This window comes from Enterobacter cloacae complex sp. P2B (assembly GCF_014895985.1).
Lineage (GTDB): Bacteria > Pseudomonadota > Gammaproteobacteria > Enterobacterales > Enterobacteriaceae > Enterobacter > Enterobacter bugandensis.
In genome coordinates, this window is record NZ_JADBQQ010000011.1 from 173015 (window position 1) to 288357 (window position 115343).

Sequence of the window (115343 nt, forward strand, 5' to 3'; positions counted from 1 at the left end):
ACAAGCTGAATGCGCTGCTGGTAAATATCTCCTCAGAGATCGATCCGCAAAAACGCCTGCAACTGACCGGCGATGCCCAGCGCTACCTGCTGGATAACGCCTACGTCATTCCGATTTTCGAGGAGCCGCAGGTCTTTGCCGGTGCGCCGTGGCTAAAAGGCGTCAATTTTGAAGCGGTCGGCCGCCCGTCGTTCTACGGCGCGTGGATTGAGAAACACTGAGGAGATGACGATGCGCCACGCACTTCTTCAACGTCTTGGTCACGGGCTGCTGGTGCTGTGGGCCGCCTTTACCCTCTCGTTCGTGTTGCTCCAGTTACTGCCTGGCGACGCGGTGCTGATTAAATTTCAGAACCCGGACCTGGGCCTAAGCCCGGCGCAAATCGAGGAGATGCGCGTGGCCTACGGCGCGGACAGCCCGCTGTGGCAGCAATACGGCCACACGCTGCTGGCGATGCTGCGCGGAGATTTCGGCTACTCGTTACAGGCCGGGGTGCCGGTCAGCGAGCTGATTGCCAGCAATCTGCCGGATACCCTGAGCCTCGCCCTGCCCGCGTTTGTACTCGCGGTCCTGCTGGCGTTTGCGCTGGCCTTTGCATCGCGTCTGCCGGGTCTGCGCTGGCTGAGTAATACCCTCCAGTCTCTGCCGGTCCTGTTTATCTCCTTACCCACGTTCTGGCTGGGGATTGCCCTTATCCAGCTCTTTTCTTTCCAGCTGCGGCTGATCCCGGTGATTAACCCGACGCCGCTGCAGGGGCTGATCCTGCCGATCGTCACCGTCGCGATCCCGATCTCCGCCCCGCTGGCGCAAATTCTGATGCGCAGCCTGGACCAGGTGGCGATGCAGCCGTTTGTCGCCGTCGCCCGCGCCAAAGGGCTGAGTGAAACCGCCGTCCTGTGGCGCCACGTCACCGGCAACGCGCTGCTGCCGGTACTCAATATTGCCGGGCTACTGCTGGGCGAACTGATTGCCGGAGCGCTGATCACCGAAACCGTATTTGGCCGCAGCGGGCTCGGGCAGCTGACCCAGCAGGCGGTGAACAACCAGGACATCGCCGTGCTTCAGGCGGTGGTCATGATTTCCGCTCTCGGCTTTGTCCTGATCAATCTGCTGGTGGACCTGCTGATGCCGCTGCTGGATCCCCGTCTGCAAACCGTTACCGGAGGTGCATCATGAGCCTGGTCGATTACGCTGCCGCCGCGCGAAAACGCGTTCCCGGCTGGCAGGGCGTCGCGTGGCAGCCGGGACTGTGGCTGGCGTGGGCGGTGATTATTCTCGCGATTTTTGCTGCCGTAGCCCCCGGCCTGTTAACCCACTACAGCCCGATTGAGGGCATCGCCGGAGCGCAACGTCTGGCACCGCAGGCGGGCCACTGGCTCGGCACCGATCAGCTTGGCCGCGATGTTTACACCCGCATTGTGTATGGTGCGTCCCACTCCCTGAGCGCAGCGCTCGCTGCCGTCACGATGGGACTGGTGGTAGGCACCGGTCTGGGGGTTGTCGCCGGGGCGTTCGCGGGACGCGTCGAGTCTTTCCTGATGCGTTTTGTCGACGTGCTGCTGTCCATTCCGTCTCTGCTGCTCTCGCTGACGGTCATTATTCTGCTCGGGTTTGGCACCGTTAACGCCGCCATTGCCGTCGGCGTGGCCTCCATCGCCAGCTTCGCCCGCCTCGCGCGCGGTGAAGTGGTGCGCATCCGCCATACGGATTATGTCGAGGCGGCGTTTGGCAGCGGCGGGACGTTCCTGGCGGTCCTGTGGCGACATATCCTGCCCAACGCCTTAACCGCCGTCCTCGCCTTTGCCACGCTGCAGTTTGGTCAGGCCATTCTGGCGCTTTCCACGCTGAGCTTTCTCGGCTACGGCACCCCGCCGCCCGTTCCGGAATGGGGCTTATTGATTGCCGAAGGTCGTAACTATCTCTCTACCGCCTGGTGGTTAACTACCTTCCCCGGCGTGGTCGTCATCGCCGTCGTGCTTGCCACCAACCGTATCAGCCAGCAGTTCAGCGGAGGCCTGAAATGACCGTACTCTCGGTAGAAAACCTGACCATCAGCTACCGTACCGCGCGCCAGTGGCGCGAGGTGGTGCATAACGTCAGCTTCACCCTCCGACGGGGGGAAATGCTGGCCTTTGTCGGTGAATCCGGCTCCGGCAAAACAACCACGGCACAGGCGATCATCGGTCTGCTGGCGGATAACGCCCGACGCGATACCGGGAAAATCGTGCTCAACGGCGAGGAGATTAGCCGGTGGTCAGCGAAGCGTCTCGATACCCTGCGCGGCGCGCGAATCAGCCTGGTTCCGCAGGATCCGGGTAATTCACTCAACCCGGTGAAGACGATCGGCGTACAGGTCGGAGAAATTATTCAGCAGCACCAAAAGGTAACGGCACTCCAGCGCGACGAGCAGGTGCTCGCCCTGCTGACAAAGGTCGGCCTGAGCCATCCCGAACAGCGCATGAAGCAGTATCCGCATCAGCTCTCCGGCGGGATGAAACAGCGCGTGCTGATTGCCATCGCCATTGCCCTACGCCCGGATGTGATCGTCGCCGATGAGCCCACCAGCGCGCTGGACGTGACGGTGCAAAAACGCATTCTCGATCTGCTGGATATCCTGCGCCGGGAATCGGGTACTGCGGTTCTGTTTGTCACCCACGATCTGGCGCTGGCTGCCCAGCGCGCGGACAGGCTGCTGGTGTTTCGCAACGGCGAGGTTCAGGAGCACGGCGACACCGCCGACATTGTCCGCACGCCGCAGCACGCCTATACCCGTCAGCTACTGAGCGATCTCCAGGGCCAGCGCCTGACCATCGCCCCGGTAGCTGGCCTTCCGCTGGCGTCACCGGCCATTCGCGCCCGCGCCATCAGCAAACGGTTCTCGCTGGGCAAAGGTCATCACCTTCAGGCGCTGGATCGGGTGACGTTTGACGTCAGGCGCGGCAGCACGCATGCGCTGGTCGGAGAATCCGGCTCAGGAAAAACCACCCTCGCCCGTATTTTGCTGGGTTTTGAACAGGCGGACAGCGGACAGGTCATTATTGATGATATTGATGCCACCGACCTCAGCCGCGAGGCCCGACGCCAGCTGCGCCAGAAGATCCAGTTTGTCTACCAGAACCCGTTTGCCTCTCTCGACCCGCGTCAGACGCTGTTCGAGATCGTCGAAGAGCCCCTGAAGAATTTTTCTCGCCTGAGCAAAGCGGAGCGAAAGGTCCGGGTGGAGACCGTGGCGCAGCGGGTTGCCCTGCCCGTCGAACTCCTGAGCCGCACCGCCCGGGAACTTTCAGGCGGGCAGCGCCAGCGCGTAGCCATCGCCCGGGCGCTGATTCTGGAGCCGACTATTCTGGTGCTGGACGAAGCCACCTCCGCGCTGGACGTCACCGTACAGGCGCAGATTCTGGCACTGCTTCAGCAGTTACAGCAGCAGCTGGGATTAACCTACCTGTTCATCACGCACGATCTCTCTACCGTTCGCCGGATCGCCCACAGCGTCACGGTGCTGCGCAGCGGTCAGGTGGTCGAATACGGTGACGTCGAGACCTTATTCACGTCGCCACAGAACGACTATACCCGCGAGCTGATTGCCGCCATTCCCCATTTTTCACCCGCTACGGAGGAGTTCGCATGACGCGAAAACGCCTGGGATTTTTCACCCGCCTGCTTGACGACGCCACGCCAAAAGAGCGCTATCGTCTGGCAACCGAACAGATCCGCCACGCCGAACGCCATGGTTTTGACAGCGCCTGGATTGCCCAGCACCACTTCCATGAAAATGAAGGCGGCCTGCCGTCGCCGCTGCTGTTTCTGGCCCACGTTGCGGCGCATACCGAGACCATTCGGCTGGGGACGGCCATCATTACCCTGCCGATGGAAAACCCGCTGCGCGTGGCGGAAGATGCGGCAGTGCTGGATTTACTCGCCGATGGACGTCTCGAAGTCGGTTTTGGTTCGGGCGGCACGCCGACCTCTTTCCTGCCGTTCGGACTAACGTTTGAACAGCGCGGCGCGGCCTTTGCTGACCATTTGCATGTGATCCAGAGCGCCTGGCGCGGGGATTCGCTCACCCATCCGGATAACCACCTTTATCCGCCAGCGCCACAGCTGGCTGAACGGATCTGGATTGCCACCTTTTCCGTCGACGGTGCCGTTCGCGCCGCGCGGGCCGGCCACGGTTTGATGCTCTCCCGCACGCAGCCGCGCCCGGCAGACCAGTTGGATTTAACGCTCGACGCGATCCAGAATCCGATTGTGGATGCCTACCTTGAGGCACTGCCCGCCGGTATCGCACCGCGCATTCTGGCCTCCCGTACGGCATTCGTCGCCGACAGCGATGACTACGCGCTGAAGGTCGCCACGCCGGGTCTCACCAGGCAGGCCCAGCAGCATCGCGCTGCCGGACACGCGGTCAAAGGTGACACTGTCACAGATTTTCGTCGCCAGTTCGACGCCCATATCGGTTCGCCAGAAACGGTGCTGCATTCGCTGCAGGCTGATTCCGTTCTCCGGCGCGCCACGGACATCTCATTCCAGGTCCATTCGGTTGAGCCCACCCATCGCGACACGCTGCGCTCCATCGAACTGATCGCCGAACATATTGCCCCCTATTTACGTTGAGGAGAGACCTATGGCATTAAGTCACGACATTCTCGCCGAGCTGGCGGAAATTAAACCCGGTTCCCCTCTGGCAGAGGCGCGCGCCACGCGGGACGCCGCCACGCGCCACGCACAGGGCAGCTACGAAATCTTATTTACCCAGCAGGATAGCGATTTTGCGCTGGACGAGCGGTTCGCCGTCGCGGCAAAAGTCGCCCGGTGGCACAACGCGGAAGCGCTGGCGGCACACTATGCGGGGTTTGGCCTGGCGGACCCGACCTCAGGCCGTCTGACTCCGGCGCTGAATTTTGCGCGCCTGCTGACGTTCTCTCCCGTCGAAGCCACGCCGTCCGCGTTGACGGCGCTGACCCGGGCGGGCTGGAGCAAGGAAGGCATTGTTACCCTGGCGCAGCTTGTTGCGTTTATCAGCTTTCAGAGCCGACTCGTCGCCGGGCTGCGGCTGCTAAATGACAAGCCGGTGGTGGCAAGCGATGTGCCGGTGGCGGCAGGCATCTGGCATACAACCGCAACCACGGTCTCCGGGAAGACGGCTCCCGTCGCGTTCACCCAGCAGGAGCTGGGCTGGGAGCCGTGGATCGACGCCAAACCGCTGGCGGACTTCCATGATGACGAGGTTGCCGTTCTGGCGAAATTTGGCCATACCGATTCCGACTACTTCCGCCTGCTGGGGCGCAACCTGCCGGTGCTTGAACAGCGCACGTTGACCGATAAAGGGATTTTTTATACGCCGGGGGGGTTGCCGCGCGCCGAGCGCGAGCTGGCCGCAACGGTAGCCAGTAAAATCAACGGCTGCATCTACTGCGCCTCTGTCCATGCGCGTAAAGCCAGCCAGCTGTCAAAGGATGACGCGGCGGTAGAGGCTCTGCTGGCCGTGCGTCCGGGACGATCCCTGAGCGAGGGGCAATCTGCGCGCTGGCAGGCGGAAATTAATTTTGCGGCAGCGCTGTCGGTTACCCCGCCTGCCGCCACGCCGCTGCACCTCGCCGCTCTGGAAAAAGAGGGGCTGGACACCTTAGCCCAGCTGGACCTGGTGCAGTCCGCCGCGTTCTTCGCCTGGGCCAACCGCCTGATGCTGACCCTGGGTGAGCCCTGGCTTGCCTGAATGCAATCAGGCTAGCGCGCGAGCGTTAGCCTGAGCCTGTCTGGCCCGCAGGTAACCGTAGATCAACAGCGCGCTCATGGCCGAGAACGAGAGGAACGCCGCAGGCAGCGTGACGTAGCGCCAGCTAAAGCCGAGGGTAATCATCATCCCACCAAAGTACGCCCCGATCGCGCTGCCGAGATTAAACGCCATCTGCCCTCCGGCAGCCCCCAGCATCTCACCGCCCTTCGCATTTTGCAGAAGCAAAATTTGCAGCGGTGCAGAGAGCGCAAACAGCCCGGCACAGCAGATAAAGCCCATCACCAGCGAGGCCGTTTTCAGTTCGCCCAGGGCGAAAAGCAGCAGCAGCGAGGCGACAATCACCATATCGGTGATGGCCGCAATGCGCAGCGGGCTAAAGCGCCCCGAGAGCTTGCCACTCAGCAGATTGCCCAACACCATGCCAAGGCCCATCAGCATCATAATGGCCGTCATCATCCCTTCGGAAAAGCCAGAAACGTTGACCATAAACGGCTTAACGAAGCTGAACCACGCGAACACGCCGGCGTTACCGAACATGGTGGCGGCAAAAATCAGCCAGGGCTCAGGCTTCTTCAGGAACTGAAACTGCTCGGACAATTTGATTTCTGATTTGTCATGGATATCCGGCACCCAAAGCAGAACCGAGAGGATAACCAGCGCGTCGAAGGCAGCAATCAGGAAAAAGGTATAGCGCCAGTTAAATGCGTGCCCCAGCCAGGTCCCCAGCGGAACGCCCACCAGGTTGGCTACGGTCATTCCGGCGATCATCCCGGCCACCGCGACCGTCACTTTCCCCGGAGGTGCAATTTTGGAGAGGATTATCGCCCCGACGCCAAAAATGGCCCCGTGCGGAAAACCGGAGATCAAACGCCCCAGCGCCAGCCAGAAATACGACGTAGAAAACGTAAACAGGGCATTTCCGACTGCGCACATGGCAACCAGAAACAGCAGCGTCGTTTTTAACGAGAACTTGCCGGAGAACAGCGCCACAATCGGCGCGCCAATCACCACGCCGAAGGCATAAAACGAGATCATATTCCCGGCGGAGGGAATCGAAATACCGGTGTCATGCGCCAGCTCGGTTAACACCCCCATAATGCCAAATTCAGCCATACCCAGGCCAAATGTGCCAAGCGCCAACGAAAATATTGTCTTTTTCATGCCTCAACCACCGGTTAATCAATCGCGAGGGCATTATTAAATAATCTTGTATGGTGAGCCAGTTCAAATCAGCTGGCTGACACGTTAATCCATTAATTCAGGTGGATTACACTTCATAGTGCGGCCTCGCTTTTTCCACGCCGGACAACCTGAGGATGACAATCATGGGAAGCAAAAAGAAAACCCCTGTCGCTGTTGATGTCGTATCGAATGCCCCCCTTAAGACCAAAGAGTATGAAAAAGAGCTCCGCCGCCTGCACGTCGAACTGGTTAAGCTCCAGCAGTGGGTCGTCGCCAAAGGATTGAAGGTGTGCATTGTTTTTGAGGGACGCGACGGCGCCGGCAAAGGCGGCACCATTAAAGCGATCACCGAGCGCGTCAGCCCACGCGTGTTTCGCGTTGTTGCGCTTCCTGCCCCAACGGATAAAGAGAAAAGCCAGCTCTACTTCCAGCGCTATGTGCCTCACCTGCCCTCGGCGGGCGAAATCGTGATCTTCGATCGCAGCTGGTATAACCGCGCGGGCGTGGAGCGGGTGATGGGGTTCTGCACGGAGGAACAGGCGGAGAAATTTTTAGACGGCGCGCCGGTTATGGAAAAAGCGATGGTCGATGCCGGAATTATCCTGCTGAAGTACTGGCTGGAGGTGACCCCGAAAGAGCAGGAGCGGCGCCTGCGCGACCGCATTAACGATGGGCGTAAGATCTGGAAGCTGTCGCCGATGGATATTAAATCCTTTAACCTCTGGGACGAATACACCCGCGCGCGCGACGCCATGTTTGAAGCCACCGATACAGCCTGGGCACCGTGGTTTGTCGCCCGTTCTGAAGATAAAAAACGCGTCCGTCTGAATATTATTTCGCATCTGCTTTCGCAGATCCCGTATAAAGAAATTCACGTCGACAAGGTGGATTTACCGAAGCGCAAAATCGGCAAACTTAAACCCACGAAATACCCGTTCCGGTATGTTGAGGACCGGTTCTGATATTACTGGAAGGCGGCTCGCAGAATATAGATTACCAGGGGATACAGTATTGTTTTTTGTTGGCGGCGGTTGATAATGACCGCACCAACAAAGGAGATAACGATGAAACATACCACAGAAGCAGAGCTGGGCCAGAACATCACATCGCGTAAGCCCTTGTGTCATGCAGAACAAAACTCAACCAGGCGGCGGCAGCCATCAGAAGAGGATCGTGCATTTATACGGGCAATGAATGATTTTGTGGAGAAACACGGAACCATCACTGATGATGAGTTTTTCAGGGTGCTTTAATGCTGAGACAATTTAATGTTTACCGTAATACATCTGCGGCTACACGGGACAAACTTCCCTATTATATGCTCATTCAGGATGATTGTTATGATGATCTTGCCACACGCGTAATTGCGCCACTCGCGAGAAATAATAAGTTGCCGTTATGGCAGAGCCATCTGGCTCCGGGCGTAAATATCGACTTTGAAACGTTTCTGATTTATTCACCGATGATAACCAACCTTAACAACAACAAAATCAATCCTAAAGACTATGTTTGTAATTTACGTAACGCACGTCATGACGTTATAGCGGCAATTGATCGTTTATTGACTAACACATGAAGGCCCGCGCAAGCGCAGCGCCGCCGGGCAGAGCCGACGGCGCAGGTCTTACTTCATCCCTTCCGTACTTTCCTGTTTCGCCTCCAGCCGTTCCACATCACGATACCAGCGCGGGTGATGTTTCTGCGCCCAGCGGCGACTCACCTTCCCTTCAATCATCCCTTTGATCGACCCTTTAACCCAGAACGCCATATACATATGGATCAGGATGGCATGAATCAGGATGATGGCCGACGTCGCGTGAATTAGCAGCGCGTAACGCACTACCTGGATCGGGAAGTACTGTGCAAAATAAGGACGCCAGATCATCACCCCGGTCACCAGCAGCACAAAAATCATGCTCATGATGGTCCAGAACATCATCTTCTGTCCGGCATTGTATTTCCCCACCTTCGCGACTTTATGCTCGTTACCCTTCAGGACTTCGACAATCCCTTTCACCCACGGGATGTCCTGCTTGTCCGGAATATTGTGATGGACAAAGCGCACGAACATAAACATCAGCACCACGAAAATCAGCACGCCGAAGAACGGGTGCAGAATGCGCCCCATCTGCGGCGTACCGAAGGTTTCGGTCAGCCACTGCAGCGTCGGGAAGAAGAACGAAATACCGGATACCGCCACCAGGAAGAAGCAAATGACCACCGTCCAGTGACAGGCGCGATCGACAAATTTGGTGCGCACTATCATTTTCGACTTACTCATGATGCTCCTCCTCGTCGTCATCCACCTCTTTATTCGGGCCGATACCGATGTAGTGATAGATCAGCCCCGCAAAGGTGGCGATAAAGCCCGCCGCAGAGAGCGGTTTAAGCGCCCCTTTCCACAGGTTGATGGAGGTATCGATCGCCGGATCTTTCGGCAGGTTGTGATACAGCTCCGGCTGGTCGTTGTGATGCAGCACGTACATCACGTGCGTGCCGCCCACGCCCTGCGGGTTGTAAATGCCTGCCTTGTCGTAGCCGCGCGCTTTCAGCTTGTCCACGCGCTCTTGCGCCACGTCGAGCATCTCTTTTTTGGTGCCGAAGTGGATCGCACCGGTCGGACAGGTCTTCACGCAGGCAGGCTCCTGCCCGACGCTGACGCGGTCCACGCACAGGGTGCATTTGTATACCCGGTTATCCTCTTTATTGAGGCGCGGGATATTAAACGGACAGCCCGCGATGCAGTAGCCGCAGCCAATGCAATTATCCTGCTGGAAGTCGACGATGCCGTTGGCGTACTGAATAATGGCGCCAGCAGACGGGCACGCCTTCAGGCAGCCGGGATCTTCACAGTGCATACAGCCGTCCTTGCGGATCAGCCACTCCAGCCTGCCGTTCTGGTCGGTTTCGCTAAAGCGCATCACCGTCCAGGATTTGGCGCTCAGATCCGCCGGGTTATCGTAAACCCCGACGCAGTGCCCCACCTCGTCGCGGATATCGTTCCACTCCGAACAGGCCACCTGGCAGGCCTTACAGCCCACGCAGGAGGAGACGTCGATAAGCTTGGCGACCTCTGCCTTATAGTCCCGCGCGCGGGGCGCGGGGGTGATCGGGTTGGTCGCGGAGCGTTTAATAATGTCTTGTGTTTCCATCGCCATTTAATCGCTCCTTACGCTTTCTCGATGTTGACCAGAAACGCTTTGTACTCCGGCGTTTGCGAGTTGGAATCGCCGACGTTTGGCGTCAGGGTGTTGGCGATATAGCCTTTCTGCGCCACCCCTTCAAAGCCCCAGTGCAGCGGAATACCGACGGTTTCCACCTGCTGGCCGTGCACGTTCAGACTTTGCAAACGACGGGTCACCACCGCCACGGCGCGAATAAAGCCGCGCTTGCTGCTCACCTTGACGCGATCGCCGTTGGCAATGCCTTTCGCCTTCGCCAGCGTTTCGCTTATCTCCACAAACTGTTCCGGCTGCGCGATGGCGTTAAGCCGCGCGTGCTTGGTCCAGGTGTGGAAATGCTCGGTCAGGCGGTAGGTCGTCCCCACGTACGGGAATTTGTCCTTTTTGCCTAAGCGCAGCACGTCCTCTTCGTAAATGCGCACCACCGGGCTTGAGACCACGTTCGGGTGCAGCGGGTTGGTCCCCAGCGGCGTTTCCATCGGCTCGTAGTGTTCCGGGAATGGCCCTTCTGCCAGCTTGTTGAGGGCGAACAGGCGCCCCAGCCCTTCCGGCTGCATGATGAATGGCCCGGTGTTGCTGCCCGGCGCGGCGGTGTTGTAGTCTGGAATGTCGTTCCCCGTCCACTTCGCCCCGTTCCACTGGATCAGCATGCGCTTCGGATCCCACGGCTTGCCGTTCACGTCGGCGGACGCGCGGTTGTACAGCACGCGACGGTTCAGCGGCCACGCCCATGCCCAGCCCAGGGTGTTGCCCAGGCCTGACGGGTCAGCGTTATCGCGGTTGGCCATCTGGTTACCCTGCTCCGTCCAGCTGCCGGTGTAGATCCAGCAGGACGATGCCGTTGTCCCGTCATCGCGCAGCAGCGCAAAGCTGTTCAGCAGCTGGCCTTTTTTCGCGACCAGGTTGCCGCTCGCGTCATACAGATCCGCCAGCGCCACGCCGTTGTTCTCTTTCGCGACTTCCTCAGACTCAGGACGATCCGGCTGCTTGTAGTGCCAGCTCATCTTCAGCAGCGGCTCCGCGCCTTTGCCGCCTTCGGTGCGGTACATTTCGCGCAGACGATGATAAATGCCGGCCAGAATTTCGCCGTCGTTACGCGCTTCGCCCGGTGCATCCTGCCCTTTCCAGTGCCATTGCAGCCAGCGGCCGGAGTTGGCAATAGAGCCGTCCTCTTCCGCAAAGCAGGTGGACGGCAGGCGGAACACTTCGGTCTGAATCGACGCCGGATCGACATCGTTGGATTCCCCGTGGTTCTGCCAGAAGGTGGAGGTCTCGGTCACCAGCGGATCGATAACCACCATGTACTTCAGCTTGCTCAGGCTGCGCACGACTTTGTTTTTATCCGGGAATGACGCCACCGGGTTAAAGCCCTGGCAGATATAACCGGTGACGTCGCCCTTATCCATCATGTTGAAATACTTGATGACGTCGTAAGCCTGATCCCACTTGGGCAGCCACTCAAAGCCCCAGTCATTCTCCTTCTGCGCCGCGTCGCCGTAGAAGGATTTCATCAGGCTGACGTAGAACTTCGGATAGTTGCTCCAGTAGTTCACCTGGTCCGGCAGCGTTGCTTTTGGCGTATTAGCTTCAAGATACGCTTGCAGACTGGCCTGCTTTTCCGACGGCAGCGTCAGGTAGCCCGGCAGGCTGGTGGAGAGCAGGCCGAGATCGGTTAAGCCCTGAATGTTAGAGTGTCCGCGAAGGGCGTTCACGCCGCCACCGGCCATCCCCATGTTGCCGAGCAGCAGCTGGATCATCGCCATGGTACGGATGTTCTGCGCGCCCACGGTGTGCTGCGTCCAGCCCAGCGCATACAGGAACGTGGTGGTTCTGTCAGCGGCGCTGGTGGAGGCCAGCACCTCGCACACCTTCAGGAAGTCCGCTTTCGGCGTGCCGCAGATGTTCTCCACCACGTCCGGCGTATAGCGGGAAACGTGCTGCTTCAGAAGGTTCCACACGCAGCGCGGATGCGTCAGCGTTTCATCCCGCATCGCATAGCCGTTTTCATCGAACTGATAGTTCCAGGACGTTTTGTCGTACTGGCGTTTTTCAGCGTCATAGCCGCTGAACAGCCCGTCATCGAAGGCAAAATCATCCCGCACCAGCAGGTTCGCGTTGGTGTAATGCTTAACGTAGTCCGCGTTAATTTTGTTGTTTTCGATCAGGTACAGCAGCACGCCGGAGAGGAACGTAATGTCCGTACCGGAGCGGATCGGCGCATAGATATCCGCCACCGATGCCGTACGCGTAAAGCGCGGATCGACGACGATAAGCGTCGCATCGTTGTTGTTTTTCGCTTCCATCGCCCAGCGGAATCCCACCGGATGGGCTTCAGCGGCGTTACCGCCCATCACCACCACGACGTTGGCGTTTTTAATATCAACCCAGTGGTTGGTCATCGCACCGCGACCAAATGTTGGAGCAAGACTTGCTACCGTTGGTCCGTGTCAGACGCGCGCCTGGTTGTCTACCGCCAGCATGCCGAGAGAGCGCACAAACTTTTGCGTCAGCATGCCGGTTTCATTGCTTGCCGCAGATGCGCACAGCATCCCGGTAGAGAGCCAGCGGTTGACCGTCACGCCCTGCTCGTTCTTTTCAATAAAGTTGGCGTCACGGTCGGCTTTCATCAGTTTTGCAATACGGGAAAACGCCTCATCCCAGGAGATGCGCTGCCATTTGTCGGAGCCCGGCGCGCGGTATTCCGGGTAGCGGAGGCGGTTTTCGCTGTGGACATAGTCCAGCAGTCCCGCCCCTTTCGGGCACAGCGCCCCACGGCTCACCGGATGATCCGGATCCCCTTCAATATGGTAAATCGCTTCTCTGGCGTTCTTCGCGCCATCGCCCAGGCTATACATCAATAGCCCACAACCCACGGAGCAGTATGTGCAGGTGTTACGGATCTCTTTCGCACGCAGCAGCTTATAGTTGCGTGCCTGAGCCAGCGCCATTTTGGGAGCAAATCCCAGCATTGCGGCTGTGGTTCCGGCCATACCGCCCGCGCAGATTTTGAAAAATTGTCTGCGGCTGACGTCCATTGTTGTCCTCGTTATCTGATAAGACTTCGCGCCGCAAACTAACATTAAAGCCCCTGTTTTTTTTGCGTCAAATCAAGGTCGCCTGACGTCGCCCCCTTAATAGTCACCGCTGCCGCGTTTGAATACCCCTTAAGGGTTAAACACGTAAGAGAATAATTCGCGACAGGGTCAGAATTAATGCTATACATTTTCCCTGTGATTTTATTAGCGATGAAAACGTAATGGACAGAAAGAGAGCAACGCTCACGGGGCTGGCGGCAATACTGCTATGGAGCACAATGGTGGGCCTGATTCGCAGCGTAAGCGAGGGGCTGGGGCCCGTCGGCGGCGCGGCGATGATTTACACCCTCAGTGGGTTATTGTGCCTGGTAACGGTAGGATTTCCTGATATTAAACGTTTTTCACCCGGGTATCTTATTGCAGGCAGCGTACTGTTTGTCAGTTATGAAATTTGTCTGGCGCTGTCGTTAGGCTATGCCGCCACGCGAGCGCAGGCCATAGAAGTCGGTATGGTTAATTATCTCTGGCCGAGCCTGACGATCGTCTTTGCTATTTTATTCAACGGACAGAAATCAACGCTGTGGGTCGTCCCCGGTTTAGCTATCGCTCTGCTCGGCGTGTGTTGGGTATTAGGAGGTGAGCAAGGATTACACATTGATGAAATAATCCGCAATGTCGTCTCTAATCCCCTTAGCTATACGCTTGCTTTTGCCGGAGCATTTATCTGGGCCGCCTACTGCACCGTAACCGCCAAATTTGCCAAAGGGCAAAACGGTATTACCCTCTTTGTTTTGCTCACTGCGCTGAGCCTGTGGGTGAAATATACCATTAGCGATCAGCCAGAAATGGTGTTCAGCTTTCCGGTTATCGTGAAGCTCGTTATGTGCGGCATTGCGCTTGGGTTTGGCTATGCAGCATGGAATATTGGCATTCTGCACGGTAACGTCACGGTGCTGGCTGCCGTATCCTATTTTACTCCCGTGCTCTCCGCCGCGCTTGCAGCCGTGCTGCTAAGCTCCCCCCTCTCTTTTTCGTTCTGGCAGGGCGCGCTGATGGTCTGCGCCGGGTCATTGCTCTGCTGGTACGCTACACGAAAATAGGGTTCAGATTTATGCCGGGTTCGATTAAATCCGGCAGAAAAATTAACATAAATTTAATATGTGATCACATCGTAATATATTAATCAGAACATTAGTGCATTTGTTGATGTTCTGTTTATATTAGCTTCCTTCGTCAATTCCCCCGGCATCAAATTGACATAACCTGACACCGCTGCGTAACTACTTCCCTGCGAATATTACCGCTCTTAATAACACGGAATGCAATAATATTCGCCATCATGGTTGCCAAAAAAATAAACTCATACTGATTAAATAATCGCCACAACATTTTATTCAGGCGTCATTAACCCGATCTCGATCACACTAAATGAAATTATTACTCATATTTTGAAACTTATTATTGAAAGACAACTACAAGATTTTTAAAAATAGCACGCCGTTGACGAACAGCCTCGTTTAGAAATCGTTCGCGATGGTTCAGGAAATACTGAAAAAAATTATAAGGAATATTTAAGATGAAACTTAAATTAGTTGCAGTGGCAGTCACTTCCATGTTGGCAGCAGGCGTTGTAAACGCAGCTGAGATTTATAACAAAGACGGTAACAAGCTGGATCTGTACGGTAAAGTGACAGGTCTGCACTATTTCTCTGATGACGCAGGCGCAGACGGTGATAAAACCTACATGCGTATCGGCTTCAAGGGTGAAACCCAGGTTAACGACCAGCTGTCCGGTTACGGCCAGTGGGAATACCAGATTCAGGGTAACAAGGACGAAGGCGACAACCAGTCCTGGACCCGTGTGGCCTTCGCAGGTCTGAAGTTCGCTGAAGCCGGTTCATTCGATTACGGTCGTAACTACGGCGTGATTTACGACGTGACCTCCTGGACCGACGTTCTGCCAGAATTCGGCGGTGACACCTACGGTGCCGACAACTTCCTGCAGTCTCGTGCAAACGGCGTGGCAACTTACCGTAACCAGGACTTCTTCGGTCTGGTTGACGGCCTGAACTTTGCCCTGCAGTACCAGGGTAAAAATGGCAGCGTAAGCGGTGAAAACACTAACGGCCGCAGCCTGCTGAACCAGAACGGCGACGGCTACGGCGCGTCTCTGACTTACGATCTGGGTGAAGGCTTCAGCGTCGGTGGTGCAATGTCTTCCTCTCGCCGTACCGCTGACCAGAATGCGGCTGGCGTATACGGTGAAGGCGACCGCGCTGAAGTGTACAGCGGCGGCGTGAAGTACGACGCGAACAACGTTTACCTTGCCGCGCAGTACTCTCAGACCTATAACGCAACCCGTTTCGGCACCTCTAACGGTAACCGCAGCGACATCTACGGCTTTGCAAACAAGGCGCAAAACTTCGAAGTTGTGGCTCAGTATCAATTCGACTTTGGCCTGCGTCCATCCATCGCTTACCTGCAGTCTAAAGGTAAAGACATCGAGAACTTCGGCGACCAGGATCTGGTTAAATACATTGATGTCGGCACCACCTACTATTTTAACAAAAACATGTCCACCTACGTGGATTACAAAATCAACCTGCTGGATGACAACCAGTTCACTCGCCAGGCAGGTATCGGTACCGACAACATCGTTGCGCTGGGTCTGACCTACCAGTTCTAAGATTTGTCAGTACAAAAGCCAGCGTAACACGCTGGCTTTTTTTATCTTCCGCTTTTACCCGACAGACAACTCCCCGCCTGCCGCCCGACGCAGCCAGGTTTGCAGCAGCTTGCCGTCTTCGGTCATCTCTGAATCTGAGCGCACGCAGAGGTAATAATCGCGCCCGTCATCAATCGGTAAGTCAAATATCTTGACCAGCTCGCCGCTCTCAAGATATGGCGCAATCAGCGGCTCACGCATGAGCGCACATCCCAGCCCGGCCTGAACGCCCGCCAGCGTCAACAGCCCGTCTTCAAACAGCGGGCCGCTGCGCCGGAGTGGACGTTTTACCCCCTGCAACAAAAACCATTGCGTCCAGCTAGTACGTTCTTCATCGTGCAGCAGCGGCATTTGCAGCAGCTGTTCAGGCGTATCGATATGTCCATGAACGCGCAAAAACGCGCGGCTGCACACCGGCACCATCTGGCCGGAAATCAGCTTTTCACTCTGATACCCCGCCCACTGCCCGTTACCAAAACGAATCGACATATCCGACGCGTCGCTCAGATAGTTACGGTGGTTGGCATACACCACGTTGATCTCGGTTTGGGGATTGGCGCGCATGAACGCAGGCAAGCGCGGGATAAACCACCCCATACCAAAAAGCGGAATCAGGCTGATGGTGACCTGACGCGTTTGCGCCTGCTCCGCCAGGTGCTCCGTCGCCTGGCGCAACACGTTAAAGGCCGCACGGATCGAGCGGTAATATTCCCGCCCGTGCTGGCTCAGCACCAGCCTGCGTCCCTGACGTTCCGTGAGCGGCATTTGCAGGTATCCTTCGAGCACCTTGAGCTGATGGCTGACGGCCGACGGAGAGATATCCAGCTCCTGCGCGGCCAGCGTGACGCTCCCCAGCCTGGCGATGGCCTCGAATGCACGTACGGCCCGAAGCGGCGGATCGTTTGCCAGGCGGCTCTCTGCAAACACCGTCAGGCTCGTCAATTGTTCTGTTTTATTCATATGTTGATTTCTTTAGGCTTTTCACCCAAAAGCAGGCATTAACTATTTTCATATAAATCATAAACATAAAACAATATTTATTTATCATAAGAAATAATAGATGCGTATTTTACAATTTAATTCATTTATTGGATGGTAGCCGCAGAACGAGCACTTTGCGGGTACAGACGTTGGATACACTCATACAACAACTGATCAACGGTGTGATGCTAGGAAGCATCTACGCGCTGATCGCGCTGGGCTATACCATGGTGTATGGCATTTTGCGCATTATTAACTTTGCCCACGGCGATATTCTGATGGTCGGCGCGCTCACCACGCTCTCCGCCATTAACGCCCTGAATAGCACCTTCCCGCATATGCCGCTGCTGTTGCAGCTCGGCGTTGCCCTGATGATTGCCATGGCCGTTTGCGCCCTGCTGGCCATGGCCGTGGAGCGCTTTGCCTACCGTCGACTGCGCAACGCTCCGCGCCTGGCGCCAATGATCTCGGGTATCGGCGTCTCCGTCCTGCTGCAAACCGTGGCGATGATTATCTGGACGCGCAACCCGCTGATGTTTCCGCAGATCCTGCCCATGGATCCGATTACCGTGACGTCAGGAAGTGAAATGCACCCGCCCGCCATCGTGACCGTTACCGGTATTGTCACCGTGGCGCTGGCGCTGGCGGTGATGACCGGGCTGTGGCTGCTGGTGGAATACACCCGCCTGGGGCGCGGCATGCGCGCCGTGGCGGAAAACCCGCGCGTGGCCACGCTGATGGGGGTTAACCCAAACGCCATTATCACCCTGACGTTTGCGATTGGCGGGGCGTTTGCCGCGCTGGCAGGCGTAATGATGGCCAGCAACTACGGTAACGCCAGCTTCTCGATGGGCTTTTTACCCGGGATCAAGGCCTTTACCGCCGCCGTGCTGGGGGGCATTGGCAACATTCGGGGTGCCATGATTGGCGGCATCCTGCTCGGCATTATCGAAGCGCTGGGCGCAGGCTACCTGGGTGAACTGACCCACGGTGTATTTGGCAGCAACTATCAGGATGTCTTTGCCTTTATGGTGCTGATCCTGGTGCTGGTCTTCCGTCCGGCTGGCCTGCTGGGCGAGCGCGTAGCGCACAGGGCGTAAGGAATACCATGACAACACTTCAAATTCAGGCCCCGGCGACGACGCGCAAATTCTGGTCAGGCATGAGCCTGTTCTGCCTCGCGCTGCTGATTGCACCCGTGGTGGCCACGCAGCTCGGCGGCAACTACTGGGTGCGCGTTATCGACTTCGCCCTGCTCTACATCATGCTGGCGCTCGGGCTCAATATTGTGGTCGGCTATACCGGCCTGCTGGACATGGGCTTTATCGCCTTTTACGCCGTCGGCGCCTACCTCGCGGCACTGATGGCCTCCCCACACCTGCTGGAGGTGTTTCCGATCCTCGGCGTCTGGTTCCCGGACGGGCTGCACACCTCGTATCTGCTCATTATTCCGCTGGCGGCCCTCGTGGCGGCAGTCTGCGGGATTTTACTCGGTGCGCCAACGCTGAAGCTGCGCGGGGACTACCTGGCGATAGTGACCCTCGGCTTTGGCGAAATTATCCGCATCCTGATGCGCAACCTCGACCGTCCGGTAAACATCACCAACGGCGCAAAGGGCATTACCGGGGTAGATACGCTGAACCTGTTCGGCCTGAAGTTTAGCGGCGTCTATCACTGGTTTGGTTTCAAAGTGCCCGCCCTGTGGCTGTGGTACTACCTGCTGATGCTGATGATTGTAGCGATTATTTTTGTCTGCCTGCGCCTGCAGCATTCCCGTATTGGCCGCGCCTGGCACGCCATCCGCGAGGATGAAGATGTGGCCCGCGCGATGGGCATCAACGTGCGTAACTATAAGCTGCTCGCCTTTGCGATGGGCGCCTCCTTTGGCGGCATAGCAGGTGCGCTTTTCGGCGCGTTTCAGGGCTTTGTCTCTCCGGAATCCTTCACCTTACAGGAATCGATTGCCGTACTGGCGATGGTGGTGCTGGGCGGTATGGGGCACATACCGGGCGTGATCCTGGGCGCGGTACTGCTTACCGCCCTGCCGGAACTGCTGCGCAGCCAGGCAGCGCCGGTTCAGCAGGCGCTGTTCGGTACGGTACTGATTGACCCGGAAGTGCTGCGCCAGCTGTTTTACGGTCTGGCACTGGTGCTGGTCATGCTGGTGCGCCCGTCAGGCCTCTGGCCGGTACGCCACAAGGGGGTGAAGGCATGAGCCTGTTAACCGTACGCAACATGTCAAAACGCTTCGGCGGGCTGACTGCCGTAGATGACGTTTCGATTACCGTGAACAGAGGGGAAATCTACGGGCTGATTGGCCCCAACGGCGCGGGAAAAACCACCTGCTTTAACCTGATCACCGGGCTTTATCCGGCGGACAGCGGTGAGTTTTCGATTGCCGATAAGCCCTACTTCCCAAAGCACATAGAGAAAGTCACCGCCGCCGGGATTGCCCGCACCTTCCAGAACGTGCGCCTCTTCAACGAGATGTCGGTGCTGGAAAACGTGATGGTGGGCCGCCACGTGCGCACCCGTAACGGCCTGTGGGCCGCGCTGAGCCGCCATAAACGCGCCCGCGACGAAGAGAAGCAGACCCGCGAGCTGGCCTGGCACTGGCTGGACTATACCGGCATTGCGCAGTTCGCCCACTATCGCGCCTGCGATCTGGCCTATGGTCATCAGCGTCGCCTTGAAATCGCCCGCGCGCTGGCGACGGATCCGCTGCTGCTGGCGCTGGACGAGCCCGCCGCCGGAATGAACGCGGCGGAAAAAGTGGCGCTCGGCGAGCTGCTCATCCGCATCCGCGATGACGGCAAAACCCTGCTGATGATTGAACATGACGTCAAGCTGGTGATGGGCATCTGCGATCGCCTGACGGTGCTTGATTACGGTAAAACGCTCGCCAGCGGTACGCCGGAAAGCGTGCGGCGCGATCCGGCAGTGATCGCCGCCTGGCTTGGAGGTAACGCCCATGACTGAATTACTGAAGGTAGAACGCCTGGACGTGCATTACGGCGGCATTCAGGCCGTACGCGATGTCTCCTTTACCTTGCACGAGGGCGAACAGGCTACGCTGATCGGCGCTAACGGCGCGGGGAAAAGCTCCACCGTGCGCGCCATTACCGGGCTGGAAAGCTTTAGCGGCAGTATTGAATTCAGCGGTAAGCCGGTCCGTAAACAGAGCCCGGAGACCCTGCTTCGCGACGGACTGGTCATGGTCCCGGAGGGCCGCGGGATCTTCTCCCGCATGACGGTACTGGAAAACCTGCAGATGGGCGCCTGGCTAAGACGTGACACTGTCACCATTAAGCGCGAGATGAACGAGATTTTCGAACGCTTCCCGCGTCTGGGCGAGCGCCAGCATCAGCTTGCCGGGCTGTTGTCCGGCGGCGAGCAACAGCTGCTGGCCCTTAACCGCGCCCTCCTCAGCCGCCCGCGCCTGCTGATCCTCGACGAGCCGTCGATGGGCCTTGCCCCGAAGATGGTCGAGAACATATTTGCCGTTATTGCCGGGCTGCGCGAGCGCGGCGTCGCCCTGCTGCTGATCGAACAAAACGCCCGGCTCGCGCTGGAAGTGACCGACAGCGCGTGGGTGATGGACAGCGGCAGCATTGTTCATCATGGCGAATCGACAGCGCTGCTTAACGACGAACAGATTGCACACATTTATTTGGGCGAAATACCCGTTTAACCACACCAGCCAACATCAGGGAAATACAATGAAAACAGTAAAAATCAGCGCGCTCAGCGCCGCTATTCTGCTCGGCGGTCTTGCCTCAACGTCCTCGTGGGCCGCCGACGGTGAAACCGTGGTTATCGGTCTGGCAGGCCCGCTCACCGGCCCGTCCGCCCGTATCGGGAAAGATCTGGAGAACGGCGCGCAGCTGGCCATTGACGACATTAACAAGCAGCATCCGACCATCGGCGGCAAAGCGGTCACCTTCAAACTGCAGTCCGAAGACGATCAGTCTGACCCGCGCACTGCCGTAGCCGTCGCGCAGCGTCTGGTGGACAGCGATGTGGCGGGCGTGGTCGGCCACTGGAACACCGGCACCAGCATTCCAGCGGCCCGCGTTTATCACGATGCAGGCATCGCCCAGGTGGCACCGGTCGCGACCGGTCACGCCTATACGCAACAAGGTTTTGATACCAGCTTCCGCGTGATGGGACACGACGATGACGGCGGCCAGCTCGCCGGTCAGTACGCGGTTAACACCCTGAAAGCCAAACGCATTGCGGTGATCGACGACCGTACCGCCTTTGGTCAGGGGCTTGCAGACCAGTTTATTAAATCGCTGGAAGCCCAGGGCGTGAAAATTGTCGACCGTCAGTACGTGGATGACAAAACGGTCGATTTCAGCGCCGTGCTGACCGCCATCCGCAGTAAAAACGCCGATCTGATCTTCTTCGGCGGCGTCGACAGCCAGGCCGCACCGCTGGCTCGCCGCATTAAACAGCTGGGCATGAATGCCACGCTGATGGGCGCAGGCGGATTCGTCAGCCAGACGTTCCTGAAGCTGGCGCAGAAAGAAGGCGAAGGCGTTGTGGCGCTGGAGCCGGGCCTGCCCGTTGACCAGATGCCGGGTGGAAAGGCATTCGAACAGGCCTACCAGGCCCGCTACCACACCCATATCGAACTGCACGCCCCGTTCGCCTATGACGCCACCCGCGTGCTGGTTGCGGCGATGGAACAAGCAGACTCCGTTGAGCCATCAGACTATCTGCCCGCCCTGCGCGCCATCAGCTATTCCGGCGTTACCGGACAGATCGCGTTTGATAAAGAGGGCAACCTGAAATCGCCGTCGTTCACGGTCTATAAGGTTGTCGACGGCAAATGGCAGCCGCAGACCGTGCTGGGCGGCGCAAAAGCGAAGTAACGCAGTGAGGCAATGTGATGAGTGATAATAATGAGCTGGGCATTCTCGCCCGCCGCAAAATTGAAGCTGAAATTATTAAGCCAATTTATGAAATCCTGGTGCGCGAGATAGGGAAAGCCCGCGCCCAGGCGGTGATTGGCGAGGCCATTGAGCAGGCCGCGATTGACGCTGGTAAAGGGTTTGCCAGCAAAGAACCCAACGGCGCGAACATCAAGAGCTTTATCGCCCTGCAGTATCTGTGGGAGAAAGATAACGCCCTGGACGTGAAGGTGATCGACGCTGACGACCAGCAGTACAACTACAACGTGACCCGCTGTCGCTACGCGGAGATGTACCACGAGATGGGGCTGGGCGAGATTGGTCACCTGCTCTCCTGCGCGCGCGATGAAAAATTCATCGTTGGCTATGCGCCGGACGTAGAGCTAACCCGCACCACGACCATTATGCAGGGCGGTGCGTGCTGTGATTTCCGCTACCGCAGCGGTAAGGACAAGTCATGATCCGCGTCAACGCCGAACGGCTGTGGTCAACGCTTGAGATGATGGCGCAGATCGGCGGCACGCCCGCCGGTGGCGTCACCCGTCTGGCACTGAGCGAGGAAGATCGTATTGCGCGTAACCTGCTGCGCGACTGGGCGCTGGACGCCGGTTTTACCTGCGACGTCGACAGCATGGGCAATATGTTCATCCGCCGCGCGGGGAAAAACCCGCAGCTTGCGCCGGTCCTGACCGGTTCGCACGTGGATACCCAGCCGCTGGGAGGGAACTACGACGGGGTTTACGGCGTGCTGGCCGGGCTGGAGCTGCTGCGCACCCTCAATGACCATCACCTTGAGACGGAGCGTGACATCGTGCTGGTCAACTGGACCAACGAAGAAGGCGCGCGCTTTGCGCCAGCCATGCTCGCTTCAGGGGTCTGGACGGGGCAATTTAGCGAAGCGTACGCCCATGCCCGCGCGGATAGCGACGGTATCAGCGTGGGTGAAGCGCTGGAAAGCATCGGCTACCGGGGTGAAGCCCCTGCCCGTGCGTTTCCGGTTCACGCCTGCTACGAGCTGCACATCGAACAGGGCCCGATTCTGGAAGACGAAGCCCTGGATATCGGGTTAGTCCGCGCGGCAATGGGCCAGCGCTGGTTTACCCTGACGCTGGACGGGTTTGCCGCCCACGCGGGCACCACGCCGATGCACAGCCGACGCGATGCGCTGACCGCGTTCTCGGAGCTGGCGCTGAAGGTGGAGGAGATTGGCTATCGGCACGCGCCGGACGGACGTGCGACCATCGGTATGGCGCAGGTTACGCCAAACTCGCGCAACGTCGTGCCGTCTCGGGTGGTCTGCAGCGTGGAGTTTCGCCATCCGGCGCTGACGGCATTGGAAGCCATGGAGGCGGCGCTGCATAAGGTGGCTGAAAGCCTGAGCCTGCGCGGCGTGGCGGCTGTCGTTGAGCGCATTTTTGACTACGCGCCCATCGCGTTTGATGCCGAATGTCTGGCCCGCACGGAGAAGGCCGTGGCGGAACTGGGCTACTCGGCGAAACCGATGGTCTCCGGCGCGGGACACGACACCTGCTATGTGAGTAAAATTGCCCCTGCCAGCATGATTTTTATCCCCTGCGTGAAGGGCATCAGCCATAACGAAGCGGAAAGGATCCTGCCAGAGTGGTCGGAGAAAGGGGCGAACGTGCTGTTGCACAGCGTCCTGTCCGCGGCCCAGGAAAAATAAACCGGGTGGCGCGGCTCGGACAACCGCGCCCGTAGGCCCGGTAAGCGCAGCGCCACCGGGCGTGTTTTACGGCTTCGGCACCTTCGCCAGGCTGAACCAGATCCCCACAGCCAGCAAAAGCAGCATTCCGCCCGCACTCCCCAGCGCCACGCTGTGGGAGGTAATAAACGCACTTTTCGCCGCCTCAATCACCGGCTCCGCGAGGGACGGCGTCAGCTCCTGCGCCACCTTCATCGCTTCACCAATGGATGACGAGGCTTTATCGACGAGCGAGGAATTCAGCCCCTGCGGCAGGTCAATGGACGCCGAGAAGCTGCGGGTCAACAGCAGACCAAAAATAGCGATCCCCAGCCCGGCGCCCAGTTCATAGGACATGGTTTCAATCGCCCCTGCGGCAGCGGCTTTCTCCTTCGGCGCGGCAGCCATAATGGCGGAGGTCGAGGCCAGCAGCGCGCTGGCGGCACTGAAGCCGAGCAGCACCATCAGCCCCCACGCCTGCCACTGCTGCGTACTGAAGTCGAGCATCGACAGGCCGATGAAGCTGACGGCGCTGAGCCCCATGCCGCCAGCCGCGACGATGCGTAGCCCTAATCGCCCAACCAGCACGCCCGCGATCGGCCCGCTGAACCCGCTGGCGACCATCAGAGGCAGCATAAACATACCCGCTTCAAACGGCGTAAAGCCGTGGACAAACTGTAGCTCCTGCGCCATCAGCAGCTCAAACCCGACCAGGGCAATCATGGCGGTCATCGCCATTACCACGCCGCTCAGAATGATGCGATGGCAGAACAGGCGCATATCGATCATCGGCACGCGGGCGCGCAGCTGAATACGCACGAAGATAAACAGCAGCACCGAGCCGGTCACCAGCGCGGAGGCAACCAGCCACGGCGACAGGACGCCTTTGAGCGCGGTTTTGGCACTGTAGACCAGCAGCAAAATCGCCACAATCAGCATGATGGCATGACTGATATTCAGCGGCTGCTCCGGTCGGCCCTGCTGACGGGGCACAAAACGCGCGGCCAGCGACACCACTACCAGCACAATCGGCACGTTGATTAAAAACACCGATCCCCAGTAAAAATGCTCGAGCAGCATACCGCCAATCAGCGGACCAAACGCCGCCCCGCCGGAACCCACTGCCGCCCAGACGCCGAGCGCGATGTTGCGATCTTTCGCGTCGGTAAACAGCGTGCGGATCCCCGCAAGCGTAGCCGGAATGATCATTGCCGCACCGATCGCCAGCGAGGCGCGCGCCGCTATCAGCCACCCTGCCGACGGTGCAAACGCGGCCGCCAGGGACGACAGGCCAAACAGCGTGCTGCCGATCATCAGCAAGCGTTTAAAGCCAATGCGGTCACCCAGGGCACCCATCGGCAGCACCATCCCCGCCATCACCAGCGAGTAAATATCAATGATCCACAACAATTCGTTTCCGCTGGCACCCAGCGTCATGCTCAATGTCGGCGCCGCCACGTGCAGCACCGTCGCGTCAATCGCCACCGGGATGTACACCAGCACGATAATTACTAACGCTAACCACTGACGAAACATAAATTTCCTTTTCATTTTAAACATGGACACATGTCCAGAATCCGATCCTACGTAAAGTTGAACAACTGTCCAGCTTTTTGTTACACTCGTTTCGGTCTTATTGAGAGTTGAGAAAAAATGCGCTATTTGAGCAAGGAAGAGCGGCGGGAAGCGATCTTACAGGCTGCGATGCGCGTGGCGCTGGCCGAGGGGCTGGCAGCCATGACGGTACGGCGCATTGCCGCAGAAGCGGGCGTCGCGACCGGGCAGGTCCACCACCACTTTGCCTCCGGCGGTGAGTTAAAATCGCTGGCGTTTGTGCGCGTGATCCGCGAGCTGCTGGATGCCGACGTGGTGGGTGAAAACGCCGGCTGGCGGGAACGGTTGCACAGCATGCTCGGCAGTGACGACGGTGGGCTTGAACCTTACATTCGCCTTTGGCGGGAAGCCCAAATTCTTGCCAGCCGTGATCCCGAGATCAAAGCGGCTTATGTCCTCACCATGGAGATGTGGCATCAGGAAACCGTGGCGATTATCCGCGCCGGGGCTGATGCCCACGCGTTCACGCTTACCGATCGGGCGGAAAATATCGCCTGGCGTTTAATAGGGCTGGTTTGTGGCCTGGATGGGATCACCGTATTAAATATGCCTGAAATGGACGATGCGGCATTTAATAAACATCTCGACAAACTTATCACGCTGGAATTGTTTTAATACTCCTTCCGGAGTATAAATTACGCAAAATGTTACAATTAGTAACACATTAAGCGAGCCCTTATTTTCATTCTAATCTCGGGGGTTCGCTTTTTTATCTATCCTTTCAGATGTATCCCAAAGCATCCCAAAAAACCAATAACACTTCTTTAATCATCTTTTTGTTTTTACTTCATTTTTCTCTCAAACATGGTAAGCAAGAGGGCGATATGTCGCAACAAAGTGATAAAAGTAATCCCCATCTGTTGAGTAACTGGAAACCTGAAAACGCGCAATTTTGGGAGAATAAAGGAAAACATATTGCACGAAGAAACCTATGGATTTCTGTAGCTTGCCTGCTATTAGCGTTTTGCGTGTGGATGTTATTTAGCGCCGTTGCGGTCAATCTGAATAAAGTCGGATTTAATTTCACCACCGATCAGCTTTTTATGCTAACGGCATTACCTTCACTCTCTGGCGCGATATTGCGCGTCCCCTACTCGTTTATGGTGCCAATATTTGGCGGACGCTACTGGACGGTATTGAGCACCGTTATCCTGATTATCCCCTGCGTCTGGCTGGGGATAGCCATTCAGAACACCGCGACACCTTACTGGGTCTTTATCGTGATTGCCCTGCTCTGCGGTTTTGCCGGGGCCAACTTTGCCTCCAGCATGGGTAACATCAGCTTCTTCTTCCCAAAGGCCAGACAGGGCAGCGCGCTGGGCATCAACGGCGGGCTGGGAAATCTGGGCGTCAGCGTGATGCAGCTGTTTGCTCCGCTGGTGATTTTCCTGCCAATGTTTACCTTCCTCGGCGTGCACGGCGTACCGCAGGAAGACGGCTCAACGATGTGGCTGGCCAATGCGGCCTGGGTCTGGGCGCCGCTGCTGCTGCTGGCAACCCTTGCGGCGTTTTTTGGCATGAACGATATCGCCAGCTCTAAAGCCTCTATCGCCAGCCAGCTGCCGGTACTGAAGCGCTTTCACCTCTGGCTGCTGAGCCTGCTCTATCTGGCGACCTTCGGCTCGTTTATCGGCTTCTCGGCGGGCTTTGCCATGCTGTCGAAAACCCAGTTTCCGGACGTGAACATCCTGCACCTCGCTTTCTTTGGCCCCCTGATCGGCGCGCTGGCGCGTTCGGCGGGCGGGATGGTCTCTGACAGGCTGGGCGGCGTGCGCGTCACGCTGATTAACTTCGTCTTTATGGCTATCTTCAGCGCCCTGATCTTCCTGACGCTCCCCGGCTCTGGCTCCGGCAGCTTTATCGCCTTCTACCTGGTCTTTATGGGCCTGTTCCTCACCGCCGGGCTGGGCAGCGGTTCGACCTTCCAGATGATCGCGATTATCTTTCGCCAAATCACCCTCGACCGCGTCAAGAAGCAGGGCGGCACGGACGAGCAGGCGCAGCATGAAGCGGTGACGGAGACCGCCGCCGCGCTGGGCTTTATCTCCGCCATCGGTGCCGTTGGCGGGTTCTTTATCCCTAAGGCGTTCGGCACATCGCTGGCAATGACCGGTTCGCCGGTTGGGGCCATGAAAGTCTTCCTCGTGTTTTACATCGTCTGCGTGTTGGTCACCTGGCTGGTGTATGGCCGTAAATCCTCAAAAAAATAAAAACTACATCTTCGCCGGAGCGTGATGCATCGCACTCCGGCCATGCTATCGAAGCAGGAGAAATGTCATGAGCAAACTGCTGGACCGTTTCCGTTACTTCAAAACAAAAGGCGACAGTTTCGCCGATGGGCACGGGCAGGTGTATCACACCAACCGCGACTGGGAGGACAGCTACCGCCAGCGCTGGCAGTTCGACAAGATTGTGCGATCCACCCACGGGGTAAACTGTACCGGCTCCTGTAGCTGGAAGATTTATGTCAAAAACGGCCTGGTGACCTGGGAAACCCAGCAGACCGACTACCCCCGCACCCGCCCTGACCTGCCCAATCACGAGCCGCGCGGCTGCCCGCGAGGCGCAAGCTACTCCTGGTACCTCTACAGCGCCAACCGCCTTAAGTACCCGCTGGTGCGCCGCAGGCTGATTGAACTTTGGCGCGAGGCGCTGGCGCAGCATACCGATCCGGTTCTGGCCTGGGATGCCATCCAGAACGATCCGCAAAAGGCGCAAAGCTACAGGAAGGCGCGGGGTAAAGGCGGGTTTATCCGCTCAAACTGGAAAGAGCTGAACCAGCTGATCGCCGCCGCTAACGTCTGGACCATCAAAAACTACGGCCCGGACCGCGTGGCCGGTTTTTCGCCTATTCCGGCGATGTCGATGGTCTCCTACGCCGCCGGAACGCGCTATCTTTCCCTGCTGGGCGGCACCTGCCTGAGCTTCTACGACTGGTACTGCGACCTGCCGCCGGCGTCGCCGATGACCTGGGGCGAGCAGACCGACGTGCCGGAGTCCGCCGACTGGTACAACTCCAGCTATATCATTGCCTGGGGCTCGAACGTGCCGCAGACACGTACTCCGGACGCCCACTTCTTTACCGAGGTGCGCTACAAAGGCACTAAGACCGTTGCGATTACGCCGGACTTCTCGGAGGTCGCCAAGCTCAGCGACCAGTGGCTGGCCCCCAAACAGGGCACCGACAGCGCCCTCGCCATGGCGATGGGCCACGTCATCCTCAAAGAGTTCCACCTCGATAACCCGAGCGATTACTTCCTTAACTACTGCCGCCGCTACACCGACATGCCGATGCTCGTGCTGCTGGACGAGCAGGTTGACGGTCGCGTGGTGCCTGGGCGTATGCTGCGCGCCTCGGACCTTGTCGACGGGCTGGGGGAAGCCAATAACGCGGAGTGGAAGACCGTCGCCTTCGATATTGCCGGTAACCTGGTGGTGCCAAACGGCTCGATCGGCTTCCGCTGGGGGGAAAAAGGCAAATGGAACCTGGAGCCTCAGGCTGCGGGCCATGAAACAGAACTCACACTCTCCCTGCTGATTACCCACGACAGCGTGGCGGACGTCGCGTTCCCCTACTTTGGCGGCAACGAAAACCCGCATTTTCGCAGCGTGAAGCAAGAGCCGGTGCTGACGCGCCGCGTGCCGAGCAAAACCCTGACGCTCGCCGACGGCAGCCAGAAACGCGTGGTCAGCGTTTACGATCTGGTGCTGGCGAACTACGGTCTCGATCGCGGCCTGGAAGACAGTAACGCCGCAGACAGCTATGACCAGATCAAAGCCTACACGCCCGCCTGGGGCGAGCAGATCACTGGCGTACCCGCGTACCTGATCGAAAAAATTGCCCGCGAGTTCGCCGACACGGCGCACAAAACGCACGGTCGCTCGATGATCATTCTGGGTGCAGGGGTGAACCACTGGTACCACATGGACATGAACTACCGCGGGATGATCAATATGCTGGTCTTCTGCGGCTGCGTCGGGCAGAGCGGCGGCGGCTGGTCCCACTATGTCGGTCAGGAGAAGCTGCGCCCGCAAACCGGCTGGCTGCCGCTGGCCTTCGCGCTGGACTGGAACCGCCCGCCGCGCCAGATGAACAGCACCTCGTTCTTCTACAACCACGCCAGCCAGTGGCGCTACGAGAAGCTCACCGCGCAGGAGCTGCTCTCCCCGCTGGCGGACGCGTCGAAGTTCACCGGACATCTGATCGACTTTAACGTTCGCGCCGAGCGCATGGGCTGGCTGCCGTCGGCCCCGCAACTCAACCTCAACCCGCTGCATGTCAAGGCGCGTGCGGACGCGGCGGGCATGACGCCGCAGGAGTACACCGTTCAGGCGTTGAAATCGGGCGATATCCGCTTCGCCTGCGAACAGCCGGACAACGGCAAGAACCACCCGCGCAACCTGTTCGTCTGGCGCTCTAACCTGCTCGGCTCGTCCGGGAAAGGCCACGAGTACATGCTGAAATACCTGCTCGGCACCGAGAGCGGCATTCAGGGTGAAGATTTAGGCTCAACGGATGACGTGAAGCCTGAAGAGGTGGAGTGGCAAACCGCCGCCATCGAGGGCAAACTCGACCTGCTGGTGACGCTCGATTTCCGCATGTCCAGCACCTGCCTGTTCTCCGATATCGTCCTGCCGACCGCCACCTGGTATGAAAAGGACGACATGAATACCTCGGACATGCACCCGTTTATTCATCCGCTTTCCGCCGCCGTTGACCCGGCGTGGGAATCGCGCAGCGACTGGGAGATCTACAAAGGCATCGCCAAAGACTTCTCCGAGGTGTGCGTTGGCCATCTGGGCACAGAAACCGACGTGGTGCTCCAGCCGCTGCAGCATGACTCCCCGGCGGAGCTGTCGCAGCCGTTTGATATTCAGGACTGGCGCAAAGGGGAATGTGACCTGATCCCCGGTAAAACGGCACCGAACATCGCGGTGGTCGAGCGTAACTACCCGGAAACTTACGAACGCTTCACCGCCCTCGGCCCGCTGATGGACAAGCTCGGCAACGGCGGGAAAGGCATTTCGTGGAACACGCAGAACGAGGTCGATTTCCTCGGCAAGCTGAACTACGTCAAGCTCGACGGCCCGGCGAAAGGCCGCCCGCGCATTGAAACCGCCATTGACGCCTCGGAGGTGATCCTCGCCCTCGCCCCGGAAACCAACGGACAGGTGGCGGTGAAGGCCTGGGAAGCGCTCGGGGAACTGACCGGGCGCGACCACACCCATTTGGCGCTGAACAAAGAAGACGAGAAAATCCGCTTCCGCGACATTCAGGCGCAGCCGCGCAAAATTATCTCCAGCCCGACGTGGTCCGGCCTTGAGAGCGAGCACGTCTCCTATAACGCGGGCTATACCAACGTCCACGAGCTGATCCCGTGGCGCACCCTTTCGGGCCGCCAGCAGCTGTATCAGGATCATCCGTGGATGCGCGCCTTCGGGGAGAGCCTGGTGGCCTATCGCCCACCGATTGATACCCGCAGCGTGACCCACATGCGCGAGATCCCGCCGAACGGCTTCCCGGAAAAAGCGCTGAACTTCCTGACGCCGCACCAGAAATGGGGCATCCACTCCACCTACAGCGAAAACCTGCTGATGCAGACCCTGTCGCGCGGTGGGCCCATCGTCTGGATCAGCGAAACCGACGCGCGCGAGCTGGGCATAGAGGACAACGACTGGATCGAAGCCTTCAACGCCAACGGCGCCCTCACCGCCCGCGCGGTGGTCAGCCAGCGCGTGCCGCCGGGCATGACCATGATGTACCACGCCCAGGAGCGCATCCTGAACATTCCGGGGTCAGAAGTGACCGCACGGCGCGGCGGGATCCACAACTCGGTCACCCGCGTCTGCCCAAAACCGACACACATGATCGGCGGCTATGCCCAGCTGGCGTACAGCTTCAACTATTACGGCACCGTCGGCTCGAACCGCGACGAGTTCATCATGATCCGCAAAATGAAAAACATTAACTGGCTGGATGGCGAAGGTCGGGATCAGGTACAGGAGGCGAAAAAATGAAAATACGCTCACAGGTTGGCATGGTTCTGAATCTCGATAAATGCATCGGCTGCCACACCTGCTCGGTCACCTGCAAGAACGTCTGGACCGGGCGCGAAGGGATGGAGTATGCGTGGTTTAACAATGTGGAGACCAAACCGGGAATTGGCTACCCGAAAAACTGGGAAGATCAGGAGGAGTGGCAAGGCGGCTGGATCCGCGGCATACATGGCAAGCTGACGCCGCGCCTCGGCGGCAAAATGGGCGTGCTGTCGAAGATTTTCGCCAACCCCGTCCTGCCACAGATTGACGATTATTACGAACCCTTCACCTTTGACTATCAGGATCTGCACCGCGCGCCGGAGGGGGATCACCTCCCTACCGCGCGCCCCCGCTCGCTGATCGACGGTAAGCGGATGGACAAAATCGTCTGGGGCCCCAACTGGGAAGAGCTGCTGGGGGGCGAGTTTGAAAAACGCGCCCGCGACCGCAACTTCCAGAAGATCCAGAAGGAGATGTACGGCCAGTTTGAAAACACCTTCATGATGTATCTGCCGCGCCTGTGCGAGCACTGCCTGAACCCGAGCTGCGTGGCCACCTGCCCGAGCGGCGCGATTTACAAGCGCGAAGAGGACGGCATTGTGCTGATCGACCAGGATAAATGTCGCGGCTGGCGCCTGTGCATCAGCGGCTGCCCGTACAAGAAAATCTACTTCAACTGGAAAAGCGGCAAGTCAGAAAAATGCATTTTCTGCTACCCGCGCATTGAGTCCGGCCAGCCGACTGTCTGCTCGGAAACCTGCGTCGGGCGCATCCGTTATCTCGGCGTGCTGCTGTACGACGCGGACCGTATTGAAGAGGCCGCCAGCACCGAGCATGAAACCGATCTCTACGAGCGCCAGTGCGACGTGTTCCTTAACCCGAACGATCCGGCGGTGATTGAGGAAGCGCTGAAACAGGGCATTCCACAGAACGTGATTGATGCCGCCCAGCGTTCGCCGGTCTACAAGATGGCGATGGACTGGAAGCTGGCCCTGCCGCTTCATCCGGAATACCGCACCCTGCCGATGGTCTGGTACGTGCCGCCGCTGTCGCCGATTCAGTCCTACGCGGATGCGGGCGGCCTGCCGCAGAGTGACGGCGTCCTGCCTGCCGTGGAAAGCCTGCGCATTCCAGTGCAGTACCTGGCAAACATGCTCAGCGCGGGCGATACAGGCCCGGTGCTGCGCGCCCTGAAGCGCATGATGGCGATGCGTCACTATAAACGCTCCCAGACCGTGGAAGGCGTGACCGATACCCGCGCCATTGAGGAAGTGGGCCTGACCGAAGCGCAGGTTGAGGAGATGTACCGCTATCTCGCCATCGCTAACTACGAAGACCGCTTCGTGATCCCGACCAGCCACCGCGAAATGGCGCGCGACGCCTTCCCGGAGAAAAACGGCTGCGGCTTCACCTTTGGCGACGGCTGCCACGGCTCCGACACCAAATTCAACCTCTTCAACAGCAGCCGCATCGACGCGATTAACATCACCGAGGTGCGCGAACACGGGGAGGGAGAATAATGCAGATCCTTAAAATCATCGCGCTGCTGATTGAGTATCCCGATGAGCTGCTGTGGGAAAACCGCGATGAGGCGCTTTCCCTTGTTGAGCAGGACGCGCCCATGCTGCTGCCGTTTGCGCAGCAGCACCTGAGCGCCCCGCTGCTGGATAAGCAGGCCGAATGGTGCGAAGTGTTTGAACGCGGGCGCGCAACGTCCCTGCTGCTGTTCGAGCACGTTCACGCCGAGTCCCGCGATCGCGGTCAGGCGATGGTCGACCTGATGAGCCAGTATGAGAAAGCCGGGCTGGAGCTGGACTGTCGCGAGCTGCCCGACTATCTGCCGCTCTACCTGGAATACCTCAGCCTCGTCACCGACGACGAGGCGCGTGAAGGATTGCAAAATGTCGCGCCGATCCTGGCGCTGATTGGTGGTCGCCTCAAGCAGCGCGGCGAGGCGCATTACCAGCTGTTTGACGCCCTGCTGACGATGGCCGGTACACGGCTTTCCAGCGACAGCGTGGCGAAGCAGGTGTCCGGTGAAAAACGGGATGATACCCGTCAGGCACTGGACGCCGTGTGGGAAGAGGAACAGGTGAAGTTTATCGAAGACAACGCCACATCGTGCGACAGTTCGCCGATGCAGCAATATCAACGACGCTTTAGCCAGGACGTCGCGCCGCAGTACGTGGACGTCAGCGCCGGAGGCCCAAAATGACGCATTACCTGAACGTGTTTTTCTATGATATTTACCCGTATATCTGTGCTACCGTTTTTTTCCTCGGCAGCTGGCTGCGCTACGACTACGGGCAATACACCTGGCGGGCCTCATCGAGCCAGATGCTCAGCAAGCGCGGGATGAACTGGGCCTCTAACCTGTTTCATATCGGGATTCTGGGGATCTTCTTCGGGCACCTGTTCGGCATGTTAACCCCGCACTGGATGTACGCCTGGTTTTTACCCGTCGCGGTTAAACAGCAGTTGGCCATGATTGCGGGAGGCATTTGCGGCGTACTGACGCTGATTGGTGGGTCAATGTTGCTGATCCGCCGCCTCTTCAACCAGCGGGTACGCGCCACGTCCACCACGCCGGATATTATCATCATGAGTATCCTGCTGCTTCAGTGCATCCTGGGGCTGTCGACCATTCCTTTCTCCGCGCAATATCCTGACGGAAGCGAGATGATGAAACTGGTCGGCTGGGCGCAGGGGATCGTAACGTTTAAGGGGGGCTCGTCGGAGATGTTGAGCGGCGTCGCGCCGATCTTCCGCGTCCATCTGGTGCTGGGGATGACGATCTTCCTCATCTTCCCGTTCACCCGTCTGGTGCACGTGTGGAGCGCACCGTTTGAGTATTTTACCCGTCGGTATCAGGTGGTGAGATCGCGCCGTTGATTCTGTCGGGTGCGGGTGCGGCTACGCCTTACCCGACCTACGTTCACACTCCCGTAGGCCCGGTAAGGCGTAGCCGCCACCGGGCTATTTCCCTGCCTGCGGATGCGTATCAAACCCCGCCATCACTGCCGTCAGCTCGGCCAGTGTAAAGCCGTGCTTCGGATCATCAACGCCAAGGCCAAACCGCTCCTGCATCAGCTTATACAGCGCCTCCGCATCCGGCAAATGGATCTGCTCCTCCACGTGACCGTTCTGCCAGTGGGTAAAGTTGAAGTTAGTCAGCGTCAGCTTGCCACCGTCCGGCAGGTGGCGACACATCAGCAGATGATGACGAAAATGGGACTGCGGCCAGTGCGCCGACCAGAAGTTCCCCATCACGTAATCGCTGAAATACTGCGTCGTCAGGTCAAAGTGGTACATCGACTGCCAGTGCTCGTGGTGACGGAACTGTAATACCCAGTCGTTACCCTCGCTCAGAAGACGGTAAATGCCGTGCGGGGTTTCCTGTTCCTCGTTGGCGAGCAGGCGAATCGGCGCCGTCAGCGTCTGTCCACCAAACCCCACGTCGGCAATCCAGCGCTCGCCGTTCAGCTCAACCAGCAGCAGGCGGTGCGTGCGCGGCGGCATCTGCGATGGATTTGCCAGTACGACCCGCCCCAGCACGCTGCGCACGTTAAACCCGACTTCACGCAACACGCGCTCGAAAAGGCCGTTTTGCTCAAAGCAATATCCTCCGCGTCGCGCCGTCACCAGCTTGTCGACCAGACATTGATCGTCAAGATGGATTTCGCGCGGCAGGGCGACATCAATATTTTCGAACGGGATCGCACAGTTGTGGTGTAAATGCAGCGCGTGCAGGGTTTCGATATCAACCCGTGTCGGTTGCGCCCACCCAATGCGGGCAAAATAGTCAGTCAGAAAGGGGGACATACATCATTTTCCTTTGATTGTGATGTTCTGTTTATAAACTAATTTTACGCACTCACTTTGATTTACGTGCTTTTTCGTCATACTCATCGTTACAGATGAGGAGATCCTATGAGCCACTTTCGCCCTGTTGAATTACGTCATGCCAGCCGCCTGTTGAACCACGGCCCTACCGTGCTTATCACCAGTCGTGATGAAACCCTGGACAGACGCAACGTGATGGCCGCCGCATGGTCAATGCCCGTTGAGTTTGAACCGCCGCGCATCGCGATTGTGGTGGATAAAAGTACCTGGTCACGTGAGCTGATTGAGCACAGCGGGAAGTTTGGCATAGTCATCCCCGGCGTGGCAGCAGCTAACTGGACATACGCTGTCGGCAGCGTCAGCGGGCGCGACGAGGACAAATTCAACTGCTACGGGATCCCGGTCGTGAACGGCCCTGAGCTCGGGCTGCCGGTGATTGAAGAAAAATGTCTGGCGTGGATGGAGTGCCGATTACTTCCCGTCACCTCTGCGGCAGAGAAATACGACACGCTGTTTGGAGAAGTGGTTTCAGCGGCAGCCGATGAGCGGGCGTTTATCGCCGGGCGCTGGCAGTTTGACGAGGATAAGTTGAATACGCTGCATCATCTAGGGGCTGGGACATTTGTGGCGAGCGGGAAGATGGTGAAGGCGCTGGATTGAGATAACCTTCCTCTATGGGCTGAGGCATGCCCAGTAATTTTAAGCAGAAGCAATAAAGTTGCTTTCATGATGGCTGTAGGCTTTCAGCGACGCCCTGGTCCGGCTGTAAATCGCCGAAGCGTTTCCGTAAGGCCGGGGCGAGGCGCAGGGATGCGCCGAGAGGGCGTGGCCTGCAGGGATGCAGGCTCATGCCCGACCCGATAGCCTGAAGGAATAAGCTGAGGGCACCGCGAAGCGGCGATTTACCGCCGGGAGCCCGGGTTGCCAGGGCGGCGGCGATTGAGCCGCCCTGGCACGTTCACAGGTATTGTCGTTACAGAGTAGCAAGGAGCATAAAGTGAACGGAATGACCACGAGTGTAGTATGTTCCCCCTCACCCCAGCCCTCTCCCTCAAGGGAGAGGGGTTGTCCGTGCAGGCATTATTTGTAGGAAACCGACCGTATCACTTCGCACGCCGCGCAATAATCTCATCCGCAACATTCCGCGGTGCCTCCGCAAAATGATGGAACTCCATCGTGTACGTCGCGCGTCCCTGGGACATCGAGCGCAGCGTCGTGGCGTAGCCAAACATCTCGGCCAGCGGCACATCGGCGCGGATAATCTGGCTTCCGTACTGCTCCGCCATTCCCTGCACCATGCCGCGTCGGGAAGAGAGATCGCCCATGATGTTCCCGGCGTACTCTTCCGGGGTTTCCACTTCCACGTGCATGATCGGCTCAAGGATCACCGGATCCGCCCTGCGAGCGCCCTCCTTGAAGCCGAGGATCGCCGCCATGCGGAACGCCATCTCCGAGGAGTCGACGTCGTGATACGAGCCAAACGTCAGCGTCGCCTTAACATCTACGACCGGATAGCCCGCCAGCACGCCGCTGTTCATCGCTTCCCGCAGCCCTTTCTCTACGGACGGGATATACTCGCGCGGTACCACGCCGCCCTTGGTGGCATCTTCAAATACAAAACCACTTCCGGGCTCCAGCGGCTCCAGGCTCAGGACCACATGACCGTACTGCCCTTTCCCGCCGGACTGTCGGACAAATTTCCCTTCAATATCCTTCACCGCCTTGCGCAGGGTTTCCCGGTAGGTTACCTGCGGACGACCAATGTTCGCCTCGACGCCAAACTCACGCTTCATGCGATCGACGATGATCTCGAGGTGTAGCTCACCCATCCCGGAGATAATGTTCTGACCGGACTCCTCGTCAGTGTGCAGGCGGAAAGACGGGTCTTCCGCCGCCAGACGCTGCAGCGCAATGCCCATTTTCTCCTGATCGCCCTTGGTTTTCGGCTCAATCGCCAGCGAGATCACCGGATCCGGGAACTCCATGCGCTCAAGCGTGATCACGGCGTTCGGATCGGTGAGCGTGTCGCCGGTGGTCACGTCTTTTAACCCGACACAGGCCGCGATATCACCCGCGCGCAGTTCGTCCACCTCATGGCGATCGTTGGCATGCATCAGCACGATGCGCCCGATGCGCTCTTTCTTCTCTTTCACCGGGTTATAAACCGCATCGCCTTTGCGCAGCACGCCAGAGTAGACCCGGATAAAGGTCAGCTGCCCGACGTACGGGTCGCTCATCAGCTTGAACGCCAGCGCCGAGAACGGCTCATCATCACTCGGATGACGCTCCGCGTGCTGCCCTTTTTCATCAACGCCGTCAATGGCCGGCACGTCCAGCGGGGACGGCATCAGCTCAATCACCGCATCCAGCATGCGCTGCACACCTTTGTTTTTAAAGGCGCTGCCGCACAGCATCGGCTGGATTTCGCCCGAGATGGTGCGAATGCGCAGCCCCTGGATAATTTCCGCCTCCGTCAGGTCGCCCGTTTCCAGGTATTTGTCCATCAGTTCATCGCTGGCTTCCGCCGCCGCGGAGACCATTTTTTCCCGCCACTCCTGGGCGGTACTGACTAAATCGTCCGGCACGGGGGCATAGGTAAACACCATACCCTGCGTCGCATCGTCCCACAGAATGGTGCGCATCTTGATGAGATCCACCACGCCGGTGAAATGATCTTCGGCACCCACCGGGATGACAATCGGCACCGGATTGGCCTTCAGGCGCTCCTGCATCATCCGCACGACGCGGAAGAAATCGGCACCCGGACGGTCCATTTTGTTGACGAAGGCCAGACGCGGTACGTGATATTTATTGGCCTGACGCCAGACGGTTTCCGACTGCGGCTGCACGCCACCCACGGAGTCATACACCATCACCGCGCCGTCGAGCACGCGCATGGAACGCTCCACCTCAATGGTGAAGTCCACGTGCCCCGGAGTGTCGATGATGTTGATCCGGTGCGGCTCAAAGCCTCTGTCCATGCCTGGCCAGAAGCAGCTGACCGCCGCGGACGTAATGGTGATCCCGCGCTCTTGCTCCTGCGCCATCCAGTCGGTGGTTGCCGCGCCATCGTGTACTTCACCCAACTTGTGGCTCATCCCGGTATAAAACAGGATGCGCTCAGTGGTGGTGGTTTTACCGGCATCGATATGCGCGGAGATACCGATGTTGCGATAACGTTCGAGAGGAATGGGTCGGGGCATGATATTTCCTTAGTCACTATGACGTGTTTGTGACGACCGGGATGGTCGTGCATTGGTTCGTTTGCTATAATAGTCCTATTGTACGAGTATTATCGAACTATTTTTTAAGGGTTGACCTATTGTTGATATAGCTCAATCTGACATCACGCGCAGGAAAACGATGATCCCTAACCACCCTGAAACTGAACAAATACTGCTGGAAAATGTGCTGTTTGCCCTCGGCAACCCGCTCCGGCTATCGATTATTCGCCGGCTCGCCGATGGCAGCGAACTCAGCTGTAACGCACTGCGCCCGGAAGATGTGGTGAAGTCCACGATGACCCACCACTGGCGCGTGTTACGCGACAGTGGGGTCATCTGGCAGCGTCCGCAGGGACGAGAAAATATGATTTCACTGCGTCGGGAGGATCTGGATGCCCGTTTTCCCGGGCTGATGGAAATACTGCTAAAGGCCAAAAGCGCTGCCGGAAACTAGCTCCAGCAGCCTTTTGCGTGGCGTTTTAGTGCTGCATGCCCGACTGCTGCGAGAATTCATCGTCGGTTAAGCCAGCCCGAGGGGGCGCGGAGATTTTTTTAGGGGCATATCTGTCCGGCACGCCCTCAGGACGCGTCTTGAAGCGACGGTGCAGCCACATATACTGCTCCGGCGCCATCAGCACCGCGCGCTCGATCGCCCGGTTCATCTGGGTTGCGACAGACTCTTTATCCGCACCCTGCAATGACGCGCTGATATCTTCAAGAATAATCAGCTCGTACCCTGTACCGTCCTCTCTGCGGCGCGGCACAAACGGAATAACGGCAGGCTTAGCGCTTTTGACCAGCATATAGCTGCCCGCCGTCGTGGCGGCATCCGGGACGGCGAAGAATGGCGCAAACACGCTGTTGGCTTTGCCATAGTCATGATCCGGCGCGTACCAGAGAATTTCATTCTGCTTCAGGGCACGGATCATGCCTTTTAAATCATGACGATCCAGCATGGTTTTATTCGAACGCAGACGACCGCGCGTTTGTAGCCAGTCCAGGAGCGCATTATTGTTGGGACGATAAACCCCAATACCGGGGTTAAGCATACCAAATATCCGCGCGCCCAGCTCAAGCGTCAGAAAATGCATGCCAACCAGCACCACGCCCTTTCCCTGCGCCCTGGCCTGCTCCATATGTTCGTAACCGCGCACGGTAAAGCATTTACGCACCCGCCATTCAGGCCAGAACCACGCCATGCCGGTTTCGATAACCCCCATTCCCACGGATTCAAAATTTCGCTGCAGCAAAGATTCACGCGCTTCTGCTTCCATCTGCGGGAAGCACAGTTCCAGATTACGGCGGGCAATCTCGACACGGCGCGGTAGAAGGCGCATGGCTAACCGGCCCAGAGCGTGTCCGAGTCTGAACAACAGCGGGTAAGGCAGCAGCATGATAAGCCACAGGGCGGCGATGCCTGTCCAGCTTAGCCAGTATCGCGGGTGGAAAAAAGCAGGTGAAAACCGGGGTAATTTTGTCATGAGAAAATTATCCTTTAATGTGACTGTCCTTAATTGATTCTGTTGTCGATCTTTCCTAAGGATTGATTAAATGTCGGTCGTAAACGTTAAGTGTAACGGATCAGATAAAACTTATTTTTAACGTTTTTTGCGAAAAGAAGGCGTAAGCGGCAGGAGAAACCGGGTAAGACGATGACCTCACCCGGCGAAAGATTACATTGAATACCCGGGCTTTTTAATCAACTCGTCCAGCTTCGGTCCGATTTCGGTATCCCAGACCTGCGCCTTCCAGTCTTCCGGGTTTACCTGGTTCAATGCCACCGATACTGAACCGTCTTTGCTGTTGAAATGGCGAATAATCACCTCAGCGATATCTGCCGCCAGCGCGGTTTTTTGCTCGTCGTTAAGATCGCGGGGAAAACATTTGATATCTACGTGTGGCATATGCAGGCTTCCTGTTATGTGTGAGCATTCCACGTTATCAGATAATGTTGTTTGCCTTTAACACCTTGTGCAGTTCCGGCAGCTGACATACGGTATCCGCAATCGCCGTAAGCTTCGGCGTATTTGTCGCAAACCACTCATGGCGAGGCCCCCAGGTGCGCGCCACCGCAATATACACATCCAGCAGCGTCAGCCGTTCACCCAGCGCAAACGGCGCGGCCTTAAGCTGATTTTCAAACCACAGATAGAGGGATTTCCGGTACTCAATGCAGTTTTTCTGCAGCTGTTCCGGCGCATCAGGCACCCAGCGTTCGGGATAATCGGCATAGGTAAAGGTGGGATAGACGTTCGCCACGAACCAGATAAGCAGACGCTGAAACTGCTGACGCTCGGCCTGTCCCACGGGCGGGGCGAGATCGGAACAACGGTCAAGCACCATCAGAGCAATCGCCGCCGTTTCGGTCATGATGGCGCCATTTTCCAGCTCCAGCGTGGGCACCTGGCACAGCGGGTTGAGTTTTTGCAGCAGTTCACGCTGCGGGCCGGGCTGGTCAAACCCGTCAACGTTCACAAATTGATAAGGGATATCAGCCAGGGTCAGCATCACTTCACTGATTGCCGAGCCCCAGCCGGGTACGCCATAGAGTTTCATCATGTTGCCCCCTCAGGAGTGAAAATCCTAAGTGTAGAGCACCATTAGTAGGTTATCCCAGGCGGGTTGACCTCCGATTGCGCCACCGCTTCGCCCTGTTCGCCCCAGCGCGCCAGCACTTTCTGGTACTCTCCGCGCTCAATCGCCCCGTTCAGCGCGGCCTGCAGCGCGTACACCAGCCCATTGCCTTTTTTGGTCGTGGTGGCGACATAAGCTTTTTTCGGACCTAAACCGACCACGCGGGTTTTGCCGGTGAGCGCCGCTTTGTAAGCTGAAACCGACTGAGGGCCAAAGAACACGTCCGCCCTGCCGGACTGGATATAGAGATTGCCCGAGGCATCGTCGTGGAGATAGACCGGCAGCGCAGGCGCTCGCCCCGCCTTTTTATTCTCTTCGTTCCAGCCCAGCAGGATGCGCTCCTGATTGGTGCCCGAGCCGACAATCACCTTTTTTCCGGCCAGATCTTCCGCGCTTTTGATTGATTGAATCTCGCTGGTGGACTTCACCGAAAACGCCAACGAATCGACGCGGTAGGTCGCAAAATCAAACTTCTCTTTACGCTGTTCGGTCACCGCAATGTTCACCAGCGCCACGTCGTAGCGCCCGGAAGCGATGCCCAGTGGCCAGTCTTCCCACGCCGTTGGCACCAGCTTTAGCTTCAGCCCCAGGCTGCCCGCCAGCAGGCGGGCGATATCCGGGTCGCTGCCAATCCGCGTGCGGTTATCGCTGGCCAGCAGCGCCAGCGGCGGGGAGTTCAGCATCGAGACGGCGACCGTCAGCGTACCCGGCTCAACGAATTTATAACCGGCGGGGATCTTCGCCACGGCCTGCCGATCCACCGTCACCGGCAGCGGCTGCTCGTTGGCTTTCAGATCGATGCTGGCGTGGCTTGCCGTTGTGAAGACCAGCCCCGCCAGAAGTCCGTATTTCATCTGCGCTCCTTACAGCACTTTTGACAGGAACTGGCGCGTTCGCGCATGCGACGGACGGTTCAATACCGCGTCGCTGCTGCCCTGCTCCACGATTTTCCCGTCGACCATAAACACCACCTGATCCGCCACCTCGCGGGCAAAGCCGATCTCGTGGGTGACCACCACCAGCGTAGTGCCGGACCGGGCCAGTTTTTTGATCACGTCCAGCACCTCTCCCACCAGCTCCGGATCCAGCGCCGAGGTAGGTTCATCAAACAGCATCACGCGGGGGCGTAACGCCAGCGCGCGGGCAATCGCAATGCGCTGCTGCTGCCCGCCGGAGAGATGGCGAGACCAGGCATCGGCTTTATCCCGCAGCCCGACCACATCCAGCAGGCTGTATGCCCTTTCCACCGCCTCTTTTTTGCTGAGCTTCTTATGCGCGATGGGCGCCTCAATCAGGTTTTCCAGCACCGTGAGGTGAGGAAAGAGATTGAAGTTCTGAAACACATAGCCCACGTTGACGCGCTGCTTGAGGATCTCTTTCTCCTTCAGCTCATAGAGCTTGTCGCCCTGACGACGGTAGCCAATGTAGTCCCCGTCGATCTGAATAAAGCCTTCGTCGACGCGCTCCAGATGGTTAATGGTGCGCAGCAGCGTCGATTTGCCCGAGCCTGAGGGCCCGAGAATGACCGTCACGGAACCGGGCGGGATCTCAAGCGAAACGTTGTCGAGCGCCTTATGGCGACCAAAATACTTGCTGACGCCGGTAATCGAGATATGTCCTTCAGGAGAGGCTTGCATGGATAGGCTCCTGTGATGGCGTGGTGGTGACGGAACGGGTGCGACGGGCGGCACGGTTCTGATTAACCGCAGAGCGGCGTTCGCTGCGGGCGAGTGCGCGTTCAACACCGTACTGAATAGCGGACAAGACGGTGGTAATCACCAGATACCAGGCGGCACCGACCATCAGCAACGGGATCACCTCCTGGGTACGGTTGTAGATCATCTGGATGGTATAGAACAGCTCCGGCATTGCCAGGACGTAGACCATCGCCGTTCCCTTGGCGAGGCTGATAATTTCATTGAACCCGGACGGCAGAATGGTGCGCAACGCCTGAGGCAGGATTATCCGCACCGTACGTCGCCAGGCCGGCAGGCCAAGCGCGGCGGCGGCCTCATACTGCCCGTGATCGACGCCGAGGAATCCACCGCGAATGATCTCGGCGGTATAGGCGCTCTGCACCAGCGTTAGCCCCACCACGGCAGTGGAGAACTGCCCGAGCACGTTAATGGTCTCAAAGCTGCCCCAGCTAATGCTGGTGAACGGCACGCCGAGGGAGAGCGTGTCGTAGAGATAGGAAAAGTTGTAGAGAATGATCAGCACCACGATCAGCGGCAGCGAGCGAAACAGCCAGATATAGCCCCACGCCAGGCTGCTCAGCAGCCATGACGAGGAGAGTCTCGCCAGCGCCAGCATGCCGCCCAACACCACGCTCAGCGCGGTACCGATCAGGGTAAGCAGCAGAGTCTGTCCTACGCCTTCGAGAATAACCGGGTCAAAGAACCAGCGGGCAAACACCGCCCACTCCCAGCGCGGGTTGAAAGCGACGGACTGGATCACGACCGCCAGGACAAACAGCGCGACCGCGGCGCCGACGGTCCGCAGCGGATAACGCGCCGGGACCACCTTAATGGTTTCAACGTTGCTCATCGTCGTTCCTCATGCGGTTTTACTGAACGCTTCGCGTACCAGCGTTTTAGTGAAGCGCAGCCGACCGTCAAACGGCGGCTGGCTGTACTCTTCCGGATCCCGGTTCAGATCAAACTGTGGCTGGTAGCCCTGGCTGAGATAGAGCCTGACCGCTTCCGGCTGGCGAAAACCGGTTGTCAGGTAGATCTGGCTGTAACCTGCCAGCACCGCCCTGCGCTCCAGCTCCTGCACTACGCGTCCGGCAAGCCCCTGCTGACGCAGGGTTTTGTCCGTCCAGATGCGCTTGATTTCCGCAGTGCGTTCGTCGAAGGGTTTGTACGCACCGGTGGCGATGATTTTTCCTTCACGCTCCAGGACGATAAACAGCCCCTGCGGCGCTAAATACCACTCGGTGAGTTCCACTTCCGCGTCTTTAGAGAAGTAGTCACCGTAGCGGGCGGCATATTCACCGAACAGCCCCTCGATAATGGGCTGAAGTTCGGCATCTTCCGGTGAAACGTCACGAAATTGTTCACGCATAGCGCCTCCTTAATCACCCAGGCCATCAGGATTCACTTCTGACTGCGGAATACGCTCAACGCCTTCCCCCCAGCGGTTCAGCACTTTGTCGTAATCGCCGTTTTTGATGACGCCGTTCAGCGCGGTTTGCACCGGCTCAACCAGCCCGCTGCCTTTCTTCAGCGTCACCGCAATGTGCGCCGCCTTCGGCCAGCCGCCGTCGACGCTGCCCACCAGTTTGGTTTTCCCGTTCAGCGCCGCCTTCCATGCGCCAATCACGTTCGGGCCAAAGTAGGCATCCGCGCGCCCGGACTGGAGCGCCAGCGTTTGCGCCGCATCGTCTTTGGTGTAGATCGGGGTAAACGGTTTTAGCCCCTTCTTCAGGTTTTCAGCATTCCATGCCAGCAGGATGGCCTCCTGATTGGTCCCGGAACCAACGATAATCCGCAGCCCGGCGATGTCCTCAGCCTTCTGAAGCGATTCGATCGGGCTGGTCGATTTCACGTAGAAACCGAGGGAGTCCTTACGGTAGGTGGCGAAATCAAACTTCTCTTTGCGCGCTTTGGTAACGGTAATGTTGCTGATGGCGGCATCGTATTTCCCGGACGCCACGCCCAGCGGCCAGTCTTCCCACGACGTTGGCACCACGTTCAACTCAAGTCCGAGGCTGTCGGCCACCAGACGGGCGACGTCAACTTCACTCCCGAGCAGCGTTTTGTTGTCGTCGGAAAATACCGTCAGCGGCGGTTGATTGAGGCCCGCCACCGCCACGGTAAATTTCCCCGGCACGGCGAAGCGATAATCTTTCGGCAGCTGCGCCACTGCATCGCTGTTTTTGGCGGTATTGATCGGCGTTTTATTGGCCTCGATGCTCACGCCGGTGCCGTTAATGTTCACATTCTCTGCCCAGACGGCAGGGGTAAAGGCCAGCGCGAGCGCCAGAATAAGCGATGTTTTCTGCATAGCGGAGTTCTCTTTTATTGTTGTGTGAACTGGTTTTTCGGTTGGTCTAAGCCAAGGCTTTCGCGCAGCGTGGTTCCCGGGTAGTCGGTGCGGAACAGGCCGCGGGCCTGTAAAACGGGCACCACCTGGTCAACAAAGCGCGGAAAGGTATCCGGCGTACCGCCCTGGATGATGAAGCCGTCTGCGGCATAGCCTTCAAACCAGGCCTGCAGACCGTCGGCGACCTCCTCCGGCGTGCCGGAAAAGCGCGGGCGCGGCGATGCGGCCTCAAGCGCCACCTGGCGCAGGGTTAAGTTGCGCTCGCGGGCATTTCGCTTAATTTCATCGGTGGTGCTGCGGAAGCTGTTTTTGCCTAAGTCACCGATATCCGGGAACGGCTCGTCGAGCGGATACTGGCTGAAATCGTGATGTTCAAAATAACGCCCGAGGTAATTGAGGGCATCGGTAACCGACACCAGCGCCGCCGTGGTTTGATACTGGTTTTCCACGTCATCGGCGTCTTTACCGACAATCACGCTGACGCCCTGGAAGATATGTAAATCTGACGAGCGGCGGCCGTTTGTTTCCAGCTGCTGCTTAACGTCGCGGTAAAACGCTTTTGCCTCGTCGAGCGTTTCGTGATGCGTGAAGATGGCGTCGGCATGTTTTGCCGCCAGCTTTTTCCCGTCGTCCGACGCGCCCGCCTGAAAAACAATCGGACGCCCTTGCGGGGTGCGACCAATATTCAGCGGACCGGCGACCTGGAAGAAGTCACCGTGGTGATCGAGGGTATGCAGCCTGGCCGGGTCAAAAAACTGCCCACTCTCTTTGTTGCGAATAAACGCGTCGCCTTCCCAGGAGTCCCACAGCCCTTTCACCACGTCGAGATACTCATCCGCAATGCGATAGCGCAGCGCATGCTCGGGGTGTTTTTCGCGAGAGAAGTTCTTTGCCGACCCTTCCAGCGGCGAAGTCACTACGTTCCAGCCCGCACGTCCGTTGCTCAGATGATCGAGGCTGGCGAACTGGCGCGCCGTGGTAAAGGGTTCGCTGTAGGAGGTGGATAACGTTCCCACCAGCCCCAGACGCGTGGTGATGCTTGCCAGCGCGGATAATACCGTTAACGGCTCAAAGCGGTTTAAAAAATGCGGAATGGATTTCTCATTTATATAAAGACCGTCGGCAACGAATAAAAAATCGAGTTTGCCCTCCTCCGCTTTTAACGCCGTCTCTTTTACAAATTCAAAATTAATGCTGGCATCCGCGACCGCCGCCGGATGACGCCAGGCGGACATATTGCCCGATGCACCATGCAAAATGGTCCCAAGCCGCAGTTGACGATGTGCAGACATATTTACCTCTCCAGAATTAAACGTGTTGCAGGGCTTTTTCCGCCAGCTGTGCAAAATAGCGGGCTGCGGGCTCAATCAGGGCTTCGTCAGGATTAAACGCCGGGTGGTGTAAACCATACGGGCTGTTGCTGCCGATGCTGACAAACGCGCCGGGAACAGACTGCAGGTAGACCGCAAAATCTTCCCCGCCCATATGCAGTTCCGCGTGCCGGGTTTCATAACCGGCCTCACGCGCGACCGAGGTGGCGAAGTCGGCCCAGCGCTCGTCGTTCACCAGCGCGGTGGGCCCGGCATACCAGGTGATGTCGATCTGCGCGCTGAAGGCGCTGGCAAACCCGGCGGCAATTTCGCCCACGCGGGCCTTCACGTTCTGCTGCACCTCCGTGCGGTGGGTGCGAAGCGTGCCCTCCAGCTCGACGCTTTCGGGCAGCACGTTCCAGGTGTTACCCCCTGCGATGCGCGTCACGCTCAGCACCACCGAATCCAGCGTGTTGACGTTGCGGCTGGCGACGCTTTGCAGCGCCGTCACCAGTTGGCTCGCCAGCACAATGGCGTCGTTGCCTTCGTGCGGGCGGGCCGCATGTGCGCCCTTGCCGGTGATGCGGATCACGAAGCGATCGACGTTGGCATAAAACGGTCCGCCGCGGGTGGCGAACTCACCGACCGGCAGGCCCGGCTCGTTGTGCATACCGAAAATGGCGCTGACGTCACGCAGGGCACCGGCACGCACCATGCTCTTCGCACCGCCAAAGTTCTCTTCGGCAGGTTGAAACAGGATACGCACCCTGCCGTTAAGTGAGGCTTCCCGCTCTTTGAGCTTTAACGCGGCGCCGAGGATCACGCTGGTGTGGATATCGTGTCCGCAGGCGTGCATCACGCCTGCATGCTGCGAGCTAAACGGCACGCCGCTGCGCTCTTCAATTGGCAGGGCATCAATGTCTGCCCGCAGCGCAATCAGCTTGCTACCGGTTCCAATTTCCGCCACCAGACCGGTCGGCAGATCGTAAGGCTGTGGGGGAATACCGGCATTCGTCAGCCACTGGCGCAGGCGCGCGGTGGTCTCCACTTCCTGGCCGGACAGCTCCGGGTTCCGGTGCAGCTCACGACGCCAGGCAATCAGTTGTTCGCCGAAGCTCATACGGTGACCTCCCTGTTAAGACGCGCCTCGGCCAGCAGACGCAGAGACGCGACGCGCGTTGCCCCCTCCGCGACCGGCGTGTCGATGATAAATTCGTCAATGCCCCACTGTTCGTGCAGCGCGTTAAGCTGTTCCAGCACCGACTCAGCTGTTCCCGCCAGCAGCGACTGGGCCCGACGGGCAATGCGTACCGGCTCGCTCCCCGCCTGACGGGCAAAGGCGTAGGCCTGCTCCTCACTGGCGACGGTTACGCGCTGGCCGTTTGCCAGCTCAACGCCCCACACTTCGACCTTCTGCGCCAGCGCGTCCGCTTCGGCCTGGGTCGGCGCGACAACCGCCTGCACCGCCACAATCACCTCCCGCGCGCTGTTCTTCCGCCAGATCGATACCACCTCGCGCAGCAGCTCCGGATCGCCGTTCAGGTGTGCGGCAAAGACGAAGTGCCAGTCGAGCGATGCGGCGAGCAGCGCGCTTTCGGGGCTGGCCCCCAGCAGGAAACCTTGTGCAGGGACCGGCGGCAACGGCGTGGCACGAACGGCCTCTTCCGCCGACTGGTTTTCAGGACGGATCCAGCGATCGAGCTGGTCCAGCTGTTCGGCAAAGCTGCCCTTTTCCTGCTGATTCAGGCCCTGCTGAAGCGCGCGGGTTGAGAGCGGCAAACCACCGGGGGCTTTCCCGACGCCCAGATCCACGCGACCCGGCGCCAGCGCGGCCAGAACGTTAAAGTTTTCAGCGACTTTATAGGGGCTGTAGTGTTGAAGCATGACGCCGCCAGAGCCCACGCGGATGCGCTTTGTTTGCCCGAGGATCCAGGCAATCAGCAGCTCCGGCGAAGGGCTAGCAAGATGGGGAGTGTTGTGGTGTTCGGCAATCCAGAAGCGGTGATAGCCCAGATTTTCTGCCTGTTGCGCCAGCGCTAACGTCCGCGCCAGCGCATCGGCAGCCGTTTCATTTTCAGCGATGGGGCTTTTATCCAGAATGCTGATTCGCCATGACATGTTGCGTTCTCGTTTGACTTAACATGTCGACATTATTAAAGGCGTATTTCACCACTGAGAAACAATTAATTTACATTTGGTTTGCCGGAAATCAGATATATAAAACCCTACTAAGAATAAGATTTTAAGGCGGCAATCAGCGTTTCCGCCTGCCCGCGGCGGGTAATATGGACGAAGCGGATATGCCCATATTGCGGGTTTTGCAGATCGGCTTCATAACGCGTGCGGTTGTTACGCCACGTTTTCATCGTCCAGATGAGAATCGACTCTTTACTGAAGAACGCGCGCCGGAAACTCTCTTTGTTCCCGGTTCCGGGCCAAAGCTCGTGTTTATGCCAGGCCCGTTTGATTGCCCTGTTGACGGCCTGCCAGAGGGTGCGGACAAACCCATAATCCACCCACACGACAACGTCTACATTACGCCATTTAACGGGCCGCGTGCGGTTATAGTTGCCGTCGAGTACCCAGTCTGGCGACGCCTGTAGCACCTGCTCAAGCTTTTCCTGAAACTCATCGTCCGGCGTTCCCTGCCATTCGGGTCGCCAGTAGAGTCTGTCCATCTCGATATAGGGAATAGCCAGTTCGGTCGCAATCTGCTTCGCCAGCGTGCTTTTTCCACTTCCGCTGGTTCCGATGACGTTAATTTTCACCTCAGCCTCCCTGTATTTACGAAAATGAGACCGAATCATAACGTTTTCATTCTGTTAACGAAATGCTTCCTGGTATTACCGCGGCGGTGTTACTCTCCTGTCTGGCAGTCTATTTATTCCCTGAGAAACGTCTGCAGCTGGCCAGTCTGGTGCTGCTGTTTGATCAACCGCGCCTGCAGCAGGCGATTGCCGTTTTTGGCGGTTAGCCGTTCGGGTACTGTTCGTCGGTCACTTTTTCCAGCCACGTTACCGGGCTGCCGTTTACCGCTTCGGCGATGGCGATATGCGTCATCGCCGTTTGCGCACTTGCGCCGTGCCAGTGCTTCACGCCGGGTGGGATCCAGGCGATATCGCCCTGATTCAGGATTTCCGCCTCTTCGCCCCACGCCTGTAACCAGCCGCGCCCCTGCGTCACAATCAGCGTTTGTCCCAGGGGATGCGTATGCCAGGCCGTGCGCGCCCCCGGCTCAAAGGTCACGGTTGCCCCGCCGACGCTGGCAGGTTCGCTCGCCTGAAAGGGCGCGTCAATGCGAACAGCGCCGGTAAACCAGGCCTCCGGGCCTGTTGCTGAAGGTAATGAACCGCTGCGGATAATTTTCATCTTTTGCTCCTTGTTGACTGTTGCGTTAACAGTAGCGCAAAGCATTCTGGAGCATTAGGGTACATAATGAGATAGAACACATGACTCAAATTCATAAATAGAACCGCAATGCTAAAAGATAATTTCAACGACCTGCTCTCCTTTATGGTAGTGGCCCGCGAGCGCAGCTTTACGCGCGCAGCGGCGCAGCTGGGCGTCTCGCAATCGGCACTGAGTCATGCGATGCGCAAGCTTGAAGCGCGATTAGACGTTCGCCTGTTAACCCGCACAACCCGCAGCGTGGTTCCGACACCCGCGGGTGAGCAGCTCTTTTCGCGCCTCAGCCCGCATCTGCAGGAGATCGAACAGGAACTCACGGCGCTTTGCAGCACCCGCGACAAACCCGCAGGCGCTATCCGCATCGTCGCCGGCGAGCACGCGATGAACGCCGTGCTCTGGCCGGCACTGAAGGCTTTTATGCTGCAGTATCCTGAAATCAACGTCGAAGTGACGGTCGACAACGGCCTGACAGATATCGTCGATGGCCGCTTCGACGCGGGGGTACGCCTGGGTGAACAGGTGGCAAAAGATATGATTGCGGTGCGGATAGCGCCGGACATGCGCATGGCGGTCGTCGGCTCCCCGGATTACCTGGCTCGTTTTGGCGTGCCGCTCGTGCCGGAGCAGCTGGGTGAACACCGCTGTATCAATCTCCGCCTGCCCACCCGAGGGGCAGTGTATGACTGGGAGTTTGAGCGCGACGGGCGCGAGCTTCGGGTGCGGGTTGAAGGACAGCTTACACTGAGTAATCTGTCGCAGCGCATCGACGCGGCGGAGAGTGGCCTCGGATTAGCCTACGTGCCCGAGTCCTCGGTCCTGGACGCCCTTCAGTACGGACGGCTCGTCAGGGTCCTTGAGTCCTGGTGCCCCACGTTTGAAGGATATCACCTCTATTATCCAAGCCGTCGACAGCACACAACCGCGTTCAGGTTGCTTCTCGATGCCCTGCGGCAGTAAAAATTTATACCATCTGGTAATAATTAAGGGAATCTGATGATTAAATAAACAACGTCGCGATTGTTTTGACTAAAAACTCATCACGATTCAGCGTGTTGTGATCCCCCTCTGCTCTGACCACACGATTTCCTTCGACGTGCATCACTTTCGGCACGGTTATATTTTGCGTCGCTTATCAATTGCAGGTAGGATGCCTCGCCATGTTTCGCCTTATCCATACGCAGAATGACTGGGAAGGCGGCATGTGTTTGCGCAGAAGCAATCGTTTGTATTGCGCTCTGCCAGGCAGGACTATCACGATAATGGTTCAGACAGGCAAACAGGTAACTCAATGAAAACAAGCAATAAAAGCGCAGCCGATCATCACGCTGCGAAACGTCGCTGGTTGAACTCCCACGAAGAGGGCTACCACAAAGCGATGGGCAACCGTCAGGTTCAAATGATCGCCATCGGCGGCGCTATCGGAACGGGTCTGTTTTTAGGTGCTGGCGCGCGTCTGCAGATGGCGGGCCCGGCTCTCGCCCTGGTCTATCTGGTGTGCGGGATCTTCTCTTTCTTCATTCTTCGCGCGCTGGGTGAACTGGTACTGCATCGCCCTTCCAGCGGAAGCTTCGTCTCTTACGCCCGAGAATTCCTCGGTGAAAAAGCCGCCTACGTGGCAGGCTGGATGTACTTCGTCAACTGGGCGATGACCGGTATCGTCGATATCACCGCCGTTGCGCTGTATATGCACTACTGGGGCGCGTTCGGTGATGTGCCGCAGTGGGTCTTTGCCCTTGGCGCGCTGGCGATCGTCGGCACCATGAACATGATCGGCGTGAAGTGGTTCGCCGAGATGGAGTTCTGGTTTGCGCTGGTCAAAGTGCTCGCCATTGTGATTTTCCTGGTGGTCGGTACCGTCTTCCTCGGCAGCGGCAAGCCGCTGGACGGCAATGCTACCGGCTTCCACCTGATAACCGATAACGGCGGTTTCTTCCCGCACGGTCTGCTGCCTGCGCTGGTTCTGGTGCAGGGCGTGGTGTTTGCCTTTGCCTCTATTGAGCTGGTCGGTACCGCTGCGGGCGAATGTAAAGACCCACAAACGATGGTGCCAAAAGCCATTAACAGCGTGATCTGGCGTATCGGTCTGTTCTACGTCGGCTCCGTGGTGCTGCTGGTTCTGCTGCTGCCGTGGAACGCCTATCAGGCCGGCCAGAGCCCGTTCGTCACCTTCTTCTCGAAGCTCGGCGTGCCTTACGTGGGCAGCATCATGAACATCGTGGTGCTGACGGCGGCGCTCTCCAGCCTGAACTCCGGACTTTACTCTACCGGGCGTATCCTGCGCTCCATGTCGATGGGCGGTTCAGCGCCGAAGTTCATGTCGAAGATGAGCAAGCAGCACGTGCCTTACGCAGGCATTCTTGCCACGCTGGTGGTGTATGTCTTCGGCGTTTTCCTGAACTATCTGGTGCCGTCTCAGGTCTTTGAGATCGTTCTGAACGTGGCCGCACTCGGCATTATCGCTTCCTGGGCCTTTATCGTGGTCTGCCAGATGCGTCTGCGTAAAGCCATTAAAGAAGGCAAAGCCGCAGATATCAGCTTTAAGCTGCCGGGCGCGCCGGTGACCTCCTGGCTCACCCTGCTCTTCCTGTTCAGCGTGCTGGTGCTGATGGCGTTCGACTACCCGAACGGCACCTATACCATCGCCACCATCCCGCTGCTGGCCGTGCTGCTGATCGCTGGCTGGTTCGGCGTGCGTAAGCGCGTTCACGAAATTCACAGCACCGCGCCGGTTCATCCTGACGATGAAAAACACGACGCGCCGCTGGTGGAAGAGACCTCGCGTTAAGCATCAAACAGGTATTAAAAAGGGAAGGCATATGCCTTCCCTTTTTTTATATTACAGCGCGATACGAATCACATCGTCAGGCTGGGTCGCTTCCTGTTGGCGGGTAGATTTCTGCTTCACCGTCACGTAAAGCGTTTTGCCATCCGCAGAGAGCGCCAGGCTGTTCGGGTAGACCGGCGTATCGAACGTTTTCGTCACTTTGTAGGTCTTCGCGTCAATCACGCTCACCTTGCCGGCCTCACGGTGCGTCACGTAGGCTTCATTGCGAGCCGGATTAAACAGAACGGCCAGGGATTCAGGCGCGGCGATTTTCTCGATCACGCTGCCGTCTTTCAGGCTCACCGCCAGCACTTCCGGCTGTTTTGAATCGGTCAGGAACGCGCGCTGACCGGCGGTGTCCAGGCTCAGGTTCAGATAGAAGTGCTCTTTTCCGTCGTCCTGCACTTTTTTGCGGCTCAGGATTTTGTTGGTGGCGGTATCAATGGTGACCAGCTCACCGTCTGCATTGGTGGTGTACAGGCGTTTCGCCTTTGCATCCAGCGCCAGACCGGTACTGTATGTGCCGGTGTTGGCAATGGTCTCTTTCAGCTTCAGCTTTGCGCCATCCACGACCCAAATCACGCTCTCTTTGCCGACTCCGGTGATGTAAATCGTGTTGCTCGCGTCATCCGCCACCAGCTGGCGCGGCTGCAGCGGCTTGACGGTTTCACTGCGCTGGCGGCTATCAAGCACCAGTCGCCCTTTCACGTCGCCCGTTTTCGCATCAATGGCCGTCACTGCGCCGTTGATCGTATTACCCAGCCACAGGGTTTGCGTCGCGCCGTCGAGGGTGGCGCCAAACGGTTTGAGATCGCTATGAATGGCCTGCGTCACCTCAAGCGTAGCAGGATCGAGGCGATAGATAACGCCACCCTTGTCGAGTTTACGGCTTTGCGACGTCGCAACCCACAGGGCGTTCTCCTGCTGGCTGACCGCCATTTCATAGGCACCTTTACCCACCGCTTTACGCAGCATCTCTTCGGCGGCATGCGCCTGGAAGGTTCCGGCAAACAGTAAAGCGGCAGACAGCAGAGACGTACTCAGGCGTGGCGAGCTCAGATGGCGTAAAGACATAACAATTCCTTTTTTGAAAATTGGGGGTACTGCTGACATCGCTTCCGGCTGGCAACGTCATGGCATTGCCGTTTTGATAATGAGAATAGTAATCATTAATAAGTTAAAAGTGGAGTTTTTCTTTTCCCTATTGCCTTTCATTAACGCAATGTGCGGTTATAGTTTTCAAAACATTTACAAAACCTTTAACATGTATGGACATGTTCCATTTGGTTCGTTTATACATCACAACCGGTTTTACTCATGAAAATCATATCTGCCCGTAAGGCATCTCTCCCGCTGCTGCTGGTTCCCGTTGTTTTTGCGCCTCTAAGCGCGATGAGCGCAGAGGAACAGACCATGATCGTCAGCGCCACGCCGCAAACCGTATCAGAGCTTGATACTCCGGCGGCGGTCAGCGTCGTGAATGGCGAGGATATGCGCCACGCCGCGCCGCGCATTAATCTCTCCGAATCGCTTGGCAGCGTTCCGGGACTACAGATTCAGAACCGTCAGAACTATGCTCAGGATCTCCAGCTTTCGATGCGCGGGTTTGGTGCCCGCTCAACGTTTGGCGTGCGCGGCATTCGCATGTACGTCGACGGTATTCCAGCCACCATGCCGGACGGACAGGGCCAGACCTCCAACATCGATCTCTCCAGCATTGACAGCGTTGAGGTGCTGCGCGGTCCCTTCTCCGCCCTGTATGGCAACGCCTCTGGCGGCGTGATTAACATCAATACGCAAACCGGGCAGCAGCCGCCGACCATCGAGGCAAGCAGCTATTACGGCAGTTACGGGACATGGCGCTACGGCATGAAAGCCACCGGCGCAATGGGCGATGGCACCCATGCCGGGGACGTGGATTACACCGTATCCACCACCCGCTTCACCACTAAAGGCTACCGCGACCACAGCGGCGCGCGGAAGAATCTCGCTAATGCCAAACTGGGCGTACGCATTGACGATGCCAGCAAGTTAACGCTGATTTTTAACAGCGTGGACATGAAAGCAAACGATCCGGGCGGGCTGAGCTATCAGGAGTGGCAGGATAACCCGCGTCAGTCCCCGCGCGGCGATCAGTACAACACGCGCAAGACCATCAAGCAGACTCAGGCGGGGCTGCGCTACGACCGCCAGCTTAGCGCTCAGGACGATCTCAGCGTGATGATGTACGCCGGCGAGCGTGAAATGACCCAGTACCAGTCGATTCCCTACCAGCCGCAGCTGAGGCCTTCTCACTCCGGCGGCGTGATCGATATGCAGCGTCATTATCAGGGGGTTGATACCCGCTGGACACACCGCGGCGAGCTGCTGGTGCCGGTCACCTTCACCACCGGTCTGAACTATGAAAATATGAGTGAAGATCGTCGCGGGTACGAGAACTTCGTGATGAACAACGGCGTGCCGGATTACGGCGTGAAGGGTGATAAACGCCGGAACGAACGTAACCTGATGTGGAACGTCGACCCTTACCTGCAGACCAGCTGGCAGCTGACGCAGAAACTGTCCGTGGATGCGGGCGTGCGTTATAGCTCGGTCTGGTTTGATTCTAACGACCATTACGTTACGCCGGGCAACGGCGACGACAGCGGTGACGCGAGCTATCACAAGTGGCTCCCGGCGGGCTCCGTGAAGTATGCGGTGACGGACGCGTGGAACCTCTACGCTGCCGCAGGGCGTGGGTTCGAAACGCCAACCATCAACGAGCTTTCGTATCGCGCCGATAACCAGGGCGGCCTGAATATCGGCCTGCAGCCTTCCACGAACAACACGTATGAGGTGGGCAGCAAAACCCGCATTGGCAATGGCCTGCTGACGGCAGCGCTGTTCCGCACCGATACGGATGACGAGATCGTGGTGGATGCCAGCTCTGGTGGCCGCACAAGCTATAAAAATGCCGGAAAGACCCGCCGTCAGGGAGTCGAAGTGTCTCTCGATCAGCAGTTTGCTGAGAACTGGAAGCTGAAAATGGCGTGGACCTACCTTGATGCCACCTACCGGACCAACGTCTGCGGCGACGCGGACTGTAACGGTAACCGTATGCCGGGCATTGCCCGCAATATGGGCTATGCGTCGTTTGGCTGGCAGCCTGAAGAAGGCTGGTACGCGGGCTCGGACGTGCGCTACATGAGCGATATCATGGCCGACGACGAGAACACGGCGAAAGCGCCATCGTACACGGTGGTCGGGCTGAATACCGGGTATAAATTCAACTACGGCAACTGGGGGATGGACGTCTTTGGCCGCGTAGATAACCTGTTCGACAAAGAGTACGTTGGCTCGGTTATTGTCAACGAATCCAACGGGCGTTATTACGAGCCAGCGCCTGGCCGTAACTACGGTGTGGGTCTGTCGGTGTCTTATCGATTCGAGTAACAAATAAGTAAAGTTTATTTTATACCGAAAATAACGATCCTGATGGCAAAATGCCATCAGGAGTTATTCACCAGATAAATAAATAGACGCGGTATATAGTCGCTCTGTTAAATTATCTCTCAGTTAAAATATTGTCGCTGTAAAAGCGTATTCGCTTCATCAATCGATTTTTCAATCGCCTTCTGGCTGGCGTCGACATCCCGGCGTTCCAGGGCTGAAAGCAGTTCGTCATAGTGATACGTCGCTTCCTTAATGTCATTAAGCTCCTGGTGCAGATAGTTAATGCAAGGCCCGATGCGCACCCAAAGCTGTTCAATTAATGCATTCAGCGTGGGCATTTCCGCGTACTGATAAAGCGTAAAGCGGAAGATGCGATTTGCCTGCAATGCCTGCTGAACGTTCCCGTTGCGCATGGCCTCATGAAACGCTTCCGACAATTTGCGCAACGTCTCGATCTTTTGGTCAGACATATTCTGACAGGCTGCGGCAACCGCCATGGGTTCAAGCTGCTTGCGAATAGCGTTGATTTCGTTATAACGGTCCAGCGTCACCTCCGGCACCAGAAATGCCTGTGCTGGCGTGGCATGTAATGCCCCTGCTGACACCAGACGCAGCAGCGCCTCGCGCACTGGGGTAATGCTGGTTCCTAATTTGTCGGCGATCTCTTTCGTAATCAGTCGTGCACCCGGTTTAAGGGAGCCTGTAATTAACGCTCCTTTCAAACTGAGTTCAACTTGCATGGTAAGACTGATCCTTTGGGCTTTTTCTAAGTGATCCAAATCAAGCATGTTCAATTCCTGTAGCTAAAACTTAATGCTATTTTTAAACGCCAGTTTTAATAAAACGACGCTGGTCCGATATATCCTGTATCGTCATGCCTGGTGGTGGGAAGTACGTAAAACAGCAAAAAATGCAAAATGTGTTTTTTTTATCGGTTTCGGGCTCATCCGGGATGATGGCGCGAAAAGCCATGTCCGTTAATTAAAGACAATATATCGTATCTTCACAAATAAATATGGCGGGAAACCCCGCCATAGTGCCTTTTATTTATTGTCACCCGCGACGCGAATCACGACTTTACCGAAGTTTTTTCCTTCCAGCAGGCCAATCAGCGCTTCAGGCGCGTTTTCCAGCCCGTCCGTCACCTGTTCACGATAGTGAATTTTGCCCTCCTGCACCCAGCGCCCCATCTCTTCCTGAAACTCATGAATGCGGTGGCCGTAGTCCTGGGCAATGATAAAGCCCTGCATCCGGATGCGTTTCTTCAGAATCGTCCCCATCAGAAGCGGCAAACGGTCCGGTCCGTCAGGCAGCCCCGTTGCATTGTAGCCGCTCACCAGGCCACACACCGGCACGCGCGCGGAGGTATTCAGCAGCGGCAGCACGGCGTCAAACACTTTCCCTCCGACGTTTTCATAGTAGACATCAATGCCTTTCGGACAGGCGCGTTTCAGCTGCTCAGCGAAATCCGCCGCGTGGTGATCGAGACACACGTCAAATCCAAGAACCTCAACGGCGTGGCGGCATTTTTCTGCCCCACCGGCTACCCCGACCACGCGGCAGCCTTTAATTTTACCGATCTGCCCGACGGTCGCCCCAACCGGGCCCGTCGCGGCGGCGACCACCAGCGTTTCACCCGCTTTCGGTTGTCCGATATCCAGCAACCCCATGTAGGCGGTAAAGCCCGGCATCCCAAGAATGCCCAGCGCCCAGGAGGGATGGGTGGGATTATCGCCCAGCTTGACCAGGCCGCTGCCGTCCGAAAGCGCGTACTCCTGCCAGCCGCTGTAGCTCAGCACCCATTCACCCGCTTTAAAGTCGGGGTGGTTTGACTGCTCAACGCGGCTAACCGTTCCCCCTACCATCACCGCACCAATCTCAACCGGCGGAGAATAGGATGGCGCATCGCTCATGCGGCCCCGCATGTAAGGGTCCAGCGACAGCCAGACGGTGCGAAGCAGCAGCTGCCCCGCCTGAGGAGCAGGAACGGGCTGCTCTTCCAGACGAAAATTCTCCGCCACCGGCGCGCCCTGTGGGCGAGAGGCCAGCACCCAGCGGCGGTTTTGCGAAACAGATTGATTCATCGGATTCTCCTTCTGGTACAAATGTCATTACAGCCTGGCTCACGATCGGCATTATCGCCTTAACATTACGAGGCAGACTGGTTAAGCCGGACCACAAGATAGATGCAGGTTTCATTCGTTTCGTTGATAAAACGGCAGTCGTTTGGCGGCCCCAGCTCCAGACAGTCTCCGGCCTTCATCTCGTGGCGAGTATCGCCCTCCTGGAATACCAGCTCGCCGGACTGCAGCCAGATCAGCTGCCGCGCGAGCGCGTAGGAGGACGCCGGCATCGGGACGTCGCTCCCCGCGGGCAGTTCAATCTGAACGAGGTCGATAGGCAGATCGGTACGGGGAGAAACGTGGCGACGAAGGTAGTGGGTTTGCGGATCGCGCCAGACGGGCTGGTTCGCCAGGCGCAGAAGTTTTCCCTCCTGCATCTCGGCTCTGGCAATCAGGGTCGACATGCTGATCCCAAACGCGCCTGACAGACGGGCAAGCAAGGTTGCCGTCGGGCTGCTGTCGCCGCGCTCTATCTTGTGGATCATGGCGCGAGATACGCCTGCCCGCTCGGCCAGCTCGCTAAGAGACCAGCCGCGTGATTCACGTTCGAGGCGAATTCTGGCGCTAATACGCTGATTCATTGTGTCTGTTATTGTGTTCATAACGTCATACTAAAGCGTATGAACGCCGTTTCAATGGGGCACATAATCATTCTCACGTAGCGCTCTGACGATACAGTTGTGTAATATCATATCTATAGCGTAATACTATAGTAAACAACATACAGAGGTTTAATCATGATCGTTCGTCACGCCTGTAAAGAAGACTGCGCTGCGATAGGAGAGATCTATAACCATGCGGTGCTGCATACTGCCGCGATCTGGAACGATAAAACCGTTGATACCGATAACCGAATCGCCTGGTTCGAGGCCCGCACGCTCGCGGGTTACCCGGTTCTGGTGGCTGAGGATAATGGTGCGGTTACCGGGTACGCCTCTTTCGGCGACTGGCGCGCCTTCGACGGCTTTCGTCACACGGTTGAGCATTCGGTATATATCCATCCGGAGCATCAGGGTAAAGGCATTGGCCGCACGTTAATGAAAGCGCTGATCAATGAGGCCCGCGCCATCGGCAAACACGTGATGGTGGCCGGCATTGAAGCGCAAAATAAGGCCTCGATTCACCTCCACGAAACGCTCGGTTTTGTGACTACGGGGCAGATGCCGCAGGTGGGAACCAAGTTTGGCCGCTGGCTGGACTTAACCTTTATGCAGCTGCAGCTGGACGAGCGCAGCGACCCGGACGCAATCCCATGAATCAGTCGCTGACGCTGGCGTTCCTGGTGGCGGCGGGGATCGGTCTGGTGGTGCAAAACACCTTAATGGTGCGTATCACCCAGTCCTCCTCCACCATTCTTATCGCAATGCTGCTGAACTCCCTGGTCGGCATTGTGCTGTTTGTCAGCATTCTGCTGCTGAAGCAGGGCTTCGCCGGGTTCAGTGAGCTGGCCGCAACGGTGCGCTGGTGGACGCTGATCCCGGGGCTCCTGGGGTCGTTTTTTGTGTTTGCAAGCATCAGCGGCTACCAGAACGTGGGCGCGGCAACGACCATCGCGGTGCTGGTCGCAAGCCAGCTGATTGGCGGGCTGGTCCTTGACATGCTGAGAAGCCATGGCATTCCCCTGCGCGCGCTGATCGGCCCGGTATGCGGCGCGGTGATGCTGGTCGTCGGGGCCTGGCTGGTAGCGCGACGCCAGTTTTGATTACAGTATGGTGCCGCCCTTGATCAGCTGTTCCTGGCGCGCATCCATCTCCTCTTTGTGCTGCTTACCGTGGTGCGAAATCGCGGTACGCAGACGCTGCTGTTGGGCGTAACGGTCTTCACGGCTGAGATCGGCATCATCGCTCAATGCAATCAGCAGTTCGTTCATGTGGGCGATGACGCTCTCTTCGATGGCGGCATCCACGCGGGCGGTAACTTCGTTTAAATGTGACATTGTCACTCCTTGTTTTTGCCGGGTGGTGGCTTACGCCTCACCCGGCAATAAATGCTTAGTTCAGCTTCGCTTTAGAGAAATCGCTGCCCATCAGGCTCACGCTGTATCCGGTCACGTTGCTGCGGGTTGCAAAGAACGTTTTGCCGTTTGCCAGCGCGATCCACGGTGCCTGCTGGTAGAAAATCTCCTGCGCCTGGCCGTACAGTTTCGCACGCTCGGCCGGATCGCTGGTCAGCTTCGCTTTTTGCACCAGGGCATCATAACCCTTATCGCACCAGCGCGCGGCGTTTGACCCGGTTTTAATGCTGTTGCAGCCCAGCAGCACATCGGCAAAGTTGTCCGGGTCGCCGTTATCGGACATCCAGCCGAACAGCGCGGAGTCGTGCTCGCCTTTACGCATGCCGGAGAGGTATTCGCCCCACTCATAGGAGACAATTTTGGCCTTCACGCCGACTTTCGCCCAGTCGCTCTGGATCATCTCCGCGATACGACGCGAGTTAGGGTTATACGGACGCTGAACCGGCATTGACCACAGCGTGACTTCCGCGCCCTTCTCCAGCCCGGCCTGCTTCAGCAGCGCTTTTGCTTTATCAGGATCGTAGCTGTAGTCCTGCAGATCTTTATTAAAGCCCAGCATATTTGGCGGGATCGGCGATTTTGCCACCGTACCGGAGCCCATAAAGACCGCATTAACGATAGCCTTCTTGTCGGTCGCGTAGTTTAGCGCCTGACGCACCAGCACGTTATCGAACGGCTTTTTCTCGGTATTAAACGCCAGATAGCCAACATTCAGCGCATCGACAGAGTGCAGCGTCAGGTCTTTGTTCTTTTTAATCACGTCAAACTGAACCGGAGACGGCGCAGGAATAATCTGACACTCGTTGGTCTGCAATTTCGCCAGGCGGGTTTCCACGTTTGGCGTGATGGAGAAGATAAGATGTTTGGTCGGCACCTCGCCATCCCAGTAGTTCGGATTAGCGACGTAGCGGATCAGCGAGTCCACCTTGTACTGCTGGAGCACATAGGGCCCGGTACCGATCGGCCAGGTATCGACGTTCTCAGGCGTGCCTTTTTTCAGCATCACATCGGCGTATTCGGCGGAGAGGATCGACGCGAAATCCATTCCCCAGTCGGCCAGGAACGCGGCGTTGGGTTCACTCAGGGTGAACTGGACGTGATAATCGTCGACCTTTTTAACGTCCTGAATCAGCTTATCGAGCCCGACATCGTTGAAGTATTCGTAGTTGCCCTGGGACACATTATGGTACGGGTGTTTAGGGTCTTTCTGACGCATCACCGAGAAAATAACGTCATCGGCGTTAAAGTCGCGCGTCGGCTTGAAGTATTTGTTGCTGTTGAACTTCACCCCTTTGCGCAGGGTAAAGGTATAGGTCTTGCCGTCCGGTGAAATCGTCCAGGATTCCGCCAGTGACGGTACCGGGGTATTTTTCACCGGGTCGAAATTGATCAGGCGGTTGTACAGAACCTGAGAGCTGGCCACGAACGACGGGCCGGAGCTGGCGATTTGCGGGTTGAACGACTCTGGCGATGCCTCGGAGCAGTAAATAAGGGTGTCGTTGTTTGCCGCCCATGCGGCACCGGCTGGTAAAAGAGCGCTCAGCGCAAGGGCGAGCAGCGTTTTCCCTGTAGACATAGTTATAACCCTGACAGATTTATTATATAGGTCAGTAATAACAGCACAGCCCTTATCACCTGGCAAATAACGAAACACTATCAGGTTATTCTAAAGGCGCGTTTTTTGCCGGTTTTACCTCCAGTGCAAAAATAGGTGATTTGCCTTAAGTTACGTTATTCGTCAAGCACAACCGTCACGATCTATGCCGCAAGAAATCGGCGCTTTTAGCGTCTCTTCCTCCGTTTGTTTGCTTCCTCGTTTCGTTAAAGTAACGGTGTGAAGAAGTATATGGGATCAAATCGTGGCAAAAACTCTTTTACGCAGCGGTAATCTGGATGATTTTCAGGCCGTTGGCGGCGGCGGACAGGCCGTTTTTGAATCAGCGTTACAAATCCGGGAAGCGCTTCGATTGCGCAAACAGCAGGCCATAGTGGACTGTCTGGCTATTCCTCAGGTCAACGACAGCGGCGACCGCGTGGACTGGTATTCCCCCGTTGAGGGAAGCGTCACCAGCTGGAAGGCGGCCAGTGAAGACGACCGCTACCGCGCCCTGCGCTATCTGGAAAACACGCTTGCCAGCGTTGAGTCGTTAAGCAAGAAATGCCTCCAGTCGCCCAAAACCGCGCAGCAGCTTTTCGGCTCGCTGCTGTCGAAAGCGTTTCAGTTTCCCGGCGAGAATTTTGTTTTCCTGGTCGCAGGAAAGCCGATTATTTGCTTCTGGGGTTTTGTAAACCTGAACGAAAATGCGCGCGACGATGTCCTCGACTGCCTGCGTGAAGCGTTGATCCCCGAGCCTGCCCCCGTTGTGATTGAAGAGCCCGAGCCAGAGCCCACTCCCGAACCGGCCATCACCTTTGAAAAAGCAGACGAGCCGCTGATTGCGCCCGTCGCCGCCGTGCGTATTACGCCGGAAGAACTGTATGAGCCGGAGCCCGCGCCGGTTGTTGCGCAACCCGCTCAGGAACCTGCGCCTGTTGCCGTCACGAAAAAACGTCGCGTTCCCCTGTGGACCCTGCCGGTTGCCGCCGTGATTGTGGCAGCCGTTGCCGCGCCGCTGCTGTGGCCAAAACAGGCCCCTTCGGCAGAGCCCGCTCCGGCACCGGCTCCTGAGCCCGTGGCTATTGCACCGCAGCCGATCAAAGCGGTAGAGCCGCTGGCTATGAATCTCCCCCTGCATCAGGCTGAGGTCGTCGCCAGTAAAGAAAAAGAACCCGCTCCTGCGCCTGAAGCCGCACCGGTGGTAATTGTTCCGATCCCGAAAGATGCCATGGTGATGGAAGCCGGTCAGGTGAAAGCCGGGTCGACGCGCTTCCTGAACGGTACCTGGCGCGCGGTTCTCGACGTGAAAGATCCGGTCACCGGCAAGCCGCCCTCAATGCGCTATCAAATCCAGAACAATAAAGGTTTCGCCCGCGTCGTGCACGGCGACAACATTGTCTGCCGCGCGGAGATTTTCTCCGGGCTGCACAGCAATGGCGAGCTGATGATTAAAAGTCGCGGCAATGCCCGCTGCACCGACGGTTCCCGCTACCCGATGCCGGAAGTCGCCTGTAAAGCCGGGGCCAGCGATATCGCAGAATGTCGCGCTCGCTATGACGCCAACACCGTCGTCCCACTGACGTTCAAGAAAGCAGGTGCCTGATCCTATGCTGGTAAATCTTTGCGACTATAAACAAAGCGTCACGCTTATTGCCAACAGCGGCGTGCAGTTCCTGGATTTCGGCCTGACGCCGCAGGACACCGCCAGCAACGGGCGCTTCGTACGTAAAACCGCGAACGGCCCCCTTTTGCGACTCGATTTCGACCTGGTGAACGGGCGCTATACCCTGCCGGGGACGAACGGCGGTCAGCCTGAAGTGGTTAAACCGGAAACCACCATTCCGCTGCATCAGTCCCTTGCCGTGCTGGACGGCGTCTGGCTTCCCGTGCCCTTCCTGCGCTTCAACCCGCCGCGGACCTTTGTGGAAGGACCGGATAACTGGGCGCGCGTTCAGGTGCGCAAGCTCGAGAAGCCCGATACGGCAGGCAACTCGCACCGCGTCACCCTCGCGCTCGACAGCCAGATCGCGGAGCATGCCACTTCAGCCCTGTCGCCGGTTGAAAACGATATTCTGAATGGAACCCGCTTTGCGCTGGCGTGGCGCGATAGTGAGGTAGAAAGCTTCCTCGACCAGACCTGGATTGACGGCTGGCTGCGCGAGGCATTTACCCAGTATGCCGACGGCGTTGAAAACCGCTCTGAACGCGACCTGCATCAGGCGATGCGCAGTTTTGAATATCAGGCCCACTGGCTCAATGTACTGACCATGCTCGGTGAACAGCTCACCATTCCGGAAGTGAAATTTGTCACCCACACGCTCAGCACGCCTGCCATTCCGGTCGATCTGATCCTCGACGTGGGCAACACCCACACCTGCGGCGTCATTATTGAAGACCACGGTGATGCAAACGACGGGCTTCGGCAGACCGCCGAGCTGCAGGTTCGTTCGTTAAGCGAGCCCCAGTTCCTGAACGAACCTCTCTTTACCAGCCGTCTTGAATTCTCCGAAGCGCGTTTTGGCAAACAGCACTTCTCGGTGGAAAGCGGTCGCGAAGATGCGTTTGTCTGGCCGTCGATTGTTCGCGTAGGCGATGAAGCCCGCAAGCTGGCGATGCAGCGCCTGGGAACCGAAGGTAACAGCGGCATTTCCAGCCCGCGCCGCTACCTGTGGGATGAAACGCCTGTCGTGCAGGACTGGCGCTTTAGTCAGATGAACGGCAAAACCCAGCGTGAACCGCTCGCCACGGCGTTTCCGCTGATGAACCTGATGAACGATGACGGTGAGCCGCTGTTTACGCTGCCGCAGGACGAGCGGCTGCCGGTCTTTTCGCCGCAGTACAGCCGCAGCACGCTGATGACGCACATGCTGTGCGAGCTGCTGGCGCAGGCGCTGGGCCAGATCAACAGCGTCGCCACCCGCCTGCGCCTGGGCTTCCCGGCCTCGCCGCGCCAGCTGCGCACCCTGATCCTGACCCTGCCCTCGGCCATGCCGAAGCAGGAGCGCGAGATTTTCCGTCGCCGCATGTTTGAAGCCATTGCCATCGTCTGGAAAGCGATGGGCTGGCACCCGCAGGATGAAGATTTTGCCACCCGCAAGCAGCAGGAAAAAAGCGTGGTGCCGGTCCCTGAGATCCAGATGGAGTGGGATGAAGCCAGCTGCGGTCAGCTGGTGTGGCTGTATAACGAAGCGATTTCCCGTTTTGGCGGCCAGACGGAAGCCTTTTTCGCCTCACTCGCCCGCACGGATCGTGAACCTGAGCCAGGCGTGCAGCCGGGCCGCGCATTACGCGTCGCGTCTATCGACATCGGCGGTGGCACCACGGATATGGCAATAACCCACTACCAGCTTGATGACGGCTCCGGTAATAACGTCAAAATCACCCCGCAACTGCTGTTCCGCGAAGGGTTCAAGGTGGCGGGCGACGATACCCTGCTGGACGTGATTCAGCGCTATGTCCTGCCCGCCCTGCAAACGCAGCTGCAGAAATCCGGCATTGCGGACGCCTCACTGCTGATGGCGTCGCTGTTCGGCGACTCCGGGCGTATTGATACCCAGGCGGTACTGCGCCAGCAAACGGCGTTTCAGCTCTTTATGCCGATTGGCCACGCCATTCTTTCCGCGTGGGAAGCCAGCGACATTGACGATCCGCTGGCGGGCCTGCATGCCACCTTTGGCGAGCTCCTTGCGCAGAAACCAACCCGCAACGTGATGAACTATCTTCAGCAGGCAATCGATCATGCCCTGCCGGCGGGCTCAGAGGCGTTCGACCTGTTCGCCGTGCCGCTGCACGTGAACTTCCGCGAAATGCAGGATGCAATGCTGGCCGGTCAGTTTACGCTGACCTCGCCGCTTCACGCGGTGTGTGAAGCGATTTCCCATTACAGCTGCGATATTCTGCTCATCACCGGGCGCCCGGGCTGCCTGCCGGGCGTTCAGGCGCTGATTCGGCATCTGCAGCCGGTGCCGGTCAACCGCATCGTCTGGTTGGATAAATATCAGGTTCACGAGTGGTATCCCTTCAGCCAGCAGGGGCGCATAGGCAATCCGAAATCGACCGCCGCGGTGGGGGCCATGCTCTGCAGCCTGGCGCTCGATCTGCGTCTGCCGCGCTTTAACTTTAAGGCCGCGGACATTGGCGCCTATTCCACCGTGCGCTATCTGGGCGTGCTGGATAACACCGTCAATACCCTGCGCGAGGAAAACGTCTGGTATCAGGATATCGATCTCGATAAACCCGGCGCGAAGCTTGACGCCCGTCTGCACTTCCCGCTGCGCGGTAACGTTACCCTCGGCTTCCGCCAGCTGGCGAACGCGCGCTGGCCCGCCACGCCGCTTTATACGCTCAGCATCAACTCGGCTGAACTGGCAAAAGCGATTGCCGGCGACGGCGTGCTGAACGTGCGGCTTAAGCTCTGCGGCGGCAGCAAATTAGAGGGCCCTGAGTCCTTCGAGCTCAGCGATGCCTGGCTTCAGGACGGCACGCCGGTTGCGCCTGACGCGTTAACCTTCAAACTGAATACCCTGGCCGATCGCCGACACAGCGGTAGCCACTACTGGATCGACAGCGGGAGCGTATACCTGAAATGACAGCGACCACGACCACCACCCAGACCTTGATCGGGTGGATTAATGAGACGCGCCTGACCGCCCCTGTGCTGGATAACGATGCTGATGCCCTGCTTGCTCGCATCAACGCGGCGCAGGCGCGGGAGCAGGCCATTGAACACGCCCTGACCCGCCGGAGCAGCATTGGGCTTTACGGCCATTCTCAGAGCGCCAAAGCGCACCTGCTGCTGTCGCTGTGCGGCAGCGGTAACGGGCGCCTGAACGTGATGCCGGGCCAGCGCACCTTTGACTATTTTTCGCATATTAACCCAGGGCATGCCCTGACCAACATGGCCGTGCGCTTCACACGAGACACCCCGGAGGTAGCGGATGAGGCGTTTCCGCTGCGTCTGAGCCTGGTCACAGAGGCCGAACTGGTACAGCTGTTTATTGCCCGCACGACGCTGCACCCGCAGATGCGCGCGGTGGATAAGGCGGTCATTGAGACGCGTCTGGAGAAATGGCGCGGCCTTCGCCAGCCGCAGAGCGTGCCCGGCATCACGGCGCAGGATGTGGGTGCGATTTCGCGTTTCTGGCAAAGCACGGTACCCGCCGCGAGACAGCAAATTGATGACGCCCTGTGGCATGAGTTTGCCCAGCTGGTGCCATCGCTCGATCTCAGCACCCGCGCCAGCGTCTGGTCGCTACTGTGGGGCGAGCAACAGGAGTTAACCCAGCAGTGGCTGAAGCTTGCCCACGTGCTGCATCAGACCAGCCATGCGAGCGAGCTGGCTGCGCCGCTGAGCCTGCTGGTGGACAGCTTTGGTCTGCCTGGTGAAGGGTTCCTGACGCACGGTACCTTAACCCAGCAGGAAACTCAGGAGACGCTGCTTCATCCGCTGAACAACGGTGAAATGCTCAACGCCATCAGCATCCCGGTCGACGTGCTTGCCTTCCTTACCCGCGAGCTGGTCTTGCCGGTTGAGAATGGCGCGCTGGATAACGTTGATATCATTGATATTCCGGTCTTTGAATACGGCAGTGCCGATCCTTTAGTACAGGCTAAATGCCAGTGGCTGTTTGAACATTACCGCCAGCAGCTCCAGCCGGATGTGCTGGTTATCTGCAACGCGACAGCGCGGCACGAGCAGACGGCCCAAAAAGCAAAAGTGTTAATTAACTGGATTAAAGAGACCCAGCCTGCCGAGGAGTCTGCCCTGCCGGGGCTGGTGTGGGCGATCACCCCGCATGACGCTCGTTTCACTACCCGACAGAATCTCGATGAAGCCGTACAGCATCTGCTGGGCAAGCCAGGCCTGCGCTGGGGAACTCTGCAGGCGCTGGACAGCCACAGCATGCAGCGCGTCATTGAGTGGTTGTCTCAGGCGACGCTCCCGGCACAGCGGCAGAAGCGTCTCGGCACGCTGAAAAACCTGCTGCGGCAGGAGATCGCGTCGCTGATGCAAAGCTATCTGGCGCCGCTGGTTGAGGAACCGGGTACGCGACGTGCTCAGGCCGAAAACATGGTGCGCACGCTGCAAAGCAGTGCCGCCCGTCACGGCGAACTGCTTGAAGGCCTGCTGCCGCCGCTGAGAGCCTTTGAAACGCTGCTCGCCGTTCAGCAGCCGCGCGAGGAGCAGGTGAACGGGCTGTTCACGGACACCATCGATCTGTTCGCCGATAACGCCCAGGAAAGCGCAGGACGATTCCAGACAAAAGACAAAGCGCGCCTGGCGCACAGAGTATGGATAAATCATCTGCGCCAGTGGAGCCGCAATGAAGCTACCGCCGCCCGTCTTGGTCTGGAGCCCGCGGTGCTGCAGCAAATCGCGGATGTGCTGGTGGTAACCAGCTACCGGCTTAATCTGCCGCAACAGCTTCAGCGCATTGTCGACGCGGATAAAAGCAGCGCGGCGCAGCTGCATGCGGTGATAGGGAATTTCGTTGGCTGGCTGGGTTACGACCAGACCCCGTCAGCAGAACGCCCCGCAAGCCGCATTCGCAAAGGTCAGGCAATCTTTGTTACGCCCGTCGTCAGCAGTGCCGCACCGCGCCTGACGCGTCTGGGGGAGCAGCCTGTTCATGCGGCCACCGCGTACGTTTACGACTGGCTGGTTGCCCTCTATAGCCGGGCAATCGAAAACATTGATTATCAGCATCCGCATGATGTTCAGCCTGACGCACGTCAGGCACTGCGGGCTTTAATCCTGTAGCGGCCTTTCTTGCCGGGTAGCGCTGCGCTTACCCGGCATATATTCAGCAACGATAATCACGCCGCCATACACTCCGCTAAGGCCTGCGCCAGTGCCGACGGGTTTTCCCACGACATGGAGTGCCCCGCCGCAGGGATGATTTTGACCTCAACGCCCTTCAGCTTCAGATTATCCACATCGTCATCCGGCAGTGAGAGCTCACCAAAAATCAACGTCACCGGGCAAGGCAGCGACAGAAATTGCGCTTCCCAGTCCGGCTCAACACCGGCGACCAGGCTTGATGCGCCGCGCCAGACGGCATAGGGTGCATTGCTTTGCAGGCACCCGGCCCAGGCGGTGGTCTCTTTACGGAGCATGGCATTATAGCCCTGCGCCACAAACTGGTATTCGGTTTGCGCCGCAATAGAGCGGCTAAACATCCCCCCACCGGCGTGAAAATTGGGCTCCGACACTATCAGTCCCTTCACGCGCGGTGCCAGCAGCCCCGCCGTTTCTATAGCAATGCTGCCGCCCATGCTGTGACCGTATAACCAGAAAGCATCCAGCTGAAGATGGTCAATCAACTCCGCCACGACGCGCGCCTGTTCAGTCGTTTTATAGCTGTAATGTTCAGGCTTATCGCTGTAACCGCTGCCGGGTAAATCGATGAGAATAGCTCTGCGCCCGCCAAACTGAGGGTCTCGGACGACGCGAGGATATTCATAGGAAGAGGCGCAGCCCAATCCGTGGATAAAGACTAAGGGATCGCCAGAGCCGGGCAAATCATGCCAGCGCACGGTGCAACCCGCATGCTGCGAGTAAAAACTGTTCATAAGCACTCCTTTACGATGCACTGTGTATTTATACAGCCATCGTAACTGGAATGCTATGTTCATCTTTCGAAATTGGAAGGATGCTTCAGAAAAGAGAAATCAGCAGCGCAACGGGGAAACTCATCGGCCAGGTCGACCCGACCAGAAACGCGCTAAGCAGGCGGATGCGCTTGCGGTCTTTAGAAAGGAACCAGGTAATTAATGCACAGATGGAAGCCATCACTGCGTAAAAAACCAACATCTTTTGATACAACGTCATTCTGTATACCAGAGCCGAAAAAATAACCGCACGCAATATGCGTCATATGTTGATACAGATCAAGTTTTTTCATTACATAATAACCACTTAAATATTATGGCTAATAACAACTGAGTATTTTGTATTACAAACAGGGGGAGCCACCCATTATCTTTATTGATAACATGCAAGTAAAATGCACTTTTTGATAAATTCTCTCTTCCGCAAAGGCGTCTAATAAAGGCAGACATACATGGGAGGCAATATGCTACGCATTCCGCAAAGCTGTATTCATACCCGCTCTACCCCTTTCTGGAATAAAGAAACCGCCCCCGCCGGGATCTTTCAGCGTCATCTCGATACGGGTACCCGTCCGGGCGTTTATCCCCGCCTGTCCGTTATGCAGGGTGCCGTCCGCTACCTGGGTTATGCTGATGAACATGTCCCTGAGCCTGACAGCACACTGATTATCAGGGCCGGCCACTTCGGTGTTTTTCCCCCTGAGAAATGGCATCACATCGAGGTGATGAGCGACGACACGCTGTTCAATATTGAATTTTTCGTCGAACCAGAGGTGTTGAAGTCGCTTTAAGCGGCTTTTATTTACGAGGTAACCCTTATGCTACGTATCCCTGAGAATTTTGTTCATACCCGCTCCACGCCATTCTGGAACAAAGACACCGCGCCAAAAGCCCTTTTCACCCACCATAATACGAAAGCCAGCGTATATGGCCGTTTGTCGGTGATGCAGGGTGCGGTGCGCTATTTCGGTTTCCCGAACGCTGACGCGACCGAACCGGATCTGGAGCTGGTGATTGAAGCCGGATCGTTTGGCATCTCACCGCCGGAGAAATGGCACCGCATCGAGCTATTGACCGACGATACCTATTTCAATATCGACTTTTTTGCCGATCCTGACGTTACGCTTCAGGGGGCTGGCATCGGCAAAGTGGTCAATACACATAAGGAGTAACCGCGTGGGTAAAGCAACGTACACAGTGACCGTGACCAACAACAGCAACGGCGTCTCGGTGGATTATGAAACAGAGGCCCCCATGGAGTTGCTCATCCCCGACGTCGCCGCAGACGTGGTAAAAGATCTGGTGAATACCGTCCGCGCTTACGACACGGAAAATGAGCACGAGGTGTGTGGCTGGTAAAGCAAACGCCCGGCGATGCAGACCGCCGGGCATGATTTTCTAGTGTTTAATCATCACATGCCGGACAACCGTATAATCCTCAAGCCCGTATACCGACATATCCTTTCCATAGCCAGACAATTTCATGCCGCCGTGCGGCATTTCGCTCACCAGCATAAAGTGGGTATTCACCCAGGTGCAGCCGTACTGCAGGCGTGCGCTCAGGCGATGGGCGCGTCCCACGTCTTTCGTCCAGACCGACGACGCCAGGCCGTATTGCGAATCGTTCGCCCAGGCCAGGACCTGCGCTTCATCGTCGAATTCGGTGACGCTCACCACCGGTCCAAACACTTCGCGCTGAACGATGGCATCGTCCTGTTTCGCCCCGGCCAGCAACGTTGGCTGGAAGTAGTAGCCCGCCCCCTCTTTTTTGCTCCCGCCCGTCACCACGCGGATATGGCCAAGGGCTTTCGCCTCGTCAACCGCCTGACAGACGCGTGAAAGATGGGCAGCCGAGCTGAGCGGACCGAGTTCAGTAGACTCATCCTCCGGGGCACCCATTTTGAGGCTGGCGACCGCGGCACCGAGCTTTTCCACAAGTTGGGCATAGATCCCCTTCTGGGCATAGATACGGCAGGCCGCCGTACAGTCCTGCCCGGCATTGTAGAAACCAAACGTCCGCACGCCTTCTACAACCGCATCCAGGTCGGCGTCATCGAACACGATAACCGGCGCTTTACCGCCCAGCTCCATGTGGGTGCGCTTAATGGAGGACGCCGTGTGCCCGATGATATGCTCCCCGGTGGCAATCGAACCGGTCAGCGACACCATGCGCACTTTTTCATGTCCGGTGAGTGGGTCGCCCACCGTTTTCCCGCGGCCAAACAGCACGTTGAGAACGCCGGCCGGGAAGATATCTTTCGCCAGCTCCGCCAGCTTTAACGCCGTTAGCGGCGTGATTTCAGACGGCTTGATGACCACACAGTTACCGGCCGCCAGCGCAGGCGCCAGCTTCCATGCCGCCATCATCAGCGGGTAGTTCCACGGCGCGATAGAGGCAACCACGCCCACCGGGTCGCGGCGGATCATCGACGTGTGGCCGTCAAGATACTCACCCGCGGCCAGCCCGTTCAGGCAGCGGGCCGCCCCGGCGAAGAAACGGAAAACGTCGACCACTGCCGGAATTTCATCGCCCAGCGCACAGTGCAGCGGCTTTCCGCAGTTGAGGGATTCGAGCCGGGCAAACTCTTCGCCATGCGCTTCAATCGCATCCGCGAGCTTCAGCAGGCACTCGGCGCGCGTTTTCGGCGTCGTTTGTCCCCACGCCTCAAAAGCACGGTCGGCGGCCTGAACCGCTGCGTCGACCTGTGCCGCTGACGCTTCAGCAATCTCCAGCAGCACCTCTCCGGTGGCCGGGTTATAGACCGGCTGTTTTTCTCCCTCTCCGGCAACCAGTTCACCCTTTATCAGCAGATGTGTTTGCATAGCATTGTCCTGTTCAAATCAATGTTATTTCCCGCCGCCGGCGATGTTCTCGCCGTCGCGGGTTAGCCACCAGGCTCCCAGAATGGGGATGGTTGTTACCAGCATCACCAGCAGTGCAACGACGTTGGTGACCGGCACGTCGCGCGGACGGCCTAGCTGATTGAGCAACCACAGCGGTAACGTGCGTTCGTGTCCCGCCGTAAAGGTTGTGACGATAATTTCGTCAAACGACAGGGCAAACGCCAGCATTCCCCCGGCCAGCAGCGCGGAGCCCAGGTTGGGCAGCACCACATAGCGGAAGGTTTGCCATCCGTCGGCCCCGAGATCCATCGAAGCTTCCACCAGACTCCAGGAAGTGCGTCTGAAACGGGCAATCACGTTATTGAAGACCACCACCACACAAAACGTGGCGTGCCCAACCACGATGGTGAAAAACCCCGGCTCAAGGTTGATTGTTTTGAACGCTGTCAGCAGCGCCAGGCCAGTGATGATCCCCGGCAACGCAATCGGCAGCAGCAGCAATAGCGAGATCGCGTTCTTGCCAAAAAACTCGCTTCGCCAGAGCGCCGCTGCAGCAAGCGTGCCAAGTACCAGGGCTATCGCGGTGGATAGCGCGGCAACCTGAAGTGACAACGTCACCGATTCGATGATATCGCCGCGCCCCGCCGCCGCAGTAAACCACTTCAGCGTCAGCCCCTGAGGCGGAAAGCTGTAGGCAGCATCTTCGGTATTAAAGGCATAGACTGCGATAATCAGCAGCGGGAAGTGCAGGAAGATGACGCCTCCCCACGCTGCCACTTTCAGGAACAGCGGTGCGCGTTCAGAGTGCATCGAATGCTCCCAGACGCTTCACGAACGCCAGATAGAGTGAAATCAGCACGATGGGAACCAGCGTGAACGCCGCGGCCATGGGCATATTGCCGATCGCCCCCTGCTGGGAGTAGACCATGTTACCGATGAAAAACCCCGGCGGCCCGACCAGCTGCGGTACGATGAAATCCCCCAGCGTCAGGGAAAAGGTGAAGATTGAGCCCGCGGCAATACCCGGAATAGCCAGCGGCAGAACGACATAGCGGAAGGTCTGGCGCGGGCGCGCGCCGAGATCGGCTGAGGCCTGCAGCAGCGAAGCCGGCAGACGTTCCAGCGCCGCCTGAACGGGCAGGATCATAAACGGCAGCCAGATATAGACGAAGACCAGAAACCGCCCCAGCCCGGAGGTGGATAAGGTGTTGCCGCCTACCGCGGGTAGCGTAAGGATCGAGGTCAGGAGCGGCTCCAGCCCCAGGTGGTTGAGGAACCATTGTGCCACGCCGTCCTTCGCCAGCAGCAGCGTCCAGGCGTAGGCTTTGACGATGTAGCTCGCCCACATTGGCAGCATCACGGCGATATAGAAAAACGCTTTCCACTTGCCGCGGGTGTATCGCGCCATGTACCAGGCCATCGGGAACGCCAGAATTGCGCTGGCAATCGTCACCGCAATCGCCATCGTTAACGTGCGCAGGATGATGTCGTAGTTTGCCGGGTTGAAGAGCGCCAGAATGTTCGCCAGGGTCAGATCCGGCGTGACCGCCATGGTGAAATCGTCAAAGGTGTAAAAACCCTGCCACAAAAGGGTCAGCAGCGATCCTAAATAGACAATGCCAAACCACATCAGCGGTGCAAGCAGAAGCAGGAACAGTCCAAGCGACGGTTTACGCCAGAACAGTGACGTAATGCGGCTTATGCGGCCGCGCGGGGCGGGAGGGTGCGCGACACTCATAGCCATTTCACCTCTCCTCCTGCAGGCGAATCATCGCCTCGCGCGACCACGACGCCGTGACGGCCTGCCCCGGCGCAATGCCGCTTAGCGGCGAGAAATCGCTGAGATTGGCCTGGCTCACCAGCAGTTTGGCACCGTCGGCGAGCCTGAGCTCAAGACGCGTGGCAGCCCCCTGATACTGAACGGCCTGGACGACGCCCTGCACCTGAACCTCACCCCCCTCATTCAGGCGGATATGTTCCGGACGCAGGGAATAGCTGCCCTCCATGCCGCAGACTTTATGCGCAAGGCCTGCATCGAAGACGTTCGAGGTGCCGACAAAACCGGCGACAAACGGCGTGCGCGGGCGCATGTAGAGATCGCGCGGGGTATCGACCTGCTCGATGCGCCCATTATTGAACACCGCCACCCGGTCCGACATGGAGAGGGCTTCACCCTGATCGTGGGTGACGAAAATAAAGGTGATGCCGAGTTCCTGCTGAAGTTTCTTCAGCTCGAACTGCATCTGCTCCCGCAGCTTGAGATCGAGCGCGCCTAACGGCTCGTCGAGCAGCAGGACGCGCGGTTCATTCACCAGCGCCCGCGCGATGGCCACACGCTGGCGCTGGCCTCCGGAAAGCTCCGAAGGCTTGCGGGCGACGGCAAAGCTTAAGCCCACTTTTTCCAGCGCGTCGCGAGCCTGCGCGTGGCGTTTTTTCTTGTCGACGCCTTTCACCATCAGCCCGTAGGCGACGTTATCGAGGATCGACATATGCGGGAACAGCGCGTAATCCTGGAATACGGTGTTCACGTCCCGCTCCCACGGCGGCAGCGCGCTCGCCTCTTTGCCAAAGATAGATATCGTGCCGCCAGACAGCTGCTCAAAGCCGGCAATCAGACGCAGGCAGGTGGTTTTGCCGGAGCCCGAAGGCCCCAGCATGGAGAAGAATTCTCCGTCACGAACGGCAATGGTGACCCCATCCACCGCCCGCACGTCGCCGTACAGACGGGAAACGTCATTAAACTCTACCGCGTACGTCATGTTCTGCTCCCGGATGATTAACGGCCACCCATGATGGCGATGTAATCCTGCGTCCAGCGGCTGTAAGGCACATATTTTCCGCCTTCTGCGATGGGGGTTTTCCAGAACATGATTTTGTCAAAATAGTTATAGCCGTTGGTTTCACAGCCCTTGTCACCCAGCAGCGTGCTGGCCTTACACCCTTCAGGCACGACGGGCAGCGAGCCAAACCATGCCGCCAGATCGCCCTGCACTTTCGGCGTGAGCGACCAGTTCATCCACTTGTAGGCGCACATCGGGTGTTTTGCCTGCGCATGCAGCATGGTGGTATCCGCCCAGCCGGTCACCCCCTCTTTCGGGAAGACGGTGGCAACGGGCTGGTTCTCGCCCTTCAGAGCATTCGCCTGATACGGCCAGGCGCTGGAGGCCACGACGCCTTCATTTTTGAAGTCGCTCATCTGGACGGTGGTGTCATGCCAGTAGCGGTGGATCAGGGCATGCTGGTCGCGAAGTACTTTGAGCACGGCGGCATACTGTTCTTCAGTGAGCTGATACGGGTCGCTAATACCCAGCTGCGGCTGAGTGGCTTTGACGAACAACGCCGCATCGGCGATATAAATCGGGCCGTCGTATGCCTGCACGCGTCCCTGATTGGTTTTGCCGTCCGGCAGATCCTGCTTCGTAAAGACCACGCTCCAGCTGTCTGGCGGCGTCGGGAAGGTTTTGGTGTTGTACATCAACAGATTGGGCCCCCACTGATACGGCGTGCCGTAGACCTTGCCGCCCACGTTAAACCACTCGCCCTTCACGATGCGCGGGTCAAGGGTTTTCCAGTTGGGGATCAGTTCCGGGTTAATCGGCTGAACGCGTTTTCCCATAATCAGGCGGAGCGAGGCATCACCTGACGCGGTGACAAGGTCGTAACCTCCCTTCGCCATCAGGCTGACCATTTCATCGGACGTGGCCGCCGTTTTAACGTTGACCGCGCAGCCGGTCTCTTTTTCAAACTGGGTAACCCAGTCATAATTTTTATCCGTCTGTCCGCGTTCGATGTACCCCGGCCAGGCGATAATATCCAGTCGGCCTTCCCCGTCGCCAATGGCCTTTGGTGGTTCTGCGGCTTGCGCGGTCATGATAGTCATGCCGAGCGCGCACAGGCTGCTGCGGGCAAATTTTTTGCTCATAAGAGTTACTCCTGTCGCAATGAAATTTAGCGGCAGCCGTGCCGTAAAAATATCTCCCTTATTAAACGTAGACCGCGCAAATGCGCCGCACCGTTCGGCTTAAGGAAATTTCATCAAGGTGTGACCGAGGACGCATTCCCCGTTAACTGGATTATAGACAAGGAGTTAGCCGCGAAAGCCGGTATGCAGATTTCATATGATATGGCACCGCAAAATATTTGCCGTGCCGTCGTCAGGATAAGAAATGATTATTTAAATAAAGGGGAAAAGTTATTCCATCATTGTGCTAATTAATTTACCTAACTGAATGACCGCCTGCTCTTCCCGCTCGCCCCACGCCCAGGACGTATTAAACCGGAAGAACGGCGTCCACGCGTCAGAGGTGGAAAACATCTTTCCGGGCGCAATGCTGATATGGTGCGTTAAGGCCTTTTCGCTCAGCAGCCCCGCGTCCAGCTGCGCAGGTAGCTCCAGCCATAAAAAATAGCCGCTGTCGTTGTGGTGGATTTTGACACCGGCGGGCATATGGCGCAGAAGCGACTGCCACGCCTGCTGTTTTCGCTCTGCGAGGGTTCGTCGCAGGCGGCGCAGATGGGCGTCGTAGCGTTTTGTCGCCAGATAGTCCACCAGCGCCAGCTGCATGGGGGAACTGGTTGAAAGCGTGCTCATCAGCTGCAGCTGCTGAATGCGGCGCGCGTGTTTTCCTGCCGCCACCCAGCCGATGCGAAACCCCGCCACCAGGCATTTTGAAAAGGAAGAGCAGTGAAGCGTCATATCTACCCGGTCCCAGGCTTTGGCCGGAAGCGGTTTTTCGCGACCAAAATAGAGCTCGCTGTAGACATCGTCCTCGATCAAAGTGACGTTGTGTTCCGTCAGGAGCGCGACCAGACGCGCTTTTTTTTCCGCACTCAGCGTAAAGCCAAGCGGGTTTTGGCCGTTGGTCATGAGCCAGCAGGCTTTTACGGGGTAGTCGTTCAGCGCCTGCTCCAGCGCATTCAGATCGATACCCTCCCGGACGTCTGTGGCGACCGACAGCGCTTTTAGCTTCAGACGCTCCAGCGCCTGCAGTGCGCCGTAAAAACACGGGTTTTCAACAATCACCCAGTATCCTGGCTCCGTCACCGCCTGCAAACTCAGGTTGAGGGCCTCAAGGGCGCCTGCGGTAATGACGATCTCGTCCGGCGAGATGTTCATCCCCTGCTGCGCATAACGGCGCGCAATGGCGTGACGGAGTTCAGCGTTACCGGGCGGCAGGTTCTCAATCACACTCATTGCGGTAGCGGTTTTACTGACGTTTGCCAGCGAGCGGTTGAGCTGCTGAAGCGGGAAAAGCCGGGGGTCGGGAAACGCGGAGGCGAAAGGAACAACGGACGGATCTCGGCTGGCCTGTAAGACCTCGAAGATATAGGTGTTGATATCTACCGCTTCATCACGCATTACCTGGGCAGGCGGCGCAGGCTGTTGTGCGGTCGGGCGCGAGGCAACGTAATAGCCCGACTGCGGCCTGGCGACAATGCGCCCCTGACTTTCCAGCATCTGATACGCGTGGCCAACGGTCATAAAGCTCATGCCGCTGCTTGCCACCTGCTCTCGCAGGGAAGGCAGCTTATCGCCTGGCAGCCAAACGCCAAGCTCAATCTGCGAGATAATTTGTTGCGCCAGACGCTGGTATTTTTTCATCAGATTCTCCTTATTGCCGACAGTGTATATCAGCAGGAGAAAAAGAGAAGATTTTGCTAACTGTTATAGTTTAAGTAAAAATTACTTACGGTACTCGGTAACGTGGCTTTGCGCCTGACGCGCAGCGGCCAGGTGATCGAGCGTGATCATTGACGATTTGCAAAAGATGCATTTCGCACCGAGCGGGTTTTTCTCAGATACATCAAAGACTGAGGTACGGTACTGCGAGCCATGACAGCATGGGCAGCGGAAATGGATATAAGAAGTCATAGGATTCTCCTGTGAACGTAAAAACGTAAATTACTCATGAGCCGATCAGGCAATAATGGTTTTAAACAAAACTAATCGGAATGTAGATAAAGACCCAAGAGAGGCTGCGGAGAGGCACAACGTGATGAGAACTGCTTTATGAAACTACGTCAGATATTTTTTTGGACTCAAAACCAGAAGACCATTAACGCACGGCGATGACGACAAAGCAAGCGGTTTAATGCCTAAAATTCATAAAAATAGTGTTTTTATTCAGAAACGCTTAATGCGGCACAAAATATTAGCGGGACCAATCTCAAGAAAAACATTTATAAATCAATGAAATATAAATATTTTGCATGGCATTTTTTGTCTAATCACCATAACACATTGGGAGTATTAACATCCATTCGGTATACGAACTGTGAAAGAAAAAGGAGTTTAAGATGGCCATTCCAGCATACCTGTGGCTAAAAGACGACGGTGGAGCAGATATCAAAGGCGCTGTCGATGTACAAGATCGTGAGGGCAGTATCGAGGTGTTGGGATTTAGTCATGGCCTGCATCTACCAACAGATAACATGACGGGGAAAATTACTGGTACTCGTATTCATTCAGCTCTCGTTTTTGAGAAGGAATTCGACAGATCAAGTCCCTATCTCTACAAAGCCGTAGCAAAAGGTCAGACGCTGAAAGGGGCTGAATTTAAATGGTATAAGATCAACGATTCCGGGCAGGAAGTTGAATACTTCAATATGCAGCTAGAAAATGTCAAAGTCGTCTCTATATGTCCACTCATGCATGACATTAAAAACCCGGCAACGGAGAAGCATAACCATCTGGAAAGTATCTCCCTGCGTTACGAAAAAATAACCTGGAAACACTGTGACGGTAATATTATTTTTTCTGACGAGTGGAAAGACAGATGATTCGGTGCACTTTTCATTTGAACGGCTATCAGCTTTCCACTTTGAGTTGCCCCGGCTTAGGCTTTTTCCCCGCGTATTCTGGAAATTCCGGGCATAACAGAAATAATCCTAATGCCGTTGCGACTCCTGAGGTGGGCCCCTTACCCCCAGGACTCTATTATATCGTGACACGTCCACGAGGCGGTTTTGGTACTCACTGGCATGACGCAATTAAAGGGTTAGAAAGCGGATCAAACCGTGACTTTTGGTTTGCTCTTTACCGCCACGATACTCACATTGACGACAGAACTTTTATCAATAATGTTGAGCGTGGTTCTTTCCGGTTACACCCGGCGGGACAATCTGGGATTAGCAATGGATGTATTACGTTGCCAAATCACTCCCATTACAGAATTCTGATGCATGGTCTACTGGCATCCGGCACGTTTAAAGTTACTGCTGGGTTAGATGCACTTGGAACAATACAGGTATATTGATGAATGCAAAAAAGCATACCCTGACCTGGGTTGTTGAAACATTGATGCTGTTTGTTATTTACTCACTTGTATGTTACTTCATGCCTGATGTATTACTTTATCATCTCTTCACCAGACATTTTGGCTTTATGACTGAACTTGAATGGAGTGAAAGCTATACACTGTTGCTTTTCATCTTCTCATTTTTGCTCAATGCCATGTTGATTTACCTCTGGGCATTACGAAAATGAACCTCCCTTGGGCAGAAATATTGCCGCCCAGCAATATAAAGCAAAGGCAGGCAAGAAAACTGTTATAGATAAATAACCCAGGTCTGTCTCTGCAACCCAGCGCTGGCGCGGCTTAGAATGGCATCGACATAATTACATCGCGGAGTATTGCATGTTTGGTTTAGATGCTTTTCACCTTGCGCGGATACAGTTTGCCTTTACCGTATCCTTTCACATTATTTTCCCGGCCATCACCATCGGCCTGGCCAGCTATCTTGCCGTGCTCGAAGGGCTGTGGCTGAAAACAAAAAATCCGGTCTGGCGCTCGCTGTACCATTTCTGGTCGAAGATTTTTGCCGTCAACTTTGGCATGGGCGTGGTCTCCGGGCTGGTGATGGCCTACCAGTTTGGCACCAACTGGAGCGGCTTTTCGCAGTTTGCAGGCAGCATTACCGGCCCGCTACTGACCTATGAAGTGCTTACCGCCTTCTTCCTCGAAGCCGGGTTCCTCGGCGTGATGCTGTTCGGCTGGAATAAAGTGGGGCCAGGGCTGCACTTCTTCTCCACCTGCATGGTGGCGCTGGGCACCATTATCTCAACCTTCTGGATCCTCTCCTCGAACAGCTGGATGCAGACCCCGCAAGGCTACGAGATCGTCAACGGTCAGGTGGTACCGGTGGACTGGTTCGCCGTGGTATTTAACCCCTCTTTCCCCTACCGCCTGCTGCACATGTCGATTGCGGCATTCCTGAGTAGCGCCCTGTTTGTCGGTGCATCCGCGGCATGGCATCTGCTGCGCGGGAATAATACCCCTGCCATTCGGGCGATGTTTTCGATGGCGCTGTGGATGACGCTGATTGTTGCACCCATCCAGGCCCTGGTTGGCGATATGCACGGGTTGAACACCTTAAAGCATCAGCCCGCCAAGATTGCCGCTATTGAAGGCCATTGGGAAAACCCGCCGGGCGAGCCTACCCCGCTGCTGCTGTTTGGCTGGCCTGACATGGAGCAGGAGCGCACCCGCTTTGGACTGGCGATCCCGGCGCTGGGTAGCCTCATCCTGACGCACAGCCTGGATAAACAGGTCCCTGCGCTAAAAGAGTTTCCAAAAGAAGACCGTCCTAATTCCACCATCGTCTTCTGGTCGTTCCGCATTATGGTGGGTTTAGGGATGCTGATGCTGCTGCTTGGGGTAGTGGCGCTTTGGCTGCGTTATAAAAAGCGGGTTTATTCTTCGCGTCCGTTCCTGTGGTTTGCCCTGCTGATGGGGCCATCCGGGCTGATTGCCATTCTGGCCGGATGGGTCACCACCGAAGTCGGCCGCCAGCCGTGGGTGGTCTACGGACTCCAGCGAACGAAGGATGCGGTTTCAGCCCATGGTGACCTGCATATGAGCGTGAGCCTGCTGGCCTTCTTCGTCGTCTATACCTCGGTATTCGGCGTGGGCTACAGCTATATGGTGCGCCTCATCCGAAAAGGCCCGCAGCCGCATGAATCGTTCGCCACCGAGTCCGATGGACGCCCGGCGCGCCCGCTTTCTGCCGTCACAGCTGAACATAAGGAGCAGCCATAATGGGTATCGATCTTTCCATTATCTGGTTTGTCATCATCGTCTTTGCCACGCTGATGTATATCGTCATGGACGGGTTTGATCTGGGAATCGGTATTCTGTTCCCGGCAACACAAAACGCCGACGATCGCGACGTGATGGTCAACAGCGTCGCACCGGTCTGGGACGGCAATGAGACCTGGTTGGTGCTGGGTGGTGCCGCCCTGTTCGGTGCATTCCCACTGGCCTATGCGGTGATTATTGATGCTCTGACCATTCCGCTGACGTTAATGCTGATCGGACTTATATTCCGCGGCGTGGCGTTTGAATTTCGCTTTAAAGCCACCCCGGCCCACCGTCCTTTCTGGGATAAGGCGTTTATTGGCGGTTCCGTTCTGGCGACCTTTACCCAGGGCGTGACGGTAGGTGCCGTCATTAACGGCTTTAGCGTCACTGGCAGAACGTATACCGGTGGACCGTTTGACTGGTTTACCGCGTTTAACCTGTTCTGCGGCGCGGGTCTGGTGGTGGCCTACGCGCTGTTAGGCTCAACCTGGCTGGTGATGAAAAGCGAAAATGCGCTGCAGCAGCGGATGCGTGAGGTATCGAAAACGCTGTTAATCGTGCTTCTGGCGTTTATCGCAGCGATCAGCCTCTGGACGCCGCTGGCGCACCCGGCCATCGCGGCGCGCTGGTTTACGCTGCCGAATCTGTTTTATCTGCTGCCAGTCCCTGCCCTGGTCATCATGTTTAGCTTCTACCAGTGGCGCTGCCTGAGTAATCCTGACAGCCATGCTCGGCCGTTTATTCTGACGCTTGGGCTAATATTTCTCGGCTTTAGCGGGCTTGGGATCAGCATCTGGCCGCATATCATACCGCCGTCGATCACCCTGTGGCAGGCCGCCGCGCCGACGCAAAGCCAGGGCTTTATGCTGGTGGGCGCGCTGTTGATCATTCCCGTTATTCTGGTCTACACCTTCTGGAGCTACTACGTATTTCGCGGCAAAGTTCAGCCTGGGGAGGGTTATCACTGATGCAACAACCTGTCTGGAAAAGATTGCTGTGGCTGGCCATTATCTGGGGCGGCAGCGTTCTTGCGCTGGCAGCAGTCAGCATGCTCTTTCGCATGCTGATGACGGCTGCCGGGTTTAAATCGCATTAAACTTCATTCCGGGCAGCCCTGCGCTGCCCGGCACCACCCCGCACTTTCAGATAAACCCCATTAACGCACCGCAGAGTATCGTTACACTGGTAAAAGATTCACAGAATTTATTATTTGAGAAGAAAAATGAAAAAGCTCATCGCGTTAAGTGTTATCAGCCTTGTCCTCAGCGGCTGCGTTAATCCAGGCAAAGCATCCGTTCAGCCGGATCAGCTGAAGAGCCACCGTTTTGTTCTGGAAAACGTGGACGGCAAATCCGTGAAGGGCATGACAACGCAGCCTGAGATCGCTTTTAACGCGCTTCCCGACATTAGCCTCATTGATAACATTAGCGTTTCGGGCCAGATGTGTAACCGCTTCAACGGGCAGGGAAAGCTGTCCGAAGGTGAACTGAAAGTGAAAACGCTGGCGATGACCCGCAAATTTTGTACCGAACCACAGCTTAACGAGCTGGATCAGGCCATCGGCGACATGCTGCGCAAAGGGGCGCAGGTCGACCTGACTGAAGACCAGCTGACGCTGGCGACGGCCGATAAGACGCTGATGTTTAAGCGAGCAGAATAATCAGTAGCTACCGCAGCTTCCAACGGCAAGCGACTGTTCACTGCAGCGTTTGCCGTTTGGCAAGGCGCACATCCCAATAGCCGAACCGTCAAGCTGGCGGGCAACAGACAGCGAGCCGCCAATCATGGCGCAGTTGGCCTGGCCTGAACTGGACATTGCCGCTTTCATTCCCGGCGCCACGTGGGCCGCCGTGGCCTGCTGCACAGGTTCACTGCTACATGCCGACAACAACAACGCGGCACATCCTACCCAAAATGCTGAACGCATGCTCTCTTCCCCGTAATTAGTGCGAAACCTAAGCATAATAGGCATCACATCCCGTGTCGTCGAGAGCGGAAGTGCGTATTTATGCGCCGCTGAAACAATTTCTCGCAATTTTTTCGCCCTAAGTTTGATCTAACCATTGATGGTGGGAATACCGAGGACACAAAAGCGAAAATCGTAAAACCCCCTGTTTGCTAGACTACACAGATAATATTCAGGGTTTGTCGCCTTATGACAGCCCCCTATTTTTTGCGCAATGTAAGGGTGTCGTCCTATGCAAACTATTGACGGTAATGGTGCAGTTGCCTCAGTCGCGTTTCGCACCAGTGAAGTTATCGCCATCTATCCGATCACGCCAAGTTCAACTATGGCCGAGCAGGCGGATGCCTGGGCGGGAAACGGGTTAAAAAACGTCTGGGGCGATGTCCCGAGAGTGGTTGAAATGCAGTCTGAAGCGGGTGCGATTGCTACGGTCCACGGTGCGCTGCAGACTGGCGCGCTTTCCACGTCGTTCACCTCCTCTCAGGGATTGCTGTTGATGATCCCAACGCTGTACAAACTCGCGGGACAACTGACCCCCTTCGTCCTGCACGTCGCGGCGCGTACGGTGGCCACCCACGCACTCTCAATTTTTGGCGATCACTCGGACGTGATGGCCGTGCGCCAGACCGGATGCGCGATGCTGTGTGCCAGCAGCGTTCAAGAAGCGCAGGACTTTGCCTTAATTTCGCATATCGCCACGCTCAAAAGTCGCGTGCCGTTTATTCACTTCTTTGATGGTTTCCGTACCTCTCACGAAATCAACAAAATCGTCCCGCTGGCTAACGAGACTATCCTTGAGCTTCTGCCGCAGGCGGAAATCGACGCGCATCGCGCCCGCGCCCTTAACCCGGAACATCCGGTAATTCGCGGGACATCGGCAAACCCGGATACTTATTTCCAGTCACGCGAGGCCACAAACCCGTGGTACAACGCGGTTTATGACCACGTCGAGCAGGCAATGAATGACTTTGCCGCCGCAACCGGACGCGAGTACAAGCCGTTCGAATACTACGGCCATCCGCAGGCCGAGCGCGTGATTATGCTGATGGGATCCGCTATCGGCACCTGTGAAGAAGTCGTTGACGAGCTGCTGACCCGCGGCGAAAAGGTCGGCGTGCTTAAAGTGCGTCTTTACCGCCCGTTCTCGGCTAAACATCTGCTCTCTGCCCTGCCGGAAAGCGCGCGTACCGTGGCGGTGCTCGATCGAACCAAAGAGCCGGGCGCACACGCGGAACCGCTGTATCTTGACGTGATGACCGCCCTCGCTGAAGCCTTTAATAACGGCGAACGTGAAACGTTACCGCGCGTTATTGGCGGTCGCTATGGCCTGTCTTCCAAAGAGTTTGGGCCGGACTGCGTGCTGGCCGTGTTTAACGAGCTAAGGGAAGCGAAACCCAAGCCGCGTTTCACGGTCGGCATTTATGATGACGTAACGAATCTTTCCCTGCCTTTACCGGAAAATACCCTGCCTGCGACGGCCAAACTTGAAGCGCTGTTCTACGGCCTGGGCAGCGACGGCAGCGTCTCGGCCACCAAAAACAACATCAAGATCATCGGCAATTCAACCCCGTGTTACGCGCAGGGTTACTTCGTCTACGACTCCAAAAAAGCTGGCGGTCTGACCGTTTCTCACCTGCGCGTCAGCGAGCAGCCCATCCGCTCGGCCTACCTTATTTCTCAGGCCGACTTTGTTGGCTGCCATCAGCTGCAGTTTATCGACAAGTACCAGATGGCTGAGCGCCTGAAGCCCGGCGGTATTTTCCTCCTCAATACGCCATACAATGCGGATGAGGTCTGGGCGCGCCTGCCGCAGGAAGTACAGACGGTGCTGAATCAGAAAAAAGCCCGATTCTATGTGGTTAACGCGGCGAAAATTGCCCGCGAATGTGGCCTGGCCGCGCGTATTAATACCGTCATGCAAATGGCCTTCTTCCATCTGACCAATATCCTGCCGGGCGACAGCGCGCTGGTGGAACTTCAGGGCGCCATCGCCAAAAGCTACAGCAGCAAGGGGCAGGAGCTGGTAGAGCGAAACTGGCAGGCGCTGGCGCTGGCGCGCGAGTCGCTGTTCGAGGTGCCGCTGCAGCCGGTCAATGACGCCAGCCCGAATCGCCCTCCGGTGGTCTCGGATTCCGCACCTGATTTCGTGAAGACCGTCACGGCCGCCATGCTGGCCGGGCTGGGTGACGCCCTGCCCGTCTCTGCGCTGCCGCCGGACGGAACCTGGCCGATGGGCACCACCCGCTGGGAAAAACGCAACATCGCCGAAGCGATCCCCATCTGGAAAGAAGAACTCTGTACCCAGTGTAACCACTGCGTCGCGGCCTGCCCGCACTCGGCCATTCGCGCCAAAGTGGTGTCACCGGAAGCAATGGAAGATGCCCCGGCCAGCCTGCACTCTCTGGATGTAAAATCCCGCGACATGCGCGGCCAGAAATACGTTCTGCAAGTCGCACCGGAAGACTGCACCGGGTGTAACCTGTGCGTTGAGGTTTGCCCGGCGAAGGACAGGCAGAACCCGGACATCAAAGCCATCAATATGATGTCGCGCCTTGAACACGTTGAAGAAGAAAAAGTGAATTATGACTTCTTCCTGAACCTGCCGGAAATCGATCGCAGCAAGCTGGAACGCATTGATATTCGTACCTCGCAGCTGATCACGCCGCTGTTCGAGTACTCCGGCGCATGCTCCGGCTGCGGTGAAACGCCGTACATCAAACTGCTTACCCAGCTGTATGGTGACAGGATGCTGATTGCCAACGCCACCGGCTGCTCGTCTATCTATGGCGGTAACCTGCCCTCCACGCCGTACACCACCGATGCGAATGGGCGCGGTCCGGCATGGGCTAACTCGTTATTCGAGGATAACGCCGAATTTGGCCTGGGCTTCCGACTCACCGTTGACCAGCACCGCGCGCGCGTGATGCGCCTGCTTGAACAATTTGCCGATAAGATCCCGGCTGAACTTAACGCGGCGCTACACGCAGAAGCCACGCCAGAGGTTCGTCGCGAGCAGGTAGCTGCACTTCGCAGCGCACTCAAGGGAATTGACGGCGCTGAACAGCTTCTGACCGACGCTGACGCCCTGGTCGAAAAATCGATCTGGCTGATTGGTGGTGACGGCTGGGCTTACGACATCGGCTTTGGCGGGCTGGATCATGTATTAAGCCTGACCGAAAACGTCAACATTCTGGTTCTGGATACGCAGTGTTATTCCAATACCGGTGGGCAGGCATCGAAAGCCACGCCGCTGGGCGCCGTCACGAAATTTGGTGAACACGGTAAACGCAAGGCACGTAAGGATCTCGGCGTGAGCATGATGATGTACGGCCACGTTTACGTCGCGCAAATCTCGCTGGGGGCGCAGCTTAACCAGACGGTGAAAGCCATTCAGGAGGCTGAATCGTATCCGGGGCCGTCGCTGATCATTGCCTACAGCCCGTGCGAAGAGCATGGCTACGACCTGGCCCTCAGCCACGATCAGATGCGTCAACTGACGGCCACCGGCTTCTGGCCGCTCTACCGGTTCGATCCGCGCCGTGCGGACGAGGGCAAATTACCGCTGGCGCTGGATTCACGTCCGCCGTCAGATGCCCTGGCAGAGACGCTGATGCAGGAACAGCGCTTCCGCCGTCTGAATGCGCAACAGCCTGAGGTGGCAGAACAGCTCTGGAAAGACGCCGCCGAAGATCTGCAAAAACGGTATGACTTCCTGGCACAAATGGCGGGTAAAGCCGAAAAATCAACCAGCGACTAACTCCACTGCCCGGCTTGTCCGGGCATTTTTTTGCCATAAAAAAAGCCCGATGTCTTCACATCGGGCTAATCCAGATAATTAATGAATCTCTCTTTAGTTTCCCAAATGACATTCACGATAATTATGGATAAATAATCTTAAAGGCATATAACGGCGCAGAGATTACCTGATTTAATCACCAATTAATAATTTTTATTTAATATGAATCATTTTCAATCATTCACCACAACAATGATCATTTCCGTGGATTTATTCCTTTGAGATTTTACTCAATTAGTAACAATTATATTTTATTACTCTTTCACAGGAGTGATTTAGCATGGGACAACTTTCGGTTTCAGAAAGTTCAACAGGTAATCAAATAAAAACAACTGCAAAGGAATATCACGATGCAAAGAAAAGTACTGGCTCTGATGATTCCAGCTCTGTTAATGGCTGGCGCCGCGCATGCGGCAGAAATTTATAATAAAGACGGCAACAAATTAGATCTGTACGGAAAAGTAGATGGTCTGCACTATTTCTCCGATGATGCCTCTAAAGACGGCGATCAAACCTACATGCGTCTGGGTTTCAAAGGTGAAACGCAGATTAACGACATGATGACCGGCTACGCGCAGTGGGAATATAACATTCAGGCGAATAACACCGAAGGGTCTGATAATCAGTCCTGGACGCGTCTGGCCTTCGCGGGTGTCAAAGTGGGTGACTACGGTTCCTTCGATTATGGTCGTAACTATGGCGTGCTGTACGACGTGGAAGGCTGGACCGATATGCTGCCTGAGTTCGGTGGCGACTCTTACACCTATGCGGATAACTTTATGACCGGCCGCGCCAACGGCGTGGCAACCTACCGCAACACTGATTTCTATGGTCTGGTGCAGGGTCTGAACTTCGCGCTGCAGTATCAGGGCAACAATGAAGATGCCAGCAACAATCAGGAAGGCACCAACAACGGCCGCGACATGCGTTATGAGAATGGTGACGGCTTCGGTATTTCAACCACCTATGATTTCGGCATGGGGTTCAGTGCCGGTGCCGCCTACGCCTCATCTGACCGTACAAATGACCAGGTAAGCGCAGGTACTGGCGCTGCATCTCAATATGCGGGTGGTGATAAAGCGGATGCCTGGACTGCTGGCCTCAAATATGACGCAAATAATATCTACCTGGCGGCGATGTATTCTGAAACCCGTAATATGACGCCGTACGGTTTAGGTGATAGCAAATCAGGCGGTGGTATTGCCAACAAAACTCAGAACTTCGAAGTGACCGCACAGTACCAGTTCGATTTCGGTCTGCGTCCGGCCATTTCTTACCTGCAGTCTAAAGGGAAAGACCTGGGCAACGGTCAGGGCGATCAGGACCTGGTTAAATATGCGGACGTAGGCGCGACTTACTATTTCAACAAGAACATGTCCACCTACGTTGATTATAAAATCAACCTGCTGGATGAAGATGACAGCTTCTACAAAAACAACGGTATCAGCACCGACGATGTCGTTGCATTAGGCCTGGTTTACCAGTTCTGATGGTCAGAGCCCGCATGACGCTGCGGGCTCTCCTTTTTTTGATGTTTGTCTCACAACAGCGCTTTATCGCGATATTGTTGAGGATAAGTTGAAAGAAAGCGGGTTAGACTGCGCCGATATCCCCCTCTTCATTAAGGATACCTGCGTTGTTTGGTCGTATATCCGTTACCATTCTGACACTTTTAGCATGCTTGTGGATGGCGTTAATCTTTGATTTTCGAGATATTGTCGGGCATCTCGGCACGCTGCTAAACCATCTGGATCACCATTAACAGTGATTCCCAGAAAAAAGCCACCAGCAGTGCCGGTGGCGGTCATACGCATTTCGAGCGTTATTTTTTCACGGGTTGAGGTTTTTTATCCCCTGATTCCGGGGCCTCACGCGGATCGTCTTTTTCTACACAGAGCATAATTTCTCCTGTTTTAGAAACCCACTTCCCACTATAGCCAGGCTGATAAAAAAAAGGCCAGGCGGTGATTAATCTTGATTGATCTCTTTTTTGCGAAACGAGAGATAGCCAAAAACGCCGCTTTCGCCGTCGCTCGGATGGTTTACGCCATCCATCACCGTCACTTCTGGGAAATCAAACGGCGACACATTTTTAAAACAGGCCACATTGACGCCGTATTCATTTGGGTTAGAGCGACGCTGATGGAACGTGTAAATCCCGCAGACCGAGCAGAAGAAATGCCGCGCCGTCCCCGTGTTGAACCGGTACTCCGTCAGCTTATCCTCACCTCTGGTCACGGTGATACCCGACAGCGGTGCAGAGACCACAATCGCGCCCCGCATACGGCAAAAAGAGCAGCTGCAGCGCCGCGCGGTATTCAAGCCGTCAGTCAGTTCGACGGTAAAGGCCACCGCACCACAGTGGCACTGTGCATGACGAATGTCAGCCATTGGCTATACCCCTTTTCTTACCAGTTCGGCAGCTTTGAGAAAAACCTCATCTTCTACACCATCGCCTTTCTGCCTGCCCAGCCTGACAAGTTCGTTGACAATGCTGTCACGATCGATCGTTTTTTGCGATGAAACCAGCCCTATAACGGCAGCCCCAATCGCCAGCCCCACTAATCCTGTTTGTTCGTCTTTGTTCTTCATACTCATGCTCCTGATACAACAAACAAGCGTAGCAGGATTTTTCAGACCGTTTTCAGGCGTTTTACTATTTCGCCTGGATCGCTGTTATTCCGACACGCTGGCCGTATGAAAGCTCTAAGGTATTACCGTCAGGATCGGCAAAAAATACATAATAGCCGACGGGGTCACCCAGATCTTCCGGCGCTTTCCTCAACACCCCTTCTTTAGCGGCCATCGCAGTTTTTCTGTCAATTTCTTCGCGCGTGGCGCAGGCAATCCCAAGGTGGCCAAAATGCCCCAGCGGCGTATCGGTCACGGTGTCCGCTTGCACCAGAACCAGCGCAAAAGGACGCGTATGGTCAGTTAGCCACGCCACTTTACGGGCAGTTGGAAGATCGGGCTCACGCGAATGGATGACGTCCATCCCGGCATATCGGCGATAGAAAGCAAGGCTCTTCTCCAGATCCCTGACCATAAACGCAACATGAGTGAATCCTACATCAATATCTTTCATTTTAAGATGTTACTCCTGTATCAACATGTCGTAGCCATCTTAAAAGCTTAAGTTAACTTGAGGTCAACGGTGAATTTGTGCGTCCTGATGACGTTCAAAAAAGAATAAAGGGAAAGAAATGATAAAGCGCCGCCGTGGCTGAAATATTCACGACGATGCTCAGCAAAAACCAGGTTTTGAAGGGTTGCTTCTGCGTTTTATGGCGAAAGAGCTGTTGGCCCAATATGGCGCCTGGCCACCCTCCCACAGTACCAAACGTCAGTAAAGTGACTTCCGGTATCCTGCGCATCGCTTTTCGTGCCGCCGTTTTGTCGACACCATAAATCGCTATCGTCAGCATATTAATCAACAGAAACCACATGGCAAAAGGATACGAGGAAAAAAAGCTGCCGATCGCAGCGAAGATCAGCAGAACAAAACAAAAGCGATTTAATGTCATAGGGTCAGTCACGGAATATGTAAGCGTATGTCGGGAAAGCATTATACGCTATCTTACGCATTATCCGGTCAGGTGCTATCAGCCCGCTATTGCATGCGGGCATCAAAATGAATGACCTCTTCGACGCACCGAATTGCATTTTGTGAAGCTTCGCATACGCGCCATCATGAGCAAGCAGTACCTTATGGCTTCCGCGTTCAACGATAACGCCAGTTTGTTTTGGTCCCCCCTCTCCCGGATGGCGAACAGAAAGCCGACTACGCTTTATTAGCTATTGCGCAGAGTGTAAAACGTGCTGGCATTCGCCGCCGGAATCCGTACCATACGCGGCATACTTTTGCCTGCTGGCTATTATCTGCCGGCGCTAACCCGTCTTTCGCCGCTACTGGCTCCGAAGGTAGTAATAAATGCAAGAAAATCAATCTAATACAAAGAAAGAGCAATACAACCTGAACAAGCTACGCTGATTTTGCCAACCCATTGATATCATTGATTTTATCATTTAATTCAATTAGTTATAGCATAATAACTTCTCCCTGAAGCTACCCAGAACTACATTTTTTGTGCCCTTTTTTTGCCCCTATTTCGCATTTTTGCCCCTAAATTTGCCCCTAACTTTACTCAGTACGTACCTCTTTTTCTCCCTGCCCTATACTTTCAGTCTGACTGATTGGAGGTTTCTATGTGTGGACGTTTTGCACAAGCACAAACCCGTGAAGAATATCTGACTTACCTGGCCGACAAAGCCGATCGTGACATTGCCTATGACCCGGAACCTATTGGCCGGTACAACGTGGCGCCAGGTACCAAAGTCCTGCTGCTGAGCGAACGCGACGAGAAACTGCACCTTGATCCAGTTTTCTGGGGTTACGCGCCCGGGTGGTGGGGTAAGCCGCCACTGATTAACGCGCGCGTCGAGACGGTGGCCACCAGCAGGATGTATAAACCTCTCTGGCAGCATGGCCGGGCAATTTGCTTCGCTGATGGTTGGTTCGAATGGAAGAAAGAAGGTGATAAGAAACAGCCTTATTTTATCCATCGGGCAGACGGCCAGCCGATTTTTATGGCGGCGATCGGCAGCACACCGTTTGAGCGAGGCGATGAAGCAGAAGGTTTTTTGATAGTAACGTCTGCCGCTGACAAAGGCCTAGTGGATATACACGATCGGCGGCCGCTGGTACTGTCACCTAGAGCGGCGCGCGAGTGGATGCGTCAGGATGTCGGAGGGAAAGAAGCTGAGGAGATAGCAGCCGATGGTGCTGTGTCAGCCGACAAGTTTATCTGGCACGCAGTGACGCGCGCCGTTGGAAATGTGAAGAATCAGGGGCCGGAGCTAATCGAGGTATCACAATAGTAAGGTCAAAAGAGACGTGTCACGTCCGAAATGAGCGAGAAGCGGACATTGAGAATCATTTCCTGTGCCGACGTTTTATGTTTTCCTTCGCTTAGGCAACGGAACAAGGAACTCACCGTGAAAATTTACTGGACCCTGAAAAGTATTACCGAACTAAAAGACTTATCTTATCGGGAGCGCGGAAGACGGTGGCGGAGCGCGTATAAATCGGTCTTCCGGCACTGGCAAACCTGGGGAGGCCTCGCCCTCTGCGCGGCCTTCGGCGGCGCGGGAGCGTACTTTGGCGGCATAGCAGGCACCGTAATATTTTCTGGGCTCGGCGGCTTTATTTATGGACAGATCGTGACACACGTTATCCTGAAATATTATCGGCACCGGCTACAGGGCTAAGCCAACTGATTTGTCAGGCCAGGAAGAGTTCCAGGCTCATCAGGCTGCAAGTGATAGGTCTTCGTTCAACGCGTCTCATTGAATGCCACGCGGGATCAACTCATAGTCAGCCAGTTGTGCCGGACTGGTATCCCTGAGCTGTGGGAAAGGTCTACGGAAAATATGAGTTTTGGATCAGGAAATCCTCAATCGTGCTGATTATACCGGGAGAATGAGATTTTCTGGATGATATGAAAACACATTGATCAAAAATCCCTGAACCGCAGGATTAAAGAGCTTCATCATTGATGTTCCTGTAAAACTCAGCGTACCTGTCAATTTATATTAATGTCCTGCTCTCCATTGATTAATGGCCCGGACTCAGACCTGCTTCCAGGCGGTTACTCCGTGCCGGTAAGATCGGGGGATCCCGGATGCTGATCGCGGTAAAGTCGCGGAGCCACGCCATAAACGCGTTTGAAGGCCGTACTGAAAGTGCTTTCCGAGTGATACCCCAGCTTAAAAGCAATCAGCTTTACAGACTCCCGGGTGTGCCTCAGGGATTTACCTGCAAGCCGCATTCGCCAGTTCGTCAGGTACAGGAGAGGCGTAAGCCCGGTAGTGTCCTTAAATTTTCGTGAAAAACCAGCCCGCGATATACCGGCTATGGCCGCCATTTCGCTCAGACGCCATGTTTTTTCTGGCTCCTGATGGAGTGCTCTGAGTACCCTGTTGATCCGGATATCGGTATAGCTGGTGAGTACCCCGTCACCACTCCGGTTATTTTCCATTCCGTTTCGTAACACCTCTATCATAATAAGGTGCATGAGATGGTCACAGGCCTGAGAAGCGCCTGGCTTTTCTGACACTTTCTCATTGAATAAAAGGGTCATCAGGGTGCTGAGGGACGAATTTTCTTTTGCATAGGTATCAAAACGGAGCACCAGAGGCAGATCCTGAAGCAGAAGATCAGAGGCGGCGGAGTCAATCTCCATTTTTCCGGCCAGCAGCAGATTATCCTCGCCGCCGTAGTTGACCGTTTCCCTGACTCTGGGGCGTTTTTTCTCCAGGGACTCTTCCACCGGACAGGTGACATCTGTGGCCATCATAAAACATGCGTTTCGGGTGAGGATCACGCCCGTGCCAGCCTCCATTCTCATCCATTCGGGCTCGGCTTCAGGTCTGAACCAGAACGCGCCCTTCCTGATGTAAATGAATTTCAGGCCATTAAAGCCTGGAAAAGCCATGTGCCAGTGATGACCGGCCGACAGGCCAGCGGTGGCATAACTGCGGGCTGAAAGCAGGTTGAGGATATCAGAAAATGGATCCATTAGATTTTTTCAAATGTGATTTGGACTTAACGTTATTAATAAGCTAATCCGGCTGCCGTAGGATAGCAATATTCCGTGAGCCCTTGAACAAGAGCTCAGCCCTGTAAGGGTCAATGATGACTAACGTGAAAGGAAAATGCTGATGAAATTTACGACGCTTAATAACGGCGTTCAGATGCCCCTGCTGGGTTTTGGCGTCTATCAGATGCGCGATTTGAAACAGTGTCAGGAGGCCGTTCTTGGTGCACTTGAGACGGGTTACCGCATGGTTGATACCGCCGCAGCCTATGAAAATGAAGTGGCGGTTGGCGCAGCCATTCGCGAAAGCGGCCTGCCGCGTAACGATATGTTTATTACAACAAAACTGTGGGTTCAGGACGCCGGATATGACAAAGCCCGCAGTGCATTCATGCGCTCGCTTGAACGTCTGAAACTTGACTACCTCGATCTTTATCTTATCCACCAGCCTTATTCTGACGTTCATGGGGCATGGCGCGCGATGGAAGAGCTTTACGACGAAGGACTGATTAAATCTATCGGCGTCAGTAATTTTGCTCCGGACCGGCTGACCGATCTGGCCACCTTTAACCGTATTAAACCTGCCGTCAATCAGGTCGAAATGCACCCCTTCTTTCAGCAGGCACAGAACGTGGAATTTATGCAGGGCATTAACGTGCAGCCACAATCATGGGCCTCGTTCGCTGAAGGAAAAAACGGCCTTTTCAACAACCCGGTGCTTGCTTCTCTTGCCCGCACTCACAACAGGAGTGTGGCCCAGGTTATCCTGCGCTGGCTGATCCAGCGCAACGTTGTCGTTATTCCGAAATCAGTCAATCTGCCGCGTATTCAGGAAAACTTCAATATTTTCGATTTTTCTCTCAGTGATGCTGACATGGTGGAAATCAGCCGGCTGGATACGGGTAAAACATTATTTACTGAACACAGCGATCCGGAACGGATCAGAACTGTCGGCACAAAGATTTTTAATACCTGACTGCTTATCCGGATCTAAAGAGTGCCCGATATGAAAAGAAGATGTTTTCTCCACACGGCCAGCGCACTGCTGGGCGTTTTTGCTATGGGTTCGTCCGCACGGGCCGGAGCTACGCCCGAAAAGGAGGATGTTCTGATGAATGGCGGGCAATTACTACCTGATACGGCGAAAAGGTTCAGCGTCGAAAAAAATGACGTGATTTTTATCTTCGCCGATCTCCATCCCGGTCTGATTAACACCAGTAAGACTATGCCGCCAGAATCGCTCGCCGCAAACGTTGGTGGCCTTGCTAAAGTGGCAAAAGCTGTTTCCGCACCCTCGTTCTTTCTGACGGTTACGCAGAACGGCAGACCCGGGGAACTGGTCTCTTCTCTTTCCGGGTATGCCAGTGCAGAAAATACGATTTTCCGTAAAACAGCCGATCCGTTCCAGGTGAAAGAACTGACCGACGCCATTCATCGTACAGGACGTAAAACGCTTGTGGTGTCAGGCTATACGGCGGAAGTTGCGGTTTTGCTCACCGCGCTGGGCGGGCTCAGGAATGGCTATCATGTTTATATTCCGGTGGACTGCATCGGCAGCAGATCTTCCCGGACAGAAGACGCGGTGCTGAAGCAGGCTGAACAGGCCGGGGGAATTGTCACCTCGCTCAGTTCAGTGTCAGCCCAACTGGCTCCCGACTTTTCTCAGGAGCCCGGCAAAACCATCCTGTCTGTCATTGCGTCTGTCAGAGTCTGACCTGTTTATATATGAATGTGATCCCCTGCTTTACTGACGCCGGTACTGACTGTGGCTGCTCTGATAAAGCAGGAATCAGCCACCGGTGATCTGACATCAGGAACGACCTGATCGCGCCAGCCTGGTTATTTATTGCGTACAACGCAAAATTATTAGCTGTTTGTTAACATATTCACATTATTGTCATTTATGGCGTAATCAGCCTTTTCTTCTGCTTCATTCTTCACAATCATCGTCTTCTTACTCATGAGATCCGAGAACCCCATGAAGCGGACAACTGCGAAGATCCGCTTTGAGCGAGAAGCGGACCTTGATGTTACGCCAATATTTCAGTGCTGCTCAGTAGAGTAGGCCCTCATAAATACATCAAGAGAGTGTACCACCCTGTGTTGGATTTCTGTATCAGTTAACGACTTCCGCGCCCCGAGTTTTATTTCAAGGCTCGTCATACCAAGCCATAAACCAGCCAGATGGTCGGCGGCTTCACGGGCATTGCACTCCCTCAGCAATCCAGCTTCTATTGCTTCGGCAATAATCGTTTCCAACATCTGTTGCGCACGGCCTGGGCCGGCTGCATAAAAGCGCCCGGGCAGGTCAGGATGTCGGATTGCGGCAGAGGCAATAAGCCTGTCCCAACCGATCAGTTCTTTCTGGTTTATGAAACGTACAAACCTGCTACCAAAAGCAGTTAAAACTTCCTGTAGGGGCAGGTTGTGGCGTTGTGAAAACTCCCTGTCGCTGATGGTCAGATCTGATTCCTGTCGCAGAACAGCTTCAATCAAGGTTTCCTTGTCAGCAAAATTCGCATAAAGAGTGGCTTTCGCCACCCCTGCAATACGCGCTATTTCTGCAGTCGTGACATTAAGGCCCTTTTCCAGAAAAAGTCTTCGCGCCGCCTGCACTATAGCCTGTTCCTTCAGGAGATCTTTAGGACGGCCTTTCTGTCGTTTATTTTCATTCATCATTTGCGTCCCGAAAGCAGCATGCTCATCATTAGTCCCCCGATTACTGTAATATGCTCAAGAGCGATATGGAATTCTTGGGTACGTTTAGGTTCATTGAATGTCCAGAAAGGATGGCCCAACGGAATAGTGAGCAATGTAAATATAATCAGCAACATTGCCCCAACCCAGCCATACCCGGACCGGTCAGAAATCACCAGAGCGGATCCCCCAAGCTGAGACAGGATGGTTCCAACTGCGAAAAAGGTCGGTACGGGCAGACCGACAGCAATCATTTCCTGAACGATTACGCCAAAGTTGAACAGGCCGAAGATGCCTGCCATCCAGAAAAAAAAGGTCAGCAAAATGCGCGAGGAATAGAGCGCTGCCGAAGAAGATTTTAAAGTAAACATGAAAATGACCAAATAAATGATTAAACAGACTCGCAAGTCTACATATAATTTTCAGACTGACAAGTCTGAAAAATGCGATCGATAGTTTGTTCTACGGCAACTTAGCGCAATGGCAGCTTATGGCACAAAGCGGACAAAGACATCAGGAATACTTATCGGACTCTTAGCAGATCTGAATATCTCGTCGTATATCGAGGCGACAGCATTTCTCGCTTCATTTGCCACTGTTGCTGAATGCCCTGCCCAGCAAAGTAGAGAGTTCCTTTCCCGTCTTTAGCGTTCAGGTGATCGAGCACTTCCATCAACCTTTCGCTACCAGCCCGCGGCGCGTTCTCATCAAACAGGTTGAGCTGGGCCACACCTTGGCTGGAGAAGTCCCCGAGCATAATGCCGGCTTTCTGGTACCGGTGTCCATCCTTCCAGATTTTGTCCAGGCACTTTACCGCGGCGTTGATTATGTCGCGGGAATCCTGTGTAGGGGTGAGAAGCTTCATGGACGCGCTGTTACCGTAATATGGCTCGTTAAGCGCAAAGGGAGAGGTTTTCACGAACGCAGAAATAAAGCGGCAGTACTGATGCTCTCCCCGCAACTTTTCTGCGCCTCGGGCCGCATAACTGCAAATAGCCTGCCTCATTTGTTCGTAATCAGTGACGCGTTCACCGAATGACCTGCTACAGACGATCTCCTGCTTTGCCGGCGCAAATTCCTCCAGCTCGAGACAGGGCTCGCCGCGCAGTTCCCGGACGGTTCGCTCCAGCACGACATTGAAGTGTTTGCGGATAATCCACGTGCTTTGTTCAGAAAGGTCCAGAGCTGTTTTGATGCCCATGGCATTCAGCTTCTTACTGATGCGCCTGCCTACGCCCCATACATCTTCTACTGGCACGATGGCGAGCAATCGGCGCTGGCGGTCGATATTGGATAAATCAACTACCCCTCCCGTTTGCCGCTGCCATTTCTTCGCGGCGTGGTTGGCCAGCTTGGCCAGTGTCTTTGTCTGGGCAATTCCAACCCCGACAGTCAGGTGCGTCCGCTTCAGAACGGTAGCGCGGATTTCTTTGCCGAACTCAGTAAGATCCCGGCAATTGCGAACACCTGTTAGGTCACAAAATGCTTCATCGATACTGTAAATTTCTACGCGAGGGCTCAACTCCTCCAGTGTGGTCATTACTCGATTCGACATGTCTGCGTACAGCTCGTAGTTACTGCTGAAGCAAACAACCCCAGCGCGCCGAAATAAGTCCTTTTGCTTGAAGAAAGGCTCTCCCATTGTAATTCCAGCCGCCTTGGCCTCGGCGCTGCGCGCGATTACGCAGCCGTCATTGTTCGAAAGAACAACCACTGGCCGCCCTTTCAAATCGGGACGAAACACCGTCTCGCATGATGCGTAGAACGAATTCACGTCGCAGAGCGCAAACATACTCAGCTCGCCGATTTGACGATGAAAGTAACAACGCCGAAAACGTCCAGCGTATCTTCGCTGCCTACAACAATCGGACTGTAGGCGCTATTCATTGGGATGAGTTGGACATTTGGACGCAACTGCAAACGCTTAACAGTGAATTCCCCTTCAACCGCGGCGATGACAATGTCACCGTGCTCAGCCGTGCGCGAACTATCCACCACCAGCAGATCACCGTCGCTTATCCCGGCTTCGATCATTGAATCCCCCGCGGCTTTGACGAAATATGTAGAGCTCGGGTGAGCGACAAGTAACTCATTGAGATCGATACGCTGTTCAACGTAATCAGCTGCGGGGCTTGGGAAACCACACTGTACTAAGTCACTGAAAAGCGGAAGAGCGATAATTTCTCGCAGTTCTGTTGGCCTGATGAATTCCATTGCACACACCTCAAATACTGTTTTTATATACAGTAGTTTTATTTGTAAGTGTCCGCAAGATACAGGCCCTATCGTCACTGCTTAAAGCTTCGCCGTTTCGTTTCTAAGTTTATCTCTCGTTTCGAATTATCTCTTTTGTAAATTTTTCAATAATGGCGCAGATGTAAGCAGATCTGAGGGAGACAAAGCCCGTTAAATGCCAGAACGGGCTGCGACTGAAAGCTAAGTCTTCATGATTCCGCTATTTTTGCTTAAGCTCCTGGAGCTCTTTCTGTGTTGCCTCCAGCTGTTTAATGACGTAGTTCAGTGCCAACACGGTATCAAGCATGATGACGTTGCTACCTGAGGTGAACCATGTCGCAGGTAATTTTTAACGAAGAATGGGTTGTTGGCGCAAGGCTCACAGAAAAAACAGGCCTGACCGAACGACAGATTGAGAAGTATCGCCAGGGCTGTTGGGTGGAAGGTGTCCATTTTAAACGAGTATCTCCTTCTGGAGAAAAAACCTTGCGTGGCACAACCTGGTATAACTATCCGAGAATTAATCAGTTAATAAGGGATGCGTAAGATGTCAGCTTTGCCTACGGGTGTCGAAATCAGAAACAATAAGATTTGTATCTGGTTTATGTACCGGGGAAAGCGTTGCCGAGAAATTCTAAAAGGTTGGATTAACACCCCGGCGAACATCAAAAAAGCAGGGAATCTTCGGGCTGTGATCGTTAGCGAGATCAACCTTGGAGAATTTGATTACCACCAGCGCTTTCCTTCATCATCCAGAGCAAAAAAAACCGTAACCACTGTTTCAGTTCAAACCTTTTCAGAGCTGTGTGAACTGTGGACGAGCATTAAAGAAACCGAAATTAGCGCGAATACGATGCGTAAGACGCGCTCACAACTGGGTACGTTAATGCACATCATTAACGGAGATACGCCTGTTTCAACTATACGCCACAGCGACATTCTTAAATACAGGAAGGAGTTGTTGAATGGTGAGACACTTTACCTGACAAATCCCAGAAGCAACAAACAGGGACGCACTGTGCGTACCGTGAACAACTATATATCGCTTCTGTGCTCCCTGCTTCGGTTTGCACACAAATCTGGCTTTATCAGTGGCAAGCCCTTCGAAGGAATCAAGAAACTACACAAAGGGAAAGTAAAACCGGATCCTTTAACGAAGCAGGAGTTTAGTTTGCTTGCGGAATCCGAGCGTGGCCAAAGCCTGAATATGTGGACGTTCGCAGTTTATACTGGTGTCCGTCATGGAGAGCTCGCAGCTCTTGCCTGGGAAGATATCGACTGGGAAAAAGGTACGGCTCATATACAGCGCAATCTTAATGCCTTGGGCATGTTCGGCCCACCAAAAACCGAAGCAGGTAACCGGGTTATCACCCTTTTAGAGCCGGCACTTGAAGCCTTGAAAGCGCAGCGCAAATTGACAGCGCTACAGCCTAAAACCGAAATTGTCTTTAATCATCGCGAGTATGGCGCAGTGGAACATCAAAATCTGCGATTCGTTTTCATACCCCGGATGCGCAAGGGAGAACAGAAAGCCTACTACTCTTTATCGAGCATCGGTGCGAGATTCAACGCAGCTGTAAAACGTGCTGGTATTCGCCGCCGGAATCCGTACCATACGCGGCATACTTTTGCCTGCTGGCTTTTATCTGCCGGCGCTAACCCGTCTTTCATAGCCAGCCAGATGGGGCATGAAAACGCGCAAATGGTTTATGAAGTCTACGGTGCGTGGATTGAAGAAATGAATGGCGAACAGGTGCTGATGCTTAACGATAAGCTGGCACGCTGAAAAATTTTTGCCCCTATTATGCCCCTATTGGCTCCGAAGGTAGTAATAAATGCAAGAAAATCAATCAAATACAAAGAAAGAGCAATACAACCTGAATAAACTTCAAAAGCGCCTGCGCCGTAACGTGGGCGAGGCCATTGCGGACTTCAACATGATTGAAGAAGGCGACCGCATCATGGTTTGCCTGTCAGGGGGTAAAGACAGCTACACCATGCTGGAGATCCTGCGTAATCTTCAGCAAAGCGCGCCGGTTAATTTTTCCCTGGTGGCGGTCAACCTTGACCAGAAACAGCCGGGTTTCCCGGAGCACATTCTGCCGGAATATCTTGAACAGCTGGGCGTTGAGTACAAAATCGTCGAAGAAAACACCTACGGCATCGTGAAAGAAAAGATCCCGGAAGGAAAAACCACCTGCTCGCTTTGCTCCCGTCTGCGCCGCGGCATTCTCTATCGTACAGCAACGGAACTGGGCGCGACCAAAATTGCGCTGGGCCATCACCGCGACGATATCCTGCAAACGCTGTTCCTGAACATGTTCTACGGCGGCAAGATGAAAGGCATGCCGCCTAAGCTGATGAGCGATGACGGCAAGCATATTGTGATCCGCCCTCTTGCCTACTGCCGGGAAAAAGACATTGAGCGTTTTTCTCAGGCGAAAGGGTTCCCGATCATTCCATGCAATCTGTGCGGCTCACAGCCGAACCTGCAGCGTCAGGTGATTGGCGACATGCTGCGCGACTGGGACAAACGTTATCCGGGCCGTATTGAGACCATGTTCAGCGCGATGCAGAACGTGGTTCCTTCCCACCTCGCTGACGTAGAGCTGTTCGACTTCAAAGGTATCAACCACGGCTCGGAGGTGGTGAATGGTGGCGATTTGGCGTTTGACCGGGAAGAGATCCCAATGCAGCCTGCGGGCTGGCAGCCGGAAGATGATGACAATCAGTTCGAAGAGTTGCGTCTGAACGTGCTTGAAGTGAAATAAGCGATGGGCGTCTCAGAAAGACCTTCTGAGACGCTTTATGCCTTATTTCAGCAGATGTACGCGGCAGGTTTTGCCTTTAATCTTGCCGTTTTGCAGCTGCTTCCACGCCTTATGCGCAACCGCCTTGCGAACCGCCACGTACACGTGTGCCGGATGAACCGCAATCTTCCCGATATCCGCCCCTTCCAGCCCCACATCTCCGGTCAGTGCGCCCAGCACATCCCCCGGTCGCATCTTGGCCTTTTTGCCGCCATCAATGCACAGCGTCGCCATTTCGGCCTCCAGCGGCATGAGCCTGACGTTCCCCGGCGCGTTCACCCAGTTCAGTTTGATCTGCAACATTTCTGAGAGAATATTGGCGCGCTGCGCCTCTTCCGGTGCGCAGAAGCTGATGGCCAGGCCGCTGTTTCCGGCGCGCGCGGTACGACCAATACGATGGACGTGCACTTCCGGGTCCCAGGCCAGTTCATAGTTCACCACCAGTTCAAGGGATTTGATGTCCAGACCGCGGGCGGCGACGTCGGTCGCGACCAGCACGCGGGCGCTGCCGTTGGCGAAACGCACCAGCGTTTGATCGCGATCGCGCTGTTCCAGATCACCATGCAGAGACAGTGCGCTCTGCCCCGCCGCATTCAGGGCATCACAAACCGCCTGGCAGTCTTTTTTGGTATTACAGAACACCACGCATGACGCAGGCTGGTGCTGGCTCAGCAGTTTCTGCAGGAGCGGGATTTTTCCCTGCTGCGAGGTTTCAAAGAACTGCTGTTCGATGGCCGGCAGAGCATCGACGCTGTCGATCTCAATGGTGAGCGGATTATTCTGCACGCGACCGCTGATCGCGGCGATGGCTTCAGGCCATGTCGCAGAGAACAGCAGCGTCTGACGATCGGCCGGCGCGAAGCGGATCACTTCATCAATGGCATCGCTGAAGCCCATATCCAGCATCCTGTCCGCCTCGTCCATCACCAGCGTGCTTAAGGCATCGAGCGAAACGGTGCCTTTTTGCAGGTGATCAAGCAGGCGGCCGGGCGTCGCGACAATAATGTGCGGCGCGTGCTGGAGCGAATCGCGCTGTGCGCCAAACGGCTGCCCACCGCAGAGGGTTAAGATCTTGGTATTGGGCAGGAAGCGCGCCAGGCGACGCAGTTCACCCGCGACCTGGTCTGCCAGCTCGCGGGTCGGGCACAGGACCAGTGACTGGGTCTGAAACAGCGACGCGTCAATATGCTGCAGCAGACCAAGACCGAAAGCGGCCGTTTTCCCACTGCCCGTTTTCGCCTGCACACGCACGTCCCGGCCTTCAAGGATAGCGGGTAGCGCGGCCGCCTGAACAGGCGTCATCGTGAGGTATCCCAACTCGTTGAGGTTGTCGAGTTGGGCGGCAGGCAGAACATTCAGGGTAGAAAAAGCGGTCACAATAATCTCTCGTGGTCATCTTTACGGTCAGATGGCGCGTATCCTCGCAGATCTCGGGGTTCGATGCGACAATTTAATCGGTTCTTCGTCCGGCGGCGGGTCTGGCATCGGCTGCGGACGCGGAATGGGATCGGGCATCGGCACGGGATCGGTGGGGACAGGATCGGACTGACGCGCGTGTTGCATTAGCAGAGCGAGTAAAATGCTCATCTTTCCCTCCAGGATTTGCTGTCGTCCCTTTTAGGGTAGACGCTGAGAAACAGGAGGCAAAAAAAAGCCGACTATAAAGTCGGCGTCGTACGAATCAATTGTGCTATGCAGTAATTCAAAAAAGGAAGTAAGACAATATGGAGCGCAACGCCCATCGCTTGACGTTGCATTCACCTGCGGGAGTAATATTGCACCTTACGGGGGTGATGTTTATTGACTTCGCTCAATTAAAAGAGCGTTTTAATCCTCGAAAAAGGTGAAAAAATCGTAAATTTACAGCCATTTACTACGATGCAACCACCATGCAACACCACCAATCAAAACAACTAACATGACGCAAAACGCGGTGAAGCCGTACCGATATTCGCCGCCGGGTATACCGCCCAGATTGACGCCAAAAAGCCCTGTCAGAAATGTGCTGGGTAAAAAGACCATCGCCATCAGGGACATCGTGTAGGTTCTTCTCGCCAGCGACTCCTGCATCACCTGCGCGATTTCATCCGCCATCACCGCCGTTCGGGCGATACAGGAATCAATCTCATCCAGCCCACGGCCCAGCCTGTCAGCAATGTCCTGCATCCGGCGGCGCTGATCGTCATTCATCCAGTTGAGTCTTTCACTGGCCAGACGGGCATACACATCCCGTTGTGGCGTCATATAACGACGCATCACGATCAGCTGCTTGCGCAATAGCGCCAGAAAGCCGCGCGGCGGGATCTGCTGATCGAGCAGATTATCTTCCAGGTCGATGATTTTATCGTGCAGCTCTTCAATAAATTCGCTCGCATGATCGGTCAGGGCGTCACAGACGTCCACCAGCCAGCTGCCGCAGTCAACCGGTCCGGTCCCCTCTTTGAGATCGTTCACAATGTCATCCAGCGCCAGAACCTTACGCTGACGTGTGGAAACAATCAGCCCATCGTCCATATAGACGCGCATCGCAACCAGCTGATCGGGACGTTCATCCGTGCTGCCGTTTATACAGCGCAGGGTGATAAGCGTCCCGTCTCCCATCCTGCTTACGCGAGGCCGCAGGCTTTCCCCCGCAAGCGCATCACGTACGTTGTTAGGCAGCAGCGGAGTCGAGGCCAGCCAGTCAGCGCTGTCCGGGTGGGTATAGTTCAGATGTAGCCAGCAAGGATGCTCTTTATCAATGACATCATCATCTTCCAGCGGTCGGGCGCCGCCGCGACCGTCAAGCACCCACGCAAAAACTGCGTCAGGAACGTTAAGTTCGGATCCTTTAATGCTCTCCACAGCGCCTCCCCTGTTTGGCTCTTTCGATGTCAGTCTAGCTTCCATCAGGGGTTAAGCAACAACTATGTTTCGCATCGCGCTGAAATCGCTCAGGAATTGTACACGCTATATTTTGAGAATAAAAAAGCCTGGCATGCCAGGCTTCAGGAAGCTGTCAATGAGAGTGCTCGGGGCGCGGATGAAACGAGACAGGGCTGGCTACTGGTGACAGGGGGTGCCCCTGGTCCAGCCTGAAATTTCGGGTCCGCGTCTGCAGTTCGATCACCTGATTACGCAGCACATCAGAGGAACCGTTGAGCTCCTCCGCCATCGCCACGTTGCTTTGCGTGACCCGCTCCAGTTCGGACAGCGCCAGCGTGATCTGGGAAATGCCCTTCTCCTGTTCTGCGGTTGAGGTAGAAATTTCGTCCATTAACCGGCTGACGTTGCCGGAGCCGGTCACGATGTCACGCATATTCTTCTCCGCTTCCGACACAACGCTGGCACCCTGGGTGACATTACTGCTGGTAACGTCAATCAGCGTTTTGATGTTTTTCGCCGCCTCAGCGCTGCGGTGAGCCAGGTTTCGGACTTCCTCTGCAACCACGGAAAACCCTTTCCCGTGATCGCCCGCCCGCGCGGCCTCGACGGCCGCGTTAAGCGCCAGAATATTCGTCTGGAATGCAATCCCGTCGATCAGGGAGATAATTTCCGTCATCTGCTGCGCGCACTCGGTAATGGATTGCATATTGCTGGCAACCTGTTCCATCAGATCTCCGCCTTTGCGCGCCTGCAACGTCGCGGCATTCGCCTGCTCGCTCGCCAGCCGGGTATTATCGGCATTGTTTCGGGTACTTGCCGCCATCTGCTCCATGCTTGCCGCAGTTTGCACCAGAGACGCAGACTGCTGCTCTGTTTTCACCGAGAGCTGGGCACTGCGGGAAGAGAGCTGATCCGACAAGGCCATGGCGTTTTGTGATGATGCCCTAATCTCACGCACCAGCGTAGCGATGTTGCTGGAAAGAGTATTAATCCCGGGAATTAATCGCCCCGCGCAGTTATTGCCAAACTCGGGGATAGAGACGCCTAAGTTGCCTGCGGTCACTTCTTCAATACTTTTTTTCACAGTATTGATCGGCGTCACAAGAAACTTCGTCATATAACTCCAGAGCAAAAATAATCCAACGAAATTGACCAGATTAATCGAAACGAAAAGAGGAAGATTGCTGGAAAATAGAGCAACGATACCTGCATTCACTAAAAACAGGCACAGCAGGAACCAGGCAATGAAGGTCCTGACACTAATATTTCTTAGCATGATTTTACCCACAACTTATATTTTGGTCGGCATTTAGATTTATAGCATTCACTTTTACGTTTGTCCTCACATAATACGCTGGTTTCTCGTTTCGCCGTTACCCACCCTGTATTTAACTTAAGTCAGATAAAAAAGGGGCTTTAGTAGAAATGTCATGTCCCATATGCTGTATTGCTGGTCCAAAGCCCCCTGAAGCGATACCATTATCTGCGGTACAACGGTCCATATGCACACATATTTAAGACGCTTTGCTACAATCTATCGGCTATGTTTAGCAGTACTTAATGCATTAACATAAAGAATATATTTTATATTTCGGGTAAGTTTGACCTTTTATATAAGTGGCTATTTTCCACGATAAATAACTAATATGGTTTGAATGCGCATGTTCGTTGCCAGATAAAGACGTGCCGGCCGGCAAAATCGGTAACCCTCTCAGGCGTGGGATTGCATAATGCTCAATATATCGTGGGACCCTGTGTTGATCGCTGTCTCTTATCTGGTGGCGTTTATCGCCTCCTTTGTGGCCCTAGACAGCGCCGGGAAAATTCTCCTTTCCAGCCGTAAAGCGGCTCTGTTCTGGCGCATTGCCGGCGGGATCACGCTGGGCATCGGGATCTGGTCAATGCACTTCATCGGTATGCTGTCGATGCAAATGCCGATGATGATGAGCTATGACCTATGGCTAACCCTTGCGTCTCTCGGCGTGGCGATCGTTGCCTCCACGATAGCAATAAATATTGCCGTTACGGGCAAACACCTCTCTCCCTTTCGGCTGTTCTTCGCCACGGTTATCCTCAGCGCTGGCGTGGTCGCTATGCACTATATCGGCATGGCCGCGTTGATGCTGGAAGGAAGCATCCTCTGGGATCGGCGCATTGTGGGTGTGTCCGTGATGATTGCCGTGGTCGCCTCCGGTGTGGCGCTGTGGCTGGCTTTTCGCCTTAGAGATAAGCACAAAGGGGTCTTTGTGACTCGCATTCTCGCCGCGTTAGTCATGGGCGCCGCCATTTGCGCGATGCACTATACGGGCATGAGCGCCGCGCATTTCCATGAGATGGCGCATACGCTCCCCGGCGGGGTCAGCGAGCTGGGGTTATCCATCTGGGTTTCCGTCACCACGCTCGCCCTGCTCGGCATGATGTTAATTATTTCGCTTATCGATTCGCATTGGCGGACCAGCCGGCTGACGGATAATTTGCGCCAACTCAACCGTCAGCTTGAGCTACAGGTTCGCTTTGACGCTCTCACCGGCCTCGCAAACCGCCAGCAGATGGATATCCGAATGCAGGATTGTCTGCACAGCGCCTTGTTGAGTAACAAACAATTTGCCGTGGTTTTTCTGAATGTCGATCGCTTCAGACGCGTGAATGATACCTGGGGTCACAGCGTCGGTGATGAGTTATTAATTACCATTGCCCAGCGCATCACCTCCCTACTTACCCGAGAGATGACGCTGGCCAGGCTGGGTGGGGATGCCTTTATCCTGCTGGTTCCCGAATACGACGAAGAAAAGCTCAATACCCTGCTCACGACGCTGCTCGCGGATATGCGCCGTCCGCTATCCCTTTGCGGACATATGCTGAGTACCACCCTCAGCGCGGGTGTAAGCCTTTATCCTCAGGATGGCGAAACGCTGCATGAACTGAAGTTTAAGGCGGATGCCGCCTTACACCACGTTAAGCAAGAAGGTCGTAACGGCTGGGCGTTTTACCGCCCTGAGATGTCAACGGCGGTTCCGGCGCAGCCGGGTTTTCTGCAGGAACTTTATCAAGCGCTGGAAAGCGATCGGTTTGAACTGTGGTATCAGCCAACCTGGCATGCTAAAGATAAGACGATCCACGGTTTTGAGGCTCTTCTGCGCTGGCGGCATCCGGAGCAAGGCGTTTTGCTGCCAGGTCTGTTTTTACCCACTCTGGAACAAACGGGTTTGATTATTCCGGTTGGCAACTGGGCTATTGAAGCCGCGTGTCGGCAGCTTCATTTCTGGACTGAACAAGGTTTCAGCCAGTGGACGTTATCGCTCAATTTATCTCCCATTCAGTTCGAACAGCCGGATATCTTTCACATCGTGTCGTCCATGCTGGATAAATATAATCTGTCGCCCTCAAGGCTGATCCTGGAGGTCACGGAGAGTACCGCGCTAAAAAACCTCGACCGCAGCATCGAGCTGCTCAACGCCTTTAACCATGCGGGGATCACCGTCTCTATTGATGATTTTGGCACGGGCTATTCCAACCTGCTGATGCTGAGCGTTCTTCCGGCAAAAGAGCTTAAAATCGACAAGAGCTTTGTGTCCTCTATGCTGGGAAATGAAAAAAGCCGCAAGCTGGTGGAAACCATTATTAATATTGCCCGCACCATGGAGATGACTGTCGTTGCCGAGGGGATTGAAACGGACGAACAGCAGGCAATACTGACCAGCCTCGGCTGTGACTATCTCCAGGGCTACCTTTTCTCCCGCCCCTTGCCCGCTGAACAGGTTCCGTGGCTGCTGCTACAAAAAAACTCAGACAAACAAATTATACCCATAAGTAAAATTCAAACGGACCCCGAATTTATTTCACAAAAAAATCATGCCTGACGGGATTGAGTAGAGTATGTTTCAAGGGAGTATACATGCGGGTCAGTTCTGCCATGATTGCCAGGCGTATCGTGCCGATGAACAGGAAAATACTATGTCGCAAAATAGTTTTGATGCGCTTAATGCAATTAAAACGCCCGTGTGGCTCATTTCTCCTGTTTCGGAACAGATTATTTTTGCAAATGTGGCCGCAATACAGCTAACGGGTAATAAAACGCTGAATGACCTGCGTAAAGGTTCCTGTTCTGCAAGTGCGCAAACCGTCCTGTCGATGTATGTTCCCGAACTGAAAAACGATCACGATATTGTCGAGATCTGGACAGTTAGCCGGGGCGGGCAGGACGTACCGATAAGCTGTCGCCTCTCCCTCACCCACGTCACGCCGGATGGTGATGTTATCGTTTTCGAAGGGATCTCTTCGCACGCCCCCTCAGGCCTGAAAGCCAGCCGTTCCGCAACCTATCAACGCAAAAAACAGGGGTTTTACGCCCGCTTTTTCCTGACCAACAGCGCACCAATGTTGCTAATCGATCCTGCCCGTGACGGGCAAATTGTCGATGCAAACCTGGCCGCGCTTAGCTTTTACGGTTATTCACATGATGAGATGTGCCGGAAGCACACCTGGGAAATTAACACCCTTGGCAGAGGCGTCATGCCCATCATGACGGAGATCGCCGCGCTGCCCGGCGGACATAAGCCGCTTAATTTTATTCACCGCCTTGCCGATGGCACCACCCGACACGTCCAGACCTACGCGGGGCCCATTGAAATCTACGGCGACAAACTGATGCTGTGCATAATCCATGATATTACTGAGCAAAAGAGGCTTGAGCAGGAGCTGGAAAATGCTGCGTTACGTGACTCGATGACGGGGTTACTCAACCGACGTCAGTTTTATAACGTTATCGACCAAACCAACCTGAGCCACCTCTCCGTCCAGCAGCAATTTAGCCTGCTGCTGGTGGATACCGATCATTTTAAAAACATCAATGACCTCTTTGGTCACCTGAAGGGTGATGAGGTGCTCATCGCCCTCTCCCGAACGCTGGAAGCCTGCAGCAGACAAGATGACCTGGTGTTTCGCTGGGGCGGTGAAGAGTTTGTCATCCTGTTGCCGCGTACGTCTCTCGAAACGGCGCTGAAGATTGCCGAATCCGTCCGTGCGGCGGTCGCCCATATTACCCTCCCAGGCTTACCACGCTTTACCGTCAGTATTGGCGTGGCTCGGCATGACCCGGAAGAGAGTATTGACGCGCTGTTTAAACGTGTCGACGATGCGCTCTATCGCGCCAAAAACGATGGGCGTAATAAAGTCCTTGCGGCATGAAACTGGAGTATCGTGAAAAGCCCCGCTACAATGCCCAGCTTAAGTAAATTAACGATGGGTGGGTTGTGGCAACAATGGGAAAGACAGAAATAATACTCACCTTAATTATTTTATTGCTTATTATATTTGGCTTATGGTTTATTTTCAGCGGTGAGATTTGGTTTTTCGTTGAATATCTGGAAAACAGTCTCTACCCCACTTTTGACGCACTGTAGTGCACGTTTAATTTATTGTTTCACCTACCGAATTTGTCAGGTATCTGCATTACCCTCAGCCACGTAAGATACGCGGCGTTATCCTCCAACAATGTTGATAACGAATCACTAAATCATTTGCTTATTTCGCCCGTTCTCTGACGGGCTTTTTTTATTTCCGACTATTAAGCAAAACCAGGGTTCTCGCCCGTCAGTCACCATGTTGGTGTAGCACCGCTCTGCTCCAGTCATAAAAGGCGCGTACCGAAGGCGGAAGATAGCGGTTTTGTGGATAGACAAGCGAAAGCGGTAAATCGAAAGAGACGTCCTCCATACAGCGGACCAACGCCCCGCTCTTCAGATACGGCTCAGCCAGATAGCTGGCCACGCGAATTAATCCGAGCCCATGAATTCCGGCCTGGATATAGGCGTCTGTGTCATCAACGATCAGCGTCTCCTTCATGCGGATTGCACAATCGCCGTCATCACGCGTAAAAAACCAGTCAATGGTACGCCCGGTGCGGTGGTTCAGGTAGCCGACTGCGTAATGCTTTTCCAGTTGGTCGAGATTTTCCGGTTTACCACAGGCGGCTATATAGCCCGGAGAAGCCAGAACAACCCATCTGAAGTTCGCCAGAGGGCGCGCGACCAGCGTCGTTGAATCTTCTATCCTCCCGGTGCGGATCACGCAGTCATACCCTTCCTGAATAATGTCCTCCACGTTATCGCTGGAACAGAGTATCAGCTCCAGCTCGGGATACTGGTGGAGAAATTCAGGGAGACTGGGAAGGATGCAATGTCGGGCGAGAGACTGCGGCATCCCGACTTTAAAACGGCCTCTTGGCTGCGCGGATCTGCCGGGAAAGGCAGACTCCATTGTCGCAATATCCGTCAGCAGCCGTTTGCTCTCGTCATAGTAACGTCGGCCTTCTGCGGTCACGCTGAGTTTCCGGGTGGTGCGCTGTAAAAGCTGAATGCCCAGGTATGTTTCCAGCTCCTTAACGACCCGCGATACGGTTGAGCGCGGTAGCCCCAGCACTTCTGCCGCCCTGGCGAAGCTATGGGTCTCGACCACACAAACGTATACCCGCATTGATTCCAGTTTATCCATATTCCCACCGCGCCCGAAAAGATCGATTATCCCATTTTTACGAACAGTCTAACTTATGCTTGTCGTCTTATCGAATGCAGCCATCTGACATAATCTTGCTCAATTTGAAGTAATCAAGCGATTAAACAAAGAGAGGCTCAGTATGAAAGAACGTGATATCACGACAGGCGAAAAAGTATTAGTGCTTGGTGCAGGACAATTGGGCGCTGCCGTGCTGGAGTATCTGGTTCCGGCAGTCACGCAGCGCGACGGCGCTGTCTCCGTTATCGTATCGCCCGGCTCCAGGTACAGCCGGGGTAAGCTTCAGTCCGAAACGCATCAAAAACTGGCTGATGCAGGGGCCAAATTTATCTCTGTCGATGTCGCTGCCAGCACGATTGACGCGTTAAAAAACCACTTCGCGGATTTTGATACTGTTATCAACTGCATGGGGTTTGTCGCTGGCGCGGGAACACAGATAAAGATTACTCGCGCGGTACTGGAGGCTGGCGTTAAACGCTATTTTCCCTGGCAGTTTGGCGTGAATTACGATGTGGTAGGCAAAGGGAGCGGTCAGCCCGTCTGGGACGAGCAGTATGATGTCAGGACGCTACTGCGGGAACAGAACGCGACGGAATGGGTGATTGTTTCAACCGGCATGTTTACCAGTTTTCTCTTCGAACCGGCATTTGATGTGGTGAATTTATCCGAAAAAACCATTAATGCGCTCGGAGGATGGGACACACAGGTCACCGTGACATCACCTGCGGATATTGGCCGACTCACCACCGAAATTTATTTGCATCAGCCGCGGATCGTAAATGAAGTGATATTTATCGCAGGTGAAACAACCTCATACGGAAAACTGGCAGAAACCGTTGAACGTGTGACCGGCCAAACGTTCACTAAAGACGTATTACCCCTCTCTGCGTTACTGGATGAGCTGCGTTTGAAACCGGATGATACGATGACAGGCTATCGCACGGCCTTCGCCAGGGGAGACGGTGTATGGTGGCCGATGAAAGATACCTGGAATGTACAGAATAACCTGCCGACCCAGGATATAGCGTCATGGCTAAAAACCGTCATTTGAGGACATCTCTTTTCAGGACGCTAATGAAAACTGGCGCTGTCAGCCGCGCCAGCTCTGGATTTAGCCGTGGTTACCTTGCGTTAACAGCAAGCCAGTACCGATTAGTGCTTGGTTATGTACTCACTCTGTAACATCATGTCTGATAGTGGTTTTTTCTTATCTGCAAAAACCAATACCGACATTTTTACCGCAGGCAAAAAAGTTTTCTGTTTTGTGATCTAGCGACAGTTCTTACTGGAAATTTTGAAGTCCAGAGATCGACGGCAGATTATTCCCCTACTGCACTTTGTTCAATGCCTGCTAGTCTATCTCGCAGGTCCATTACCAATGGCATATCAAAGAAACCAAACACTCCTTCAAAATGCTTTTCCGTAAACGGAGGTTGAGCTAACCGCTCTGGGCTCATCGTACCGTTTTCAGTTAGCCAATCGATAATGGTATTCACAAATTGGATCTGATGGCTGTCGAAGCGGGTTTCATCAAGATAATCAGCAAATGCTGCCTTTGCGGCATTACGATCAAGCCCGACTAACTCGCGAATAAAAACACCCAAAGGTTTGTCTGGATGTATGGTCTGCTGATACGTATCGATATCATCAATACCGCTGGCTTCAAAAAGCTTATTGTCGAGTTGCTCCAGATCGAGTTTTGTTATCTGCTGCCCACGACGTAGTCTCTGAATTGTTAAATCATGCTGATGCTCACGAACCCAGGATTCGACGCGCTTACGATAAAGCGTTAGCGCATCACTATAGCCAAAGCTGTAATGTGCTTCATTCTCCTGAAGCGTTACAACTTCATCCTGGAAATTAGTATATACTGCAGCCGACTTTTCTTTATCAATAAATCGGAGCAGCAAGCGCAAACGACGGCGAGTGATTTCAAGATCTTCCAGCGTCAAATCCTGCCAAAAGTTTTTGCTTAGCACATATTCAATCCAGTCAATTTGAGCCTCCACGAGAGGAATGCTGGCCCTGCTTTTCAATTGCTGTACTACTTGCAGCAATCTGTCTTGTTGCTTATCGCTGACCCCCCGTCGCTCTGTGAGTGAAAGTTGCATCGTCAAAATTAATTGATCAAACCTCAACGCCAACTCATCTTCCTGTTCATCACTGGCAATTGGTTCAGCCTCACAAGGCAGACAAGAAATTTGGCTTACCAGTTCCCCCAAATGCTCATCTGTTAAATTTTGCCAGACTTCTTCTTTTTGGTACTTTTCCACCAGTTTGCGATTGGGGCGGACGATGAAATTATCCAGATTCATGCCAACTACACGATGGTGCAACATTTTTAGTAAATACTGTCTGAGTTCTGCTTCATACACACCGCCTGCCTCACTTTGTTTTAAGATCTGGGCCAGCCATAGTCGGTTCTCAAACAATGCCTGTGACAGCGATTTACTGGATGAATCCACAGCACCTTGCGGATTCATTTCGAAATATTCGAAGTTCTGACAAATATCAAAAACCTTGAATTCTGTTTTGTCATTATCCGGGCTGATCGGCCCGAATAAGTTGGCGCACAAACGAGTGCCACGCCCAAGCATTTGCAGAAATTTGACTTTGGATTTCACGACTTTGAAGAACACCAGATTTGCTACCTCTGGTACATCTACTCCGGTATCCAGCATATCGACCGAAATAGCCAGCGTCATCGGGATATTCGGATCAACAGGCTGGCGCTCACCTTTAAACTCTTCAATCAAACTTTCAGCATATTTCTCTTTGTAGGTAATAGTACGAGCAAATTTGCCTTTAAATTTAGGAAAATGATCATCAAACACTTTGTTGATAAATTGAGCATGCTGTTTATTGGCAGCAAAAATAATCGTTTTTGCCAGACGATCACCACCAGCAACTTTGATCCCCCGCTCCATGAGTACTTTGAGTGCCTCAACGACCGTCGACTCATTAAATAAAAACTCATTAATCTCTGAAGGCAATACTTCATCCCGCTCCTGAAGCTCTTCATTGCTTTCCCACTCTTCCTGCTCTTCTTTGCTGAGATCGCTATATTTGATCCCTTCGCGCACAAAACCCAGTCCGACACGGACATCACGCGGCGGGACCAGATAACCATCATCGATCGCTTCCTGCAGTTCATACGCAAAGGTAGGATCGTTGTTAGGGAGTTGGAAAACGTCATAGGTGTTTTTATCAAGATCAGCTTTTGGCGTCGCAGTCAGACCAACCAGCAGTGAATCAAAATAGTCGAAGATATAGCCATACTTCTTGTAAACCGAACGGTGCGCCTCATCAACAATTACTAAATCAAAATGTCCAACGCCAAACAGACGGCTGTCTGGCGGAGCGCTAAGCAAGTTCATCATGGTGGGATAAGTAGACAAATAGAGCCGACCTTTCAGCGTACTGGTCGCCCCCGATAAAATTTCCGGCGAACACTTAGGTAGTAGTTTTGAGAATTCTTTTTTCGCCTGAGTCACCAGCGCATTTCGGTCGGCCAGAAAAAGCGCATTCTTAACCCAACCGGCACGCATTAATAAATCCACCAGCCCGATGATAGTACGGGTTTTTCCGGTTCCCGTTGCCATCACTAACAATGCTTTACGCCGGCGTTGTTGATCAAACTGCTCGCAGACTGCACGAATAGCCTGCTGCTGATATGGGCGCTTAAAACCAGCAATATGGCTATCAATTTCAATGCTGTTCAGTGCCTTCGCCAGTTCCCGCCTATCAATCAAGCGCTGCATTTCATCTTTTGACAAAAATCCCTGAACTTTACGCGGCGTGTAACTCAGGTCGTCCCAGAAGAAAATCTCATAGCCGTTGGTAAAATAAATAAGCGGTCGACGGCCACCAAAACGCGGATCCTGCTGCAAACAATCAGCATATAGTTCAGCCTGACGCTTACCCTGCTGAACATCCGCCGTTGTTCGTTTGGCCTCAACAACCGCCAGTGGTTTTCCATCATCTCCCCACAAGACATAATCAATAAAACCATTACCCATTGGATTATGGCTAGAAATAGGCATTCCACTGACCGGATACTCCCGATCGCGACTGTCAGTCAGCAACCAACCCATCTCTTTCAGGTATTGGTCGATAATGAAGTGGCGAGTTTCAGCTTCGTTGTAGTTATGGCTGTCCTTAACTTCAACGTTTTGTTGCTTACGCTCGGCAACTTTCGCTTTAAGCTGTTCCAGTTCCTGACGGAGAGAAGCATTTTCCCGTTCTCGGTTTTGCTCTTCGCGTTCTTGCTGAGCATCCCGATCTTCGAGTTGCTTCTGTAATTCTTTGAGTTTTTGAGCACTACGGGTAATCAGCCCGGCATCAACCTGAACCGTTTGGGGTATATCTTTGAGATCAAAAATCTGATTCGCTGCGGGCTTGTGCGCAGTATAGGTGCGATAGAGCCAATAAAGAACATGGTGCAATTCTTTCAGCGTTTGTGTGGCGACAGCGGCACTCACCTTCGCAGAACTGTGCACTGCATTATTGCCTGATTTCTGGATCGCTTTAATCTTAGGAAAAACGCTCGAACCTACCAGATCGCGAAAATCTGGCTGGTTTATTAACGTGTTAAGGCTAGTGTCATACTTAGGTTTTAGTAATCCCCTGTCGAATTCATACATCCAGTGAACGGCTCGCTCCAACGTGTAACGACTGTAAAAACAGCAGGTACGCGGATCGCTATTGAGCACTCTTTCCGCTTGCTGAGCGTTTAGCTGAATTTCTGACCACTCACTTAAG

Annotated in this window: 108 protein-coding genes and 3 pseudogenes (2 of these 111 running past the window's edge); 58 read left to right on the forward strand and 53 right to left on the reverse strand. The window is 55.7% G+C overall.

Annotated features, from left to right (window positions below; all coding sequences use genetic code 11):
• The 6 genes in view from IM313_RS10935 to IM313_RS10960 are tightly spaced (at most 10 nt apart) and all read left to right on the forward strand, a layout consistent with a single transcriptional unit that may run on beyond the window.
• Positions 1–221 carry the 3' end of a TIGR04028 family ABC transporter substrate-binding protein gene (locus IM313_RS10935; RefSeq protein WP_192971111.1) on the forward strand. Its footprint begins 1399 nt before the window's first position, so only the last 221 of its 1620 coding nucleotides appear in the window; its start codon lies off the left edge, out of view; its stop codon occupies positions 219–221.
• A 10-nt stretch (positions 222–231) separates the two neighbouring features.
• Positions 232–1176 (forward strand): ABC transporter permease, encoded by a 945-nt coding sequence (locus IM313_RS10940; protein ID WP_192971112.1) that lies wholly within the window; start codon positions 232–234, stop codon positions 1174–1176.
• Positions 1173–2024, forward strand: coding sequence for an ABC transporter permease (locus tag IM313_RS10945; protein WP_192971113.1), 852 nt, complete (start codon positions 1173–1175; stop codon positions 2022–2024). Before IM313_RS10940 ends, IM313_RS10945 begins: the two co-directional genes overlap by 4 nt.
• Positions 2021–3628: an ABC transporter ATP-binding protein gene (locus IM313_RS10950; protein ID WP_192971114.1), complete on the forward strand. Its 1608-nt coding sequence runs from the start codon at positions 2021–2023 to the stop codon at positions 3626–3628. Before IM313_RS10945 ends, IM313_RS10950 begins: the two co-directional genes overlap by 4 nt.
• Positions 3625–4614, forward strand: coding sequence for a putative FMN-dependent luciferase-like monooxygenase (locus IM313_RS10955; protein WP_192971115.1), 990 nt, complete (start codon positions 3625–3627; stop codon positions 4612–4614). The genes IM313_RS10950 and IM313_RS10955 overlap by 4 nt, the downstream gene beginning before the upstream one ends.
• 10 nt (positions 4615–4624) lie before the next feature.
• Positions 4625–5716: an alkylhydroperoxidase domain protein gene (locus IM313_RS10960; RefSeq protein WP_192971116.1), complete on the forward strand. Its 1092-nt coding sequence runs from the start codon at positions 4625–4627 to the stop codon at positions 5714–5716.
• Positions 5717–5722: 6 nt separating this feature from the next.
• Here the strand turns inward: IM313_RS10960 and araJ are convergent, their stop codons facing one another.
• Positions 5723–6898 (reverse strand): MFS transporter AraJ, encoded by a 1176-nt coding sequence (araJ, locus tag IM313_RS10965; RefSeq protein WP_192971117.1) that lies wholly within the window; start codon positions 6896–6898, stop codon positions 5723–5725.
• Between the two features lie 164 nt (positions 6899–7062).
• Here araJ and ppk2 point away from each other — a divergent pair, with 164 nt between their 5' ends.
• From ppk2 to IM313_RS10980, 3 genes are all read left to right on the forward strand, one after another.
• The gene (gene ppk2, locus IM313_RS10970) at positions 7063–7881 is read left to right on the forward strand and encodes a polyphosphate kinase 2 (RefSeq protein WP_192971118.1); all 819 of its coding nucleotides are present in this window, start codon (positions 7063–7065) and stop codon (positions 7879–7881) included.
• Between the two features lie 102 nt (positions 7882–7983).
• Positions 7984–8172, forward strand: a complete 189-nt coding sequence (locus tag IM313_RS10975) for a type II toxin-antitoxin system CcdA family antitoxin (RefSeq protein ID WP_045260590.1) — start codon at positions 7984–7986, stop codon at positions 8170–8172.
• Positions 8172–8495, forward strand: a complete 324-nt coding sequence (locus tag IM313_RS10980; protein WP_048999653.1) for a CcdB family protein — start codon at positions 8172–8174, stop codon at positions 8493–8495. Before IM313_RS10975 ends, IM313_RS10980 begins: the two co-directional genes overlap by 1 nt.
• 48 nt (positions 8496–8543) lie before the next feature.
• Here IM313_RS10980 and fdnI read toward each other — a convergent pair whose 3' ends face one another.
• Genes fdnI through fdnG form a run of 3 tightly spaced genes read right to left on the reverse strand, consistent with a single transcriptional unit; the run spans position 8544 to position 13136 of the window.
• On the reverse strand, positions 8544–9200 hold the full coding sequence (fdnI, locus tag IM313_RS10985; RefSeq protein WP_028013252.1) for a formate dehydrogenase-N subunit gamma: 657 nt from the start codon (positions 9198–9200) through the stop codon (positions 8544–8546).
• A complete protein-coding gene (gene fdxH, locus IM313_RS10990) occupies positions 9193–10077 on the reverse strand; it encodes a formate dehydrogenase subunit beta (RefSeq protein ID WP_045260592.1) in 885 nt (294 codons plus the stop codon). The genes fdnI and fdxH overlap by 8 nt, the downstream gene beginning before the upstream one ends.
• 11 nt (positions 10078–10088) lie before the next feature.
• On the reverse strand, positions 10089–13136 hold the full coding sequence (gene fdnG, locus IM313_RS10995) for a formate dehydrogenase-N subunit alpha (protein WP_192971119.1): 3048 nt from the start codon (positions 13134–13136) through the stop codon (positions 10089–10091).
• Between the two features lie 221 nt (positions 13137–13357).
• On the opposite strand from fdnG, the gene yddG reads away from it, so the two are divergent.
• Together yddG and IM313_RS11005 are read left to right on the forward strand one after the other, a co-directional pair.
• A complete protein-coding gene (gene yddG / locus IM313_RS11000; RefSeq protein WP_028013255.1) occupies positions 13358–14236 on the forward strand; it encodes an aromatic amino acid DMT transporter YddG in 879 nt (292 codons plus the stop codon).
• A gap of 476 nt (positions 14237–14712) precedes the next feature.
• Entirely contained in the window at positions 14713–15822 is a 1110-nt protein-coding gene (locus IM313_RS11005; protein WP_028013256.1) for a porin OmpC, read from the forward strand.
• Positions 15823–15876: 54 nt separating this feature from the next.
• Here IM313_RS11005 and IM313_RS11010 read toward each other — a convergent pair whose 3' ends face one another.
• Positions 15877–16821, reverse strand: coding sequence for a LysR substrate-binding domain-containing protein (locus IM313_RS11010; RefSeq protein WP_048999749.1), 945 nt, complete (start codon positions 16819–16821; stop codon positions 15877–15879).
• 170 nt (positions 16822–16991) lie between these two features.
• Between IM313_RS11010 and IM313_RS11015 the strand changes: the two genes are divergently transcribed.
• From IM313_RS11015 to IM313_RS11045, 7 genes are read left to right on the forward strand one after another with little or no spacing between them, the layout of a single operon-like run.
• Positions 16992–17942, forward strand: a complete 951-nt coding sequence (locus IM313_RS11015) for a branched-chain amino acid ABC transporter permease (RefSeq protein ID WP_048999750.1) — start codon at positions 16992–16994, stop codon at positions 17940–17942.
• A gap of 8 nt (positions 17943–17950) precedes the next feature.
• Positions 17951–19057 (forward strand): branched-chain amino acid ABC transporter permease, encoded by a 1107-nt coding sequence (locus IM313_RS11020; RefSeq protein ID WP_192971120.1) that lies wholly within the window; start codon positions 17951–17953, stop codon positions 19055–19057.
• Complete coding sequence (locus IM313_RS11025; RefSeq protein ID WP_048999753.1) at positions 19054–19821, forward strand: ABC transporter ATP-binding protein; 768 nt, start codon at positions 19054–19056, stop codon at positions 19819–19821. The genes IM313_RS11020 and IM313_RS11025 overlap by 4 nt, the downstream gene beginning before the upstream one ends.
• The gene (locus tag IM313_RS11030; RefSeq protein ID WP_192971121.1) at positions 19814–20533 is read left to right on the forward strand and encodes an ABC transporter ATP-binding protein; all 720 of its coding nucleotides are present in this window, start codon (positions 19814–19816) and stop codon (positions 20531–20533) included. Before IM313_RS11025 ends, IM313_RS11030 begins: the two co-directional genes overlap by 8 nt.
• Before the next feature lie 28 nt (positions 20534–20561).
• Positions 20562–21719, forward strand: coding sequence for a branched-chain amino acid ABC transporter substrate-binding protein (locus tag IM313_RS11035; RefSeq protein ID WP_192971122.1), 1158 nt, complete (start codon positions 20562–20564; stop codon positions 21717–21719).
• Positions 21720–21736: 17 nt separating this feature from the next.
• Positions 21737–22219 (forward strand): L-2-amino-thiazoline-4-carboxylic acid hydrolase, encoded by a 483-nt coding sequence (locus IM313_RS11040; RefSeq protein WP_048999756.1) that lies wholly within the window; start codon positions 21737–21739, stop codon positions 22217–22219.
• The gene (locus IM313_RS11045) at positions 22216–23442 is read left to right on the forward strand and encodes a Zn-dependent hydrolase (RefSeq protein WP_192971123.1); all 1227 of its coding nucleotides are present in this window, start codon (positions 22216–22218) and stop codon (positions 23440–23442) included. The genes IM313_RS11040 and IM313_RS11045 overlap by 4 nt, the downstream gene beginning before the upstream one ends.
• A 66-nt stretch (positions 23443–23508) precedes the next feature.
• On the opposite strand, the gene IM313_RS11050 is transcribed toward IM313_RS11045, so the two are convergent.
• On the reverse strand, positions 23509–24996 hold the full coding sequence (locus IM313_RS11050; RefSeq protein ID WP_059357608.1) for an MFS transporter: 1488 nt from the start codon (positions 24994–24996) through the stop codon (positions 23509–23511).
• A gap of 117 nt (positions 24997–25113) precedes the next feature.
• On the opposite strand from IM313_RS11050, the gene IM313_RS11055 reads away from it, so the two are divergent.
• The 6 genes from IM313_RS11055 to narI all read left to right on the forward strand — a co-directional run bounded on the left by IM313_RS11055 (position 25114) and on the right by narI (position 34005).
• Positions 25114–25689, forward strand: a complete 576-nt coding sequence (locus IM313_RS11055; RefSeq protein WP_059357609.1) for a TetR family transcriptional regulator — start codon at positions 25114–25116, stop codon at positions 25687–25689.
• A 209-nt stretch (positions 25690–25898) separates the two neighbouring features.
• Positions 25899–27284, forward strand: a complete 1386-nt coding sequence (locus IM313_RS11060; RefSeq protein ID WP_049136451.1) for a NarK family nitrate/nitrite MFS transporter — start codon at positions 25899–25901, stop codon at positions 27282–27284.
• Positions 27285–27351: 67 nt separating this feature from the next.
• Positions 27352–31092 (forward strand): nitrate reductase subunit alpha, encoded by a 3741-nt coding sequence (locus IM313_RS11065; protein ID WP_192971124.1) that lies wholly within the window; start codon positions 27352–27354, stop codon positions 31090–31092.
• A complete protein-coding gene (gene narH / locus IM313_RS11070) occupies positions 31089–32633 on the forward strand; it encodes a nitrate reductase subunit beta (protein WP_008501747.1) in 1545 nt (514 codons plus the stop codon). The genes IM313_RS11065 and narH overlap by 4 nt, the downstream gene beginning before the upstream one ends.
• Entirely contained in the window at positions 32633–33328 is a 696-nt protein-coding gene (gene narW, locus IM313_RS11075) for a nitrate reductase molybdenum cofactor assembly chaperone (RefSeq protein WP_059357611.1), read from the forward strand. The genes narH and narW overlap by 1 nt, the downstream gene beginning before the upstream one ends.
• Complete coding sequence (narI, locus tag IM313_RS11080) at positions 33325–34005, forward strand: respiratory nitrate reductase subunit gamma (protein ID WP_022648214.1); 681 nt, start codon at positions 33325–33327, stop codon at positions 34003–34005. The genes narW and narI overlap by 4 nt, the downstream gene beginning before the upstream one ends.
• An 84-nt stretch (positions 34006–34089) precedes the next feature.
• Here the strand turns inward: narI and nhoA are convergent, their stop codons facing one another.
• Positions 34090–34935 carry an N-hydroxyarylamine O-acetyltransferase gene (nhoA, locus tag IM313_RS11085; protein WP_192971125.1) on the reverse strand — a complete coding sequence of 282 codons (846 nt, stop codon included), beginning with the start codon at positions 34933–34935 and terminating at the stop codon, positions 34090–34092.
• Between the two features lie 108 nt (positions 34936–35043).
• Between nhoA and IM313_RS11090 the strand changes: the two genes are divergently transcribed.
• Entirely contained in the window at positions 35044–35616 is a 573-nt protein-coding gene (locus IM313_RS11090; RefSeq protein ID WP_192971126.1) for a flavin reductase family protein, read from the forward strand.
• Between the two features lie 443 nt (positions 35617–36059).
• Here IM313_RS11090 and fusA read toward each other — a convergent pair whose 3' ends face one another.
• Positions 36060–38159: an elongation factor G gene (gene fusA, locus IM313_RS11095; RefSeq protein WP_192971127.1), complete on the reverse strand. Its 2100-nt coding sequence runs from the start codon at positions 38157–38159 to the stop codon at positions 36060–36062.
• Between the two features lie 160 nt (positions 38160–38319).
• On the opposite strand from fusA, the gene IM313_RS11100 reads away from it, so the two are divergent.
• The gene (locus IM313_RS11100) at positions 38320–38634 is read left to right on the forward strand and encodes a helix-turn-helix transcriptional regulator (protein WP_041909805.1); all 315 of its coding nucleotides are present in this window, start codon (positions 38320–38322) and stop codon (positions 38632–38634) included.
• A gap of 25 nt (positions 38635–38659) precedes the next feature.
• Here IM313_RS11100 and IM313_RS11105 read toward each other — a convergent pair whose 3' ends face one another.
• The 11 genes and pseudogenes from IM313_RS11105 to IM313_RS11160 form a co-directional block, all read right to left on the reverse strand.
• The gene (locus tag IM313_RS11105; RefSeq protein WP_045260610.1) at positions 38660–39661 is read right to left on the reverse strand and encodes a Kdo(2)-lipid IV(A) acyltransferase; all 1002 of its coding nucleotides are present in this window, start codon (positions 39659–39661) and stop codon (positions 38660–38662) included.
• Positions 39662–39853: 192 nt separating this feature from the next.
• Positions 39854–40084 carry a tautomerase PptA gene (gene pptA, locus IM313_RS11110; protein WP_028013275.1) on the reverse strand — a complete coding sequence of 77 codons (231 nt, stop codon included), beginning with the start codon at positions 40082–40084 and terminating at the stop codon, positions 39854–39856.
• 37 nt (positions 40085–40121) lie between these two features.
• Positions 40122–40739, reverse strand: a complete 618-nt coding sequence (locus tag IM313_RS11115) for a glutathione S-transferase family protein (protein WP_192971128.1) — start codon at positions 40737–40739, stop codon at positions 40122–40124.
• A gap of 41 nt (positions 40740–40780) precedes the next feature.
• Complete coding sequence (locus tag IM313_RS11120; RefSeq protein ID WP_088205498.1) at positions 40781–41668, reverse strand: ABC transporter substrate-binding protein; 888 nt, start codon at positions 41666–41668, stop codon at positions 40781–40783.
• 9 nt (positions 41669–41677) lie between these two features.
• Positions 41678–42451, reverse strand: coding sequence for an amino acid ABC transporter ATP-binding protein (locus tag IM313_RS11125; RefSeq protein WP_023292311.1), 774 nt, complete (start codon positions 42449–42451; stop codon positions 41678–41680).
• Positions 42435–43361: an amino acid ABC transporter permease gene (locus tag IM313_RS11130; protein WP_192971129.1), complete on the reverse strand. Its 927-nt coding sequence runs from the start codon at positions 43359–43361 to the stop codon at positions 42435–42437. The genes IM313_RS11125 and IM313_RS11130 overlap by 17 nt, the downstream gene beginning before the upstream one ends.
• A 9-nt stretch (positions 43362–43370) precedes the next feature.
• A complete protein-coding gene (locus IM313_RS11135; RefSeq protein WP_192971130.1) occupies positions 43371–43880 on the reverse strand; it encodes a GNAT family N-acetyltransferase in 510 nt (169 codons plus the stop codon).
• A gap of 9 nt (positions 43881–43889) precedes the next feature.
• A pseudogene (locus IM313_RS22555) lies at positions 43890–46153 on the reverse strand (NtaA/DmoA family FMN-dependent monooxygenase).
• 16 nt (positions 46154–46169) lie between these two features.
• Positions 46170–47291, reverse strand: coding sequence for an amidohydrolase (locus IM313_RS11150; protein ID WP_028013282.1), 1122 nt, complete (start codon positions 47289–47291; stop codon positions 46170–46172).
• Positions 47288–48289 carry an LLM class flavin-dependent oxidoreductase gene (locus IM313_RS11155; protein WP_192971132.1) on the reverse strand — a complete coding sequence of 334 codons (1002 nt, stop codon included), beginning with the start codon at positions 48287–48289 and terminating at the stop codon, positions 47288–47290. Before IM313_RS11155 ends, IM313_RS11150 begins: the two co-directional genes overlap by 4 nt.
• Positions 48290–48399: 110 nt before the next feature.
• On the reverse strand, positions 48400–48939 hold the full coding sequence (locus IM313_RS11160) for an AAA family ATPase (protein ID WP_028013284.1): 540 nt from the start codon (positions 48937–48939) through the stop codon (positions 48400–48402).
• 62 nt (positions 48940–49001) lie between these two features.
• Here IM313_RS11160 and IM313_RS11165 point away from each other — a divergent pair, with 62 nt between their 5' ends.
• Positions 49002–49145 carry a hypothetical protein gene (locus IM313_RS11165; RefSeq protein WP_154818592.1) on the forward strand — a complete coding sequence of 48 codons (144 nt, stop codon included), beginning with the start codon at positions 49002–49004 and terminating at the stop codon, positions 49143–49145.
• Here IM313_RS11165 and IM313_RS11170 read toward each other — a convergent pair.
• Positions 49142–49540, reverse strand: a complete 399-nt coding sequence (locus IM313_RS11170) for a cupin domain-containing protein (RefSeq protein WP_045260619.1) — start codon at positions 49538–49540, stop codon at positions 49142–49144. The two genes, IM313_RS11165 and IM313_RS11170, sit on opposite strands and share 4 nt — an antisense overlap.
• A gap of 108 nt (positions 49541–49648) precedes the next feature.
• Here IM313_RS11170 and IM313_RS11175 point away from each other — a divergent pair, with 108 nt between their 5' ends.
• Together IM313_RS11175 and ansP are read left to right on the forward strand one after the other, a co-directional pair.
• Positions 49649–50536, forward strand: coding sequence for a LysR family transcriptional regulator (locus tag IM313_RS11175; protein ID WP_192971133.1), 888 nt, complete (start codon positions 49649–49651; stop codon positions 50534–50536).
• 331 nt (positions 50537–50867) lie between these two features.
• Positions 50868–52364 carry an L-asparagine permease gene (gene ansP, locus IM313_RS11180; protein WP_028013287.1) on the forward strand — a complete coding sequence of 499 codons (1497 nt, stop codon included), beginning with the start codon at positions 50868–50870 and terminating at the stop codon, positions 52362–52364.
• A gap of 51 nt (positions 52365–52415) precedes the next feature.
• Here the strand turns inward: ansP and IM313_RS11185 are convergent, their stop codons facing one another.
• On the reverse strand, positions 52416–53477 hold the full coding sequence (locus IM313_RS11185) for a YncE family protein (protein ID WP_192971134.1): 1062 nt from the start codon (positions 53475–53477) through the stop codon (positions 52416–52418).
• Positions 53478–53720: 243 nt separating this feature from the next.
• Between IM313_RS11185 and pqqU the strand changes: the two genes are divergently transcribed.
• A complete protein-coding gene (gene pqqU, locus IM313_RS11190) occupies positions 53721–55835 on the forward strand; it encodes a TonB-dependent receptor PqqU (protein ID WP_041909791.1) in 2115 nt (704 codons plus the stop codon).
• A gap of 119 nt (positions 55836–55954) precedes the next feature.
• Here pqqU and IM313_RS11195 read toward each other — a convergent pair whose 3' ends face one another.
• The 3 genes from IM313_RS11195 to IM313_RS11205 form a co-directional block, all read right to left on the reverse strand.
• Entirely contained in the window at positions 55955–56623 is a 669-nt protein-coding gene (locus tag IM313_RS11195; protein ID WP_028013290.1) for a GntR family transcriptional regulator, read from the reverse strand.
• A gap of 255 nt (positions 56624–56878) precedes the next feature.
• Positions 56879–57919: an NADP-dependent oxidoreductase gene (locus tag IM313_RS11200; protein WP_028013291.1), complete on the reverse strand. Its 1041-nt coding sequence runs from the start codon at positions 57917–57919 to the stop codon at positions 56879–56881.
• Between the two features lie 65 nt (positions 57920–57984).
• Entirely contained in the window at positions 57985–58560 is a 576-nt protein-coding gene (locus IM313_RS11205) for an XRE family transcriptional regulator (RefSeq protein ID WP_028013292.1), read from the reverse strand.
• Positions 58561–58695: 135 nt separating this feature from the next.
• On the opposite strand from IM313_RS11205, the gene IM313_RS11210 reads away from it, so the two are divergent.
• A complete protein-coding gene (locus tag IM313_RS11210; protein ID WP_048999919.1) occupies positions 58696–59214 on the forward strand; it encodes a GNAT family N-acetyltransferase in 519 nt (172 codons plus the stop codon).
• On the forward strand, positions 59211–59660 hold the full coding sequence (locus IM313_RS11215) for a DMT family transporter (protein WP_048956113.1): 450 nt from the start codon (positions 59211–59213) through the stop codon (positions 59658–59660). Before IM313_RS11210 ends, IM313_RS11215 begins: the two co-directional genes overlap by 4 nt.
• Here IM313_RS11215 and IM313_RS11220 read toward each other — a convergent pair whose 3' ends face one another.
• Together IM313_RS11220 and IM313_RS11225 are read right to left on the reverse strand one after the other, a co-directional pair.
• Positions 59661–59894 carry a YdcY family protein gene (locus IM313_RS11220; protein WP_048999920.1) on the reverse strand — a complete coding sequence of 78 codons (234 nt, stop codon included), beginning with the start codon at positions 59892–59894 and terminating at the stop codon, positions 59661–59663.
• A 55-nt stretch (positions 59895–59949) separates the two neighbouring features.
• On the reverse strand, positions 59950–61548 hold the full coding sequence (locus IM313_RS11225; RefSeq protein ID WP_028013296.1) for an ABC transporter substrate-binding protein: 1599 nt from the start codon (positions 61546–61548) through the stop codon (positions 59950–59952).
• Between the two features lie 283 nt (positions 61549–61831).
• Here IM313_RS11225 and IM313_RS11230 point away from each other — a divergent pair, with 283 nt between their 5' ends.
• From IM313_RS11230 to IM313_RS11240, 3 genes are read left to right on the forward strand one after another with little or no spacing between them, the layout of a single operon-like run.
• On the forward strand, positions 61832–63172 hold the full coding sequence (locus IM313_RS11230) for an SrfA family protein (protein ID WP_048999922.1): 1341 nt from the start codon (positions 61832–61834) through the stop codon (positions 63170–63172).
• A 4-nt stretch (positions 63173–63176) separates the two neighbouring features.
• Positions 63177–66158, forward strand: coding sequence for a virulence factor SrfB (locus IM313_RS11235; RefSeq protein WP_192971135.1), 2982 nt, complete (start codon positions 63177–63179; stop codon positions 66156–66158).
• Positions 66155–68329, forward strand: a complete 2175-nt coding sequence (locus tag IM313_RS11240; RefSeq protein ID WP_192971136.1) for a virulence factor SrfC family protein — start codon at positions 66155–66157, stop codon at positions 68327–68329. Before IM313_RS11235 ends, IM313_RS11240 begins: the two co-directional genes overlap by 4 nt.
• Positions 68330–68385: 56 nt before the next feature.
• Here the strand turns inward: IM313_RS11240 and IM313_RS11245 are convergent, their stop codons facing one another.
• A complete protein-coding gene (locus IM313_RS11245; RefSeq protein ID WP_192971137.1) occupies positions 68386–69141 on the reverse strand; it encodes an alpha/beta fold hydrolase in 756 nt (251 codons plus the stop codon).
• An 85-nt stretch (positions 69142–69226) separates the two neighbouring features.
• The gene (locus IM313_RS11250; protein WP_014883956.1) at positions 69227–69400 is read right to left on the reverse strand and encodes a GhoT/OrtT family toxin; all 174 of its coding nucleotides are present in this window, start codon (positions 69398–69400) and stop codon (positions 69227–69229) included.
• Positions 69401–69644: 244 nt separating this feature from the next.
• Here IM313_RS11250 and IM313_RS11255 point away from each other — a divergent pair, with 244 nt between their 5' ends.
• From IM313_RS11255 to IM313_RS11265, 3 genes are read left to right on the forward strand one after another with little or no spacing between them, the layout of a single operon-like run.
• Positions 69645–69971, forward strand: coding sequence for a DUF1971 domain-containing protein (locus IM313_RS11255; protein ID WP_045260685.1), 327 nt, complete (start codon positions 69645–69647; stop codon positions 69969–69971).
• A gap of 27 nt (positions 69972–69998) precedes the next feature.
• Positions 69999–70352, forward strand: a complete 354-nt coding sequence (locus tag IM313_RS11260; RefSeq protein WP_028013302.1) for a DUF1971 domain-containing protein — start codon at positions 69999–70001, stop codon at positions 70350–70352.
• Between the two features lie 4 nt (positions 70353–70356).
• Entirely contained in the window at positions 70357–70539 is a 183-nt protein-coding gene (locus IM313_RS11265; RefSeq protein ID WP_003856955.1) for a DUF1869 domain-containing protein, read from the forward strand.
• A 39-nt stretch (positions 70540–70578) separates the two neighbouring features.
• On the opposite strand, the gene patD is transcribed toward IM313_RS11265, so the two are convergent.
• The 7 genes from patD to IM313_RS11300 all read right to left on the reverse strand — a co-directional run bounded on the left by patD (position 70579) and on the right by IM313_RS11300 (position 77896).
• Positions 70579–72003, reverse strand: coding sequence for an aminobutyraldehyde dehydrogenase (gene patD / locus IM313_RS11270; protein WP_048999931.1), 1425 nt, complete (start codon positions 72001–72003; stop codon positions 70579–70581).
• Between the two features lie 24 nt (positions 72004–72027).
• Positions 72028–72834, reverse strand: coding sequence for an ABC transporter permease (locus IM313_RS11275; protein WP_041909768.1), 807 nt, complete (start codon positions 72832–72834; stop codon positions 72028–72030).
• Positions 72824–73768, reverse strand: coding sequence for an ABC transporter permease (locus IM313_RS11280; RefSeq protein ID WP_041909766.1), 945 nt, complete (start codon positions 73766–73768; stop codon positions 72824–72826). The genes IM313_RS11275 and IM313_RS11280 overlap by 11 nt, the downstream gene beginning before the upstream one ends.
• A 1-nt stretch (position 73769) precedes the next feature.
• A complete protein-coding gene (locus IM313_RS11285) occupies positions 73770–74783 on the reverse strand; it encodes an ABC transporter ATP-binding protein (protein ID WP_048956123.1) in 1014 nt (337 codons plus the stop codon).
• 17 nt (positions 74784–74800) lie between these two features.
• Complete coding sequence (gene ydcS, locus IM313_RS11290) at positions 74801–75946, reverse strand: putative ABC transporter substrate-binding protein YdcS (RefSeq protein WP_028013307.1); 1146 nt, start codon at positions 75944–75946, stop codon at positions 74801–74803.
• A 270-nt stretch (positions 75947–76216) separates the two neighbouring features.
• Positions 76217–77626, reverse strand: coding sequence for a PLP-dependent aminotransferase family protein (locus IM313_RS11295; protein ID WP_192971138.1), 1410 nt, complete (start codon positions 77624–77626; stop codon positions 76217–76219).
• Between the two features lie 81 nt (positions 77627–77707).
• Complete coding sequence (locus IM313_RS11300) at positions 77708–77896, reverse strand: hypothetical protein (protein WP_028013309.1); 189 nt, start codon at positions 77894–77896, stop codon at positions 77708–77710.
• 425 nt (positions 77897–78321) lie between these two features.
• Between IM313_RS11300 and IM313_RS11305 the strand changes: the two genes are divergently transcribed.
• The 6 genes from IM313_RS11305 to hslJ all read left to right on the forward strand — a co-directional run bounded on the left by IM313_RS11305 (position 78322) and on the right by hslJ (position 82764).
• Complete coding sequence (locus tag IM313_RS11305) at positions 78322–78804, forward strand: Hcp family type VI secretion system effector (protein ID WP_048999933.1); 483 nt, start codon at positions 78322–78324, stop codon at positions 78802–78804.
• On the forward strand, positions 78801–79280 hold the full coding sequence (locus tag IM313_RS11310) for a DUF2778 domain-containing protein (RefSeq protein ID WP_072058755.1): 480 nt from the start codon (positions 78801–78803) through the stop codon (positions 79278–79280). Before IM313_RS11305 ends, IM313_RS11310 begins: the two co-directional genes overlap by 4 nt.
• Before the next feature lie 381 nt (positions 79281–79661).
• A complete protein-coding gene (locus tag IM313_RS11315; protein ID WP_048999936.1) occupies positions 79662–81062 on the forward strand; it encodes a cytochrome ubiquinol oxidase subunit I in 1401 nt (466 codons plus the stop codon).
• A complete protein-coding gene (gene cydB / locus IM313_RS11320; protein WP_048999938.1) occupies positions 81062–82072 on the forward strand; it encodes a cytochrome d ubiquinol oxidase subunit II in 1011 nt (336 codons plus the stop codon). Before IM313_RS11315 ends, cydB begins: the two co-directional genes overlap by 1 nt.
• A complete protein-coding gene (locus IM313_RS11325) occupies positions 82072–82200 on the forward strand; it encodes a DUF2474 domain-containing protein (RefSeq protein WP_008501283.1) in 129 nt (42 codons plus the stop codon). The genes cydB and IM313_RS11325 overlap by 1 nt, the downstream gene beginning before the upstream one ends.
• A gap of 126 nt (positions 82201–82326) precedes the next feature.
• A complete protein-coding gene (hslJ, locus tag IM313_RS11330; RefSeq protein WP_048999940.1) occupies positions 82327–82764 on the forward strand; it encodes a heat shock protein HslJ in 438 nt (145 codons plus the stop codon).
• Here hslJ and IM313_RS11335 read toward each other — a convergent pair whose 3' ends face one another.
• Positions 82765–83031 carry a DUF333 domain-containing protein gene (locus IM313_RS11335; RefSeq protein WP_028013313.1) on the reverse strand — a complete coding sequence of 89 codons (267 nt, stop codon included), beginning with the start codon at positions 83029–83031 and terminating at the stop codon, positions 82765–82767.
• Between the two features lie 271 nt (positions 83032–83302).
• On the opposite strand from IM313_RS11335, the gene nifJ reads away from it, so the two are divergent.
• Positions 83303–86827 (forward strand): pyruvate:ferredoxin (flavodoxin) oxidoreductase, encoded by a 3525-nt coding sequence (gene nifJ / locus IM313_RS11340; protein WP_192971139.1) that lies wholly within the window; start codon positions 83303–83305, stop codon positions 86825–86827.
• 389 nt (positions 86828–87216) lie between these two features.
• Positions 87217–88356 carry a porin OmpC gene (gene ompC, locus IM313_RS11345; RefSeq protein ID WP_192971140.1) on the forward strand — a complete coding sequence of 380 codons (1140 nt, stop codon included), beginning with the start codon at positions 87217–87219 and terminating at the stop codon, positions 88354–88356.
• 332 nt (positions 88357–88688) lie between these two features.
• On the opposite strand, the gene IM313_RS22560 is transcribed toward ompC, so the two are convergent.
• The 6 genes and pseudogenes from IM313_RS22560 to IM313_RS22565 form a co-directional block, all read right to left on the reverse strand.
• Positions 88689–88766 carry a hypothetical protein gene (locus IM313_RS22560; RefSeq protein WP_223239581.1) on the reverse strand — a complete coding sequence of 26 codons (78 nt, stop codon included), beginning with the start codon at positions 88764–88766 and terminating at the stop codon, positions 88689–88691.
• 68 nt (positions 88767–88834) lie between these two features.
• Positions 88835–89257 carry a GFA family protein gene (locus IM313_RS11350; protein ID WP_048999945.1) on the reverse strand — a complete coding sequence of 141 codons (423 nt, stop codon included), beginning with the start codon at positions 89255–89257 and terminating at the stop codon, positions 88835–88837.
• 3 nt (positions 89258–89260) lie between these two features.
• The gene (locus IM313_RS11355; protein WP_028013317.1) at positions 89261–89458 is read right to left on the reverse strand and encodes a hypothetical protein; all 198 of its coding nucleotides are present in this window, start codon (positions 89456–89458) and stop codon (positions 89261–89263) included.
• Positions 89459–89522: 64 nt separating this feature from the next.
• A complete protein-coding gene (locus IM313_RS11360; RefSeq protein ID WP_028013318.1) occupies positions 89523–89951 on the reverse strand; it encodes a VOC family protein in 429 nt (142 codons plus the stop codon).
• Positions 89952–90045: 94 nt separating this feature from the next.
• Positions 90046–90390 carry a DUF1294 domain-containing protein gene (locus IM313_RS11365; protein WP_192971141.1) on the reverse strand — a complete coding sequence of 115 codons (345 nt, stop codon included), beginning with the start codon at positions 90388–90390 and terminating at the stop codon, positions 90046–90048.
• Between the two features lie 127 nt (positions 90391–90517).
• A pseudogene (locus IM313_RS22565) lies at positions 90518–90607 on the reverse strand (ABC transporter); the annotation flags it as partial.
• Here IM313_RS22565 and IM313_RS22570 point away from each other — a divergent pair.
• From IM313_RS22570 to IM313_RS11375, 3 genes and pseudogenes are all read left to right on the forward strand, one after another.
• Positions 90604–90777: pseudogene (locus IM313_RS22570) on the forward strand (site-specific integrase); the annotation flags it as partial. The pseudogenes IM313_RS22565 and IM313_RS22570 overlap by 4 nt on opposite strands.
• Before the next feature lie 295 nt (positions 90778–91072).
• Positions 91073–91744, forward strand: a complete 672-nt coding sequence (locus tag IM313_RS11370) for an SOS response-associated peptidase (RefSeq protein WP_192971142.1) — start codon at positions 91073–91075, stop codon at positions 91742–91744.
• A gap of 117 nt (positions 91745–91861) precedes the next feature.
• The gene (locus tag IM313_RS11375) at positions 91862–92134 is read left to right on the forward strand and encodes a hypothetical protein (RefSeq protein ID WP_048998595.1); all 273 of its coding nucleotides are present in this window, start codon (positions 91862–91864) and stop codon (positions 92132–92134) included.
• A gap of 380 nt (positions 92135–92514) precedes the next feature.
• Here IM313_RS11375 and IM313_RS11380 read toward each other — a convergent pair whose 3' ends face one another.
• Positions 92515–93444, reverse strand: coding sequence for an AraC family transcriptional regulator (locus IM313_RS11380; protein ID WP_048998593.1), 930 nt, complete (start codon positions 93442–93444; stop codon positions 92515–92517).
• Between the two features lie 142 nt (positions 93445–93586).
• Here IM313_RS11380 and IM313_RS11385 point away from each other — a divergent pair, with 142 nt between their 5' ends.
• Entirely contained in the window at positions 93587–94438 is an 852-nt protein-coding gene (locus tag IM313_RS11385; RefSeq protein ID WP_048998602.1) for an aldo/keto reductase, read from the forward strand.
• A gap of 30 nt (positions 94439–94468) precedes the next feature.
• Positions 94469–95176: an isochorismatase family protein gene (locus tag IM313_RS11390; protein WP_226837284.1), complete on the forward strand. Its 708-nt coding sequence runs from the start codon at positions 94469–94471 to the stop codon at positions 95174–95176.
• A gap of 329 nt (positions 95177–95505) precedes the next feature.
• Here the strand turns inward: IM313_RS11390 and IM313_RS11395 are convergent, their stop codons facing one another.
• The 4 genes from IM313_RS11395 to IM313_RS11410 all read right to left on the reverse strand — a co-directional run bounded on the left by IM313_RS11395 (position 95506) and on the right by IM313_RS11410 (position 98373).
• Entirely contained in the window at positions 95506–96138 is a 633-nt protein-coding gene (locus IM313_RS11395; RefSeq protein ID WP_048998599.1) for a TetR/AcrR family transcriptional regulator, read from the reverse strand.
• Positions 96138–96530 carry a DoxX family protein gene (locus IM313_RS11400; RefSeq protein ID WP_192971143.1) on the reverse strand — a complete coding sequence of 131 codons (393 nt, stop codon included), beginning with the start codon at positions 96528–96530 and terminating at the stop codon, positions 96138–96140. The genes IM313_RS11395 and IM313_RS11400 overlap by 1 nt, the downstream gene beginning before the upstream one ends.
• 152 nt (positions 96531–96682) lie before the next feature.
• A complete protein-coding gene (locus tag IM313_RS11405) occupies positions 96683–97951 on the reverse strand; it encodes a Y-family DNA polymerase (RefSeq protein WP_028015885.1) in 1269 nt (422 codons plus the stop codon).
• Between the two features lie 2 nt (positions 97952–97953).
• Positions 97954–98373: a translesion error-prone DNA polymerase V autoproteolytic subunit gene (locus IM313_RS11410; RefSeq protein WP_023618012.1), complete on the reverse strand. Its 420-nt coding sequence runs from the start codon at positions 98371–98373 to the stop codon at positions 97954–97956.
• A 354-nt stretch (positions 98374–98727) separates the two neighbouring features.
• Here IM313_RS11410 and xisR point away from each other — a divergent pair, with 354 nt between their 5' ends.
• Genes xisR through ttcA form a run of 3 tightly spaced genes read left to right on the forward strand, consistent with a single transcriptional unit; the run spans position 98728 to position 101165 of the window.
• Positions 98728–98940, forward strand: a complete 213-nt coding sequence (xisR, locus tag IM313_RS11415) for an excisionase family protein (protein ID WP_014884030.1) — start codon at positions 98728–98730, stop codon at positions 98938–98940.
• A gap of 1 nt (position 98941) precedes the next feature.
• Positions 98942–100180, forward strand: a complete 1239-nt coding sequence (locus IM313_RS11420; RefSeq protein ID WP_049119903.1) for a site-specific integrase — start codon at positions 98942–98944, stop codon at positions 100178–100180.
• A 49-nt stretch (positions 100181–100229) separates the two neighbouring features.
• Complete coding sequence (gene ttcA, locus IM313_RS11425; protein WP_045260636.1) at positions 100230–101165, forward strand: tRNA 2-thiocytidine(32) synthetase TtcA; 936 nt, start codon at positions 100230–100232, stop codon at positions 101163–101165.
• Between the two features lie 42 nt (positions 101166–101207).
• On the opposite strand, the gene dbpA is transcribed toward ttcA, so the two are convergent.
• The 4 genes from dbpA to IM313_RS11440 form a co-directional block, all read right to left on the reverse strand.
• Entirely contained in the window at positions 101208–102581 is a 1374-nt protein-coding gene (gene dbpA, locus IM313_RS11430) for an ATP-dependent RNA helicase DbpA (protein ID WP_192971144.1), read from the reverse strand.
• Positions 102582–102608: 27 nt separating this feature from the next.
• Positions 102609–102767, reverse strand: a complete 159-nt coding sequence (locus IM313_RS22705) for a hypothetical protein (protein WP_108780354.1) — start codon at positions 102765–102767, stop codon at positions 102609–102611.
• 297 nt (positions 102768–103064) lie between these two features.
• Positions 103065–104048, reverse strand: a complete 984-nt coding sequence (gene zntB, locus IM313_RS11435) for a zinc transporter ZntB (RefSeq protein WP_028013350.1) — start codon at positions 104046–104048, stop codon at positions 103065–103067.
• Positions 104049–104202: 154 nt separating this feature from the next.
• A complete protein-coding gene (locus tag IM313_RS11440; RefSeq protein ID WP_192971145.1) occupies positions 104203–105345 on the reverse strand; it encodes a methyl-accepting chemotaxis protein in 1143 nt (380 codons plus the stop codon).
• 454 nt (positions 105346–105799) lie between these two features.
• Between IM313_RS11440 and IM313_RS11445 the strand changes: the two genes are divergently transcribed.
• The 3 genes from IM313_RS11445 to IM313_RS11455 all read left to right on the forward strand — a co-directional run bounded on the left by IM313_RS11445 (position 105800) and on the right by IM313_RS11455 (position 109471).
• Positions 105800–107929: a bifunctional diguanylate cyclase/phosphodiesterase gene (locus IM313_RS11445; RefSeq protein WP_192971146.1), complete on the forward strand. Its 2130-nt coding sequence runs from the start codon at positions 105800–105802 to the stop codon at positions 107927–107929.
• Between the two features lie 94 nt (positions 107930–108023).
• Positions 108024–109256, forward strand: a complete 1233-nt coding sequence (locus IM313_RS11450) for a sensor domain-containing diguanylate cyclase (protein ID WP_192971147.1) — start codon at positions 108024–108026, stop codon at positions 109254–109256.
• A gap of 74 nt (positions 109257–109330) precedes the next feature.
• On the forward strand, positions 109331–109471 hold the full coding sequence (locus IM313_RS11455) for an Ecr family regulatory small membrane protein (protein WP_032644880.1): 141 nt from the start codon (positions 109331–109333) through the stop codon (positions 109469–109471).
• A gap of 190 nt (positions 109472–109661) precedes the next feature.
• On the opposite strand, the gene IM313_RS11460 is transcribed toward IM313_RS11455, so the two are convergent.
• Positions 109662–110561: a LysR family transcriptional regulator gene (locus IM313_RS11460; RefSeq protein WP_192971148.1), complete on the reverse strand. Its 900-nt coding sequence runs from the start codon at positions 110559–110561 to the stop codon at positions 109662–109664.
• Between the two features lie 142 nt (positions 110562–110703).
• Here IM313_RS11460 and IM313_RS11465 point away from each other — a divergent pair, with 142 nt between their 5' ends.
• Positions 110704–111633 (forward strand): aromatic alcohol reductase, encoded by a 930-nt coding sequence (locus IM313_RS11465; protein ID WP_192971149.1) that lies wholly within the window; start codon positions 110704–110706, stop codon positions 111631–111633.
• 268 nt (positions 111634–111901) lie between these two features.
• On the opposite strand, the gene IM313_RS11470 is transcribed toward IM313_RS11465, so the two are convergent.
• Positions 111902–115343: the 3' portion of a DEAD/DEAH box helicase family protein gene (locus IM313_RS11470; protein WP_192971150.1), read on the reverse strand. The gene runs 17 nt beyond the window's last position; the window shows 3442 of its 3459 coding nt (coding positions 18–3459); the start codon falls outside the window, past its right edge — the gene reads right to left on this strand; it ends in the stop codon at positions 111902–111904.

Coding starts and splice junctions, on each gene's coding strand:
- IM313_RS11460 (WP_192971148.1), bottom strand. CDS start 110,561: ATGGATAAACTGGAATCAATGCGGGTATACGTTTGTGTGGTCGAGACC.
- IM313_RS11260 (WP_028013302.1), top strand. CDS start 69,999: ATGCTACGTATCCCTGAGAATTTTGTTCATACCCGCTCCACGCCATTC.
- fusA (WP_192971127.1), bottom strand. CDS start 38,159: ATGCCCCGACCCATTCCTCTCGAACGTTATCGCAACATCGGTATCTCC.
- IM313_RS11165 (WP_154818592.1), top strand. CDS start 49,002: ATGCTTCCTGGTATTACCGCGGCGGTGTTACTCTCCTGTCTGGCAGTC.
- IM313_RS11465 (WP_192971149.1), top strand. CDS start 110,704: ATGAAAGAACGTGATATCACGACAGGCGAAAAAGTATTAGTGCTTGGT.
- IM313_RS11400 (WP_192971143.1), bottom strand. CDS start 96,530: ATGTTTACTTTAAAATCTTCTTCGGCAGCGCTCTATTCCTCGCGCATT.
- narH (WP_008501747.1), top strand. CDS start 31,089: ATGAAAATACGCTCACAGGTTGGCATGGTTCTGAATCTCGATAAATGC.
- IM313_RS11355 (WP_028013317.1), bottom strand. CDS start 89,458: ATGAAGAACAAAGACGAACAAACAGGATTAGTGGGGCTGGCGATTGGG.
- nifJ (WP_192971139.1), top strand. CDS start 83,303: ATGCAAACTATTGACGGTAATGGTGCAGTTGCCTCAGTCGCGTTTCGC.
- IM313_RS11305 (WP_048999933.1), top strand. CDS start 78,322: ATGGCCATTCCAGCATACCTGTGGCTAAAAGACGACGGTGGAGCAGAT.
- IM313_RS11250 (WP_014883956.1), bottom strand. CDS start 69,400: ATGACGTTGTATCAAAAGATGTTGGTTTTTTACGCAGTGATGGCTTCC.
- IM313_RS11010 (WP_048999749.1), bottom strand. CDS start 16,821: ATGAATAAAACAGAACAATTGACGAGCCTGACGGTGTTTGCAGAGAGC.
- pqqU (WP_041909791.1), top strand. CDS start 53,721: ATGAAAATCATATCTGCCCGTAAGGCATCTCTCCCGCTGCTGCTGGTT.
- IM313_RS11055 (WP_059357609.1), top strand. CDS start 25,114: ATGCGCTATTTGAGCAAGGAAGAGCGGCGGGAAGCGATCTTACAGGCT.
- IM313_RS11150 (WP_028013282.1), bottom strand. CDS start 47,291: ATGAGCTTCGGCGAACAACTGATTGCCTGGCGTCGTGAGCTGCACCGG.
- IM313_RS10975 (WP_045260590.1), top strand. CDS start 7,984: ATGAAACATACCACAGAAGCAGAGCTGGGCCAGAACATCACATCGCGT.
- IM313_RS10950 (WP_192971114.1), top strand. CDS start 2,021: ATGACCGTACTCTCGGTAGAAAACCTGACCATCAGCTACCGTACCGCG.
- IM313_RS11380 (WP_048998593.1), bottom strand. CDS start 93,444: ATGGATCCATTTTCTGATATCCTCAACCTGCTTTCAGCCCGCAGTTAT.
- IM313_RS11315 (WP_048999936.1), top strand. CDS start 79,662: ATGTTTGGTTTAGATGCTTTTCACCTTGCGCGGATACAGTTTGCCTTT.
- IM313_RS11040 (WP_048999756.1), top strand. CDS start 21,737: ATGAGTGATAATAATGAGCTGGGCATTCTCGCCCGCCGCAAAATTGAA.
- IM313_RS11185 (WP_192971134.1), bottom strand. CDS start 53,477: ATGTCTTTACGCCATCTGAGCTCGCCACGCCTGAGTACGTCTCTGCTG.
- IM313_RS11215 (WP_048956113.1), top strand. CDS start 59,211: ATGAATCAGTCGCTGACGCTGGCGTTCCTGGTGGCGGCGGGGATCGGT.
- IM313_RS11050 (WP_059357608.1), bottom strand. CDS start 24,996: ATGTTTCGTCAGTGGTTAGCGTTAGTAATTATCGTGCTGGTGTACATC.
- patD (WP_048999931.1), bottom strand. CDS start 72,003: ATGCAAACACATCTGCTGATAAAGGGTGAACTGGTTGCCGGAGAGGGA.
- narI (WP_022648214.1), top strand. CDS start 33,325: ATGACGCATTACCTGAACGTGTTTTTCTATGATATTTACCCGTATATC.
- IM313_RS11200 (WP_028013291.1), bottom strand. CDS start 57,919: ATGAATCAATCTGTTTCGCAAAACCGCCGCTGGGTGCTGGCCTCTCGC.
- IM313_RS11245 (WP_192971137.1), bottom strand. CDS start 69,141: ATGAACAGTTTTTACTCGCAGCATGCGGGTTGCACCGTGCGCTGGCAT.
- IM313_RS22560 (WP_223239581.1), bottom strand. CDS start 88,766: ATGCTCTGTGTAGAAAAAGACGATCCGCGTGAGGCCCCGGAATCAGGG.
- IM313_RS11350 (WP_048999945.1), bottom strand. CDS start 89,257: ATGGCTGACATTCGTCATGCACAGTGCCACTGTGGTGCGGTGGCCTTT.
- IM313_RS11395 (WP_048998599.1), bottom strand. CDS start 96,138: ATGAATGAAAATAAACGACAGAAAGGCCGTCCTAAAGATCTCCTGAAG.
- IM313_RS11170 (WP_045260619.1), bottom strand. CDS start 49,540: ATGAAAATTATCCGCAGCGGTTCATTACCTTCAGCAACAGGCCCGGAG.
- nhoA (WP_192971125.1), bottom strand. CDS start 34,935: ATGTCCCCCTTTCTGACTGACTATTTTGCCCGCATTGGGTGGGCGCAA.
- IM313_RS11450 (WP_192971147.1), top strand. CDS start 108,024: ATGTCGCAAAATAGTTTTGATGCGCTTAATGCAATTAAAACGCCCGTG.
- IM313_RS11210 (WP_048999919.1), top strand. CDS start 58,696: ATGATCGTTCGTCACGCCTGTAAAGAAGACTGCGCTGCGATAGGAGAG.
- IM313_RS10955 (WP_192971115.1), top strand. CDS start 3,625: ATGACGCGAAAACGCCTGGGATTTTTCACCCGCCTGCTTGACGACGCC.
- IM313_RS11005 (WP_028013256.1), top strand. CDS start 14,713: ATGAAACTTAAATTAGTTGCAGTGGCAGTCACTTCCATGTTGGCAGCA.
- IM313_RS11025 (WP_048999753.1), top strand. CDS start 19,054: ATGAGCCTGTTAACCGTACGCAACATGTCAAAACGCTTCGGCGGGCTG.
- IM313_RS11155 (WP_192971132.1), bottom strand. CDS start 48,289: ATGTCATGGCGAATCAGCATTCTGGATAAAAGCCCCATCGCTGAAAAT.
- araJ (WP_192971117.1), bottom strand. CDS start 6,898: ATGAAAAAGACAATATTTTCGTTGGCGCTTGGCACATTTGGCCTGGGT.
- IM313_RS11295 (WP_192971138.1), bottom strand. CDS start 77,626: ATGAAAAAATACCAGCGTCTGGCGCAACAAATTATCTCGCAGATTGAG.
- IM313_RS11235 (WP_192971135.1), top strand. CDS start 63,177: ATGCTGGTAAATCTTTGCGACTATAAACAAAGCGTCACGCTTATTGCC.
- IM313_RS11310 (WP_072058755.1), top strand. CDS start 78,801: ATGATTCGGTGCACTTTTCATTTGAACGGCTATCAGCTTTCCACTTTG.
- ydcS (WP_028013307.1), bottom strand. CDS start 75,946: ATGAGCAAAAAATTTGCCCGCAGCAGCCTGTGCGCGCTCGGCATGACT.
- IM313_RS11225 (WP_028013296.1), bottom strand. CDS start 61,548: ATGTCTACAGGGAAAACGCTGCTCGCCCTTGCGCTGAGCGCTCTTTTA.
- IM313_RS11100 (WP_041909805.1), top strand. CDS start 38,320: ATGATCCCTAACCACCCTGAAACTGAACAAATACTGCTGGAAAATGTG.
- ttcA (WP_045260636.1), top strand. CDS start 100,230: ATGCAAGAAAATCAATCAAATACAAAGAAAGAGCAATACAACCTGAAT.
- narW (WP_059357611.1), top strand. CDS start 32,633: ATGCAGATCCTTAAAATCATCGCGCTGCTGATTGAGTATCCCGATGAG.
- IM313_RS22705 (WP_108780354.1), bottom strand. CDS start 102,767: ATGCAACACGCGCGTCAGTCCGATCCTGTCCCCACCGATCCCGTGCCG.
- IM313_RS11280 (WP_041909766.1), bottom strand. CDS start 73,768: ATGGCTATGAGTGTCGCGCACCCTCCCGCCCCGCGCGGCCGCATAAGC.
- IM313_RS10980 (WP_048999653.1), top strand. CDS start 8,172: ATGCTGAGACAATTTAATGTTTACCGTAATACATCTGCGGCTACACGG.
- IM313_RS11045 (WP_192971123.1), top strand. CDS start 22,216: ATGATCCGCGTCAACGCCGAACGGCTGTGGTCAACGCTTGAGATGATG.
- IM313_RS11335 (WP_028013313.1), bottom strand. CDS start 83,031: ATGCGTTCAGCATTTTGGGTAGGATGTGCCGCGTTGTTGTTGTCGGCA.
- hslJ (WP_048999940.1), top strand. CDS start 82,327: ATGAAAAAGCTCATCGCGTTAAGTGTTATCAGCCTTGTCCTCAGCGGC.
- IM313_RS11220 (WP_048999920.1), bottom strand. CDS start 59,894: ATGTCACATTTAAACGAAGTTACCGCCCGCGTGGATGCCGCCATCGAA.
- IM313_RS11090 (WP_192971126.1), top strand. CDS start 35,044: ATGAGCCACTTTCGCCCTGTTGAATTACGTCATGCCAGCCGCCTGTTG.
- IM313_RS11240 (WP_192971136.1), top strand. CDS start 66,155: ATGACAGCGACCACGACCACCACCCAGACCTTGATCGGGTGGATTAAT.
- IM313_RS11385 (WP_048998602.1), top strand. CDS start 93,587: ATGAAATTTACGACGCTTAATAACGGCGTTCAGATGCCCCTGCTGGGT.
- fdxH (WP_045260592.1), bottom strand. CDS start 10,077: ATGGCGATGGAAACACAAGACATTATTAAACGCTCCGCGACCAACCCG.
- IM313_RS10945 (WP_192971113.1), top strand. CDS start 1,173: ATGAGCCTGGTCGATTACGCTGCCGCCGCGCGAAAACGCGTTCCCGGC.
- pptA (WP_028013275.1), bottom strand. CDS start 40,084: ATGCCACACGTAGATATCAAATGTTTTCCCCGCGATCTTAACGACGAG.
- IM313_RS11285 (WP_048956123.1), bottom strand. CDS start 74,783: ATGACGTACGCGGTAGAGTTTAATGACGTTTCCCGTCTGTACGGCGAC.
- IM313_RS11065 (WP_192971124.1), top strand. CDS start 27,352: ATGAGCAAACTGCTGGACCGTTTCCGTTACTTCAAAACAAAAGGCGAC.
- IM313_RS11035 (WP_192971122.1), top strand. CDS start 20,562: ATGAAAACAGTAAAAATCAGCGCGCTCAGCGCCGCTATTCTGCTCGGC.
- IM313_RS11175 (WP_192971133.1), top strand. CDS start 49,649: ATGCTAAAAGATAATTTCAACGACCTGCTCTCCTTTATGGTAGTGGCC.
- IM313_RS10960 (WP_192971116.1), top strand. CDS start 4,625: ATGGCATTAAGTCACGACATTCTCGCCGAGCTGGCGGAAATTAAACCC.
- cydB (WP_048999938.1), top strand. CDS start 81,062: ATGGGTATCGATCTTTCCATTATCTGGTTTGTCATCATCGTCTTTGCC.
- IM313_RS11370 (WP_192971142.1), top strand. CDS start 91,073: ATGTGTGGACGTTTTGCACAAGCACAAACCCGTGAAGAATATCTGACT.
- IM313_RS11115 (WP_192971128.1), bottom strand. CDS start 40,739: ATGATGAAACTCTATGGCGTACCCGGCTGGGGCTCGGCAATCAGTGAA.
- IM313_RS11060 (WP_049136451.1), top strand. CDS start 25,899: ATGTCGCAACAAAGTGATAAAAGTAATCCCCATCTGTTGAGTAACTGG.
- ppk2 (WP_192971118.1), top strand. CDS start 7,063: ATGGGAAGCAAAAAGAAAACCCCTGTCGCTGTTGATGTCGTATCGAAT.
- yddG (WP_028013255.1), top strand. CDS start 13,358: ATGGACAGAAAGAGAGCAACGCTCACGGGGCTGGCGGCAATACTGCTA.
- fdnI (WP_028013252.1), bottom strand. CDS start 9,200: ATGAGTAAGTCGAAAATGATAGTGCGCACCAAATTTGTCGATCGCGCC.
- IM313_RS11445 (WP_192971146.1), top strand. CDS start 105,800: ATGCTCAATATATCGTGGGACCCTGTGTTGATCGCTGTCTCTTATCTG.
- IM313_RS11125 (WP_023292311.1), bottom strand. CDS start 42,451: ATGCAAGCCTCTCCTGAAGGACATATCTCGATTACCGGCGTCAGCAAG.
- IM313_RS11255 (WP_045260685.1), top strand. CDS start 69,645: ATGCTACGCATTCCGCAAAGCTGTATTCATACCCGCTCTACCCCTTTC.
- xisR (WP_014884030.1), top strand. CDS start 98,728: ATGTCGCAGGTAATTTTTAACGAAGAATGGGTTGTTGGCGCAAGGCTC.
- IM313_RS11030 (WP_192971121.1), top strand. CDS start 19,814: ATGACTGAATTACTGAAGGTAGAACGCCTGGACGTGCATTACGGCGGC.
- IM313_RS11390 (WP_226837284.1), top strand. CDS start 94,469: ATGAAAAGAAGATGTTTTCTCCACACGGCCAGCGCACTGCTGGGCGTT.
- IM313_RS11365 (WP_192971141.1), bottom strand. CDS start 90,390: ATGACATTAAATCGCTTTTGTTTTGTTCTGCTGATCTTCGCTGCGATC.
- IM313_RS11405 (WP_028015885.1), bottom strand. CDS start 97,951: ATGTTTGCGCTCTGCGACGTGAATTCGTTCTACGCATCATGCGAGACG.
- ompC (WP_192971140.1), top strand. CDS start 87,217: ATGCAAAGAAAAGTACTGGCTCTGATGATTCCAGCTCTGTTAATGGCT.
- IM313_RS11120 (WP_088205498.1), bottom strand. CDS start 41,668: ATGAAATACGGACTTCTGGCGGGGCTGGTCTTCACAACGGCAAGCCAC.
- IM313_RS11205 (WP_028013292.1), bottom strand. CDS start 58,560: ATGAACACAATAACAGACACAATGAATCAGCGTATTAGCGCCAGAATT.
- IM313_RS11300 (WP_028013309.1), bottom strand. CDS start 77,896: ATGACTTCTTATATCCATTTCCGCTGCCCATGCTGTCATGGCTCGCAG.
- IM313_RS11440 (WP_192971145.1), bottom strand. CDS start 105,345: ATGCTAAGAAATATTAGTGTCAGGACCTTCATTGCCTGGTTCCTGCTG.
- IM313_RS11420 (WP_049119903.1), top strand. CDS start 98,942: ATGTCAGCTTTGCCTACGGGTGTCGAAATCAGAAACAATAAGATTTGT.
- ansP (WP_028013287.1), top strand. CDS start 50,868: ATGAAAACAAGCAATAAAAGCGCAGCCGATCATCACGCTGCGAAACGT.
- IM313_RS10940 (WP_192971112.1), top strand. CDS start 232: ATGCGCCACGCACTTCTTCAACGTCTTGGTCACGGGCTGCTGGTGCTG.
- IM313_RS11410 (WP_023618012.1), bottom strand. CDS start 98,373: ATGGAATTCATCAGGCCAACAGAACTGCGAGAAATTATCGCTCTTCCG.
- IM313_RS11360 (WP_028013318.1), bottom strand. CDS start 89,951: ATGAAAGATATTGATGTAGGATTCACTCATGTTGCGTTTATGGTCAGG.
- IM313_RS11325 (WP_008501283.1), top strand. CDS start 82,072: ATGCAACAACCTGTCTGGAAAAGATTGCTGTGGCTGGCCATTATCTGG.
- IM313_RS11275 (WP_041909768.1), bottom strand. CDS start 72,834: ATGCACTCTGAACGCGCACCGCTGTTCCTGAAAGTGGCAGCGTGGGGA.
- IM313_RS11135 (WP_192971130.1), bottom strand. CDS start 43,880: ATGCGTGAACAATTTCGTGACGTTTCACCGGAAGATGCCGAACTTCAG.
- IM313_RS11020 (WP_192971120.1), top strand. CDS start 17,951: ATGACAACACTTCAAATTCAGGCCCCGGCGACGACGCGCAAATTCTGG.
- IM313_RS11105 (WP_045260610.1), bottom strand. CDS start 39,661: ATGACAAAATTACCCCGGTTTTCACCTGCTTTTTTCCACCCGCGATAC.
- IM313_RS11130 (WP_192971129.1), bottom strand. CDS start 43,361: ATGAGCAACGTTGAAACCATTAAGGTGGTCCCGGCGCGTTATCCGCTG.
- IM313_RS11195 (WP_028013290.1), bottom strand. CDS start 56,623: ATGCTTGATTTGGATCACTTAGAAAAAGCCCAAAGGATCAGTCTTACC.
- IM313_RS11455 (WP_032644880.1), top strand. CDS start 109,331: ATGGGAAAGACAGAAATAATACTCACCTTAATTATTTTATTGCTTATT.